Genomic DNA, 113,649 nt, shown 5'->3' with positions numbered 1-113,649 from the left:
GCAACGCGACCACCGACTTCTCGGCGATCGAGCGCGAGCGTGGCATCACCATCGGCGCGGCTGCCGTGCAGGCGCAGTGGGCGCCGCGCGATCTGCCGCTGCATCGGTTGACCCTGATCGATACCCCCGGCCACATCGACTTCGCCATTGAAGTCGAGCGTTCGCTGCGCGTGCTCGATGGTGCCGTGGCCGTGTTCTCGGCAGTGGACGGTGTGCAGCCGCAGTCCGAGACGGTGTGGCGCCAGGCGCGTCGCCATCGCGTGCCGCTGATCGCCTTCGTCAACAAGATGGACCGCGTTGGTGCCTCCTTCGAACGCGTGCTGGAGCAGCTGCAGGACAAGCTGCAGGCGCGGCCGTGGGCGCTGGGCGTGCCGCTGGGTAGCGAAAGCAGCTTCAACGGCTGGGTCGATCTGGTCGATGAGCGCGTGCTGCGCTGGCAGGACGGCGCGGCGACGTCCGTCACCCCGTGGGACGAGGCGATGCGTGCGCAGTGGCAGTCGCGCCGCGATGCGCTGGTCGAGGCGGTGGCCGACCACGATGACGTGCTGGCCGATGCCTGGCTGGAAGGTCGCGTGATCGACGCCGAACAACTGCGCGCAGCGATCCGCCGGGCGACCCTGGCCGGCGCCGGTGTGCCGGTGCTGGCAGGGGCGGCCTTCAAGGACAAGGGCATCGAAACGCTGCTGGACGCGGTGGTCGATTACCTGCCGTCGCCGCTGGATCGGCCTGCGGTCACCGCCGAATCAGACCACGGTGACGTGTCGCTGCCGCCGGACCCGGACGGTCCGTTGGCGGGCCTGCTGTTCAAGATCACCCACCAGCAGCACGGCGCCCTCAGCTTCGTGCGGCTGTACTCGGGCACCTTGAAGGCCGGTGATGCGCTGGCCAGTTCGCAGCATCCGCAAGGGCGGCGTGTCAGCCGCCTGGTGCGGGTGCAGGCCGACCAGACCCACGACATCGAGCAGGCCGTGGCCGGTGACATCGTCGCGGTGCTGGGCTGGAAGGATGCGGTCAGTGGCGAGACGCTGAGCAGCCGAAGCCAGCCGCTTCGCCTGGAGAACATCCAGGCACAGGTGCCGGTACTGGCGTGGCGGCTGGAGCCGGCGCGTGCGGCCGACCTGATCCGCATGGCGCAGGGGCTGGCCAGCCTGGCCCAGGAAGACCCATCGTTCCGCGTCGAAACCGATCGCGATACGGGTGAGACCCTGGCCTGGGGCATGGGTGAGCTGCACCTGGAAGTGATGGTCGAGCGCCTGCGCAGCGAATGGAAGGTCGAGGTCGGCGTGGGTTCGCCGCGCGTCGCCTACCAGGAGACGCCGTTGCGCGCGATGACCGGTGTCGTCGGGCGGCTGGTCAAGCAGACCGGCGGCCAGGGCCAGTTCGCGCAGGTGGTGCTGGATGTGGCGCCGCGCGAGGACGACCAGGTGGTGTTCAACGACCGCATCGTCGGTGGCGTGGTGCCGCGCGGCTTCATCGCTGCGGTGGAGAAGGGTGTGCGTGCTGCGCTGTCCGAGGGCCCGCAAGGGCATCCGGTGGTCGGTATCGAGGTCAGTCTTGTCGATGGCCAGACCCATGCCAAGGACTCTTCGGAGATGGCGTTCCATCGCGCCGGTGCCGAGGCGATCAAGGCGGCGCTGGCCGAGGGTGGCACGCAGCTGCTGGAGCCGGTGATGGCGGTGACGGTGCATTCGCCGTCGGCGTCGGTGGGGGATGTGGTGGGCGACCTCAATCGCCGCCACGGCCGCGTTGCCCGCATCGATGACCAGGAAGGTCGCGCCGAAGTCAGTGGTTTCGCACCGCTGGCGCAGATGGTGGGCTACACCACATCGCTGCGCTCGCTCAGTCAGGGCCGGGCCAGCAGCGAGGCACACCTGCACGGGTACGAGCCGGTGCGCGCCGCATGAAGAAGATGAGGGGAGCCCGTTCGCGGGCTCCCTTTTTTTGTGCTGGCATCGGTTCGGTATCCACGCATGGCGTGGGTGTATTCGACGCGGCGCGCGAAATTTTTGCACTGCACCGCAACAAAACCGCAGAAAAAGCTGGATTAAAGTGATGCCTCACGATAAATTGCGCACCCCCCGTTGCTCGCCGCCGCCCGCACCCCGCCCATGCGTGATGACAAAGACCCCGGAACCCTTGAGCTGACCCTGCCGCGCAAGCGCGGTCGTCCGCCCAAGTTCGGGTACGCGATGAGCGACGCGCAGCGGGCCGCGCGCTACCGTGCGCGCAGGGCCGGGCAGGCCAATCACGCCGACGTGCGCTCGTGCAGCGACATGGTGCTGCTGGACAAGATCCGTGCCGCCGTCAGTGCCCGCGATACCGAGCTGGCCGGTTTCCTGGTCCATGTGCTGTGGCAGCGCTATCCCCTGCAGCTGAAATAGTGCGCCGATGGGGTGGCTGTTGTCATCGTGCTTGTTGATAATGCGGGATTCAGGTTGTTCCCGCTGGCGTGCCCGGGATGGCAGGCGCGCATGATCGAACGGTTCCCAAGATGACCACCACCAGCGACACCACCACCGAAGCTGCGCCGAGCGGCGCACCCCTGTTCTATTCCCGTCCGGTGCCGCTGCAGGCCGATCTCCACGCCGACCTGCGCATCCTGCCGGGCCGCCTCGAGTTCGCCGCCGGCAACAACGCCATTCCGCTGGTGCTGGGCGAGTTCGCGCTGGCCCTGCATCACTTCCCGATCCTGTTTGCCGGCCCGGGCGCGGTGCCGATGGCCGCCGTGGGCGTGTCCGACCAGAACCTGTTCATCAAGGACGGCCTGTGGGAAGACGAGACCTACATCCCGGCCTACCTGCGCCGCCATCCCTTCATCTTCATCGACACCGGCGCGGACAATGACTTCCTGCTGGGCATCGACGAAGACAGCCCGCGCGTTGTCAAGGGCGGCGAGGAAGGGCAGCCGCTGTTCGCCGACGGCAAGGCCACCGAAATGGTGCAGCAGGCGCTGGAATTCTGCGGCCAGTTCACCCGTGAACACGAGCAGACCCTGGCCTTCTCCAAAGCCCTGGTCGACAACGGCCTGCTGGTCGAGCGCAACGCCACCGTGCGTACCCCCGATGGCCGTGAGTTCAACCTCAATGGCTTCCTGGTGGTGGACGTCGAGAAGTTCGTCGCGCTGCCAGAAGCGACCGTTGTCGAGTGGCACCGCAGCGGCTGGATGGCGCTGATTCACCAGCACCTGATGTCGCTGGGTCGCTTCAACGACCTGACCCGCCGCCAGGTCGAGCGCCTGGCCGCCTGATCAGGGCGATGGCAGGGCGTCCGCGGTGCGGGCGCCGTGCCAATCCCTCAGGCGTTCAAGCAGCTGCCGCGCCGCGCTCCAGTCCGGCGTGGCGCGCTGCCCCAGATCCCAGAGTGCGGCCGCCAGTGCGGCCTGCTCGTGGGCGCCGAGCATCTGCAAGGTCCCCTGCAGTCGATGTGCATGGTGGCGCAGTGCGGGCGCGTTGTGATCGCGCAGGCAGCCTTCAATGCTCCCTAGTTCGTTGCCCATGTCGCTCAGATAGGCAGCCAGCAGGCTGTCGGTTGCGGCGGTTGCTTCGGCGGGTGCGACTCCCTGCGGTGCGTGCAGTTCCAGCGCCTGCAGCAGCTGCGCCGGCCGCAGCGGTTTGGTCAGCACGGCATCGAAACCTGATGCCCTGCAGCGTTCAAGATGCCTGCGTCCGGTGCGCGCGGACAGGGCGATCAGTCGCAGCGGCGTGTCCGACTGTCGACGCAGCTCACCTGCCAGTGCATGGCCATCCATGCCGCTAAGCCCGATATCAAGCAGCATCACGCTGCGAGGGTGGCGCGCCTGTTCGGCCAGCGCTTCGGTGGCGTCAGCCACCGCGCACACCTCGGCGCCCAACTGTCGCAGCTGTTCGGCAACCACGCGCCGGGTCAGTGGGTGATCCTCGGCCAGCAACAGCGCCAGCCCCGCCAGCGGAGCTGTCGCAGCGCGAGCCGGTGCCGGATCCGTGATTGCCCTGATGGCGCGCACCGGGAGGCGCAGGATGAATCGGCTGCCTTTGCCGAGCACGCTGTGCACGGTCAGTTCGCCTCCCATCGCGCGGGCCAGCTCGCGGCAGATGGCCAGCCCCAGCCCGCTGCCGCCACGACGCTTGCCCCCGGTACCCTGCTGGAAGGGGTGGAACAGGGTTTTCAACGTGTCAGGCGCAATGCCGATCCCGCTGTCGATGACCTCCAGCAGCAGTTCGCGCGGCCGCGCGGGCGGTACCAGATCCAGGCGTAGCTCGATGCTGCCGGCGTCACTGAACTTCACGGCATTGATCAGCAGGTTGCTGGCGATCTGGCGCAGGGCATCCGGGTCGACCAGTACGCTGGGCGAGGGCGCCGCAGGCGCCGCAAACTGCAGCCGCAGCCCCTTGCGGCGAGCCTGAGGATCAATGGCATCCAGCACCTGCTGGCACAGGCCCAGCACATCGCAGGGCCGGGGCTGTGGGGTGAACGTGCCGGCGGCCAGACGCGAGAAGTCCAGCGCCCGATTCAGCAAAGCGCGAAGCGAGTGGCCGGCGGCCTTGGCAACGCCAACCAGCTCGCCTTGCCCGCGGCGTAGCGGCGACTGTGCGAGCAGTTCGATCGCGGCGAGCATGGCCTGGGCTGCGTTGCGCATTTCGTGGCTGATCATGCCCGCCGCGCGTGCGCTCAGCCGATCGCCGCCTGAGCGCAGGCGATGGCGCAGGCGCCACAACAAGGGCAGGGCGGCCAGCAGGGGGATCAGCGCCACCCAGGCAAGCGCAGGCGGTTGCCGCGCCCAGCGTAGCGCCTCGCCGAGGGAGGCTGGCAACGCCTGCTCGGCCCATAGATGCAGCAGGCCGGCGTGCTCGTCCAGCGTGATGTCACGCACGGCCTTGTCGATCCGTCGCAGCAGGGCTTCGTTCTGGCGACGCACCAGCAGATGCAGGTCGGAGGAGAAGTCACTTTCAAGTGGTTGCAGTTGCAGGCTGCCATTGAAGTGGCGACGGACCATCGGTCGCAGGGTGCTTTCCAGGCCGATGGCTACGTCGGCGAGGCCCGCTGCAACGGCGGCAAGCGTGGCGTGCCGATCCGGAAAATGCCGCAGCTGAATCTGCGGATGATGTGCGGCCAGCCAGCCCGCAAAGGGCCCGCCCCGGACCACCGCGATCGTCCACCCGTGCAGTTCGTGCACGTCGCGTGGCAGCCGCGTGCCCGAACGTGCGGCCAGCAGCGTGGCCCCGCCGGGATATGCGCCGGACGCGATCAGGTCAGGGCAGGGGGGGGCACGGTGCCTGGCGCCGTCGAACACCATCACCAGTTCAGCCTCATTCTGGCAGACGGCGTGGATTGAAGCCTCGATGCTGGGGTAGGGGATCTCTTCAAACACCAGGCGGGTATGCCGGGACACGATCTCCGCATAGCCATGGGCAAGGGTTGCCGGAGACGCGTTGTCAGTCAGTGCGGCCGGCATCGGACGCAGGGACGGCGGCATGGCCACCCGGACATGGCCGTTCGGAGGCCAGTGTTGCAGCGTGGCATCCTCGGCCGCCGCGCCGGGCAATAGAAGCAGCGTCAGCAGCAGTGCAATCAACGCAGGCTGGCGGAGTGCGCTGCCGCGTCTCACCGCAGCTCCAGCATTCGTTCACGCATGGCGTAGACTTCAATGTCGCTGCGCAGCCCAAGCTTGCGCAACGCGGCGATCTTCTGCGTACTGACGGTCTTGATGCTGCGATGGCGGCGCAGGGCGATCTCGGACAGGGTGAATCCCTCCAACAGCAGATCCAGGACCTCACGCTCGTTGCGGGTGAGCTCGTCACGTCCGATGGCCGGGGTGAAATCCGGCGGCACGCGGGTCAAACCTTGTGCAACACGCAGGATCGCGTCGGAGAGGGCGTGGAGTGGCTCGGCCTTGCTGACAAAGCCACTCAGTCCGGTGCCGATCAGGTGATTGAGATTGGTGGTGGGCAGGTGGGTGGCGAAGGCCAGCAGCGGCAGGCGAGGGAACTGCTCGCGAAGCAGCGCCACCAGCTCGGCGCCGTCGCGGTCGCCCGGGGCCAGGCTCAGGTCGATGATGGCCACATCCACCCGGGCGTACCGCAGGCTGCCGATGAGATCGTCGCTGTGGGTATGGCTGGCGACGATGGTGAAGCGGCGGTCGCCGGCAAGATGGAGGGCGGTGCCGCGACGGACGATTTCGTGGTCATCCAGAAGCGCCAGTTGCAGGGGGCGCGGTGCAGGAAATCCATTCATGCGCAGGAGGTGATCGGCGCCCGCAGGCGTGGTGACCATTCTGGGGCCGCTGTCGCGTCGAACATCGAAATCGTTGGATTTTTGCGATTATTCCTAGAGATCGATGGGCTGTATCCATCGATATCCTGTGAATCATTGACGTGATGGATTGGTGCGTGGTGCAAACTCCTCCGATTGGCCGGGGGGTATCTGGCACGCCTGCTTCTGTCAGATGCCGCCCGGTTACGGTTACTATGCGAAGCCATCACAGAGAGAAAGGACGTGTCATGGGGATGACAAGGGAAGTTCGGATGGCAGCCATGCTGTGTCTCGGTTTAGTGCTTGTGGGGTGCGGTCGATCACCCGCTGACCCAGTGCCACCAGCAGCAAGCGCGGCAACCGCTGAGGAGTTTTCGTTCGTGGAGGTTGTCGCACGCCCGGTTGACCAGTCGCCAGGCAACGCCATGCGGCCGGCGCATCCTGGCGATGCCATTGAGCTGTCGCTCAAGAGTCAGGGTTCGACGCGAGGTGCGGATCTATCCGTAAAGATGATTGCACTGGCCGACGGCAGCACTGCGGGCGTTCGGAAGCTGCGGCTGAATGCGGGTAATGCTGCCGCGCCGAAACTGGTGTTTGAGCCGGGCGAGCCCTGGCGGGTCGGGCGGTATCTGTTTGAGGTCAGCCTCAACGGGAAGTTGGCGGGAAGCCAGGAGCTTGAGATATTCCCGGCCGAACCGGACGCTCCCGCGCAGTGACTTCAGAAGGGCCTGTCACGGGTTGCTCAAGGCTTGCAGGAATGCAATGAGATCACGCCTTTCCTCAATGGTCAGGCTGATCGGTTGCCCGGTGGTCAGTCCTCGATAGTAGAGTTCATGTTCGACGGCAGCATCCAGGGTCTGGATGCTGCCGTCGTGCATATAGGGGGCAGTGCGGGCAACATTGCGAAGGCTTGGGGTGCGGAATGCTCCCATGTCCTTGGGATTGCCGCTCACGGCAAAGCGACCCAGTTCTGCAATATCGGCGTCCGTGAGAATCAAGGTTCCCAGCGGCTGGCCTCCTGCGCGTGCATCCTCCAGCTGGATCTGTAGATTTCGCAGATTGCCGGCAATGCGCTCGAAGCCCACGCTCGCGTGATGAAACTTCCCGTCGCTCAACTCGTGAGTTCCATCCAGGGAATGACAACTGGCGCACTGAGCCTTGCCTTTGAAAAGTGCCATGCCGCGCTCCGCTCGTGGGCCCAGGAGCTGGGAGTCTCCCGTCAGGCGAGCCCGATCGTACGGACTTGGCGCGGGTTGAAGGCTGAGCAGATAACTGGAGAGGGCCTCTGCGATGTCCTGCTCGCTTACAGGTCTCCCAAGGAATTCTGCATACTCTGGATGCTTGGAGATGTGTTGCATTGCCTCGTGCATCGTTGCATGCCCCATCTCAACAGGATTCGCCCAGGGTTGAAGCACCGCGACGGCCAGGCTGCTCTCCCGCCCATCCCAGAACTGGGGTCCCTTTGCGCCTAGTCCAATCAGGCTCGGCGCGTTTCGTGTGCCCGCCTTGCCGAAGGCGCCAATGGAAACGGCTCGCGCATCGGTGAAGGCGTGCTCGGCTGCATGGCAGGAGCTGCAGCTGGTCGTGCCATCCGCGCCGAGCCGCGTGTCGTTGAACAACAACTCCCCCATCCGGGTTTGCTGGTTCTGTTGCTGGGTCGCTATCGCTTCGCCCAGCGGAGAGCAGGCGCTCAGCAATGACGCAATTGCGAGTATCCCGCCGATCCTTGTGCGCCCCATCTCAGTCCTGACTTGGTCATCTCCGTCCGCATTGACAGAGCTTCGCTGGTGACTGTATATCCTTCCCACTGGACGCGCCACGAGGGCGCCTGCAATTCCACGAAGCGGCGGGAATGCTGCTAGCTCAGGGGTGAGCATTTATGGAAGGACGCATGCGTTGCAGTGCGGGTGCTGGCCGACTGGCTGGCGTCTTTGGCAGGGGAGGGCGATATCACATACATCACCTCTCAGTTTGGCTGATGAGCCTGATCGTATCTGCGCTTGCCGCCCAGGCATGGGCAACAAGCTATGTCTATGACGCCAATGGGCGTTTGACTGCCGTAACCAATGACGCGGGGGAATCTGCGCGTTACGTATACGATGTGATGGGCAACATCCAGAAGGTGGAGCGCTTTGCAGCCGGCGAGCTGGTGCTGTTCGGTTTCAGCCCTGGCCGCGGTGTCAGCGGTACGCCTGTGCGCATCCAGGGGCAGGGTTTCAGTGCTGAGCCGACTGCCAACGCAGTGCGTTTTGGGGGTGTCAGCGCGGACGTGCTCGGGGCCAGTGGTAGCGAACTGCAGGTGGTGGTGCCGCCAGGCGCGGTTACCGGCCCGATCTCTGTAACGGTTGGAGCGCAGTCGGTCACCAGCCGCACGGACTTTGTCGTTGATCAATCCAGTCGTACACCAAGAATTGATAGCTTCTCCCCCCAGATTGTTTCCGTTGGGGCGAAAGTCACCCTGCTGGGTGAATCGTTGTACCCGCTTCCACATCAGACCACCGTGCGCGTCGGCACCCGCTCGGCGCTGGTCACGCGTGCTGCGAACAATGAGGTGGAGTTCTCGGTGCCCTTGGGAGGGGCCAGTTCCAGGGTCAGCCTGTCCACGCCCTATGGTTTGGCCGTCAGTGATCGGGATCTGGTGGTGTTGCCTTCTGGTGTCACGGCGGCTGAGATCGCTGCCGTACGGCGCGTTCAGGCAGACGGTGTGGAGATCCCTCTGTCCACCCAGAACGCCGGCCAGCAGGTGGCCCTCCTGTTCGATGCTGAGCTGGGTGAGCATCTCGACGTCCAGATGTCGGCAATCACGGCCGGCAATCTGGCTTACACGCTCTACGATCCCTCAAATCGCAAGGTGGTTGACGGTACTGCAACGACCTCAGACCCCACCGTGCTACTGCCGCCTGCGGCGAAAGCGGGAACGTACCTGCTGCTGATCAAGCCCTCGCAGGGCCCCGCCAGCTGGAAGCTGGCCATCGAGCGTAGCCGCATGATCATGGCCGACGGGGAAACGCTGCCGCTTGCAACGACGATTGCCGGTCAGAAGAAGCGATTCATCTTCAGTGGAAGTGTGGACCAGCGGCTGGGACTCGGGCTGGAGGGGCTCACTGTCTCCTCCGGAACCTCGATGTACGCCACCGTCATGAATCGAAGCAATACGGTGGTCAGCGCGTCCTGCCCTCTCAGCTACGACGGATGTCAGCTCAATATTCGCGCACCGCAGACAGCGATCTACAGTGTGGTCTTTGCTCCGGGTTCAACGGCGCAGACCTTCCAGGGGAAAGTGACGCTTACCAACGATCTCCGCTTGGATCTTCAGCGCGAAACGCCCCTGCAGTTGGTTGTGCCGCGACGGGGGCAGAACGCAAGGCTGCTGTTCAACGCACAGGCCGGGGAGTCTCTGTCCTTCCAGGTCATGGGTCAGGCGACGCTACCTGCCGGTCGATACGTCAACTACGCGGTTTACAAGCCTGATGGGACCCTGTTCTCCAGCGCGAATGTCACCACCCACCAGTTCTTCAATCTTCCAAGCCTGCCGCAGACGGGTCAGTACTTCGTATTTGTCGATGCAGACTTTGGGGCTACCTCTACCGCTCGCGTGATTCTTAGCGAGGGCCGAGGAGGTGGTGGGGAAGTGGATGGCGAAGTGGGTGCCTTCCAGACGGAGTCCGGTGGGCAGTCTGTCTACTTCAATTTCACCGCTACCGAGGTGGATCAGCGTCTTGGCATAGGGATCAGCGACCTGACCCTGAGTAATGGAAACTATGTCTGGGTCTACGTTTTCCAGCCTGACGGCACCTCCCTGGGTACAACCACGTGTTATCAGTCCGACGGCGGGTGCGGCATCAATGTTCGCGCAACCAAGGTCGGTCGCTACAGCGTCAGGGTTGAGCCGCTCAACGCGACACAGACCATGCGGTTGCGGGCCTGGGTGACAACGGATCTGCATGCGGATATCGCCCGCGAGTCGCCCTATCAGCTCTCGACGAGCCGTCGTGGCATGAATGCGAGGCTCTACTTCAACGCGGAGGCAGGGGAGACTCTTGGCATTCAGATCGCCGGCCAATCAACCGAGCCCTCGGCGAAGTACGTTTCGTATCAGGTCTACGGTCCCGATGGCGCGCTGTTGACCAGTGTCAACTCCGCAGGCTCCGATACGCTTCGCCTCCCGACGCTCTCTGCCTCGGGACGGTACATGCTCTTTGTGGATCCGGCCCATGGCGCCACGCTGCAGAGCAGAATTACCCTTACCTCGGGGCGGCAGAGTGGTCTTGAGATAGACGGCGCAGCGGGTGGATTTGTCGCCCCCGTCGCGGGGCAACCAGCGCTCATCACCTTCACCACTACGATCGCAGACCAACGGCTTGGGCTTGGGATTCGAGATCTGGAGCTGAGCACTGGCTCGTACGCTAATGTGAGCGTGTATGGGCCAAGCGGAGATCTGCTCGTAAGTCGTGCGTGCCAACTCAGCGATGGTGGATGCGACCTCAACATCCGTGCGCCCAAAGTGGGTACTCACATGGTGGTTGTCGCGCCGCAGCTTGCATCGCAAGCGATGCGCTTCACAGCATTCCTTAGCAATGACCAGATCATCGATCTTTCCCGTGAGCAACCACTCAGCCTGAACATCTCCCGGCCGGGCCAGAATGCACGCCTGAAGTTCAGCGCGAACGCTGGTGACAATCTGGCGCTCCAGATCAGTGGTCAAACCAGTACGGCAAATCGAACGGTCTATTACACCATCTACAAGCCTGATGGAAACTCGCTCACAAGCGTAGGGACCAGCGCTTTCGAAAGCCTGAAGATGATGAACTTGCCGGCTGCCGGAGAATACTTCGTCTTCGTGGATCCGAACTATGGCGCCACGGTTCAATCACGCGTGCTGCTGACGGCTGGCAACGGAAGTAGCCCGGTCATCGACGGCGAGCCGGGCCAGATCACCACCGCGGCCGGAGGGCAGGCAACATTTTCCACATTCAAGGTCGATGAGGTCGATCAGCGTCTGGGTATCGGTATCAGCGATCTGCAGCTGAGCAATGGGAGTTCGGCGGTCACGGTCACGCTCGCGAGGCCAAGTGGTGGGTCAGCAGGCAGCGTCACGTGCTATCAGTCCCAACAAGGCTGTGATCTCAATCTGCGTGCGCCGGAGGCCGGCGTCTACGGCATTGTGATGACGCCTCATGAAGCCAACCAGACGATGAGCTACTCGTTGACGGTCAGCAATGACCTGCGCCAAGTATTGCCGCGGGAGACGACGCAGACGTTGAATATTGCACGTCGTGGTCAGAACGGCCGGATGACGTTCAATGCACAGGCGGGAGAAACGCTGGCCCTGCAGATTGCAGGGCAGTCAACGCAACCAGCAGGCAGGCAGGTCGTCTACGGTGTCTACAAGCCTGACGGTACGTCCCTGATCAGTCGAAGCACGTCGAGCTTTGAGACGCTGAATCTTCCCTCTCTTCCTGTCAGTGGTGAGTACCTGGTTTTCGTCGATCCCAACTATGGATCGACGGTTACGTCGAAGGTCACCCTGACAACGGGGGCAGGGGGCGGAACAGAGATCGACGGCGGTCAGGGTGAGTTTGCCACCACGGTTCCAGGGCAGCCCATCTACATGACCTTCCAGGCAACTGCAGGCGAGCAGTTGGGCCTTGGCATCAGCGACCTGGCTGTCTCCAACGGAAGTTACGTCAGTGTGGCGGTCTATCGCCCCAACGGGAACACGGCTGCCAGTGCTACGTGCTACGTGTCGGATCAAGGGTGTGCGCTTGGAATCAACGCTGTAGAGAGTGGAACCTACAGTGTGGTGACCACGCCGCAGAGTGCCAGTCAGACAGTGCAGTACAAAGCCACCTTGTCGCGTGATCTGCGCATTCCAGTTACGCGGGATGTTCCGCTGGATCTTGTGATCGCGCGCCGGGGCCAGCGGGCACGACTGGGCTTCAATGGCGAGGCGGGCGATACCCTCTCATTGCAGGTTGCGGGCCAGAGCACGTTCCCGGCAGGTCGATCCGCCTACTACAGGGTTCTCAAGCCTGACGGGAACTCGCTGGACTCGTTCAGTACAACGGGGCACGGTTCCCTGGAAATGCGGTTGCCGGTATCGGGCGCTTACCAGGTTCTGGTGGAGCCTCGCTATGGTGAAACCTTGAATAGCCGCGTTACGTTGGCTGTGGGTAACGCCCAGGCGGTGGATGGAGATCCCACCTCCGTAGAGACCTCTCTTGGCGGGCAGTCTGTCCGTGCAACCTTCCAGGCAACGGCAGGCCAGAGGCTCGGGATCGGCGTGTACGACCTGTCTCTGTCATCCGGCTCATATGTGAATGTCGCTGCGTATCGTCCTGACGGAGGCCTGGCCGCAAGTACGAGCTGCTACTCCAGTCAGAAGGGGTGCAAGCTCAATGTCCAGGCCAGCCAGTCGGGCATCTACAGCATGGCAGTAGTGCCCGCCTCGGCAAATCAGACGCTTTCCTACAAGTGGATGGTGACGCAGGACCGGACGGGTACCTTGACCGCCAATCAGCCGCTGGATCTGGTACTGCCCCGTCGAGGACAGAACGCGCGTCTGAGCTTCAGTGGTGCGGCCGGAGACACCTTCTCTGTACAGGTATCAGGACAATCGACAACTCCGGCAGATAGGTCCGTCTACTATCGCGTCTACAAGCCCGATGGGACTTCGCTGAGTTCCTTCAGTACGACGAACTTTGGGGCGTTGGAGCTGCGTCTTCCTGTCGCCGGCGAGTACCAGCTGTTCGTCGACTCGGCATATGGGGAGACTGTGACCAGTCGATTGGCGCTTGATGCCGGTGACCCTCAGTCGATTGGTGGTGAGCCCGCCGCAGTGGAGACGACCCATGGTGGCCAATCAACGCGCGGTACTTTCGATGCGGTAGCGGGGCAGCAGCTTGGAGTCGGCATCTATGACCTCAGCGTGTCGTCCGGCAGCTACGTCTACGCAACCATCTACCGGCCCGATGGCAGCCAGTTGACCAGCGCCACCTGTTACATTTCCAACAAGGGCTGCAAACTCAACGTATCCGTCAACAGCACCGGCCGGCACAGTGTCGTAATCACCCCTCAATCTGCCAGCCAGACATTCGCATACACATGGCTGGTCTCGCTGGATCAGATTGGCGCGCTGCAGCCGAACGAACCCCTGAATCTTGTGCTTCCGCGTCGCGGCCAGAACGCGCGGCTCAGCTTCACTGGTGCGGCGGGGGGGGCGGTCGCTTTGCAGGTTGCCGCGCAGACGACATTCCCGGTGGATGGAACGATCTACTATCGCGTGGTCAAGCCCGATGGCGGCACGCTGGTGACGATGGGGGCAACCGGGCATGGCTCGCAGGAGTTGCGGCTGCCTGTTGCAGGGATCTACCAGGTGTTCGTTGACAGTACCTATGGGCAGACTGTGAGCAGCCGGGTCACCCTTGCTTCGGGCGCAGTCCAGCTGATCGGTGGCGAGCCTGCAGCTGTTCAGACCCAGCATGGTGGGCAATCAACACATGCCAGGTTCCAGGCAGATGCAGGCCAGCGGCTGAGCATCGGCATCCATGACCTCACCGTATCCTCCGGCAGCTATGTGAGCGTCGCGGTCTATCGCCCCGATGGTGCCGCGTTTACCAGCACGACCTGCTCGGCATCCAATCAAGGCTGCAAGCTCAGCCTGGCGCCAACGGTATCCGGAACCTACAGTATTGCGGTCACTCCACAATCCAGTAGTCAGACCTTCGCCTACAAGCTCACACTCTCGCAGGATATTGAAGGTGTCCTGCAACTGGATCGGCCGCATGATCTTTCGATCGGCCGGCGAGGGCAGAATGCTCGATTCACTTTTGACGGCCAGGCCGGGCAGTGGCTGTCGTTGCAGATCGCAGGGCAGGTGACGCTGCCCACGGAGCGCACCATCTACTACCGCGTATACCGGCCAGACGGGACCCAGTGGACGAGTACCTATACCTCATCCTTTGAGGCCTTGCGTCTTCCGGTCTTGCCGGCAACGGGGCAGTACTCGGTCTTGGTCGACTCAATGCATGGCGAATCCCTGCAGGCGAGGCTGACACTCGCCTCCGGTGCCAGCGGGCTACGTCTTGACGGCAGCGACGCCAGCATCGTCACCGACCTGGGCGGCCAGGAGGTATTTCTGACGTTCGGGGCAAAAGCCCTGCAGCGCGTCACGGTGGGCCTTTCGAATCTCCACGTCTCAAGCGGGACCTACTTCGCCGCCTCCCTCCATGGGCCGGACGGCGTGACCTCAAGTGCAAACTGTTACCCGCAGAATGGAGGCTGTCAGATGAAGCTGACAGCCAACGTTGATGGAACCTACCGGCTGTACGCCCGGCCAGTTTCCGGCAATCAGAAGATCGGCTTCACGGCCGCGGCATCTACGGACGTGACTGGTGTGCTGAGGAAAGGTGCACCGCTGTTGCTCTCGCTGCCGCGCGTGGGGCAGAACGGTTGGCTATCGTTCGATGGTACAGGTGGTGAAAAGCTTGCCCTGCACTTCACCGACCCGGTGACCCAGCCGTCAGGCGGCAACGTCTACTGTGTGGTCTACAAGCCAGACGGCAGTGTACTCACCGGCGCGAACGTCACTACGAACCAGGTGCTGCAACTGCCGGCACTGCCCAGCAGCGGAACCTACCGGATGATGGTCAGTCCGGACTACGGAAGACCTCTGTCAATGAGTATCGAGTTGAAGTAGGGACAATCGGCCTGCCCGCAGCAGGCCGCCTGCACAATGGATTGGAGCAAAGGCATGGTCAGCAATCGCAATCGCTGGAACGTTCTCTTGATCGGCCTTTTACTGGGTCTGGTCGGGGCTGTGGGGCCGTCCCAGCAGCTGTTCGCATCCGGTACGTCCGCGGAGAATGCATCCAGGGCGGCTGAGCGCACTGGCGCTCCTGGTATCCAGAAGTCACTCCGGCTTCCGGAAGGCCAGTTGTTGCTGGTCTCCTCCAGTGGCGCCGAACTTCAGCTGCAGCACTCGGTTGGAAGCCAGGTTTCACGGCGCTGGTCGCTGCCTCAGGTTCGCAGGAATCCAAGCCTCACCATGATGCCTGACGGGCGCGTGTTGATCTGGGGCGGGCGGGATGGCCAGGGAAGGCTGCAGCAGGATGGGCTATGGTTCGATCCGCAACTGCGTGTGCTTGAGCCTGCGCTTGGGTTGCCGATGAGTGCGCGGAGTGGCCATACAGCAACCGTGTTGACAGACGGCCGCGTGTTGTTCGCCGGTGGTGACGGGGAGGGTAGCGGCTACGAGGTCTGGAGCCCTGACTTGGGGCAGCTGATTCAGCCAGAGGGTACTGCGCCGCGCTCAGGCCACAGGGCGGTGCTGCGCGCAGACGGCCAGGTCGATCTTCTCAATGGCGGAGCAGGGTCCGTTGGCTCACGCGCGGATATGCTGTTCGATCCAGCCAGCAACAAGGTCGTAGTTCGTGGGCCAGAGCCGGTGTCACGGTCATCGTCCGAAGGGTTGGCCGGCGCGCTCCCCATGCAGGGCGGCAAGGACGTCAATGTGGACGCCCGTCTTGCTCTTCGTTTCACCGAGCCTGCGCGACTGGATGACCTCAACGACGCGAACATCACCTTGTTCGGGCCGGGTGGAACAACGAGGGCACACATCGTAGCGGCTGAAGGAGGGCGCCTTGTCTTTGTGAAGCCGGCGCGGCCGCTCTTCCCAAATGCTCCCTATACCCTGATGGTTGATGGCGTTCGTACACAGCAGGGTAGGGCCCTCCCCCTGATGATGGTCGACTTCACAACGGTGGCGCTCTCTCCGGACGCCGGTGCCCAGGGAGCATCGGCCGGCGCCACCAAGACTGTCCAGTCACAAAGCAATGTCCGTTACTGCGGTGGTCGAGCTCGGGTGCCTCAGCCCTGTGCGCGCGCGAGCAGCATGGACGAAGGCGTTTGGACGCCAGGGCAGGACAATCTGGGCGACCATTGGCGCATGCTTGGCCGGCAACCGGAACTTTCCTACCTGGGATTCATGCCAGCCTTCTACAAGGCACTTGGTAAGACTGCCTTGGCCGGAACGGTGCTGCGCACCGATGGCGTGCCAGTGGCCGGTGTAGCTGTCAGTGTGGGTTCCAACAGCGCCCGGACCAACCAGAGTGGACAGTTCCTTCTGTACGATGTTCCTGCGGGGCGCCAGCGCGTCTATGTTGACGGTACGACTGCCAATAGTGCGGGCTATGAGTACGGACAGTTCGTTGCGGGCGTGGATGTGAAGGAGGGTGAGCTCACCCAGGTCCCGTTCACCATGTGGTTGCCGCGCATCACTGAGCGGGACAAGATCAAGATTTCCTCTCCCAGTGCCAAGGACATGACGCTTACTCATCCGGATCTGCCGGGGATGGAGCTGCATCTTCCTGCTGGCACGGTCATTCGGGATCAGAAGGGCAAGATCGTGACGGAAGTGGCGATCGTCCCCACGCCGATCAACCGCTCGCCCTATCCGCTTCCGGCGAACTTCTCCATGTACTTCACCCTGCAACCCGGCGGCGCCGTTCTGCAGGGTCTTACGCCGAAAGCAGGCAGGGGAGCCACTGTCCACTATCCGAACTACGACCGTCATCCAGAAGGGACGCGTGCCGACTTCTGGCTCTACGACGCCATGGAAGGGTGGCGTGTGTACGGCCAGGGGCGGGTAAACAAGGAAGAGACTCAGTTCGTCCCGGAGCCGGGAGTTGCGCTTCACGAAGTGGTGAGCTTTGGTGCGGCGGTCAGTCCGAACGACCCGGCTCCGGAGGAGGGGATGCCTCCAGACCCGCAGGAATGTGGCGAATGCAATGCCGGTACCGGCAGCAACGCGACAGCGGGTGACCCGATTGATCTTCGAACAGGGCGATTCACATACCAGGAAACCGACATCTCGATTGCCGACGTGATGCCGCTTATCCTGGGGCGGAACTATCGACCCAGCGATTCGGTGAAGCGCGAGTTCGGCATCGGAACTGGCGCCGGCTTCAACTATCGCATTGCCAGGAAGAACAGCTATGCCCAGATGCAGCTCGTACTTCCCAACGGCACACCTTTGGTGTTTCAGCAGACCTCGGGAAGTGAGGCCTACGGCACCTGGCGCTACAACGGAAAGCATGGTTTCTCGGGCGCCGTCCTCTCCTCTGAAAGCGAGGGCGGGTGGAAGTACCGGCTGAAACTGCGCGACGGGAGCCAGATGACCTTCGAGCAGTACAGCCCCAACCGAATCAAGACGGTTCAGGACCGCTTTGGGAACACGATCGAGTACCAGTACGACGCGGGTCGTGTGAGCCGGATAGTGTCGCCCCATGGGCGGCATATTGACCTGAACTACGATGCCCAGAACCGGATCATCTCAGCGGTTGATCCACTCGGTACTACATGGCGGTACGAGTACAACGCCTTGGGTATGCTGGCGAAGGTGATCTATCCGGACAGTTCGTTCCGTCGGTATGGATACAAGACCTATGGAAAGGCGCCGGTCCAGCAGCATCTCCTGAATGAGATCTACGATCAGCGCGGGAATCGGTTGCTCTTCAATGAGTACAAAGAGAGTGATCTGATCGGGACCGGTGTGATCACCACTGGGCAGGTGGTTCGTCAGACGCTGGCCGATGGAGCGGTATACGCAATTCAGTACGATCATTTCGATGGCACGAACAATGGAACACTGGTCACTCATCCAGATGGTAGTCAGCGGCGCGTAACCTTCGAGAACGGTCTATATCCAGCGACGGACACATTGGCTTACGCGACGCCGTTGGCGCAAACATATCGCTTTGAACGCGATAGCGAGGGCCGCATGACGGCTCGAGTGGATCCATTGGGCCGACGAACCGAGTATGAGTATGATGCCTCGGGCAACGATTCACGCATTACTGCTCTGGCCGGCACGGCGCACGCGACATCAGCGGCTGCCACCTACGACGGCAATGGAAACCTAATTTCCATCACCGCACCACTCGGGCGGACCTGGAGTTTCGAGTATCGGAATGGCTGTCTGTCCAAAAGCGTGAACGGACTGGGCAACAGCTCAGTGTTCAGTTGCAACGCTGCTGGCCAGGTCGATTCCATTGCCGATGCCTTCTACAACACCTCGGCCATCCATTACGTCGGTCCCGATATGGCAGCGGTCACCGATCCCTCGGGTCGCGTTGCCTCTTTCCGTCATGACGCAGTTGGACGTCCGATTGCTGGCGAGCAGATGGACGGCGGCGTGTCGCGTGTGGAATACGATGCGTTGGGGAGACTCGTCAAGACCGTCGCAGCTGATGGATCGGTGACGGAGATGGCTTACGATGGCAACAGCAATCTGACGGATGTGTTGCTGCCTCACCTGGCTGGGATCAGCTATGAGTACGATGTTCGCAACCGCTTGACAAAAAGGACCGATGCGCTCGGTCAGGTGGAGGCTTGGACGTACGACGCTATGGGTCGCCTTGTTTCCTATACAGATCGTCGCGGCGTGGTGACACGATACGTCCATGATCTCCTCGGGCGTGTGACGCGCGCCATTTATGCGGATGGAAACGAGGTTTCCGCCGAGTATGATGCGGGAAATCGGCGGGTCCGCCTTTCGGATTCTGCTTCTGGGGTCACGACCTGGACGTATGACGGGCAGGACCGTGTGCTTTCAGTTGCCACACCGCAGGGCTTGATTTCGTACACCTATGATCTCGCAGGTCGCCGAGCCTCGATGAAGGTTGACGATCAGCCTATTGTGAGCTATCAGTTCGATGCCGGTGATCGTTTGGTAAGACTTTCGCAGGCGGGAGAGGCAGTGCAGTTCCATTACGATATCGCCAATCGTCTAATTAGCACCGTGCTGCCCAACGGAGTTCGCTCCAGTCGCGTGTATGGCGAAAGTGGTGAGGTAGTTGGCATCGCATGGGGGCGGGATGGCGAGCCCGCGCTGGGAGATCTTGGTTATGGATACGACAGCAATGGTCGACTGATATCGCAGACGGGCAGCTACGCGTCATCTGTTCTACCCAAGGGCGATTCACTGATTCGTCAGTACGATGACAATCAGAGGCAGCTGAGTGGCAGCGCGGTTCCAATTGAGCATGACGCCAACGGAAACATTACGGCGGAGGGTGCGCGGCGCTACATTTGGAATGCCAGAAATGAACTGGCTCGCATCACCGAAGGAGGGGCGGAGATCGCGACGTTCACTTATGACGTGATGGGGCGTCGTACCAGTAGGACCGAGAACGGAGCCACGACTGAGTATCTGTATGACGGTTTCAACGTAGTGCAAGAGAGGCGAGGTGCAGTCGCCAATCCCGTTCTTTCAGGCTTGGAGATTGACCAGCGATTTGCTCGCAACGATGGGGAGCGGCGCGCCTATTTCCTGGTCGATCACTTGGGGAGCACTCGAGCATTGACAGATGTCAATGGAAGAGTGATCAACCGTTACGACTATGATCCCTATGGGGACGTGGTCGCACAGTCCGACGGATTCGAGAATCCCTACCTCTTCGCTGGGAGAGAGCGGGATGCATCAGGCCTGTACTACTATCGCGCGCGCTACTACAAGGTGAGCACGGGTCGTTTTATCTCCGAAGATCCAATCGGTCTAGCTGGAGGGCTGAATCCCTACGCATACGTTGGCGGCGACCCTGTGTCTTATGTGGATCCAAGCGGATTGCTTCAGGTGCGGGCGTATGCCAGCCGGGCAGGGGGTATTGGGAACGAGTGGCGCTATGTGATCGAGTTCAATCCATTCTCTCTGAAGGACGTTCCAGGGCTTGGTGGTCAGTTGAGGCGTGCTGGTAACAGGCTGGAAGCTATTGTAAATGCAATGAAGCCCTCCGCAGTTGGGCCCCAGCGACCAATCAAGGATGCGCTGGAGTGCGGCGCGCTGGACTCCAAGTTGAAGAAGGCGTACGAAGATGCCGGTTATCGTCCAGGCCAACAGCTGACTCGCGAACAAGCGGAGAACTTCTTGAACCAGGCTAGGGCGTCTCATCCGGAGATGAGGGGGCTGTATGACCCGGCGACGTCAATGCTGGATGCTGCGCGCGAGAAAGGGCGTAACAATTGGTTTAATTCTTTGTACGAGCAGGCGCACCCTGGAGAGTTCTGATGGGCTTCAAGAATCGTTTTCTGTTGGCGTGGCTTGGGTCTGCGTTCCTTCTAACTCTATATACACTCGCTTCACAGTCTTGGTCGAATATCTCGTGGGGTCAACTCTCGATCATTGTCGCAGCATCGCTGGCGATCGGATTCGTCTCTGCATTGGTCGTGGCTTGCCTTATTCGAAAGCACGCGGTTGCGATGCTGCTCACAGCGCAGTTCATGACGATTCTGGTTGTCAGTTGGATATGGCAGCGGTGACCAGGCAAGAAATTTGCGTGGCAGCGTTGCTCGAGAGTCCATTCGAACGCTTGAATGTGCCGAGTCACTGAGGAAGTTATGAATTTTCTGCGCCGTTTCTTGTTGAGTTGGCTCGGGTCCACACTGCCGCTTGTGCTTTTCGTGTTCGCGTCTCAGGAGGCATCGATGATTTCATCCAAAGTCGTGGTTCTGGCATTGCAGGGAGTCTTTGGATGTGGCTTGCTCTCCGCACTGATCACTGCTGGGCTGATTCGAGAGCGATCGGTGGCGATGCTGCTGGCTGGTCAGGTTCTGACGACCTTGTTCGTTAGCTGGTACTGGATGGTGTAGCTCCTGGAATCTTCAGAAATGCCCTGGAAATCAGCGACGTCGCGATGCTGGCACAAGCTATGCATCGCGCCTGCGCCTCTTAGCCTTCGCAGGAGGGCGGGCGTCGCTGGGACGAAGGTAAAACGGGCATCATGGGAAGGTGGGCGCCTGGGGAGTAGCAAGCGTTGTGCTAGCCACCCGGAATTGCGCAGAACATAATATACATTATGCGAAATGATGTATCGGTCGGTGATGGGCTTTGCAGGTTCTGCGTGGCAATGACGGGACAACTATCTTTGTACTTCTGCGCTAAGTAAATTTGTACTCTTCGGCACGACTGCGTTTTCGCTGGTGGCGCAACTACGTTTGTACTTTTCGCCCTGATTCCGCAGCTCGGTCTCACGCCTGGACAGGACATCCACTCGGCGCACCAAGTCTGATTCCCAAGCACTGAGCAGATCTATGAGCCTTCGCCACGCACTATCGACCGGTCCAAATCATCCGGCCGTGGCGTTCGATGTTCATCCGCGCCCTCAGGTTCAGCGTCCGGCGGCGTCACCATCAGATGGCCAAACTGGGCGTAGAACGCATCGATGTACTGCTTTAGCGTGGCGCCCGAGCCACGCCCGCCGAGTTCTAGTCGAAGATTGCGTTGATTAGTCACCTGCCCCCTCTCAAGTAGGGAGGTAAGCGCCAAGAAAGCCTCCTCTTGCGTGATTGACGTGGGCATTGTGGTCCTCCGGGAGCTGACGTCCGAGCCGCATTGTGCGCCGATTGCTGCTCCCTTCAAGTGCCCTTGCCTATTCATTCGCAAGCTTCAAGATCCTGAGGCTCGGTGCACATGACCGCATCTAACTCGGCGAATTGAGACATTTTCCCCACACGCTTGCATCGTGTAGATAGTTGCACTCTTACACCAGTAGCTCATGCAGCAGACATACAGTACGCGATGCCTGTGCGACTGAAACCCGGGCGTCTCCCAAGCGACGTCGGAGGCTGTGGCAGATTCGCCGGCGAAACTTTGGCTTGCTAGACTCACATCCTGTGTAGTCATCATTGATCGAGGGGCCCGCATGCACTTCGACACCCTTACGCCGGAGCAACGGATCCTCCGCGATGCGGCTACGGCGCGCCAAACACTCGCTGCGCAATGGCCGAGTGCCGCGCAGGTCGGTCACATGCTTAACTCTAATGCTCCCAACGGTAGTGAGCTTGTCAGTCAGTTGCGCCGCGCAGGCAAGCTATTAGGGGTGTACGTCACCCAGCCGTCGCCCGGCTACCGCTATCCGAATTGGCAGTTCCACTCTGACGGCCAGCCGGTTGCTCACTTGGCTGAGATTCTGAAGGTTCTGCGCGAATTCGGCCCGTTCGAGCTCGAGTCGGACGGCCTGCGCCGCACCACAGGCTGGGGTGAGGTCGAGTGGTTCCTCACTCCGCACGCGAAGCTCGATGGTGCAACTCCGGCCGAAATGTTGGCCACTGATCCGTACTGCATTTTGCGGGCCGCGTGGGTCGAGTTTTACGACGAAACTGAATGAGCTTTATCGGTGGCGTCGGGCGATTGCCCGGTCGGTCTGGGTGAACATGATCCGCCACACCCCAAAGATCGGCGAGAAAAATCCAGCGGGCGTCTCTCTCGCCCCCTGGACGAACGCGCGGAGCATTTCATGTATCAGGTTCATGGTCTTAGCCTCTCCCGGATGTACTTGTAGTTCAACTATAGCGGCGGAGGTCGTCATGCCCAAAACTGCCCACCAGTCATTAGGCAATGAGCTGCCCCACCCCCAGCGCAAAGATCAGTCGGGGCAGCTTTTCCGTCTCGCTGCATCCCCCTCCAGCCAGGGCTCTGCCCACCGGACCACTTCTCCCCCGCCGGCATGCAATGGGCTCATGGAACCGAATGGAGGAGTGACGAGGTCGACGGCATCGGTCTGCGTGCGGTCGCCGTGCCATCGATCTGGCTGTTGGGGTACGGGGACTGGAATGGTATCGCGTCTGCAACGCTGATCGGGGGTCACGCGGCATGCCCGCAAGGCAGTTAGGTAGGTCACTGCCTATTGCACAGCGAAGCCCCCCCCTCCTGACGAGGCCCGTGTCGACAGCGTCCCCGCAGCTGCTTGCCCGCTTCAGCGGTAAGGTTCCAATACCATCCTCAGCACGACCCACCAAGTGATGACAATGGGGAAGGTCGAAAGCTGTTGATCGCTGAGTAGTCCGTGTGCATAAAGGTTGCGGAGATTGCAGCCCGCCCGATGCGTCATCAGGGCTTTTAGCTCGAAGTTCAGGCCTCGCGGAAGAATGCCTGCGTCGTCATCAAGCTCCAGCAACTCAGACAGCGAACGCTCCTGTTCGCCGTTGACTTTGTTGGACACCAACGTGTTGACGCCGTGCGCCTTCAACTGAGCGCGAACCATCGGCTCGATCATCGGAAGCAGATTGATCCCGGCCGTGTCCCACTCATGCTGCAGGCCTGCCACCAGCCCACGTGCGATTTGCTTGTGGTGCCCCTCGGGAGCGCCCGGACTTCTGCTCACGAAGGACAGGACGTCATTGAAGGAGCTGCTGAATCGCTCGGAGAGCTTCCGCACGCTGCTGAGAATGAACGGTGCCAGCAGGAAGGTGTAGCGGGTCTGGCAGACGCTTTCGATCGCGGCGGTCTCCAGGTGTTCGGGATTCTTGGGATCAAACGGTGGGCGCGAGCGCAGCGGCACACCGTCCGCATCCAGCTCCGTGCTCCCGAGCCACCCGTTGAGGTAGCCTGCTTTGAGTGCTTTCGCGTGTTCTACCTCGGTCGTAAAGTCAGAGTTATCGGTGAAGCTGAACGCAATTCGCATCAGCGAGGTCGGATAGTCCGTCGTTGCGAGGTGTTCGTCCACCCACGCGTGGATGGGGCGAGTGTCTACTGGAGTGCTGATCTCCCCCATCTCATCGTTGATGCGCAGACGCACGTCCTCCAGCTCGCGCTGAAGTTCGCGAATACGCTCGCGTGGCGCGTGATTCTGCCGCAGCTCGGCAATGCCCTGGGCCATCCAGTACGACGCGACCATGGCCGAGGTCGCGCGGCCGGCGCGTACCACCAGTGATTCCCCGGCCTTCCGACCGGCTTGCCGACTCCGCTCGACAAGGTTGAGTGAAAGCCAAAGGCGGCTTGCCAGTTGGAACAACAGATGAGTCAGCTCGCTATCTATATCCACATATGGGTCAATCGCTGCCGCGGCGGTCTCCAGCAACGCTGCGGCCGCTTGGGTGTGTTCTGCGTCTGCGCGGCGGAGTAGCTCCTCGGCGAAACGGCTGGCCAACCCCTTCATCGGGCCATCCAGTACCGACTGGAACATGGCCATGAAGGTTACCCATAGTTCGGCTTGGAAACCCTCATCTTTGCGCAGGCCGCGCCAGCCCAGGTCCAGGGCTCGTCGCAGGTGATCTATCGCCTGCGGAGTAACGTCCTCGGCGGCGGCACGCTGCGCCAAGCGCAAGTAGCTGCGCGCCCCAAGGGCAGCCAATTGCTGTATTTCCCGCCCCGTGATCCGGTTCGTCGCCAGCGCGAGATCGGCGCAGCGTGCGGTGAGCCAGTCAGTCGGCGCCTGACGTGCAAGCGCCATCATCGCCTGCAGGTCATTGGCGTTGATGTGGTCAAGTCCGGCGGAGGTGCCATCTGGAGTGATGATGCGCGGCATGAACAGGGTGGTGCCGCCGACCTGTAGGCTCATCGAACTGATTCTGGCGACGAACTGCAGAAGCGCTGAGGCGGTGGCACGTCCGCTCTGCTGGGCCTGGCGGGCGCGTTGGGCTATCTGCTGGGCAAGGTCCCAGTCGGTCTCGCTCCAGTCCAGATCGGCCAGGCCGTCCTCCCAGCCTACCGCGCTCAGCAATCCCGGCTCAAAAGGAACGCTGAGCAAAGACAACGCTGGTCGTGCGGGTGGCTGCCCCTCAGTGGAGCCGGGAGGGTTGGGAATGGGCATGGCATACGCTCGTCAGGATCTGGAGAGGACGCCGGGCAGGCGCCGGTGGCATCGATAGTGTCGTGGTAGCGAGCCGCTAAGCTGTATCGCCGCCGGGTGGCGGTCGCCCCGGCGCGGGAGCGCCGTACCGGTAGCTAGCGCCGCTGGAAGATGGCGTCCTGCAGTGCGTGGGCAGGTCGGATCTCCGGTGGCCGTCGTCAAAGACCCAGCGTTCGCTTGCGCGCCAACGCGGCCTTGGCCCGCCACCCCATCACCGTCCCCCCCGCCGCAAAGCCGATCGTGTAGTGCACGCCGAAGGTGGGTGCGCAGCCAACCAGTGCAATCACGCCACTAACCAACCCGAGCGCGGGGTACACCATCCCCAGCAGCAGCACCCGCAGCGAACGGGACCGTTCAATGCCCGCCACACCGGCGTGACGCCAGCGCACGAAGCCATCGTGGAGCAAAGCGTGGCTGAGCGCGGCGATCCCGCCGAGCAGCACGCCGGCCAGAACGTGATACAGCTCGTTGAAAACCCGGGCATGCAGCGCTGACAGAGCCGGAAACAGTGCTATGAAGAGCACGAGCATTGTCATGTCGGCTGCGTGCGCGCGTTTGGAAATGGTGGGTGTCATCGGGGTTTCTCTTTCTTTCGTGCGATGAAGTGGGCGATGGCGTCGAGATTTTCCCATAGGGGGCGTACGTGTGCTCGGTCAGCCTGCTGCTGTGCGACCAAGGCTTGGTTATCCTCCGGCGTCCACCCGTTGGCGGCGCGCCAGCTTTTGGAAGGGCAGTAGAAGTTGTCGTGCTGCAGTGCGATGAAGCCCTTACGCTTGAGGAACGCAGGTAGTCGCTGATTCTGCACGCGCTCGATATACAGCGGCGGCCAAGGGACCAAGGTATCGCACAGGTCCAGAAATCCGGTGAACCAGCCCTTCCCTTGCAGCCTGCGCTTGACTTGAACGTTGCTCAAGGTGAGCACCGGAACCTCCTCGCCGACGCCGGCCAGGTCGTGTCAGGCGCGCTTGATCCAGATTTGGGTGCCGGCGCGTTGCAGGTCCACACAGTCCGGGATCATTGCCGCATCGACCAGAGCAATCCACTTGAGCAGTTGCAGCTCAATACTGGGAATACGGTTCAATTGCGAGTTCTTCATCATTGACTACTCTCCTGGGGGTGAGAATGATTCTGCAGCGACGGCTCGAACCCGCGTGCCGTCCGCCCGCCCTCGCCTCGTGAATGTCGTAGTGCTGGCTACGGGCGCCGGTGCCGGCCTCTCTCGCCAGCTCGTTCGACGCGGTATGGTGGTAGCCAGCTCGGCGGCATGATCGCCTGCGCAAACGCTATATGCAGGACTCATCCGATCGGGCGCACCCGCACGCGAAGAGGGGGCGATGCGGATAAGCGACCGCTTCAGGGCACATACACGCCAGAGATGCGGGACATGACGCCGTCGAAGTCGAAGGATGCGTTGAACGCAGACTGGAATGTTGCGGTTTTCCCGTCAAAGATGTACGTGGCACAACTGCAATCGTCCCGCCCTTCCCCGCACGCATCGCATTGCGGATTGCAGTACTGAATCATCTCCTCAATAGGGTCATCGCCCTCTCCTGCCCAAGTCTCGACCGAATAGGGCGCAGCCATTTCACCGCGCGCAAAGGAGAGGATGTCTTCGATATCGTCAAAATCGACCATTCGGATGGCCTTTACGACCGGAAGGATTACGACGCGCGCGTAGTCAAATCGATAGCCATCCAGCATGAAGAGAACCTTACCTTGCTTCTCGATCAGGCAGTGGAACGCAATTGGTCCGTACCGTTCCTCAAGGGTCTTGTATTTGGCTGGGTCCAACGCGATGTGCTTCATCGAATTGTTGACAGCATCAATCAGTTCAAACTTTACATCGTTCAGGTGCAGCCCCTCGACTGCAGACAGCCGGTCGAACGAACTCACCAAGCTTCTCCTTCCCCCGTTAATGCCGTCGGCCTTACGAATCGCGTGGACATAGTCCACTGCATGGGCAAGAAAGAAATTTATGGAGAACACATGATGCAGGGAGATATTCCCTGACCTGACACGCGTTTCAAAGTCAGCAATCGCCGGCAGCACAATGCTCTTCATGTATCGGCTGAAATTCTGGCAGCTTTGATCGAGCGGTAGTGTCGTTGGAGAATTCGGGTTGGAGCTCATTGGATTCTATTGGGTTCAGAGTCTGGGCGACGGACAAAGTGGCCGGACTGTTGATGGAACGGCGGTCTGGTGTGGACCCCCAGTGGGCGTCGCCACTGCGACCAGTCCTTGCAATCGCGACGGGTTCAGATTTGCCCGCTTGCTTAACGCGTGGCCGTTCAACGCCGCGTCGCGAACATGCTGAGCGTCGAGGTTTAGAGGTGCTAAGTTTTGGTGTTGGTCTTGTGGCGTCCCACATGGGCCACCAGCACCATCTTGCTGGCTTTGTCCCAAGCCCAGTGAATCGAGAGGCACGTATCTGCCTGCTTAGCGCCCAAGGTGATGTGAGGGGAGATATCGATCTTTTGACCGTCATGGATGATTTGGTACTCGCTGCCCCACTTCCCTTTGGACGTCTGGGACACGTCGTCGGAATAGTCGAACCCACGCTGTTTAAACAGCTCGCGCACCGAACTGCCCGATTTTCCATCCAGCGTGCCCACCCATATCTCTGCAACCTCTTCCAGGGCAGCAAGCGCCTGCTGGACGCGCTCGGGCTGCTTGTAAGGAGAATCCTCAGCGGAGGCGTAAGCCGAAGCCAGGAAGTGCAGGCGGCGCGCACCTGCCGCAGCGCGTTGCACTGCCTCGGCCGCACTCCCGGGCGGACCGATCTCGGCTTGGGTTTCGGTGGCTTCAGGCAGCGGCGTGACGCTGACCTTCCAGTCCATGTGTGCTGAGAGCGCGGCGGCATTCTCACGCAACGTCCGGTTGTCCTGCAGCACCTCTGCATGAGTGGCCTCGAGGGCCTCCAACTTTTGCTCCATCGCGATCAAGTCTTCCAGCAGCTGGTCTTCAGACTTGGAATGGCCGCTGCGCGCTGCTTCTCGTGCCTCGCGTTGTGCGTTGAGGCGAGCGCTGTTGATGGCCGCTGGCTCCAAATGTCTAAATGCCGCCGCGTCGAAGACGATGTTGCATAGCTGTAGCAAGCTTCGCTCGCTGGATTCTGCATCCTTAAATTGCCAAGGCATCCACAGAGGGTGCAGGAATGGATCTGCGTCTACCGAGAATCCGGGCCAGTACAGCCGAATGGCGCCTCCGTAGCAGGAAGCGGGCCTGCCCACTTCTTCAGTCAAGCGGAACCCGGCCCACTTGTCCTGCAGTTCGTAGACCTTCGCTGCACCCGCAAGACGGTCTGCCAGCTCGGTGGCATCCACCAGCGGCACGTCGTCGGCCACACGGCGGGACACCAGCACGATTGGATACGGACGGGTCGGATCGCTGAGCTCGCTCGCCAGTGCCTCCACATCCTCTGCCCCGAGCAATTCTGGTGCCACCCCGTAGGGATGGCCGCCCAGCTTAACCGAGCGCAATCTCGCAATGTCGCGGATCACTCGCGGCGATCCCAGGCTGATGCGTGCCGGTGCAATAACAGGTTTCAAGCCGGTGACTGCCACCTCCAAGGAGATCAGCAAGCTTTCGTTCTTGCTGAGCAAGGCTAGGGTAGTAACCCACCCGAGACTCTTGTCATACTGATCCGGATGCGCCCAGCGCAGGTCGGTCAGCAAGGTGTCAGGCGTTCCCTGGCTGCTGTAGCGCCGTATCGACAGTTCGTGGCCTGGCGCGGGAGTGGAGACTGATTCGCCTTCCACCAAAATAGAGGTCACCTCGATGGCAAGGCGCCGGCGGCGATACCAGTCCTCGATCCAGCGCCCAATGTACTCCAGCGCTGCGGTCATGTCGCCGCGGCCGCGCAGCTCCAGTGCCGTTGCATATACCGTTCTCATACCGCCCCCACCCTCCTTGTGCGACGCGTTCTTCCGGCTCAGTGCCGGTGCAGGAAGAGTAGCTGATTGCACCTTCCGAACAAGCCCCCCCTGTAGCGCATCATCCCCACCGCGTATCGCGTGCTCCGCCATTTTGGGCGGCGGGCACGGGGGCATGGGACGCGCGCACCGGTGAGCCCACGTTGCGTTCAATCGCGCTACGGCATCGGCGATGGAGTGCTTAGCGGCCGGCATCGCGCGCTCTTGAGCGAAATCTCCGCGGCATTGCCATAGGAGAGTGCCGCCCGGCCCGATGCTAAGGAGTGCCAGGTGCGGCGCGGCGGCGGCGGGCGGCCGCCGGGCGCGCGGTGTCGATGGCTGCGCGCAGTTGCTCGGGTAAATCCCCCAGCGCGCCCAATTGGGCAGCGTAGCCAGCCGCCAGCGCGGTTTGCACCTGCAGCTCGCGCTGGGCTGCAGTGGCGGCGGTCTCGGCTTTGCGACGAGTGGCTTCGGCGGTGGCAAGCTGGCGAGCGTGCTGGGCGAGCGCAGCGTTCGCGCTGCGCTCGCACTGCCTAAGTGCTTGGCGAGCCCGATCAACCTCGCCCAGCGCATGTTCTTCGGTGGCGCGGATATGCGCACGCAGCTCAGCTCGCTCGCGCTCGTGCTGCCGCCCCTGCGCCTCCAGCTGCGCGCTCAAGGCAGCCAGTTGCTGATCCAGGCGCTCATTGCGGGCAAACGCGCCATCGCGCTGCCGCTGCAGGTCGTCGGCCTGCGCGCCGATCTGCTGGAGCTGCTCGCGAAGGGCCATTGCGGTGGCGTCTAGCGTGCTGGCGCGATGCTCGGCCCGGCTCAGCTGCTCCAGCCAATGTGCGCGGTCTTGCGCCTGCGCCTCGCGCTCGCCGATCAAAGTGGCCTGCGCGGCCGCCAGGTCGGCGCGCTCGCCGGCAACCGCGGCACGAGCGTGCTCGCCGGCCGCCTCCAATGCCGCTGTCCAGCAGCGCAGTGCCAGTGCATCTACTGCTGCCGGCACGTCGGGACGCGCCTGCTCGCGGCCGCGCTGGCGCAACCGCGCGCCGACGCTGGACCACCAGCTGTCCAGGTGACGGGTCACGGTATTGGGCGAGCCGCTGCCCAGATGATCGCGGATCCGTTCAACGGTAGGTCGTTCGCCGCCACTGACAATGTCATCGGCGGCCTGGTGGACGTCCAGTTCGGTCACGCCACGAGCCATACGGGGTCTCCGGTATGCAATTGAGCGGGCGGCAAGTGTGTACTTCCGATAATGTAGAATTATCGGAATACAACCGCCCTATCTGTAATGAGGGATACATACTACATATGAAAAGCATCCCTTCATTGACCGTTGATCGGCTCCCTTCCCTGCCCGATCCTGCACAGCTGTCTGCTGGGGCGGCCGCCGCCGCCGACCAGATCGTGGCGGCGGCGCGCAGTGCCAACACCATGCGCAGCTACCGCACCGCCCTACGCTACTGGGCCGGCTGGTATCAAGGACGCTACGGTCAGGCGCTGCGCCTGCCGCTGCCGGCGGCAGCCGTCGTGCAATTCATCGTCGACCACGTGGCCCGCGAAACCGCCGGCGGCGTGCGCTGGGAACTGCCGGCCGCGCTGGACCAGGCGCTGGTCGCGGCCAAGCTGAAGAGCCGCATCGGCCCGTGGCGGTTGGCCACCCTCACCCAGCGCGTTTCGGTGTTGAGCAAGGCCCATCAACTGCAGCAACTGGCCAATCCCATCGACAGCGTTGAGGTGAGTCAGCTGTTGGCGAGCGCACGCCGAACCGCGCACAAGCGTGGCGAGCGCCCACGCAAGAAGGCGGCGATCACCCGGGTGGAGTTGCACGCGATGTTGGCCACCTGCGGCCCCGACCTTGTAGGTGTGCGCGATCGCGCCCTGCTCTACTTCGGCTTTGCCACGGGCGGTCGCCGTCGCAGCGAGGTGGCGGCAGCGACCCTGACCCATCTGCGTGCGCTGCCCGAGGGCGGCTTTGTCTACCACCTGGACCAGGGCAAGACCCTGCAGGACGGGCCCAAGGCCGGCGGCAGTCCTGACAAGCCGCTACTAGGCGCGGCCGCCGCCGCGCTGCAGGCCTGGCTGGATGCCGCGAAGCTCATCGAAGGGGCGCTGTTCCGCCGGGTATGGGGTGACCGGGTCGGCCCGGGTTTGAGCGACCGCGCCATCGCTCTGATCATCCAGCGCCGCGCCGCGCTGGCCGGCCTGGACGGAGATTTCGGCGGGCATAGCCTGCGCTCGGGCTTCATCACCGAAGGGGCGCGGCAGGGCGTTGCGCTGCCGGCACTGATGGCGATGACCGATCACCGCTCGGTGGCCAGTGTGATCGGCTACTTCCAGCAAGGCGGCGCTGTGAACAACCCTGCGGCGCGACTATCGGAAGCTCCCTAATCGCTGGCTAGACCTTCCACGTCCAGTTGGAGCCATGAATGCGGCGATTATCTTGCTGGATCCAGTCGTAAGGTTTCCACATCAAGGCCGGCGGCGCGCCGCCATACTTTGACTCATCCGCCAACCGGGTGAACACCTCGTCGGTGATCCAGGTGGTCGGATCCAGGTCCAGTTCGGTCAGCTTGGCGGCGTGATTGGCAGCGCGCCCCACCCACACGATGTCATTACCGCCGCGCACACCCGTGCGTGCAGCGCGGATTGTACTGCTGTCGATTCCGACCACCTGCTTCACGGTGCCGGCCCAGTGCGGATACTGGCGCCGCAGTGCCGGCACGACGATATTCTTGACCGCGTAGTTGATTTTCAACCCTGCCTTGGCGGCTGGCGTGGCTTGCCGGTCACCGACCCAGATGCCCATGACGCGGTCACCGTCGTAGGAGGTAATCTTGCCGCCCTCCTTCTTGATGATGGTGGCGGCGCAATGCAGGAACGCTTTGTAGATCTCCGCGCTCAGCCACCAATGCTCGGCATCGACCATCTTGGTGGAGCCTTTAAGGTCTGCGTACAGGACCGTGGCGCGATCAAACTCGACTGCGTCGTTGCCCAGCCGCAGATCCTCAGGATCGGGCACGACCTGGCCCTGCCGGGTTGACCACTGGTTTTGCGTGATGGCTTCCACTGCTGCCGTCATCTCTTCCAGCACTGTCATGGTCAGTCCCTCGGTCCAGCGGCGAGAATCCGGGCGCGGATCTGCTCGCATGCCGGTGCCAGCAAGGCACGGGCATCGGCACCCGGTTTGTATCGGTAAGGAACCGTAGTCAGCCCCGCCAGGTCGCTTGGCAGCTTCAGTTTGTCTTCGCGCGGCTCCATCAGGAAGGCGCGCCGACGTCCCAGGAACCCAATGAACATGCCCAGCTCAAAGACGACGTTGTCGCGCATGACCGGCCACTCGTCACCGCGGCTGATCACCATGTCGTCGGCATGAGCCACGGCAATGGCAAAGTCCGCCTGTTCCAGCTGGGCCTCCAGCTCATCAAGGGTGTAGTTGGCCGCGCGGAAAACGCCATGGTCCCAGACCACCGTCAGGAAGGGATCGTGCTCGAAATGCTGCACCAGCAGGCGGGTGACCGGCAGCGCCTCCACCGAGGACATCACAAAGACCCGGACCCGTTCGCGGGGGGCCGTAATCATTCGATTGCGTTCCTTCAGCCGGCGCGACAGAGCAGCTGCCAAGCGCCGCCAGATCAATGGGTGTGCATCGGCAACGCGACTGAAATCGCTTTCAGGCACTTTCAGCACCACTGTGGGCTCGGTGGCGGTGATGGTCGCCGAACGCAACTGGGTCGGCTCGATGGCTGCCATCTCCCCCACGTGTTCCCCGACTCGGCGGGTATTGACCACTTTGCCATTGACGATCACGTCGACCGCACCGGCCACGATGAAAAAGACGTCGGTTTCGGCATCTTCTTGCGTGATGAAGGACGCGCCAGCCGCCACGTCCAGCAGTTCCCCGGCCTCAGCCAGCTGCGTGGCAGCAGCCTCCAGCCCCGCCAGGGTGCGGAACTCGGCCAAGGCCGCCACCAGTCGCCTGCCGCCGTCGGCAGAAAGTCGCTCGATAATGCTCGCCCCCATACCTTCCCTTCCTTGAAAGTGTGAACTGGCTCCCAATATACGACAAATGAACCAGCCGAAAACCGGTTGGTGCCCGGCCCGAGAGCGACGCGACCCGCTCCGGCCCGGTCTCCATTTGGCCGCAGGGAGCAGGACGATGGGACATAGCTGGAAGGAAGACCGCACCAAGAAGCGCCTGGCCACGCGTTACGAGGAAGTCCGTAAGGTCGATATTCGTGACTACGCGCGCGAGACCTCGTTGGACAATATCGCGGTCAACCGCGCCTATCGGGTTAACGGCGCGCATGTCTATATCGACATTGTCAATCTCCATGACATGCTCAACTGCACCAATGTCGAAGGCGAAACGTGCCACAAGCGCACTCTCCGCTTCCTGAATCAGCACTATCGCGCCGTCCACCGCATCTTGGTCGAGAGCGAGGCAGTCCGCGTTGACTTCCACAACCAACGGTTGCATGCGGTGGTCACCAAGCCCTATGGCGATGCTGACGAACGTGCACGGGTCGAGCGCGCGGTGGCCATTGCCCAGCTGACAATCGACGTGCTGGCCGAAACGGGCGATACCGATGAGCACATCCCCAATGCCCAAGTCCGGGTGGGCATCGACAGCGGCATGGCGCTGGCCGTCAACAACGGTCGCCGCGCCAGCCGCGAGCCGCTCTTTCTAGGCTCCCCGGCCAATCAGGCTGCCAAGTGCGCAGGCCATGGCGTGGCGGAGGGGATTTACCTCACCCATGGTGCACGGGCGCTGCTCGAACTGCCGGCGCTGAGCGGCGACAAAGACCGCACCACTCCACTGACCCAGGACCAGGTCGCGGCCTGCGTCGAGGCTGCAGATCTGGGCGTGTCCAAAACGCGGATCATCGAGCTCTGGAAGGAGGAGCAGGAGGACCTGCCCGTCGGTGACTTCGAGTTCAGCCGACCTGCCCCGCCGATCTCCGATCTGAACTTTAGTCTGCTTAGCGCTGCTAACTCCAAGCGCTTCGAAGGCGTGTCGCTGTATGCAGACATCGACGGCTTCACCAACTTCGTCGACAAGCACCTGGAAGAGGATCCGGAGCATCTGGTACGTGCTCTCCATGTGCTGCGCTCAGAGCTAGATGCGGTTGTGCACCTGGACTTCGCAGGGCGGCGTATTCGCTTCATCGGCGACTGCCTGCAGGGCGTGCTGCTGGAGGGGACCTCGTATGAGACCGATACCGAAGTGACGGTGAGTACAGCCGTGCAGTGCGCGGGTGCACTGCGCAGCAGTTTCGCTGCGGCCATTGATCACCTCAACTCCGAGGGTTCGACCACTGAGCAGTTGGGTCTGGCGATCGGCTTTGAGCTGGGTCCGCTGGCACTGTCCCGGCTGGGCATGAAGGGAAGTTTGCTGCGGTGCGCAACCGGGAGGGCCGTACTGGCTTCGGAGGCAGAACAGCGACAGTGCAATGGCGTGCAGACCGCGATCGGCGAAAAGGCCTTCAATGCCGGTACCGACGCAGTTCGCCGCGTCTTCACATCTGACCGAAAGGTGGACAACCTCGACTACGCAGCGGCGGTTGAAGAGCTTGCCGCGTCGGGTGACCGGGTAGCCAAGGCGGTGTTGGCGGCCCATTACGCAGAAGCAGCACCCGCAGTGGTTCCCGCCCTTGAACAGCCGATCCGTCCGCACGCAGATATCCGCTGATGGCGCTGGCCTTCGAGCTGCTGCAAAGCGTGGCATCGGACTACGGTGCCACGCTGCACCGCGCTGCAGGCGGTGGAAGGGCTGAGATCTCGATCACTCCTCCAGGCGGAGCTGTGCGCGTGTTCACCCTGGCGATCACCATCACCGGGGTGAACGTGGCTGCCCGGGAAGTCCCAGGATATGACCAACTTCCGCGATTCTGCCCTGATCGACACATCAACGCTGACGCAACCTTCTGCTTGGGGTGGGGTGAAGACAAGCCGGGGCACATCATCGACGATGCCGCAGCTAGACAGTGGTGGTCGACCGTGTATCGATTCTTGGCCCAGCAAATCGTCGCAAATGTACGCAGGGTCTTCCCCGGCGCTGAAAACGGCCGCGCCCATGGCGACGCAGCCAGTCACCAGGCTATCGCAGAGCGAGCGGCCGAATGCTTGGGCCCAGAATTCAAGGAGGCGGCGCAAGCCGGACTCTTTGAAGTCCGGAAAGATCAGCGGCCGGGCAAGCATCGTCTTGAACTCTGGCGTAGCGGTAGGCTGCTCGCTCGCATTTCGCTCCGCAGCAAAGCCCTGCTTTCGGAGAAGCTGCCCTGCCCTTGCGGCTGCCAGCCGGAGCGCACGATAGCGGAATGCGCGGACCACGCCCAAGCTTTGGCGACCTTCATCTTGGAGCGGCACCGCTGTGCGGTCGCCGACAGGGCCTTCCTTGATCAACTCGCCGCAGCGGGAGCGACGTGCTGCGGAACCCTGGAAACATGCGGCATTCGCAAGGCCATCCGGCGTAAGCAACTCGCATCCATGAAGAATAAGGGCGCTCAACATGCAAGAAGTTCCAAATACTGGCGACCACCGGCCAAGTCAAAGCGACCGCGTTAGTGCTGCATGGCAGCAGCTGCAGCTCGTGCTTGGCTTCTTCTCGCGAGTGGACACAAAGCTATCGGTCGGTCTGGGCATCAACCTGGGCATGCTGGCGATGCTTTCCACCCGAATCCCCAGGCCGGAAGATCTCACCCTACTCGTCTCAGTCATTGGCGTGCTGTTCCTGACGCCGCTGACGTTGAGCTTCTGGTACCTGTGGTGGGGATACTTCCCAGAGCTTCGCGGCGGATCCAATTCGCTGATCTTCTTTCTTCGAATCGAAAAAATGACCGAGTCTGAGTTCTTGCGCGCTTGCGAGGACAGAACACTGGATGCGTTTGAGCGAGACCTGCTGGGTCAATGCTGGAGGAACTCCAAGATCCTGGCGTCCAAGTTCAAGTGCTTGAAGCGGTCTTACCTCGCTACTGCCCTGACCATTGCACCTTGGATGGCGCTCGTTACGCTGCTTCCATCGCCTGCGAAATAGTCGCGCGTCTTCCAGCGGCTAAGGTTTATGCAATGGTTCCTCAATCTTAGCCATTCCCTGGCGATCTATGGTGGTGGCACAGAAAGGTCGGCCAACAGGCGCGCTTTGATAGCCTGCCGTTGTCTTCCAATTTCCCGCAAGCTGGATAGAACTCGCTCATGTTCGCGCCGTCGTACGCCACCGCGATCGCATCGACCAAGCGTGCCCAAGTCAGGATGCCTAAAGTGCATCGGACAACTGTAAGAGGCGCCCGGCTGAAGGAGGGCCCAATGTGGCGTGTCTGTCACGCCATCGAGAATTGCGCGTTGGTCTGAGTTAGCATATGCATTCTGAATCTCCGCTAGGGCGTAGACCCAGTGCTGGAAAGAGCTGGCAAGGCTTAGTTGCGCGGCGGGAAGGTTGGGAAGCCCCAACTGCTCCTCCCAGTCGTCTGCACTACGCCGATCAAACCACGCTTCCATTCGCTTGAACTCGCGGTCCCACTGCAGTCGCCAGAGCGCATAGCCCTGTCCCAAGCAGCACATCTCTGGATATATGCAGATCTCCCTAGGGATGCGCCCTCGCAACCCACCCATGGCCGTTAACGCATATCTGGCGCAAGCCCCATGACCTCGTAGATGGCTTCGTCGGAGGTGACGGGAAACTGCCCTAAACATGCGCTGGTAGGCCGGGAGCGTATGCTCTTCCGACCTCCCCGCTCGCTGGTCGCACAGAGATATCAGCTTGGGGAGTGATGGGTAGAAGCGGAAGGTGCTTGGTGCCGGCTCCAGTGCCGCAGCGACCAACGAGTTCGGATTCACCTCAATGGCGCGCCAATACCAGCCGGTCTCCTCACGCGTCGACAGGTCTCCCCATAACGGGTGCGCATACCCCGTGCTCGGCGTTTGATATCCAGAGCCGAGCTGGTCTACTGCCCCCTGCCATGCTTCGAGCTCGTTTAGCGCCGAAGCTGCTAGCTTGCCCTGGGATTCCCCACGCAGCATGGAGGTTCTTGCGTCGAGCAGGGACTGGCCGCACTCAATACAGGCGTATCCACTGCAGCTTACGCCTTTTGTGTCGAGCGAAGTGCCGCAGTTTGGGCACTGCAGCTGAAGGGGGATACCATGAATAATGCAGTTCCTGAACCTATCGTCCTGCTGATACGCGTAGTGCATCCCGTAACCAACGCATACTGGGCAGTATCGAAGCTCGTCCTCACCAAGCCACCTGCGCGGTTCGGTGAGCAGGCGCGCCACATCACTGAGCTCTTCTTGCTCGGCTAGGCGCGTACTCGCACCCGTATCGGGCAAGAGTACCGCTTGTGCATCCGGCAAGAGCACGGCTTGGCCGCGCAAATGGAATCGCCACGCTCGCTTGGTCTTTAGCCAAGTTACGCGTGAGCGATTTAGCCAGCCCAAAAGCTGAACGATGGACCACGATGAGCAGTGGTCATCGATCAACAGGCGACTCCAGGAAATCATGCGCTATCCTGACGATTAACTCGGCCACGTCGTGCGGCAGACACGAATGCGGGCGGACTACGCGCACCATAATCGGTGTCTTCGATTGCTCGTTCCCAGTCGCTGCGGGTCAGCACCAGATCATCGGCATCGCTGGTCTCCGCGTCGAGGCCCACCAGCATGAGCGCTTCCGCTATCCACTGCATGCTCACCCCCTCTCGATCAATCACGCCCCCGGATCGGGCACGGAACGCCTCAAACATTTCGTCTGCACACCTTGCGAGACGAAATCCCTGTGCGTAAGCACGCGGCCATAGATACTGGGTGTACGACCACCCAGATCCCGTCGGATACTGCGCCTCCTCGTCACAACAGCGCAGACATACTCGTATGTCAGCCGCGTCTTGCAGGCTTCTGAACTCATTGAGTCGCGACATGAACCTCTCACTGAAGTCCGGCATTTGGACCTTGAGTCGGTCATGCATGGCGCACAGCTGGCTTTGGCCAAACAGCACCACAGTCACTTTGATATCTCGAACAGTGAGCCAGTTGACCAGGCGCTTCAGCCACCCGAGCTCCTTTGCGTGGAGGTTCTGAGCTTCGTCAATTACCAGGAAGATGCGTCTTCCAGCGATAGCCAGCGAGTAAAGCGCTCGTTCAAGCTGATTACGCTTTCCGGTCAGGGTGCGATCAATGCGGCCCTCATAGCCGATCTCGGAAAGCAGGTCTTCAATCAGTGCGCCTTCCGCAGGGACCTCTTTGGAGGAAGGTTCATATACTATGAAGCCGCAGCGTGGGAACTGAACAGGTGCCAGCTTTCTCAGGGCGGCAATGCATGATGACTTCCCGGAGAGTGGGTGCGCCCAGAATGCAACCGATGACCGCGCACGGCGAGCCTTATCGAAGATGAGCGTCGCCGCCTCCCTCACGGCGGGCGTGGCAAGTATCGCGTTACCCCTCAGTAACGGATGGTCAGCGAGCAGGTCCGGATAGGTCGCACGGATCGCCTCCACATTGTCCTTGGCGTGCATAAGCTCCTCACGTTTTCCCAATTACGCTGAAGTCGATCACCGTTGGCTTACGAAGTCGGCGTACAAGCTGCTGTGTGGATACGCGTTTCGAGTGCGTCGGCTGCGGCTGCTCAGAGGTATATCCCTTGCGGGCCTCCTCCGCGACTATGGAGGCAGCTCGCGTCACCCGGGCTGACTTTTCGTTTGCTTCAAGTGCAGCTTGTTCCTGGTCCGCGAGGAACTCCTGGGCGGGATGTTGGTCAAGAAGGTCATGCGCATGCTTGATCTTGGCTTTGAGCAAGCGGCGCATCTCGCGCGAGTGCGGATACCGCCAACGACTGGAGATTGGCAGTAGCTCGTCAAGTACTTCGCCCTCTACGGTGTAGGCTTTGACGGTAGAAATGTCGTTAGGGTCGGCGTGCACTCGGATCTTCTTACCTACCAAGTCCCACCGTGCCGCGAGCTCCCTGGATGAATACTCCACGGAGGCATACGTTATATACGGCAACCTACCCTTCGCTTGACTTCCGCGTACGGTAGGCATGCAGATTTCAAGCCTCAGCGGCAGGGACGTAAGGTCAGGGGGTGGGCACAGTGGCGGCAGCACCCCGCTGGTATTGAAATAGTAATCTAGCATCTGCTGAGCGGGACTACTTCCATAATTGGCCTCAGTGGGCTTGTTGTTCCACAGCCCTACTGCATTTGTCATTGCATGCATGATGTCCTCCATGGAGATCTTCATGCTTACAGCCGCGCGCTCTGGGTGAACTCGTCGCGTGTCTACGGGATTGTTCCCGGTTGTGGCGCGTGAGCGATGGAAGAGTTCTCGTGCCATCCAGCTGAAAACACGCTCCACCAGGCAGCGCCGCTGGGGGCGCTTTATCGCGCCAAAACTAACAGCGGCACCAGCGGATTCACGGACCTTGGCGCATACGGAGTCAGACAGGTGCGCCAGTGCGTTGTCGACGAAAAGCGTGTCAAAGCCGATTCGAAGTCCACATTGATTGGTGCGCCGCACTCCCGATAGCAACGCTTGCTTGATTTCAACCGAAAGGCACTGTCCTGCAATCGCTCGATCGATGCATTCCAGGAAGTCTGCACTGCATGGCTGGCGACGCGCTACCAAATCCCACGCCAAGATGTAGTTGGTGTAACGGTCCACCGCTACGATCAGCGTCAATCTCCGGCAGGGGACATATTTCGTTCCTTTCGGCGTCTCAATGCCGACCGAGATGATCATGTGCACTTCGTGCTCATCTGCCTCTACCACTTCGAAGGGAGCCTTCGCCTCGATCTTTTCCAATGGCGATCTGCCCCGTTTGGAGCGATCTCGGCTAATCTCCCCGAACTGAAGCAGCGCTACCTGTTGATGGTTGTCGGCAAAGAATCGGTGTAAGTATTGGGTAAGACTGGTACGTCCTTGGCGCTCTACGCAGAACGGCCAGTCTGAAGGTCCAAGGCCTGCATCAGTGCAGAGCCTCAGGAAAACTTGATGTGCTGTGCGGGGCGTTACCCTCCCCCGATCGTTCCCCGCAGGGTCGACACCCGTCGCCAAGTACTTATCCAAGGCGACTCGGATGCTCGGACTAATCCTGAATGTCTGGTCAAGTGCGCCTACGTACCCACCGCGTGACAGATGGGGCATAGAGCGGACGGGGCGTCTTCGAACAGGTGGCTTGGTCCGAATACCCTTTACCAAGCCCATGAAGCCGGCGAGTCGGCCATCGTGCATTACGTGGAGACATCGGTTCAAGAAAAGCACAACCTGATGACATTGGTAGCCGTGTCGCTCTTCGATCAATGAAACTGGATCGCCTGCGAGGTAGCAAGCAAGCGCAGCCCTGCGACGGTTCCATACAGCTAGATCCTCCGGACTAAGCACGCTGAAATCAAAAGACGGCCACGCCGACATATCTCTGAGGTCAGCGGGCAACGTTCTTCTTGTGTACCTAGGCAAGGCGGGCATGATCGACCCTCATCAACCTCGTGTGCAAAGACCATGGCGCGGTATCAAGGTTTGATAGAAATGAGCGCGCTCGCAACGCCAGTACGGCTGCCCCAACTACATGGGATGCATGATGGGCATCCAGGTCATTGACTAGATTTCCCAAGGTGGTGAAGCGGCGAAGCCGGACATGGGATTCCACTTCGTCTGCAAGCGGCGCTAGGTCCACGCCTCCGCACCGGTGAAAGGCTGCGATGGCTGCCTTCCAGTTACGGATGCGTAGGGACGCTTCAATCAGATCGCCAACGGTAATTAGTGTGATTGATCGGCCACCGGCCTCTTGCAGTGCGGAAATTTTCGTTAAGGCGTTGGTGGAGCCGTCGTCTACCACTCTGCCTTGGGACGCTCCATCCTCAAGGACGACCACCGCATCAGCAATCGCCTCCATGCCGCCTATCGAGAGGTCAACTTCTGGCCCTGCATACTCAGCTCGGTGGACCGCTGGATCACCTTCGCAGTAGTAGAACAGCAGCATACTGAGATCGCCACTGAGGGTTACCGCATGGCTAGCGAGCGGCGACTTGAGGTGCCAGAGATTCGAAGAATTGCTGGTGCGCGCCTGCCGTACGCCCAGGATGCGTTTTCGCGCTCGCGTCACCAAACTCATCTCAAGAGATCCAGTCCACGCGTCACTATTCTATCGTCTACAACTGACGATCAGGGCGACACCAATGTCACTATCTGGGCCTGCCGTGACAAAGGTCGCCTGCCTGATCGGCAGGCCCTAGGTGTTCAGCGCAACCGTACTCCTAGACTCTCTCGATGACAATTCCGTCCGCGAACCCAAACGGGCTAAGTACAGATTTAGTTGCAGTTTTCCGGACAAAGTACATTTCTAGTGGGCAAGGTCACCCATTCATACTCGTTTCAACCGAGGGCAGCCGCTTGTAAGCAACTGTTTCGCGGTACGACGCCGAGTACAGAAACAGTTGCCCCGTCAATGATCGAGATCGATCCGCATGACCGAACTGACCTAACCGGCCCGTGTGCCGGATTCGGCTTCCAAGGCGGCCATATGTTCACACCTGAAGGTCACCAGCTGGATCCATGCGATATGACCTGGTGGTCGTTGACCTGCAACATTGCCCGGGAATGGCGGCTGATGATGGCCGAGGCCGCTCCCCGGGCTTCGGCAAACCGGAAAGCTTCGGGCTCGGCGAAATCTAGCGTCATCTACCTTGCCGAAGCCATCAGAATTCGGCGGGAGCGACGGTTTGGCGCGCGTGATCCCGGCTCCGACGCCGAGGCTTCCAATGTGGTCTACATGAGCCGTGGGCCGAGGCCTCGCCAGCGCGTGTGAGGCGCTTCCGTAGGGGCGTCGCCCCTACACCCCTTTGGAGCTACTCCAAGTGGAATCCATCCGGTGTTGGCAACAGATCCACGCTTCGGTCAAAAGGCTTAAATACGGACTTATCACAAGTTGCTGCCGTAGTGGTTCGAAAGACGATGCCTGGGCTTGATGTGTGCTCGTACTCGACAATGATGACAATGCGGAGTACGTGAGTTCCGGCGAAGATCTTTCCGAAATCCGATTCCGACAGGCACTTGTTCTTCCCGTTCACCAAGCACTGACTTTGCCCAGGCGCCAACACGCCTAAGCTGCCCTCACCGATGCGCCGTTGAATGCAGACCCGCTCAATACCGAAATGCTGTTTGGCATTCTCGGCTGCAACCAGCTCCCAGTACGAATCGACTCGTAGCCGAACTGCCGGAGCATTGCCGTTAAGAGTGATCCACTGCGCAAAGGAAACCGGACGCCCGATGCACAGAGGGGCGGTCAGACTGCAAGGTCCCTTTGTAACTACCCATGGCCGAACCTGTGCAAGCGCCATTCGTTGCTGTAGCTGGTTCGCGTCTCTCGATAGCTTCAGTGCGCTCCGTGCAATCCATAGTGACCCGAGAGTTCCGATCAATGCTATTCCATCAATCCAGTCAGCCATTGTGATTGCACTCTCAAAAATGGGCCTTTAGGGCTGATTTACGCTTCGCGATCACGAAGGTGGGCCTACTTGCAAGATTCATAGACTAAGTCATCCATTTGGCGGCTCAGCGCGAAGGTGCGTCGGTGGCCCGCAGCCTCGAAGGCGGCGGCACGTTGGGCCTTCGCCCAAGCGCAGCGATCCGGATTCTTGTACTGGGAGAACTGGATTGCGGTGCCGCGAGAAGCCGGTGCAGTGCGTGTGCGTTGTGTCCTGGCGGCAGATTCTTGGCGGATCAGATCGAGGCGACGCTCATTGGCGACTACTTCGGGTGATCTCGGGGCGACCTCCGCAGACCACGTTTTGGTCGCAACGCCGTCATCGCAAGGTCCGGATCGATATTCGGTACCGGTCTTGGTAACGCATTTGTTGACCTGCTGGGCGTGCGCACTGCACGCGAATAGCAGAAGACCAGCTGAAATCCATTTCTTCATTGCTTCCCCCTATGCAGGCGGAAGCTTACCGCGCCGAGTGCGTCAGGCCAATCGGGCGTGACGCGTCACGATAATCAGAAGCTCGGCGGGTAGGGTTTCGATTCCGGGAACGTGCCCATGGGGCGCTCACCTACGCGCACGATGGCGCCCCCGCTACTTGCCGCCATGACCGTGCCCGCGCCGCCGCCGCTTCCACTCGCTACGCTCGCAGAATCAGCGGCGGCACGGTCACTGTCCAGGCGGTACAACCGCGGCTCCTCCTCGCGCTGGGGTGCTTTCCTCGGCCACGCCGTTGCGACCGTTTCGAAGGAGCCTGCCGTCAGGCGCACCCCATACACGGCAACCCTCAGCCGGTAACCCATCGCAATCAGCGCGTCAAAGGTCAGCTGATCGACTGTGTTGCCGGAGCCATCGACCCATTCGACCATGCCCACCGAGCGCTCCCCGAACTGGGCAGTAAAGGCCAGCCGAATCCGATTCGCCTGCGTCATGGCGGCCACGTAGCGCTGCTCCACGGTCATCCCGGCCATTGGATCGGCCGCCGGAACGGGAACGGCCGCGGCCGGCACAGCGCCGGTGCTGATGGGCTTGTTGGCCCCCTGCCCCTGCGTTGCCTTGGCGCCTGCCGGAGCCTCTACGGCAGCTTCAGGCTCATCGTCGTCCATCATCCTGACGAAGTAGCCGCCGAACGCCCAGATGCCCACCACAAGGCCCACGGCGGCAACGGCGATCTTGGGCCCAAGCTGCTTCCAGATGTTGGTTCCGCCCTCCTCGTAAACTTCCGCGTTCTCGGCGCCGACCGCGTAGCCGTGATACAGCGGATAGATGGCCGGATCGTACTTGAGCGTCTTGCCACCCACGACCTCGAACTTGCCCGGGCTGGTGGTGTGGTAATACGTGACGCGATAGCGCGACTTCAGACCAACAGCGGTGAGCTTCTGGAAGACGTTCTTGCGCTCGATACGCGCCCTCACCGCCTGATGCACGCGGTTGATCCACTGCGTCATGATCAGCACATCGCCGCCGTTCTGGCCGATCAGGGCGAAGAAGTTCTCCACTTCCTCGGGCAGCTGGTTGCGCTGTGCGACGTAGAACTCGTGCACCTCATCGATCACGACGAGCGCATCCTTGAACTCATCGGGAATGCACCACTGGCCGGTTTCCGGATGCCTGGAGCAGACGAAGGTCGTTGCAACGTCCTTGGTCTCAACCAGCGTCAGCAGCTGGTGGACCTCATCCACGGGCATGTTCAAGTATTCGGCGATGCGCTCATGGTGCAGGCCATTGAGGCGCGCAAACACCCGGCGCCCCTTCTTGAGCGTCGGCAGAATGTGGTTCTTGACCGCATCGTAGCTCTTGCCTGCGCGCGGTACGCCCTCGTTGAAAACTAGCATTTCACCACTTCCCCAAGGTCAGAATTTTCCGGGTGATGAAGAACACGATTCCGAGCGAAATCACTGTCATGCACTCGGGAATCTTGAAGATGTTGACGAACCACGCGATGGTCGGCCCGGCGTTGGCGAACAGGGTTCCGAGCTTGTACTCGGTCATGAACTCAGGCACCGGCAGCTTTTCCAGTGCGTGTGCGGCCAAGTCCAGGACCTGTTCAATCGCGTACAGCACGAGGTCACGAAAGAACTCAACGATGGCCGTCCAGAGGCGCTCAACCTGCTTGCGTATGAACTCGGTCAGGTCGTTGAGCCACCCGGCTTGCAGCGTCACGAATGCGATTAGGTTGATCATGTGAGCGCGATCTTGATTGTGTGGAAGGCGGCGAACGCGAGCAGCAGCCAGCCCAGCAGCTGAAGGATGGCGACGATCTCAGGCTTGCACAGGAAGTCGAACGTCATGGCGTCCCAATACGGCGTTGCCGGGAAGGTGAAAACAGGACAGGAGGCGCTGACGCTGATCTCAAAGAAGCTCTTGGTGGCGTCAATGATCGGGGCCTTGCTCACCCGTTCGGCGAAGTCGTCGTAGAGCTTCTCGACGGTCTTGCCTTTCGCCTCATACAGCGCGTCACCGTCGCCCCCGGGTTGTCCCGGGCCATCGCCATCACCATCGCCGGGGCCTGGGCCCGGCCCCGGGCCTGTACCGCCACCACCGTCCCCTCCCCCATTGTCGCCACCACCATCACCGTCACCGCCGCCCGGCCCAGTGCCGCCGCCATCACCGCCACCGGGATTGGTGCCACCGCCGTCGCCGTCGCCGCCTCCGTTGTCGCCACCACCATCGCCGCCGCCCGGGTCTGTGCCGCCGCCATCACCGCCACCGCCTTCACCCGGATCACCACCATCACCGGCATGGGTCGGTTGTCCGCATCAAGCGCATAAGCAAAAGCGCCATATCGAACACTGGCACCTTCAGTAATGGGCGCAACACTGCAATCTTCACAGTACTGTCCACCGATCTCCTCAGGCGGGGCCGTGACAGCAGCCCATACAGTGGTGGCCGCACCCTGTGGGATCGTCTTGTAGACCAGGTCGGGAGCGCCCACCTGCTTCATGTCATCCAGCAAGGCCTGGAACACGCCCTCTTCGGCATACCGCCCAGGTTCCGTGGCGATGGCGCCTGGCATCAACGCACAGGCACGGACACCGCGATGCTTATGGCGCCGGTCAAATTCCACCGCGAACAGCACGTTGGCAGTCTTGGCCCGGCCGTAGGCAACCCAGGGGGTCATAGGCAGTCCGTTCGAAGTTCGGATCATCGATATCAACGTCACTCAAGCGGTGACCTGCGGACGACAGACTCACCAGTCGTCCGCCGTCAACGATCAAGGAGGCGATGCGATTGACCAGAACGAAGTGACCCAGATGATTGGTGCATGAGTCGTTAGGCCAGCTAAACAAACGCCGAGACCCCGCATGAGCGCAGCCGGTAAACACCGGTGCCGTCGATGCTCCGCGCAGACGTTGAATCCCTGCTACCCGGTGGGCAGTGCCTTGGGGCGGCTGCCGTGTCGTTTCTTTGCGCGGCGATCTTCGGCCACCACGCGTCTGCGCTGCGGTGAGGCCAGCTGCTCACGTCGTTCGACCAGGAAGTCCATCAATGCCCGGACCTTCGCCGGCATCTGGGCGCGCGATGGGACGTACAGGAAGAAGCCGGGAAATGGACGGCACCACGGCGCCAGCACGCGCACCAGTGCACCGCTGGCCAGGTGCTCGCTGACGCACAGATCGATGTGGCGAATCAGTCCCACACCCTGCAGCGCGGCCCGGAGCATGCTGTCGTCGTCGTTGAACACCGCGTTGCCCTGCGGTTCGAAGACCAGCTTTCGGCCTTGGCCATCTGGTGCAGTGAACGTCCAGTGGTCGATCGTCCCACTGGACGTGAACCGGTAGGCCAGGCAGTTGTGCCGGATCAGATCAGCGGGAGTCTCGGGTAGACCGTGCTGCTCGAAGTAGGCCGGGGATGCGACGATCGCCATCTCCAAGGGGGGCGTGATCGGCACGGCCACCATGTGCTCGTCCAGGCTCTCGCCCAGGCGGATGCCGGCGTCCAGACCGTTGGCGACCAGATTGGAAAAGCCGTCATCCATGATCAGTTCAAGCCGCAGCTTGGGATAACGTGCCAGGAACTCGCCCATGTGCGGCTCCAGCAGAAGTCGTGACGCGATGCGCGAAGAGTTCATGCGTATCACACCCGAAGGCTCTGCATGGACCTCCCCCAGCTCCTCCACGGCTTTCTCGATCGCCGTCAGTGCCGGCTGCAGCACGTCCAGCAGCTGCTGTCCTTCTTCGGTCAGCGACATGTTCCGGGTGGTGCGGTGCAGCAGCCTGACATCCAGCCGCTCCTCCAGTGCTTTGAGGTGCTGGGAGAGCGCTGCCCGTGTGATCTCCATCTCGGTGGCCGCCTTGGTGAAGCTGCGATGCCGGGCGATATGGGCGAACCAGGTCAGGGACGTTACGAGCGAAGGTTCGATGGGCATTGTTTAGTTCTTCTTACGGCTCATGTATCCGGAAGACTATTTATTGGACCCAATCCGGTCAATAGGATGGGCTCTGTCGGCAGCAGAGCCGGCCACCTCACACCCACACCGGAGCACGCACATGCGCAACGTCACGTTCAAGAATCTCAATGGCCAGGGCGTCACCACGGCGGCCACCCTGTACTTCCCGGAAGGCTTTGACGAAGCCCGAAAGTGCCCGGCAGTCGTCGTGTCCCATCCCGGTGGTGGCGTGAAGGAGCAGACCGCCGGACTGTACGCCAGGAAGCTGGCCGAAGCAGGCCTGGTCACGATTGCCTTCGACCGTTCGTACCAGGGCGCGAGCACCGGCGAACCGCGGCAGCTGGAGAACCCCTATGTCAGCACCGAGGACGTGAGTGCGGTCATCGACTACCTGACCACCCTCCCCTACGTGGACCAGGACAAGATCGGTGCGATGGGTATCTGCGCCGGCGCTGGTTACAGCGCCAACGCCGCCATCAACGATCGTCGCATCAAGGCACTGGGCATGGTCAGTGCGGTCAACATCGGCCAGATGTTCCGCAATGGCTGGGAGAACACGGTCAAGGACGCCGATGCCGTGGGCTACCTGGACTTCGGCTCCAATGCGCGCACCACCGACATCGCTTCGGGCGAGTTCGCGACCATTCCTCTGGCACCGCTGCGCGAAGAAGACGCGCCCAATGCCGAGCTGCGCGAAGCATGGGAGTACTACCACACCCCGCGCGCCGAACACCCCAACGCGCCGGGCTTCGCGCTGACCCGCAACCTCAACCAGATCATCACCTACGACGCCTACAACAAGGCCGAGGCATTCCTGACCCAGCCGATCCTGGCGGTGGCCGGCAGCGTTGCGGGCAGCAAGTGGATGAGCGATGACCTGCTGGCGCGGGCTGCGAGCAAGGACAAGGCGTTGCACGTGGTGGAGGGCGCCAACCACATGTCGCTGTATGACGTGCCGAGGTTCGTCGATGAGGCGGTCTCGGTGCTGGCCCCGTTCTTCCAGACCCGTCTGAAGTAATCCAGATGCCCGGTGAGGCGGCTACGGCATTGCCGGGCCGCCTGGGCATCCCATCGAATGCGTGAGCAGAACATGACTACATCCACATCATCGAAGGACAAGGCGCCTTCGGCAGCCCAGGCGGCCTGGGGTGATCTCGCCCCCGCACTGGCCGACTACACCGACCGAGTTCTCTTCGGTGACCTGTGGGAACGGCCTGGCCTTTCCCCCCGCGATCGCAGCCTGATCACCGTGTCTTCGCTGGTTACGCTCTATCGCATCAACGAACTGCCCTTCCACCTCGGAAAGGCGCTGGACAACGGTGTGACGCGGGAAGAACTGGTCGAGCTGATCACCCATCTCGCCTTCTACTCCGGCTGGCCGACTGCCTCCACCGCTCTCGGCATCGCCCGTCGCGTCTTTGAAGAACGCGGCATCTGACCAGGAGAACGCCATGAGTTCCATTTCCATCAGGACTGTCAGCTATCAGAACCTAGGTTGGCAGACCGCGGCCGATCTCTATCTGCCGGCTGATTTCGATGAAAGCAGAAAGTACCCCGCCATCGTCAGCACCCATCCCATCGGCAGCTGCAAGGAACAGACGGCGGGCAACATCTACGCGAAGGGCCTGGCCGAACAGGGCTTCGTGGTGCTGGTGCACGATGCCAGCTTCCAGGGCGCCAGCGGCGGCGAGCCTCGCTTCATCGAAGATCCGTCGATCCGCGTTTCGGATATCCGTTTCGCCGTCGACTACCTGCAGTCGCTGCCGTACGTCGATGCAGGCCGCATCGGTGCCATCGGTGTCTGCGGCGGCGGTGCGTACACCATCCACGCCGGCATCACCGACCACCGCATCCAGGCGCTGGTATCCATCACCGGCGTGAACTACGGCCGCCTGATCCGCGAGGGTTTCGCACAGTTCAAGCCGCGCGAGCTGGCAGCCAACATCGCCGCCATGCGCACGGCCCAGGCGCAGGGTGCCGAGCGTGATGTAGCCAACCTGTTGCCGGATTCGGTTGAAGCGGGTAAGGCTGCAGGCATCACGGATATCGACGTACTGGAAGCCACCGAGTACTACAAGACGGCTCGCGGCCAGCAGCCCAATGGCGCCACCAGCCAGCTGATGTCCTTCAGCGGTGCGGCGATGGGTTGGGATGCGTTCCTCAACGCCGAGGTGCTGCTGACCCAGCCACTGATGGTGGTCATCGGTGACAAGCCCGGCGGCTTCGGCGCCTATCGTGATGGCTGGGAGATCTACAGCCGCGCGGCCTCCGAGAACAAGCAGATCGTCGTCGCTGAAGGCTGGTCGCACTACGACCTGTACGACAAGCCGGAGCCGGTCGCGATTGCGATGGCCCAGGTGGTTCCGTTCTTCAAGGCCAACCTCTGACCGACCGGCAGGTCGTCAATCAGCAAGCAAAGGAAGTGAACATGAAACCCCTACTGTCCGGAAAGACCGCCATCATCACCGGTGCCAGCAAGGGCATCGGCCTGGCCACGGCAAAGCTGTTCGTCGAGCAAGGCGCGAATGTCGTCCTCACTGCGCTCAAGCAGGCCGACCTTGATGCCGTGGTGAAGGACATCCAAGACGCCGGTGGCAATGCACTGGGCATCGTCGCGGACTCGGCCGATCCGGCAGCGCCCCGGCTGGTGTTCGCCAAGGCAATCGAAGCGTTCGGCCAGGTCGACATCCTGGTGAACAACGCCGGGTATGGCGACATGATGTCCATTGAAGAGTACACGGACGAGCACTTTGACGAAGTGGTGCAGGTGAACTACGCCGGCGTATTCCGCTTCTGTCGCGAGGCCGTCGGTCACTTCATTCCGCGAGGCACCGGCGCCATCGTCAACGTTACTTCGGTGAACGGATCACTGCCGCTGGGCGGCCTGGCGTACGTCTCCACCAAGGCCGCCGTGAACGCGATGACCACCAACATCGCGGTTCGCTTCTCGGGCACCGGCATCCGCTGCAATGCGGTGGCCCCGGGCAATACCGATACGCGGATGGCCCGTGACTGGGCGGCGGGCAAGCTCACCGGGGGATCGACCATGGTTCCCTACATCACCAAGCACACCGACCAGTCCCTGCCGTTCACGCAGCCCGAGGACCAGGCGAACGCCATCCTCTATCTGGCAAGCGACATGGCACGCGCCGTCACCGGGCGGGTTCTGGTGGTAGACAACGGCGCCTACATCGGTGCCTGACAACAAGGAGTCGTGATCATGAAGAACGTTCTCATTCTGGGCGCAAGCGGCCAGATCGCCCAATGGGTCATCAGATCGCTCGCCACAGAGAAAAACATCCAGCAGACCCTGCTTCTGCGTGACCCGAAGAAACTGACGGGTAAAGAACCTGCCAACGCGAAGGTGGTCATCGGCAACGTCCTGGACAAGAAGCTGCTGAAGGATGCGGTCGCAGGACAGGACGTCGTCTACGCCAACCTGACCGGCGAAGACCTGGACAAGCAAGCACAGGCGGTGATCGCCGCGATGAACGCCGCAGGCGTCAAGCGCTTGATCTTCGTCCTCTCGCTGGGCATCTACGACGAGGTTCCGGGCAAGTTCGGCGAGTGGAACAACGACATCATCGGCGAAGACCTCAAGCCGTTCAGGCGTGCAGCGGACGCCATCGAGGCCTCTGGCCTGGACTACACGATCCTGCGCCCGGCCTGGCTGACTGACGAGGACGAGGTGGACTACGAGACCACGGAAAAGGGCCAGCCGTTCAAAGGCACCGTGGTTTCCCGCAGGAGCGTGGGTGACCTGATCAGCCAGATCATCGTCGATCCAACTCGCCACACTGGTGGGAATCTGGGGTTGAACAAGCCAGGAAGCGATGGCGACAAGCCGTACTTCATGTAACCGCGACGGATCCCGGGCACCCAGTGAGAATCCCGCACCTTGATGCCAGTGGTCGCCCGGGCCTGCGAGCCATGTGTCCTCCCGGCCATCATGGCTCCTACTCGCGTCGGCTCAGCAGACATCTCGTCGACTGCTGGTTGGATGCGTGGCCAGAAAGCGAAGTGGAGTACAGGGATCTGGGAGCGGCACCACCAAAACAGGTGGGTCCGCGCTGGATTCAGGCGGTGTGTGATGGTGGTCCGCTGTCACGCGCACAGCTCGACGCCGTGGCTGAGAGTGATCTGATGGTGGATGAGCTGTTCTGGGCAGACATGGTCGTCATTGGAACGCCGTTGTACGACCTGACGATGCCATCGTGCCTCAAAGCATGGCTTGCCAACGTTGTACACCAAAGCCGGTCCGTGCCGGATGACGCAGAAAACGCCGACCCTCGACGAGCCTTCTGCGAGCGGTTCTTTCCCGTGGTCGTGCTGAGTGCGCGCGGTGGCCACGGCATGGATGAAGGCGGCGAGTTCGCGCACCTCAACAATCTGGAGTCCAGCCTGCGCGCTGCGCTGGGCCGCATTGGAATCACCGAGATACATGCCATCGCGGTCGAGCACACCGCCGAAGGAGGCCACGCACTGCGGCGATCCCTGGCCAACGCGATCTCGAGGATGGAGTGCCTGGCAGCCGCACTGCTTGACCGCTATCAGCACGATCGGCAGCAGACGACAACAACCCTATTCTGAAGAACGAAAGAGGCCAACCCATGGAACGTCCCCACATCATCTGCCACATGGAAACATCCATCACTGGCAAGGCCTACGGCCCGTTCATGGATGTTCCGCTTCGCGCTGCATTGGCACGTGCCTATGACGAGACGCATCTGAGCTTTGGCAGCCAGGCCTGGCTCTGCGGCCGGGTAACGATGGCGTACTTCGCCGGTACTGGGGCCCCCCGCTTTGATCCCAAAGCCCCCCGCGTGGCTCGACAGGACTACATCGGTGATGCAGGTGCGCGTGATTTCGTCGTCTCCATCGATGCTTCCGGAAAGCTCCCCTGGAACAGGAACACCGTCCAGTATGGGTTGCGGCCAGAGGCGCATCTGATTGAAGTGCTGACGGACCGCGCCTCTGATGATTACGTCTCCTATCTCCACCAGCGGAAGATCTCGTACATCTTCGCCGGTGGCGATGAGCTCGATCTGGGCTTGGCGGTGCAGAAGCTGAAGGTCTTGTTTGGCATCCAGACACTGGTCGTTTCCGGGGGGCCCATCGTCAATGGAAGCTTCCTCCATGCGGGACTGATCGACGAGATCAGCCTGGTGACCGTTCCTGCCCTGGATGATGCCAACGACACCCCGACCTCGTTCCAACGCCCGGCGAGCCTGAGCTCGCAGCCACCACGCACGTACACGCTGAAGTCAGCGCAGGTTCTTTCGGATGACGTGCTGTGGGTGCGCTACGTCACCCCTTGAAACGGTCGAATCAATCCGGTTCGGCCCCTGAAGAGATACTCTTGTGAAGCTAAATAGCATTGAAGGAAAGATCGCCGTGATCACTGGTGCCTCGAGTGGCATTGGCGAAGCCGCGGCGAGAGCACTCGTTGCAGAGGGCACGTCGGTGGTGCTGTCCGCGCGCCGGAAGGACCGCATTGAGGCCTTGGCGGCCGAACTCGGACCGCAGGCACTTGCCATTGCAACCGACGTAGCAGATCCAGACCAGGTGGCGGCCCTCTTCAGCGAAGTCCGCCAGCGATTTGATGGCTTGGACTTGTTGTTCAACAACGCCGGCATGGGTATTGCGGGCCCATTCGAAGGCAGTACTCCTGACGACTGGCGCCGCCAGATCGATGCAAATCTCTATGGCGTGCTCCACTGCACGCACGCCGCTCTGCCGCTGATGAAGGGCCGGCCCGGGGCAATGATTTCCACGGTCTCAAGTGTCGGTGGCAAGACGAGCGCCCCCAACTGGGCCGTGTACTGCGCGACAAAGTTCGCTGTCAGCGGGTTCTCCGATGGGCTGCGCTAGGAGCTTGCAGGGCAAGGCATCCGGGTCTCACTGATTCATCCGGGTGCGGTGCACACCGAGTGGGGCCACAACGTGCCTTCGGACGTGATGCGGGAGCGTCGTGAAGCGATTGACGCACTTCCTCCGGAAGACGTCGCCAACGCACTGGTCTACACCTTCGCTCAGCCGCCAGGCGTGCTGCTGGACGACATCGTTATCCGCCCTACCCTGCAGCTGACCCTCTGAGGTTTGCGCTTCAGGAGAACTGACATGAACAGAATCTGGTTTATCACGGGTGCATCGCGAGGCATGGGCCTCGAGATCGCCAAGGCCGCGCTCGCAGACGGCGATAGTGTCGTGGCCACGGGGCGCAGCATGGAGCAGCTTCGTGCTGCCTATGCAGACGCGCCTCAGGATCGTATCGAGCTTCAGGTCCTTGACGTGAGCAGACAGGCGCACGCACAACCCGCAGTCGATGCAGCCATTGCTCGCTTCGGGCGGATTGACGTGCTGGTCAACAACGCTGGCTTCTGCCTGCTCGGGCGCTTCGAGGAGGCAACCGCCGCGCAGATCGAGCAGCAGTTCGCCACGAATGTCTTCGGCATGGCGAATGTCCTCAGGGCGGTGCTTCCGGTGATGCGTCGCCAAGGCCGTGGGCGCGTGATCAATACCTCGTCCATTGCAGGCGTGAAGGCTGTTGCCAACGCAACGTTCTATTCTGCGTCGAAGTTCGCCGTTGAGGGAATAACGCTGGCGCTGGCAGATGAAGTAGCGCCGCTTGGGATCCACGTCACCGCGATCGAGCCGGGCTTCTTCCGTACCGAATTCCTGAATGACCGGTCCGCCCGGTACGGTGACGTGTCGATTGCCGACTATGCGCCGTTTGGAAACGCCCGAATCCTGCTGGCATCGGCAGATGGCCAGCAGCAGGGAGACCCGGCCAAGCTTGCACAGGTCGTCCTTCAGGTCGCCGGCATGGAACATCCGCCGCGGCAGCTGCTCATCGGCAGCGATGCAGTGGACTTCGTCATGCCGACGCTGGAAGGCCGAATTGCCGAGACGGGCAGGTTCGAGGAACTGACCCGCTCCACTGACTTCTGAGGAACAGGAGGTGAGGCGCATGTTCTGGATCCAGATTATCGGCGCCTCGATCGCAGTGGCGTCCCTCGCGGGATTTGCCGTCCTGCTTGCGGTGAGCGTCATCGAGCGACGGCAGGCCGGCGAGACTGTGGGAATCGAACCCTACATGCCGGGCGCAGACGCGCGCGTATCCGGTGTTGCGGTGGTGTATTACTCGCGCTCCGGGAACACAGGTCTTGCAGCCCGGCATGTCGCCCGGCAGCTGAAGGCGCGCCTCTACGCCCTGAAGGTGCCCGGCCATGAGCTTGGTGTTGGCGGTCTCGTGGGTGCGTTGAGGGCCGCGGATGGATTGAAGCGGGACGCAGGGGCGTTGCCGAGGACATGGCCGAGGACCATTGACCTGGCACCCTTCGACACGGTCTGGCTGGGCTCCCCGGTCTGGCTCTACAGCCCCGCTCCGCCCATCTGGTCATTCGTCGAGAACAATCGCTTTGATGGCAAGCACGTGGTGCTGTTCAACACTTACAACAGCCACATTGGCGATGAATATATCTCGGCGTTCCGGGACAAGGTGATGAGCCGCGGAGCGCGCTCGTTCGAGCATCGGCAGCTACTCCGTGGCCGTATGACACGACAGCTGTTACCTGAAGAGATGCTTGAGGCGATTGACCGGGAATGGTTCGGAATCAACCCGGACTCGCCTCTTTAATACGAGTGGAAATTGAAACCATTGTGCGCCCCATCAGTGGGGTGCACCAACCATGTGAACGCAATGATGAATGATCTACTGCTTGAACCCTACGTGTTCAGCAACGGCACGGTGCTGCGCAACCGAATCGTGATGGCACCGATGACGACCTGGTCCTCGAACCCAGACCAGACAGTTTCCGACGAGGAGCTGTCCTATTACCGCGAACGCGTGCAGGGCGTCGGCCTTGTGCTGACGGGCTGTACCCAGGTGCAAGCCAACGGCGTCGGCTTCACCGACGAGTTCGCGTCCCATGATGATCGATTCATCCCAAGCTTGCGGAAGCTTGCACAGGCCGCAAGGAGCGGCGGCGCTCCTGCAGTCCTCCAGATCTTCCACGCGGGTAACAAAGCGGTGCCGTCGCTGATCCTGGAGGGTGAGCTGGTAAGCGCAAGTGCCATGGCCGCACCGAAGGGGCCCTTCAACAATGGAGAAGTGGCCAGCCGCGCACTTGACCCTGATGAGATCCTGGCTGTCATCCATGACTTTGGTGAGGCCACCCGTCGCGCGATCGAGGCGGGATTCGATGGCGTGGAGCTTCACGGGGCACACGGCTTCCTGATCCAGAACTTCCTGTCGCCGCTGTTCAATCAGCGCTCCGACGAGTGGGGAGGTTCGCTGGAGGCGAGGATGCGCTTCCCTCTGGAGGTCGTACGCGAAGTGCGTCGCGTGATCTCGCTTCGCGCCCAGCGCCCCTTTCTGCTTGGGTATCGGATTTCGCCCGAGGAACCGGGTGACGGTGCGTTGCGTGTCGGGGATGCCTTGGCATTGGTCGACAAGCTGATTGAGGAGGGCAACCTCGACTACCTGCATGCATCCCTTTACAACGTCCTGGTAGGAAAGCCTCTGGATGCGGATGATGAGCGAACCACCGCCGAGCTGTTCATTGAGCGCGTTGCTGGGCGCCTGCCGTTGATGGCCGCAGGCGAGCTACGACTGCCCCGGGATGCTCGCAACGCTCTGGACCGAGGGTTGTCTCTTGCTGCAGTTGGACGTGGCCTGGTGCTGGATCCGCAGTGGGTGGAGAAAGCAGTAGCGGCACGCGACGGTGACATCGTGACGGCGCTGGATCCAGACGCCGAGGCTGTTGGCCTGAAGATTCCTGCCAAGCTGCTTGGGGTGATCCGTTCGAGTCCCGGGTGGTTCCCTGCGAGATCGGTTGCAACGCCGGAGGCGGCGTGCAGCTAAACGCGGCTCCGCACCCTCGTCGCGTAGACAGCTTGGCATCGCAGCGACCGATATTGCCCACTCATGTCATATGAGCCGTACCAGTCCATCCTGCTCTGATGGGTTGGATCCTACAGAGGTAGATGCCTCACGGGGCGACGCAGGCATGTGAATGGGGGTCTTAAGCGGCTATCCGATTGGTGCATCGCGACCATGGGTGCTCCGGCACCCCATCCGCGCCGCCGACCCGCGTCAACGCAGGTCAATCGCCTCCCCCCGCGATGTCCGCTTTCGACCAGAAGTGGACAGTCGCCCTATCCCCGATAAACATCCCAAATCCCTTCCCCGCCGATGTCCGCTTCCGGCCAGAAGTGGACATTCGACCCGCCCATTGGATCTCGCCAATCCCCGTTGCCCGATAATCAACACCGGCAGGCAACTGCCGCACCTCCTTCCAGGCGACCACAGCACTTGTGCCGCGACTGATGCGATCACGCTGCCCCATCGCTGCTCACAGTTTCATGTTCAGCCCTATGTACAGCTGCCGGCCGGCCGAGGGAGAGAACATCGGCTGCGTCTGGCTCTGGAAGAAACTGTCATACCACACGTAGGCGTACTTGCGCGCGGTCGCATTCTTCAGCTGCAGGTCCACGCTCCAGGTGGGGTCGATCTGGTAACTTGCACTAAGATCGAGCAAGGCGAAGTTGCCATACTTGCCAGCCACATTGCGCTCTTCCAGGTAGTAGTCACCCTGCGCTCGGCCCTGCACACCGATCTTCAGCGCGTCGGTGGCACGAAAATCGACACCAATGTTGCTGATGTAGCGTGGCACCGCAGCCACTTCATTGCCTTCCAGCGATTCCACACCGACGCGGCCATCGCGCTCGATCTTCGCCTCCTGGTACGCATGTGAGGCCCACACCGTCCAGCGTTCACCGAGCTGTGCGGTGATCTGCGCATCCACGCCCCGGCGCCGGGTCTTGCCCAGCTGCACGGTAGTGCCGGTCGCGGGCATGTTGGAAATCTCATTCTCGGCGTCCTGCTGCCAGACGGCCAGGCGCGCCTGTGTACTGTGGAAGGGACTGAACTTCACTCCCAGTTCCATACCGGTGTTGGTGGACGGGCTCATCGCAACCTGCCCTGGCGTCAGGTAAGCCGGCGCTGTGCCGCCGGTCAGCACCTGGGCCGTGCGCCCCCAGTTGGCGTAGACATTGGCACCAGGGGTCAGCGCATAGACCACGCTCAGCTTGGGTTGGTTGATGTTTCCGTAGCGCTGCAACCTGCCGGTCGTACCATCCACCAGGCGCGTGCTGCCGCTGTAGCGGTCAACACGGTAAGCGGGAACGATCTTCAATGCCTCGATAGGCTGGTAGATGGCCTGCACATACGCGCCCCAGTTGTCGAAGCTGTATCGCTCATCATTCTGGATGCGCGCGGGGACCGCCCAGAAGTCGGTCGGCTCAGCGTAGCTGAAGCGCATGCGCTGGTAGCGGTTGTCCTGCAGCTCATAGTTGAACCCACCTTCCAGGGTCAGCATGCTGCTGGCATTCCACGTCAGGGTGTTGAGCATGCCGAACTGGCTTTCGTCCCAGATGCGTCGCTGCCGCGGCGCATTACCGATGGGCAGGTCGCTGAAGGTGATGCGGCGATCATCTTCATAGCTGTTGTAGTACAGCTTGCTGCCCAGGTACAGATTCTCGGCCAACTTCAGATCGACATGGGCGGCTACCTGGCGCATGTCACGATCGTCGCCGTCGTTGCGATTGCGCAGATCGGATCCACGGCGGTGCGAATTCAGTTCCTCTGCCGTCATGAAGCCGGGCTCTCCGGCTTCGTTGTGGTAGGCGCGGGCGGTCAGACCCACGCGCAGCCCGTCCTCTTCCAGGCTGCCGTAGAACCACTTGCCACCGACGCTGTACTTCTTCGATGTATCGTGGTCGCGGTAGCCATCGGAGTCCTGGTAGCCCACGAAGTAGTTATGGGCAAATCCATTGCCTTCCCGGCCCAGCGCCAGCTGGGCGCTGCGTGTGTTGTAGCTGCCGTAGCCTAGCCGCGCATCAGTGTAGTTGCCACCCTGGCGGGTGCCGAAGTTCACGTTGCCACCGATGTTGTGCAAGCCGTAGCGCGGATCATTGGTGCCACGCACCACTTCGATGTAACTGATTTCCAGCGGGAACAGCATATCGATGAAGCGCTGGTTGCCACTGTTGACGTTGCTGGGCACCCCATCGATCAGGGTCTTGATGGCGTTGAGGTAGCCCTCGCCGTTGAACGCTCGGAAGCTGACCTTTCCGGACTCGGCGCCCTGGCGGGTTTCGGTGAGCTGGATGCCCGGCATCTGCCCCAGCAGTTCCCAACTCTGCGAAACATTCTTGTCTTCAATCTGGTCCGCAGCCAGCACATCAACCGAGGTCAGCACCTGGTGTGCCGTGAGCTGGCCTTCCGAATGCGCGTGGACATCGACCTTGCCCAGGGTGAGTGCGGAATCGATCGATTGCGCGCTGGCCTGCATGGACAGGCAGGCGGCCGCAATGGCTACAACCAAGGTATGGATCTTCATGAGCGTCTGATGAGGAGGGGAATGGAGGCGGGCTGACCTTCTTAATATGCAATGATATAACATAGCTAGCCTTCTACAGGACACTTTGCTTTGGACACGCCCTCCTCCGTTGTCGACATCCAGGACCTTCGGGTCGCTTATGCGGGTAGAACCGTTCTGTCCGATCTCTCGCTGCGGGTTGCCGCCGGAACCATCTACGCACTGCTTGGCGGCAACGGGGCAGGCAAGTCCACCACCCTATCGGTGCTGCTGGGCTTCCTGAAGCCGGCCACTGGCCAGGTCAAGGTGGGCGGCTTCGTGCCTTGGGAGGAGCCGGCCAAGGCACGCAGCCAGTTGGCGTATCTGCCGGAAAACGTGTCGCTGTATGAGCACCTGAGCGCGGTGGAGAATGCGGACTACCTGCTGTCGTTGAGTGGAACCACACCCGACCGTCAGGCGATCGCCGATGCGCTGCGCGCGGTTGGCCTGCAGGAAGCGGCATGGCATCAGCGGCTGGGACGCTTTTCCAAGGGCATGCGGCAGAAAGTGGCAATCGCCATCGCGCTGGCCCGTCGCGTTCCCCTGCTTCTGCTGGACGAGCCGACCTCCGGTCTGGACCCGGGTGCAAGCGCTGATTTCCATCAGTTGCTGGAGTCGGTACGCGCGCGAGGCACGTCGGTACTGATGGTCACCCATGACCTGATGGGGGCTGTTGACGTGGCTGACCGCATCGGCGTATTGGAACGGGGGCGTATCGGCTACGAGGCCGACCGCGCTCACTTCGACCTGCCCTCGCTGCATGCGCACTTCGCTGGCCGGGCGGCCATGGCATGAGCGCCTGGCGATCGGTGATGCGCAATGAGCTACGCGCCATGCTGCGTGACCGCACGGCGCTCTCGGGCGTCATGCTGCTTACGCTGCTGGCGCTGGCCGCCACGCTCGTGTCCTGGAACCACATGCAATCGGCAGCTGATTACCGGGCCCGGCAGCAGGCCGCCGCCCAGCAGGCATTCGATGCGCAGCCAGACCGCCACCCACACCGGGTGGTGCATTACGGTCACTTCGTCTACCGGCTGCCCTCTGCGCTGGCGGCCTTCGATCCCGGCGTGGACCCGTTCACCGGCAGCAGCCTGTTTCTGGAAGGTCATCGCCAGAACAGCGCCAACTTCGGCGATGTGATGCAGAGCTCCATCCTGACCCGGTTCGGGCAGTTGACCCCGGCCTTCGTGCTGCAGGTGCTTGCGCCCCTGGTCCTGATCTTCTTGGGGCACGGCGTGCTTGCGCAGGAGCGCGAACGCGGAACCCTGCGGCTGTTGATGCTGCAGGGCGCGCCAGCACGGTCGATCCTCCTCGGCAAGCTGGCCGCGCTGTGGGTGATGGCGGCGGTGTTCATGCTGCCGGCCTGCACGGGCTTGGTGATACTGGCCGTTTCGGGCGAGGGCTCGCTGGGTGTTTCGCTGCTGTTGATGGCGGGCTATGCGCTTTACCTGGGAACCTGGTGCATGCTGATCGTGGCCGGCTCGGCCGTGCTGGCGCGCCGTCGCGATGCGTTGCTGGGCCTGGTTGCGATCTGGGCCGTATCGACGCTGCTGGTACCACGCGTGGCCCCGGACCTGGCCCATGGCACCTTCCCGCTGCCGGACCGGCTGCAGACCGAAGTGGCAATCGGGCGTGATACCCGTGCGCTGGGTGACAGCCATGATCCACAGGATCCCTACTTCGCGACGTTCCGCCAGCAGGTGCTGGACACGTACGGCGTGACGCGCATCGAGGACCTGCCGGTGAACTACAAGGGACTGCTGGCACTGGAGGGTGAACGGATGACCTCGTCACTGTTCAACGCCTACGCGGCACGCAATGCCGAAGCACAGCACCAACAGAACCGTTTCGTGGGTCGTTTCGGCCTGCTCAGCCCGTCCGTCGTGCTGTCACAGCTGTCGATGGCAGCTGCACAGACCAATTTGGCTGCGCATCTGCAGTTCGTTTCCCAGGCAGAGGCCTACCGATACCAGATGGTGCAGAATCTGAACCAGCTGCAGGCCGATGCGGTCAGCTACGCCGACGATACCGCCAAGGATGCCGGTGCTGACGCTCGCAAGCGTGTTGACCGTAGTCACTGGCATGACATTCCCCGGTTCACGTTCCAGCCGCAGACTGTGGCCTCGATCGTGGCGTCCCTGCAGTCCGGCCTGCTGGCACTGCTGGGATGGTTCGGTGCGGGTGTGCTGCTGCTGTGTGTGGCTGCGCGACGCATGGAGATTGCACGATGAAGGTCTGGCGCTATGAGTGGGTGCTGCTGCTGCGCTCGAAGATCGCCGTGGCCGGGCTTGCCCTGTTGACGGCGCTGACCGTGGCCAGTCTTGTCTCGGGTATCGAACGGATCGACAGCCAACGCCGAGCAATCGCACAGATTCCTCAGTTGCAAGGTGAAGACCTGGCGGCAGTCATCAAAGCCAACGCCGCTGCCGGCGACGCCGGGCAGACAGCCTATTACACCTTCCATCCCACCTGGAACCCTCCGTCGGCGCTGGCCTTTGCCGCGGTGGGCATGCGTGATGTCGCGCCCTTCATGCTTCGGGTACGAGCGTTGGGCCTTGAGGCGCAGATCCACGATGGCGATGTCTTCAATCCCGAACTGGCATTGGCCGGGCGTTTCGACTTCGCGTTCCTCCTCACCTTCCTGGCGCCGCTGTTTGTGATCGTGCTGTTCCACGACCTCCGCTCCGCCGAGACCGAATCTGGCCGGGAAAAGTTGCTTGCAAGCCTGCCGGGCCAGCTGAAGTGGATCTACGTGCGCCGCTCCCTGGTCAGGCTGATCGCGCTGGGCCTTTGCCTTGGCCTTCCCTTCGCCGTTGCCGCCCTGCAGGAGGCTGTCGCGCCGGCGCAGATTGCCGGGGTACTTGGGTTGATGCTTGCATACCTGCTGTTCTGGTCGTCCGTGGCCGCTCTAATCGCTTGGCGCGGCTGGACTTCAGGCACCAACGCAGCGGCACTTGCCACGGCCTGGGCCGTTGTCGCGCTGATCCTGCCAGCCGTGTCCAATGTAGTAATTGAGCGCGCCATTCCTGTGCGACAAGGGGCCGAGATTGCGCGGGCGCAGCGCGAAGCCGTCAACCATGCATGGGACATTCCTCGCGAGCAGACCATGCAGCAGTTCTATGCAAAATATCCGCAGTGGAGCCATTCCGCCCCGCTCGGCACGGCCTTCCACTACAAGTGGTACCTCGCCTTTCATCAGAATGGAGACGACGCTGTCCAGCCACAGGCGATCGCGTATCGCGATGGAATCGAGCGTCGTGCGTCGGCCGCTTCCGCACTGGGATGGGTGTTGCCGCCGGTTGGGGTGCAAGCCTGGTTGACCCGCATGGCCGGTACTGACATGCAGGCACATCTGACTTACCAGGACCGCATCCGCACCTACCACGCCGCCCTGCGTCAGTTCTACTACGGGTATCTGTTCGACGACCGTCGTTTCGGCGAGAAGGACTATCGGCTCGCGCCGGCCTTCATGGTCGCACCTGCCGAAGCGAGCGCAGACCACGACTGATCCTGCAGATGATGGTGTCAGGCGGCTCACCTGGGGGGTCCACCAGCTGCCGGGCGACAACCGCGCGCAGGCGCATTTCCAGGCAGCACCTGGCCGCGCACCCGCCCTCGGCGTAACGCTTGCCCTACTCCGTAATTGAACCCGGCTGGTAGACTTCGCACAGCTTTGGACGGAAAGCCCCATGGAGCGGTGGTATCTGGCAACACTTCTAGCCTTGATCCTGCACCAGATCGACGCCGCGTTCTGGCATGAGTGGGACATGTTCAGGGTCCCCGGGGGCATTCAAGGATTCCTGGTCTTCAATTTGGCCGCTGTGGGTGTCCTGCTGCACGGGTATCACCAGGTCGCGCTGGCCAAGCCGTCCGCGCGAGCGTATGCCCGCTTGTGCGGAGCGACAGGTGCCGGCACAGCGGCAATCCACGTCGCATTTGCAATTGCCGGCCGTGAGGAATTCCATCTCCCACTGTCCATCGCAGCCCTGGCTGCATGTCTCATTGCCGGTGCCGGCCTGCTGCTGAGCAGCCGGAAACCGTCAACCCATCAGTAGACGCGTCGCGCACAAGCGAAGGCTGAGCCGCGCGCGTACCATCTCACTCACGCTCGATACTGAGCCCACCTCAACCTGCTCCCAAGTGTCACCGCGAGCTTGAAAGTATTCAGATTGCGCGCCATGCCCAAGACCACCTCGCAGCAGGATCATCGCTCCAACGCCGCGGCTTGAACTGCCTTTCGATCAAGCTCGAATTCGAGTGCCTGGATAGCTCGGGACAGCGCTGTACGGGCGTGCTCTCCTGCCGCGTTCACAACGGCGGGGTCTGCTGACCGTGCCAGCGCCCTGAATGCCTTCTGCAGCCGGATGTTGATCTCCAGCGAGCCGGCTGCATCCCTGGAGATTGGTGTGAATGCATCCTCGAACATGTCGCGGACATCGAGGCACTGCACGTGCACACACGGATAAAGCACATCACACGTCGCAGCGTCCCCGGTGTGACTGGCCCATTCACAGAGCAGCCTGACACAGGTACCGATGACGTCGATGCAGGTGCCAGGGTCGTTCACCGCAGGTGACATGGCTCGCTGGGCAATTTCCGCAAGCACGACCAGCCCGAACCGTGGGTCATTCTCGATGGAGCGCGCGTCACTGAAGGAGATGGCTGAAATCATTTCACTCTGCACGTCCGGAAGTGGATTTCCCTCGACGGCTATCAAGGGACGGTCCGGAGTTGCGAACGTACCCGGCTGGCAGAGCAGATGAACGCGCAGATCATGTTCCTGTGCAATGCCGTCGATCCGGGCGACGTCCACATGTTCAACGTAGGCCACCTGATCGCCAACCAGCAGTACCACCCCCTCCCCTACCGGGACAGCACTGGCTCCGCCGAGCCGAGGCTCCGCGGCGCGGCGCTTCATTGCCGCTTTGGTCGCCCGCTCCACCAGATCGATGGTTTCGCCAACGCGGCCAAAGCGTGAGAACTGCTCGACAGCCCTGAGCAACGTCACTGTGATGACGATGATGACCACGACGGTTGCCCCGAACAACACAATCCGGCCGCTGTCTCCGTAGATGCCGGTGCTGAGCGCGATGAGGCCCACGATCGAGAACAGGAAGGCACCAATGAAGGTGGCCAGCGCACCTTGGGCCCGGGTGTCTTCGATCAGCAGGCGGGCCGCGCGCGGGGTGGCGCTGCTGGACGCGGACCCGTAGGCCGAGACCATGGTGGACAGCGAGAAGGTGGTGACCGTCAGCATCGACGCGGCAAGAATGCCAAGAATGTTGCCGACGGAATCTGCGCCGATCCGTGCGGCAAGGCCGGTGGGTATCAGGAACTTCAGGAACGCGCCAGCCAAGGCCGTGATGATGCCCAGGGCGCCATACAGGGTCGAGCGGAACCACATCCGCTTTGTAACTTTGCTGGCTGCAAGCCTCAATCTGGTGAGCACGGGCTACTTCCTGGGCAGTTGCGCCATCAATAGCACGGTCGGGCGCCGAGGCCACGTCAACGCAGGGTCGCGCCCGGCCCAAGGCAGATGCCGCTCCTCCGGGCAGCATCTGTGTACGGATTCTACGAGCGCACCTTGTCAAGGAACTGACGGTGGCGCTCGTACTGATCGAGCACATCGTGGATGAGTTGAACCTTGGTCCACCCCATGACGTCGTAGTCCTGCCCGCCCTCCCGCAGATAGACCTCCGCACGGTAATGACGGGTACCGTCGCTGACCGGCCGACGGGGATCCTGCAGGGCGAAGGTCGGCGCCTCATAGGGCTGGGGCCGTACCGAGTAGAAGAAGTCCATCTCCTCGCCATGGCCAACCTGCAGCCACGCACGACCATCCTCCCCTTGGAGACCTGGACCGGCAGATCCTGCTTACGCAGCTCAGCCGCAACCTCCTCCAATGCAGGGATGACACGCTGCTCGATGAAGCCCGTCACCTCGATCTTCAACGGGTTGTGCGCCAGCAGGCGCAGGCGCGCCCGCCAATCCTCGCTGGTACCGGGCAAGATACGTGCCTCGCGCAGGATCGAGCGCTTGGCGGCATCCAGATGCATGGCCTTCAGCAGTCCCCAGCACATCAAGATCATGACGATCGAAAATGGCAACGCGCTGGCAATGGTGGCAGCCTGCAACGACTCCAGCCCGCCAGCCACCAGCAATGCAATCGCCAGGCCGCCGACGAGCAGCGCCCAGAAGATCCGCTGCCAGACCGGCGATTCCTCCTCACCCTTCGAGGTGAGCATGTCGATTACCAAGGCACCGGAGTCCGCTGAGGTTACGAAGAACAGCGCAACCAGGATGACCGCCAGCGAAGAGGTCAGCATGGTCAGCGGCAGGTGCTCCAGGAACTCGAAGAGCGCCATCGAGCTGTCGGTTGAGACCGCCTGCACCAACTGCTGGATGCCCTCCGCCCGCACCATGTGCAACGCGGTGTTGCCGTAGATGGTCATCCACAGGAATGTGAAGCCAAGCGGCACAAGCAACACCCCCACCACGAACTCACGGACGGTGCGTCCACGTGTCCCAACGGGCCGTGAATACGGTCGCCGATGAGCGGATACAGCGCGGAACGGACACGCAGCGGGAGATTGTGCCGGTAGGCAAAGTACGCCAGCGACAGCGCTACCACCGCATAGATCGCCCATGCGTGGATGCCCCAGTGGAAGAAGGTGATGCGCATGGCCTGGCGGGCAGCGGCGGCCGACTCGGGCGAGCCGACCGGCGGTGTAGCGTAGTGCATGATGGGCTCGGCAACGCCGAAGAACATCAGACCGATGCCCATGCCGGCAGCGAACAACATGGCGAACCAGGAGCCGTAGCTGTAGTCCGGCGTACTGTGGTCAGGGCCGAGCTTGATGCGGCCGTAACTGCTGATGGCGACGCCGACGACGAAGACCAGGAAGCCGGCCACTGCAAGGATGGTGAACCAGCCTGCATCATTGGCAGCCCATGACTTTGCAGCGGTGAACCAGCGCGTGGCTCTATCGGGCGCGATGGCAGCAAGCGCCAGCAGCGCGATGACGATGGCTGCCGTGGGAATGAACACCCGCGGAAGAATCCGCTGGCGAACGGAGGGATGTTGCGGAGCCGTGCTCTGCATGGATACCTCCGTGTTGTTGGGTGAAAGAGCCTCCGGCTTGCGCGAGGCCGATCAGAAGTAGAAGCCGATGTTGATATTCAGCCGTGAATGCCAGCGGGAAGGGCCTCCCTCGTCGAGGCCGATACCATCACCACCGGCAAACCACATGTTGCGCCCAGCGATCCAGTCGACATAGGTGAGCATGACGCCCTTCTGCAGGCTGCAGCCGGTCACGTTCTGCCACGAATCACGAAGGCCCGCGTGGTGCCCGACTGGGCGAGTCATGCTGAGGTTGTTATAGCAGGTGATGTCATCCATCCAGCCTTTCTGGCCGAACGAATAGGCGATGTTGGCGCTTGGCACATCCGCCTGCGCTGCAATTTCGAAGGGGGACTGGAACGCCGACATCGGGATGCGATCTCCGGGTACGTCATACCGGTACCGCGCCCACTGCAGCTGCGCGGTCCAACCATCGCGCTGCCACTGTGCGTGAAGTGCGGCGCCCTGATGACCGTAGTGATGCCGTGTCTGAGTATTCTGCACCTTGCCAGCGAACGCTGATGCGCCCAACAACAGTTCGCCGCCGCCCCAGTCGCGCGCGTTCTCCACGCGTGCATGCAGTCGCTGCCGCTCGCGATACGGCAACGCCTCGGTCTGCGCGACATCAAAGGAGTAGCGATCGTAGCGAGCCCCGGATCCGTACTCGTCTCCGGAGAACCAGCCAAGATGCCAGGTCGTGCCACCGCTGCGGTGAATCACCACAAGGCCCGGATCGTAATCATCCTCGATGCCCAGGTAGTAGCCGGAGCCGAACCAGAAACTCTGCGAAACGGTGGGGAGCAGCCCGAACGGGACTTGCTGGATACCTGCCTTCAGCTGGGTAGCATCGGAGAACTGCCAGCCCGCGTAGGCGTGATGCACGGCGTCGAAGCCATCGTACCAGCGGTACTGGGCAGAGAAGGAAAAAGGTCCGGTTCCAGCGTCTAGGTCTGCACGCATCAGTTCAAGCTGAAGGCGGCTGGTCGGCCCGTAGTCGAGCCACCCGTAATTGAACCTTACCGCACCACCAGGCTCGAAGTAGGAGTCGCCGCTCCGACCAGGTTCGGATGCCTCTGTGGGTAAGGAAACGTTGGCGAGCAAGGCAATGGCAATAGAGGAAATTGCTCTCACGATCGGGCTGTATGCCTCTGTGTTCTACATGCGAAAGCGCTCCAGTGTAACGTTTCATGTTGTGAAGAACGCGTCTGCCGATGACCGACTCAGTGCAGTTCCGCGTCATCAGGAGTGGACAGTGCCCCATCGATCGAGGCGACCTTATCGTCAGACGTCGGCAACGATCATGACGTCAGCGATTGACGTGGACCACGACGCGTTGGGTTGGCTCAGCAATCGGTGCCGCAGCTCGCCGTGTTTTTGCCGTGTCGCTTGGCGTCATACAGGGCCTGGTCCGCTTTTGCGAGCCACTCTTCGGCACTGGTCGTCGTGGGCGCGGCGGCAATGCCGATGCTCACGCTCAGGTCCAGCATTGTGGCATCACTGCCCGTATCTACGTGGAGCAGGCTCCTGATCTTCTCTGCCAGCAGCATGGCCTCAGCCGGCGTCTGCCCTGCGAGCAGAAGCGCGAACTCATCTCCGCCCAGGCGCCCCGGTGTGTCGCCCGGGCGTGACACACTGCGCAGGACCGTAGCGATACGACGCAGTGCTTCATCGCCGGTGCGATGGCCCAAGGTATCGTTGATGCGCTTGAAATCGTCCACGTCCAGCATCAACAGGCAATCCCTCCGGCCCAGGGCGCGCCCCGCTTCGATCATCTGCTGGGCGCGGTGCATGAGGTAGCCGCGATTGGCCAGTTCCACCAGTGGATCCATTCGGCTGAGTCGCTGCAACTGCCGATTCTGTGACCTGACCCGGCGCGCAAGACGCCAACTCAGTGCACTCAATCCGATCCCGTAGACAAACAGGAACGGAAGGCTGAGCAGGAATGTTCGGGAAGAAGTGGCCGGCTGCCAGGGCGTGCCCATGGCAAGCCATGCAGCAAGGAAACCGAGCAGAAGCGCAGCCGTGGCCTTCAGCGCCAGCCGTGTACCGCCGGCCGCAATCTTGTCTGCCACCAGCAGCGCAGCGAAGAGCGCGCTGGGCACAGCGCTGACAGCCATGAAGGCGATCCATGCCCCGCCCAGCAGCGAGTCGACAACCATGCAACGGAATTGCACGACAGCGGGCCGGGCGGCGCGCCTTGTCAGCAGCTGTGCAATGGCAGGCCAGGCCAGCGCGTTGGCCAGTAGAAACACGAATGCCAGCCTGCCCATGCCGCGCTCCAGACCCACCGATGCAATGGGCAGTGCAGCCAGCGAGGCGCCCACGAAGCGCATCCACCCAATCCGGCGGGCAGCCCCCAGGCCCTCAACCGCAACCTCGTCCGAATCAGTGAAGAATGGCATCGCTTCCCCCACCCGTGTCCATGATGTCCCCAGGCGCCCTTTGCTCCTGCGCAGTCTGTCCCTTTGCTGTCAACGGCAGGTCAACGCAGGCTGCGGCGGCTTGTATCGCTCCCGCCTGAGGTGGCAGCGCCCGACCTCAGCGACCCCTCAGTCTCGCCGGCGCAGTGCGATACGGACAAACCGCGGCGTTCCTCCAGCCAGGCGGACAGCATGGGCAGCGACATCGGTGGCGCGAAGAAGTAGCCCTGGAAGGATTCGCAGCCCAGCGAGATCAACAGGTCGCGTTGCTCCGCCGTCTCGACCCCTTCCGCCAGCGCACTCATGTCCATCACCTGGGAGATCTCAACAATCTTGCCCAGAAGGCGTTGCGCACTCTCCTGGGTGGTGGCCTCCTGCACGAACTGCCTGTCGATCTTCAGCTTGCGAATGGGTAAGGTCCGCAGTGTGGACAGGGACGAATAGCCCGTGCCGAAATCATCCAGTGCCCAGGTCACGCCCAGTGCCTCAAGATCAAGCATTCGGTCGATCATCTCTGCCGTATCGGTGGGTAGTGCGGATTTGGTGAGTTCCAGTTCCAATAAGGCTGGGTTGATTCCGCCTTGGTTGACCAGCCTGGCTACCGAGTGGACGAACGCCTCATCCAAGAGTTGAACCGGACTGATGTTTATGGTAGCTCAGCGGTTGGATAGCATCACGTGCTCGAGCGAGGTGGCATGCCTGAGAATATCAAAGCAACGCAGGACACCTAAATGTCGGTTTTTTGGCGCATGCCGCAGCACGTGTGGCGGCAGCGCAATGTACCTGAGGGCCCTGCCAGGCGCGGTCACCTGGCAATCAGCCGTCAGTGGCGGCTCGATACGCCGAGCCTGCTGGCCAGCTCACCTTCACCTCAAGCCCACCCAGTTTCTGTGAGGTGCCCAGCGTCACGCCCGCGGCGTGGGCATCGGCCACTTCCCTGACAATGGACAGCCCCAATCCGCTGCCCTGCACCCGGCTCCCCAGCGTTCGGTAGAAGCGGTCAAAGACGCGATCGCGCTCTTCCTCGGCGATGCCGGGACCGCTATCGGCGACGATGAGAAACACCCTGCCCTCCTCCTGCATCACGCAGACATTCAGGCGACCGCCGACGGGGGTGTAGCGCACGGCGTTCTCCAGCAGGTTGCGAACCAGCGCGCTCAGCGCGGCCTCATCACCCCTGATCTCCGCGCTGTCCAGCTTCAGTTCGATGTACTGTCGATTTACGGAAAGGATAGGACGCAGCGCATCCACCTCCATGCCGACCAGGCCATCCAGGCTCAGGCGCACCGAAGTCAATCGGGATACGGCTTCTGCACGGTTGAGTGTGAGCAGCTGCGAAGCAAGGCGCTCCAGCCGCGCCACTGAGTCGCTGACCATCTCCTGTGCGCGAACCCTTCCTGCATCATCCGGTGCCATGCGTGCGTTTTCTGCATGCACTTTCAGCGCACTGATCGGTGTGCGCAACTCGTGTGCGGCATCGGCTACAAACCGCCGCTCACGCGCCAGTGCCTCGTTCAGTCGCCCAAGCAGACCGTTCACTGCCTGCACCAGTCCTCGCGCCTCGCGCGGCACGTCAGCCGCGTCCAGTGGCGACATGCGCTCGGGATCACGCCTGCCGATCTGGTCCGAGACACTCTGCAGCGAGCGGGTCACGTAATTGACGCTCCACCAGATCACCAGCGCCATCAGTGGCAGCGCCAGCAGCAACGGCAGCAGGGTCCCTCCTGCAATATCTTCGGCCAGCTCTTCGCGGATGTCCGACCGCTCGCCAGACTGGAACCATCGGCCCCCACGGGTCTGAAGCGTGAAGGTACGCCATTGCTCGCCGTCGATCACGGGACTGGCGTAGCCGGCCACCAGTGCAGCCAGTGGCCGGGTGGGAGCGCTGTCCGAGCGAAGCAGCAGTCGCTGCTTCGCGTCCCAGACCTGGAAGGCAAGCTTGCTCTCATAGGCATGTCCATCGCTGAACGCCAGCGCCTCGCCCACGCCTTCCGCGTGCCCGTGCCAGCCACGCAGCACGACGGGGTCGCCCGGAAATGCGGTGAGGTCACTCAATGGCTCATCTACCAGGCCCATCAGTACCCGCGTGGACTGCACCAGCCGGGCATCGAACATTTCCCCCGCTTCCTGTAGGCCGGCGCGATAGCTGAAGAATCCAGCCACGGCCATCAGAACCGCCAAAGTCCCCAGCAGGGTCAGCAGCAGAGTGCGTCGCATCGACCTCATGCATCCGTCTCCGGTGACTGCCCCAGCGCATACCCGATGCCCCGCACGGTACGCACGATCGCAGGGTCGACCTTGCGGCGCAGCTGATGCACATGAACATCCACGGCGTTGCTGGCGACGTCCTCATCCCAGCCGTAGAGGTGCTTCTGTATTGTTTCTCGCGCCATTGGCCGCCCGTTCTGTTCCATCAACAATCTCAGCAGCGAGAACTCGCGGCGGGTCAGATCCAGCGCCCGTCCTTTCCATCGCGCCTCCAGCGTCGCCGGATCAAGATGGAGGTCACCGGCGTCCAGCGTAGGATGCGAACGCCCGCTGCTGCGCCTGACGAGCGCGCGGACGCGCGCCAGCAGCTCGGCGGTATCGAAGGGCTTCCCGAGGTAGTCATCTGCTCCAACGTCCAGCCCGAGCGTGCGGTCGGCCGGGCGTTCACGGGCACTGAGCACCAGAATCGGCACCGGGTTTGCCGCCGCCCGAAGTCGGCGGATCACTTCGATGCCGTCTACCCGTGGCAGACCCAGATCGAGCACCACCAGATCAAAATCCCCATCCTGCGCAGCCAGGAGCGCGGCCGTGCCGTCTTCCACCCAGTCCACGGCGAAGGCGCCCCGTCGAAGTGCGGTCCGGATGCCTTCACCCAGGGAGCGGTCGTCTTCGACGAGGAGGATGCGCATGAGGGCAGTGTCCAGTCGCGGACTTCACTTTGCAAGATGGCCCATCACATCGTGCAGCTTGGCCTCGATCTCATGCCGGCGGCCGGCATCGGCCACGTCCCGACCTGGCCGGGCCGGTGCTGCCAGTGCCTTCTGCAGCGCCGCCTGCGCTGGGCCCCACTCCTTCTGATCGCGCAGGAAATCGCCGTAGAAATAGTTGGCATCGATACCATTGGGGTCGATATCCAGCCCCTTCTTCAGCATCTGCCGCGCCTGATCGTCATCGCCGAAGCCCAGCGGCCAGCCCGGTACCTGGTAGTAGAGCGCGCCCAGACTGGTATACGCCGCGCCATCCAGGGCCCGGGGATCCAGTTTCAGCGCGGCCTCGAAATCGGCGCGGGCCTGCTTGACCAGGCTGAGTGCGCCCATGCCACCTTTTTCGCCCGCAAGGCTGGACAGCACGATGCCCTCCCAGATCAGCGCACCGGCATCCCTGGGGGCCGCTTGCCGGGCTTGCGCGGCTTGCTTGGACAGGGCCATGAACGCCGCCTCGCGCTGCGGCTTGGGCGTCTGGTAGTTGATCTGCGCCCAGCGGTCACGGATCTGCGTCACCGGCATTGATGGTTCGGCGGCCACGGCGACCCCGACCAATACGACTGCGGCAATAAGGATGAGATAGAACATGGTCTTACCCTGCGTGCGCTTCATGGGAGGTGTCCTTGCTGGGAGGGGATGCGGAAGAACTCGTTGCAGTGGTGCCACTGCTGGCATGGCGCCTGACGATGGGCAACTGTTTGCGGAGGCTACGGTCCACCAGCTCAGGCAGCAGGCCGTTCAGGCGAGCGAAAAGCCGTTCTGGCCAACCAAGCTGCAAGCGCGGATTGCCAGCGCGCAGCGCTTGCAACAAGGCCGATGCGACCTCTTCGGCCGAATCGTGGGACACGCCCAGTTCGGCGTTCATGGCATCCACGGCGGCGCTGTTGAAATCGGTGCGGGTGGCGCGTGGTGACAGGTACTGGAACCTGACTGTGCTGCCGGCATACTCGCGGCCCAGTCCTTCGACCAGGCCGCGCAATCCGAACTTGCTGGCGCTGTATGCGGCAAAACCCGGAAAGGCCAGGCTGCCGAACGTCGAGCCGAGAACGGCCACGCTGGCTTGCGGCTGCCGCTCCAACAGGGGCAACAAGGCGCGGATCAGCAGCATGGAACCAACCAGGTTGGTCTGCATCAGCTGTTCCAATGCCTGTTCGGTCTGCGTACCGAACAATCCGAAGGCAGCGCTGGCATGGCCTACGACCAGCACCGAAGGCGGTCTGGGTAGCGTACCCACTTTCGCCAGCAGCGTGCTACGGCCTGCCGCCGTCCCGATATCGGCGACCACCGGTATGACGGCCGCTTCCGGCAACGTGTCGGTAAGCGCCTTCAACCGGGAGTGGTTCCGACCCACCGCTACGATCTGTGCGCCCTCGCCCACCAGGTTGCCGCAGAGCAGCCGGCCGATGCCGCCGCTGGCCCCGGTCAGAATGACCGTACGTCCACGCAGGTCCATCACGCCGCCTCCGCCATACGCGCACCGCCACTGCGCAGGGTGCGGAAAATATCGCCGTACAGCACGTAGAAGCGGCGTGCCGCGTGGACAACGGCCTGCTGGTCGCCGGGATCATCCAGCCTGTCCATCAGCGATTTGAAGAAGCCGACATGCTCGATATCCAGATCGCCATGCGAAAGCAGATAGCTGAAGGCATTGCGCGGAAGATCCAACGAGGTCTGCAGGGTGTTTGCAGCCTGCGTCGCCAGCGCCACACTGGTGCCCTCCAGCACCAGCACCATGCCAAAGAAGCCCACCGGGTTGCCTCGCTGGATGGTGTCGTAGGCGTAGCTGACCATGAGTTCGGTGGCCAGTGCGGGTTCGGATGCCGCAGCAGTGGACCGATCACCACCGGCACCTGCTATATCGTCCAGCACCCATTCCTGGTGGCCCATCTCTTCTTCGATGTACTCACCGATAGCGGTCCGCAGCCATTCCAGGCGCGCAGGCAGGCGCGAGCCGCAGGCCATCAGCAGCGGTACCGTATGGCGTACGTGGTGGTACGCCTGCTGCAGGAACGCCAGATAGTCGCCGCGGTCGATGCGGCCCGCCAGTGCATCGCCGATGATGGGAATCTGCAGCAACGACTGGCGCTCGCTGGCGGTCTGGGAAAGAAGGTGATCGTGGAAGCTCATGCGTGGTCTCCGGTGGTGCTGAACGCAGAGTGCCGGTAGGCGGCGTCGATCTCTGCCTGGTAATGGGCGAGGATGGCCTCGCGACGAATGCGGCCATTGGCGGTCAATAGACCAGCGTTCGCACTGAACGGCGCGACGGTGACGTAGCGCGCGATGCGCGCATAGTCGGGCAGGCCGGCGTTGATGGCGGACAACGCCACGTCGAGCGCGGCGGAATCCTGCTGTGCAAACCGCGGAACCAGCAATGCCACGTTGTCGGCCTGCCCTTCCCCCCAGACCAGGGCCTGCGCGATGGCCGGGTGCGAAAGCAATTCGCTCTCCACCCATTCGGGCGACACGTTGCGGCCAAACGCGGTGATGAAAACGTTCTTGCGCCGCCCGGTCACATGCACGAAGCCGTCGGCATCGATGTGTCCCAGATCACCGGTGTGGATCGGCCCCTCCGGCAGCGATTCGCCGCCCAGATATCCCAGTGCACGCGCACCGGACACCACGATTTCTCCGTCCACGATCTGTACCCGCACGTGTGGAAGGGGTTGGCCCACCGTGCCATCGCGCTGGGCGCCAGGACGATTCAGGCACACCACCGACCCACACTCGGTCAGGCCGTAGCCTTCGAACACCGGCAGCCCAAGTCGCCTTGCCCGTGCCAGAAGTCCGGGGGAAACCCGGCCTCCACCCACGGCCAGGTACCGTAACGATGCAGGCAGCTCAGCGCCCTGCTCTGCCGCCATGACCAGGGCCAGGAGCAGTTGCGGTACCAGAATGATGCTCTCGGGACGATAGCGATTGAGGCAACTCAGCAGCGTGGGGACATCCAGCCCTGCTGCGCCGGTGTAACCGATCTCCTGTAGGGACGGCAACGCGATCTCGGCGCCCGACAACAACGCCGCATACAATCCTGCCACGTTCTCCAGGAGCGTCGACAGCGGCATCAGGCACAGATGCCTGCGTGGCGCGATGTCACCTGCGGCGTCTGCCAGCGACGCGGCAGTGGCCATCAACACCCCGGCAGAAAGGCATACGCCGCGTGGGCGCCCTGTGCTACCCGAGGTGTAGGTTACGCAGGCCGTGCCAGCCGGCAGCACATTGCCGGTCGCAGCGTTCAGGCGTACGCCCTGTGCACTCAGTGCCGGCAACGGCATGGGCGCGTCCATGATCCCGCATGGCGGCGGCGTGCCCTCCGCAAGCACCAGCAGTTGGGCGCCGCTGGTCTGCAGTGCGTGCTGCACTTGTTCATCGGAGAAGAAGGTGGGCAACGGTACGTGCACCACGTCGGCAATACGAAGGGCCAAGTCCAGGACCATCCAATCGAGGCCGTTGTCCAGGCGGCTGGCAACGCAGGCAATACCTTTCCGCCGCAGCCATTCTGTCAGTTCGAGTACGCGAGACCGCAGCTCGGGCGCAGTCAGCGTTGCCTGAGCGGTCAGTACTGGCTGCCGATGCTGCTGCAGCAGACCAAGGAAGTCCTGTGGATCAGCACTCATCCGGCCACCCCCACGGAACTGTCCGAATCCATTGGATCTATCGAGCAGGCATTTCCGCCAAGAAAGGCGATGCCTTCGCGGACATCGCCGCACATTACACGCGGTTGCGACTCGTAGTAGCGGCCCCAGTCGGCTGCGCTGTCGCCCATGCGCTCGGCGCGCGCGGGCACCAGTTCGATCGGCGCCAGATGAAGACGGACGAACGCGTTGCGCAGCTGTTGGGTGGCCACGAACATCACCCAATCCACATCTGCGGCGCGCAGCACCCAGGCCAGCTGCACGATCAGCTCGCGAGCGATGCCCGCCGTCGACGCGGCAAAGTGGCCCACCTCGGCAATCTGCGCCCGCCGAGGCGCACTGGGAAGGTGCTGTGCCAGCACGGCCTGCACGGGCGCATCCAGATAGTGCTCCACAAACAACGGGCCACTGTCCGCGTGCCGAAGCCCGACCGCCGCCACCAGCGCCCCTTGCGTATCGCGGTAGGCCAGCAGCTGCGGCATGAAATCGCGGACCTCCGCGCCGAAGCGCTGACGATAGGTCTCGGCGATAAAAGACTGTACCTGCTCACGAAGCGGGTGATCAGGCCCGATGAGAGTGGCGTCCGCGAATCTGCCCGGATGCGGGGCCATTGGAATCGGCTGTGGGATCGTGTCCATGGGGCACGATCCTGAGGCGCGCCGATTAAGGCGAAATTAGGCCATTGTTAGCCGATTGTTAGGCATTTGATCGAATTTCGTTTCCAGGCTCGGTTCCAACAGAGGTCTCTTGATCTACAGAACCAAGGCGGGCGTCAGTGCTGCGACCAGTGCCGGCGTCAGCGGAAAAGCGCACAAAGCCAAATGCCCGGAAGTACCCCGTGCCGTTCAGCGCCACGAAGGTGCGCGTGCGCGGGTGTTCGGCATCAGCACGGGGCTGAAGGATTCACCGAGAGTGGCGGTTGGCTGGACGCGGACCGGCTCCCGACGCCGAGCCCTCCAATGTGATTTGTCTGAGTCGCGGGCCCAGGCCCCGCCAGCGCCGGTGAGGCGCTTCCGCAGGGGCGTCGCCCCTACAGCCCGAATTCACTGCTCGCGACAACGCTGCCACCCCCCGGCAGGCGCGGAGACCTGTTCCCAACCGTTTCGGAGTTTCCGGAACGCTTGGCCGCCGATGCAGGCGAATCCTGAGCGCTTGGCTGCATCGCTCCCGAGTGACGGCAGCGACACGACGCTATCGGATGGGCCGGGGCGGCCTGCGCGGCGCGCTTCGTTCTGGAGAGCGCTCGCCTCAAGACCCTCGCAGTAGAGCTTCATGCCCGGGTGAGGATGATTTGGCCAACGGTACTGCTCACAGTTGAATGGCGTCGTGGTCTTTGCCATTGAATTGTGCGCGGCCTTGGGGGGCGCTGGAATTGCCTTTGGTGCTGGGCCTCTTGCCGAATGAATCTGCTGTGCAAATGTATGTGCAGGCATCATGAGAGCCATGCATACGCATAGAACCGGGAATCGAACGCCCATACCCCCTCCTTGGTGACGGCGGGATAGTACATTGAGAAGAGGCGCAAAGGCGCTATTCGAGTACAAGAACAAACTGCGTCATCTGGCGGACCGGGTGCACCGAATGCGCTATTTCAGGTTCGGCCTGTTCAAGTAATCGATCAGCCACTCAAGCTCTCGCCCGTACGCAATGGGCTCCGACTCAGCGTCGAAGCCCTTCTCGCACAATTCGGTCGCAATCACTTCGATGATCGCTTTGCGGTCATCCGACGTAACGTGGCCACCTGCCAATCGCTCTGCAAGCAGAGGCGCAGCCTGTCGAGCGGCAAGAACCTTTTCGGCCAGGGATAACAACTCTTGTTCGGTTTTCGCAGAACGTGCAGTCATCGAATCTCCGCTGCGCTTGTTGCCCAGGGGGGGATCACGTTCCCTTGGTGGTTGACGATCGCCACCGCATCTCTCCCCTTCATCCTGAAGCGCCCACGACATAGTGACACGCAGCCCTCCACCTCGCAGAATCCAACCCAATTAACGTGACGCGTCACGCCCGAACACCCCCACCCCATTGGGGCCCCACCCCACCCCTGATGGCGCAGCCACAGCCCGACGACCGCGAGCAGGCCCGCAGCCTGTTTGCCAGCATCATCGACGACGCCCAGCACTGGTCGCGCCATGCGCGCAGCCACAATGCGGCCTGGTTGGAGCGGACCAAAGCTGCATTGAAGGCGCGCTGACTGTCGCATTCGCCTCGCTCCCATGCCCGCCGAGTGGATGACGACAGGCAGCGCACCCGCACCACCGGCATCGCCTATCGCATTGCAGCGCAAGGCTCCAGACGCATTGCGCGATCTACAACGATTCTGAAAACGTTGAATGTGGTGACGGCATCGGCCTTACTGCATTGGCATCGCGCACAACCGGGCGTATTCCTTTGCGTGCCACCGGAAATGGGTGGTCGGGGCTTCGAATCCCCGGTTCTACGTTGAAGTAAGCGCTTGCCAGTCGGCATCACTCCCTGGGTGATGCCGGCTGGCAACCGTCGGCCGACTATGGCGGGCGGTGCGTGGGGGCCTTGTGCCCGCCGGCTTAACGTAGACCGGGTTTCGAACCACGCATCGTCCGCCACCTTTTCGGTGGCGGCTTCTGCCTGCACGCAAGGAGCCCAGCCATGACCCAGCATCACTCCCCTGCCCCACAGCCCGTCCACGACACGCCGGTAGAAAGCCAGGCGCTGGACCCCAACACCCTCATCGCCCTGCTGCACAGCATCGGCGCAGGCGCCGCCTCCGATGGCCAGCCCTGGCCAGAACGCCATCAACTGCCCGGCCGACGCATCGCCCTGGCCGATACCGACTGCTCACTGGCGGGCCTGCGCGTGGTGATGGAAATCCTGCTGGCTGCACAACGCGCCCGCGAGAACGGCGAGCTGGCGCAGTACGTGGGCCCCCGGGTGATGGAGGGCCTGATCATGGCCGGGCTGGGGCTTACCGCGCACGCCAGTACGCGGGTGCGACCGGAGACCTGAGGGTGGGCTGGCGTTGGGCGGCCACCGCGCTGTGTCTCGCAGCGGCGGTGGCGGCGCCCGTCCTTTGGTTATCGCCGTCCGTGCCCGAGCGGCAGGCATTCCAGAGCATCGCGGATGATGGCTTTTCGCAGCTGCGCCAGCAGGCGATGGCGTTCGTGGAGGCCCGGCAAAAGCAGGGCTTCCAGTTCGTCGAGACGCAGGGGGGTGCGTCGTTGCAGATTCACTGCAAGGGCGTTCCGGTGCTGTGGGCGGAGCGGCGGCCTCAGCATCTGACGATCCGGGTATCGCTGGATGCGGTGCAGCGGGCGCCCGATGTTCTGCCGTTGCGGGCGCTTCTGGAGCGGCGGTTGGAGCCGTTGGACTCTCTGGAACAGCTGCTGGTTGGGGTGCCGGAGCCGGTCTTGATGGATCGGGTGTTGTTGGCGATGGCGGGTGATGTGGCTGGGGATGCGCGGTGTGAGGGGTGGTCGTAGTCGAGCAAGCTCGACGCTACAAGGGGCACTGCGGCAGGCCACCTTCTTCGCTGAAAGCGTGGGTCCGTGAGGGTGGTCGCCGTTACTGGCGGGGAAATTCACGACCGTCAAGTACGCCGTAACCTAATCTATGAGACCTCGGGAATCATCTGTAGCCTGGAGACGGGAGATGTCCATGATGCTTGGCAGGTCCTCAGCGAGGCTCGCGATTCTCCTTTTTTCGATAATTGCCTCCTATACCTCCGCCGCCCTGTCGGCAAGTGCCAGGGAGGCCCGATCACTGGCACTTGTGAGGCTCTCGCCCGCGCAGAGCGCGGTCCTTGCGACCGGGCTGCTCAGGGGCGAGTTGAGGCCAATCAATGGCTGTGTCTACTTCGTGGATCCCGCCGGCACGCAATATCTTGCCGCGTGGCCCCAAGGTTATTCGCTGGCCATGAAGGGAGGCGTCCCCATAGGGGTGCAGGACGTACGATCGGGCGCCGTGATGGAGTTCGGAACTGCCGCATCATTCGAAGGCGGGCATGGAGGCGACCTGCTCCGTTCGAGTCTTGCCGCGACCATCCCGGCGGGCTGTGCGGGCCCAATCATGACGATTCACTTGGTACGTCCGGCAGAGGGCCGCGCACGACAAGGTGCCCTCCCCACTCAACTGCGAATGGATCTGTGAGGTCGTCGTAGCGGGGAGTGATAGTCGAGCAAGCTCGACGCTACGGGGCGGCGGGCGGCGTGGGCTCGGGCTCGTGGGTGGAGCCTTCCAGCAGGGCGACGTAGGTGTCCAGGCGCGTGCGCAGTCCGGTCAACAGCCATCCTGTGAGGTAGAGCAGGACGAGCGCGTAGATGAGGAATGCGCCCAGCTGGCCGACGTCAAAGGCGCTGCTCCAGTCTCCCCATTTCCACTCCCGGAACTGCAGGTAGAGGGCGACCAGCAGCGGAAATGGACCGAGCCGTTGCAGGCCGCCATAAATCAGCCCCATGCGCTCGATCATGCTGGTACGCAGGTGGGTGACGTACTTGAGGCGGCGCTCCCGTTCGACCCTGGGAAACCCTCGAAGCTCGGTGATCACCGCTTGCCATTGGGCAAACTCGCCATCCATTTCCTGCGCATGCGACAGCCGTGGCTGTACGAACTGGCGGATTCCACGGCGGGCCGCGAGAAACCCGCCGATGACAAAGCCTCCGATCTCCGCCGCCAGGCACACCCTGACCAGAAGCAGCGCGGCCGTAAGCGGCAGCCATCGATCAGGCAGCTGGCTGCCGAGAATGCCGATGGCGGCGGCCAGCGCGCCTACGCGCCACGACCACCTCTCCAGCCGGCCGGCCTTGGGGTAGATGCTGTGCTCAGCCAGCGCCTGCACCCGCTGGTAAAGCCAGTGGAACGTCAGTTCCTGCTGCTTCGTCTGGTCCGGCGAATCGACGCCGCCCCCTGCCTGCATGTCCATTGCGTCCCCTGCCCCGCCGGCCCGGATGCCGGCGGCAGTATCGTAGCCGAGCTGTGCGGTGGATGCCCAACACACGCACCCGCTGAGCGGGCCAGCCTGGATAGCAAAGCCAGCGCTCCAGCGTGCTCAGTGCCGAACCGGGCGATGGGCTTCGCATCAGACTGACAGCGTGCACTCACAGCGTTGATGCAGCACAGCACAGAATGCATGTCCCAACGTGTTACAGGCATGCACGCGTGCAATCCGGAATGATCCAGGGCAAGCGAAATCTACTGCTGGTGGAAGACCAGCTCGACCTGGCGGCTCTCATGGAACAGGCGCTGGAAGACGGAGGCAGCCAGGTAACCCACGCCTATAGTGTGTTTGATGCAATGGGGCTGCTGGAGACGCAGACCTACGATGTTGCTGTCCTGGATGTTGAGCTTCGTGACGGCGTGGTGTTTCCGGTTGCCGATCGCTTGGCTGAACTTGGCATCCCGTATCTGTTCGTCTCTGCGGTGTACGACCAGCTGGTGCCACTCCGCCATCGCCGCGCCACCTTCGTGGCCAAGCCATTTCACATTGACCAGTTGCAGGAAGCACTGCGGCGCGTGACAGGGACGCTGTGTATCCCATCCGGCGCACACTGATTCAGCTGCATTTCCTGCTGAGTGACGACCTCAGGCGGCTTTCGCGTGGGGCTCAACCAGCAAAAAGCAGCTTTTCCATGGCGGTTGCACCGGTCTGATCGGTTGCCGCCCGCAGGATGAAACGGGTCCAGTCAGCACGGGCAATCATTCGCAGCTCATCTTCTGCAACTGAAAGGCGGCGCATGGGCCAGAACGGCAACCGCCGCTGCCCGACACGGCCTCGAGCGGGTTCTATGAGATTGTCGTGGCTGCTGGCACCCCTGACGCGGGAGAAGGTCACATCCAGGCCATCGGCAGGCCCTTCCATGTGTTGCAGGAATCGACTCAATGGCTGTGTCTACTTCGTGGATCCAGCCGGCACGCCATATCTTGCCGCGTGGCCCCAGGGTTATTCGCTGGCCATGAAGGGAGACGTCCCCATAGGGGTGCAGGACGTACGATCGGGCGCCGTGATGGAGTTCGGAACTGCCGCATCATTCGAAGGCGGGCATGGAGGCGACCTGCTCCGTTCGAGTCTTGCCGCGACCATCCCGGCGGGCTGTACGGCCCCAATCATGACGATTCACTCGGTACGGCCGGCAGAGGGCCCGGCGCGAGAAGGCGCCCTCCCCGCTCAACTACGCATGGATCTGTGAGGTCGTCGTAGCGGGGAACGATAGCCGAGCGTGGCCCGGCGCTACAGAGGAGGCAGCTCGCGCGCCAGGAACGGCGCTGTTCGGCTGCCTTTGGCCCGGGCTACCTGATGCGGCGTTCCCTTCGCCACGATGGTGCCACCGGCACCGCCTGCACCCGGCCCCACGTCAATCACCCAGTCGGCCTGGGCGACCGCGCGCATGTCGTGCTCGATCATCACCACCGTGTTTCCCGCGTCCACCAGCCGTTGCAGCTGCACCAGCAGCCTGTCCGCGTCCGAGGCGTGCAGGCCGGTGGTGGGTTCGTCCAGTACGTAAAGCGTGCGCCCGCGCTGGCTGCGCTGCAGTTCGGTGGCCAGCTTGATGCGCTGCGCTTCACCGCCGGAGAGTTCGGTGGCCGGCTGGCCCAGCCGCAGATAGCCCAGGCCGATCTCCTGCAGCAGCTGCAGCGGGCGGGCGATGGGCGCTTCCTCGCTGAAGAATGCCTGCGCCTGGTCCACCGTCATCTGCAGGACCTCGGCGATGTTGCGGTCGTTCCACAGCACCTTCAGCGTAGCTTCGTTATAGCGGGCGCCGTGGCAGGTGGGGCACGGCGCATAGACGCTGGGCATGAACAGCAGCTCGACGCTGACGAAGCCTTCGCCTTCGCAGGTCTCGCATCGGCCCTTGGCCACGTTGAACGAGAAGCGGCCGGCATCGAAGCGGCGCCGGCGCGCGGCCGGGGTGGCGGCGAACAGCTTGCGCACGTGGTCGAACAGGCCGGTATAGGTGGCCAGGTTCGAGCGCGGCGTGCGGCCGATCGGCTTCTGGTCCACCTGCACCACCCGCTGGATGGCGTCCACGTCGCCTGCCAGTTGGCCGCGTGTCGCTTCGATGACGGTGGGTGCTTCCGCAGGCGCATTCTCCGCACTGTCGTCCACCGGCTCATGGCCCAGGTGCAGCAGCATCAGCTCCGGCAGCGCCTGGGCCATCAGGCTGGATTTGCCTGAGCCTGAAATGCCGGTGACTGCGGTCAGCAGCCCCAGCGGCACCTGCGCATCCACGCCCCGCAGGTTGTGCCGGTGGATGCCTTTCAGTTCAAGCCAGCTCGCAGCGCTGCGCTGGCGGCTGGCCGCTGCCGGCACCTGGTCGAACAGGTACAGGGCGGTGCGCGAATCCTGCGCCTGGCGCAGGCCGTCGGGCGTGCCGCTGTACAGCACGCGCCCTCCCCGCTCTCCGGCTTCGGGTCCCACATCCACCAGCCACTGCGCGCGGCGCATCAGTTCCAGATCATGCTCGACCACGAATACCGAGTTTCCACCGTCACGCAACCGGTCCAGTGCGTCGTACAGAGCCTGGCTGTCGGCCGGATGCAGGCCCGCAGAAGGTTCATCGAGCACATACAGCACGCCAAACAGCAGCGAGCTGAGCTGGGTGGCCAGCCGCAGCCGCTGCAGTTCACCGGCCGAGAGCGTTGGCGTGGCGCGATCCAGCGAGAGATAGCCCAGGCCCAGCCCACGCAGGTGCCGCACGCGCGCCATCACCCCTTCGGCCAGCCGCTGTGCCGCCAGCCGCTTCTCTTCAGACAGGGCCGACGTCAGCCGCACGTCGGGAGCCGCCGCATGGACGGCGCGGCCACTGGCGGCCCGCGCGGCGCGGTCGCGGCGTGTGGCGTTGCCGCTGGTGCGCGCGCCTTGGCGCTGCGCGCTGAAGTCACCCTGCGCGATGGGGTCCAGCAGATCGGCCAGTTGATCCAGCGGCAGCCGCATGAACTCGCCGATATCCACGCCGGCAAAGGTGACCGAGAGTGCTTCCGGCTTCAGGCGCTTGCCGTGGCAGGCCGGGCACAGCTTGCCTTCCATGTAGCGCGAGACCCGCTTGCGCATCAGCGCGCTCTGGGTGTTGGCAAAGGTGTGCAGCACGTAGCGACGCGCGCCGGTATAGGTGCCCATGTAGCTGGGTTCGAGCTTCCGCTTGAGCGCGGCGCGGGTTTCGGCAGGCGTGAAGCCGGCATAGACCGGCACGCTCGGCGTCTCCTCGGTGAACAGGATCCACTCGCGGTCCTTCTTCGGCAGCTTCTTCCACGGCACGTCGATGTCGTAGCCCAGCGTGACCAGGATGTCGCGCAGGTTCTGGCCGTGCCATGCCGGCGGCCATGACGCGATGGCGCGCTCGCGGATGCTCAGCGACGGGTCCGGCACCATCAACGCTTCGGTCACGTCGTACACGTGCCCCAGCCCATGGCAAGTACTGCAGGCACCCTGCGGCGTGTTGGGCGAGAAATCCTCGGCGTAAAGCATCGGCTGGTTGGCCGGGTATGCCCCTGCGCGCGAATACATCATGCGCACCAGGCTGGACAGCGTGGTGACGCTGCCCACCGATGAGCGTGCATTGCTGGCACCGCGCTGCTGCTGCAATGCCACCGCGGGCGGCAGCCCGTCGATGGCATCCACATCGGGCACGCCGGCCTGGTCGATCAGGCGCCGGGCATAGGGCGCGACCGATTCGAAGTAGCGCCGCTGCGCCTCGGCGAAGATGGTGCCGAACGCCAACGAGGACTTGCCGGAACCGGAGACCCCGGAGAACACCACCAGCGCGTTGCGCGGTATGGAGACATCAACGTTCTTGAGGTTGTGCTCGCGTGCGCCGCGTACCTCCACGCAGCCGCTCGCGGCGGCGGCACATGACGATCCAGCAACGGGGGTGTGGGACATCTTCGCGATCCTGCAGGCAGTGAGCGACGCGCACCGGTGCGCGTCCAGAACTGCATTCTCGCTGCTGCAGGGTGAATGCGGGTGATGGGAATGATCGCGTGATGCGTCACGCCCGGCCCTGATCCGCGTGCCGGCTAGGCGGCCTGTACGTATGGCGCCACGGCGGCCGCCAGTACATCGATACCCCACACCGAGCCTACGATGTTTTCTGGTTCGCTGATCTTGAAGCGCGACCAGTCGGCCCGGGCCAGCCTGCCCACCAGAAGCTGGTCGGCGGGAAGCTGCTGCATCGACCAATAGGGAAACTGCCGGGTTGAAACACGGCCCCGCGCCAGCTCGACAAGGCCGGTGTGGCTGCTCGATTGCAGGACACGCTCATACACGCTGGCCACCCCGTCTTCGGGGCCTTCGAAGTACTGCACGAATCGAACGCCATCATGCAGCAGCACGCCGGTCACGCCGGCAACCCGGTTGAACCTCGCCGCATCGGCGAGGAGAGATTCCAGGTGTTCAATCGAAAGACCTTCGGCTACTTCACTTGCATATACAACGGCCCGGATGGGCATGGTCTTCGCCTTGGAAAAGCAGTGCCACGTCGGCACGCACTCACACTCTAGCATCCCATTCAAGATGCACCCCGGCGCTGCATTCTTAACTCTTCAGAATTCAACCGGCCCTGGGTCGTGTACCAGCAGGCATGATGGGCGCCCCACGTTCAGGGCTTTGTTCATCTTCATGCGTGACATCGGACAGTTCTATGTAACAAGCGTCGAAGGAGTGACACGTGCAGATGGCACCCTGCTGCAGGTCACCCGCATTGATTGCGCCTGCCTGAAGTGCTCCAGGCAGTTCCGCGCCATTCCCGGCCACGGGCTGGTCGACCTCGATGGGGCGGCTGCGCTCAGCTGCCCGGGTTGCGGCAATCACCAGTCGGTCAGCCGTGCCAGGCTTGAGGAATTCAATTCGCGTGGTGGTGACTGAATCCGGTTCCACCTCGCCTCAACACCGCATCAACGCGCCTGCCATCTGCCCGGCCCTATCTTCCTGCTGTAGACCTAATCTGGCGTTCCGATGAGTCATACCGGCATTTTCAAGATCACCAACCTCACCTATCGGCTGGGCGCAGAGGGCGGGTTGGCCCGTGCGCTGCAGATTGAAGCCACCTGCACGGCCTGCGGGGCGGCCAGCGTCTGGAGCGAGCAGGACATGGAGCATGTAGCCGGGGGGACCGTGCTGGCCTGCCCTGCCTGTGGCACGCGGCAGGCGATCAGCAATGCCGGCCTTGTGAGCTGCCCGCCAGACATGCGCCATCCCCAGCGTTGACCGGTACGACAGGCTTCACGCGCCACGTGAGCAACACGCCGTACCCCCCTGCCCCACACCCGATCCACGACGCGCCTGCGACTGGCCCCACGCTGGACCCGAACACGCTCACCGCCCGGCTGCACAGCATTGGCGCAGACGCGGCCTCCGATGGACAGCCCTGGCCAGAGCGCCATCAACTGCCTGGGCGGCGTGTCGCCCTCGCCGACACCGACTGCTCGCTGGCGGGCTTGCGCGTGGTGATGGAAGTCCTGCTGGCCGCCCAGCGCGCCCGCGAGAATGGCGAGCTGGCGCAATACGCTGCCCCCCGGGTGATGGAGGGCCTGATCATGGCCGGGCTGGGGCTGACCGCGCACGCCAGTACGCGGGTGCGCCCGGAGGGATCGGGCGTTGCAGTGGTTGGCAGGTGGCGTGCCTGAGGATGACCGATGTGGTGGAGAGCTTTAGCCGAGCATGGCTCGGCTCTACAGGTCGTCTTCCCGGCTCATCACGTTCTCGATCCAGTCGACGTAGCGTGAGACGCGGACGTTGTAGACCATCTGGCCGTAGAAGCCCGCTTCCAGCGCATGCTCGGGCACGGCGGTGATCCACGAGCCCAGCCCGACCAGTCGCGGGCGGTCGTCCACGGTGATCAGCAGCGGCCCGCCACTGTCGCCGCTGCCCAACACGCCTTCCAGCGGCAGCCCCTGCGGCGGTGCGTCGAAGCGATACCAGAGATAGCGATCATTGCCACCGGTAATGGCGTTGCAGGCCCGGCGCAGCGATGTGCGATGCGACCCATCCGGCACCAGCCCAACGGCGCCGGTGCCGGTAGCGCCCTTTCCGATCAGCGCGGCAACCTGCCCGGCCTCGCCAGTACCGCGATAGAGAGCGACCGGCTGCACATCGTTGACCGGCGTCGCCAGCCTGACCAGCGCGATGTCATCGGAGGTGGCCAGGAACGCATGGATCTTCGACGCACTGCCGGTAGCCATGGCCTCTTTCCCCAGGGCTTCCGGCATGCGCTTGAAGCCGGGATGCAGGACGACCCGTTCGACGCCGTAGTTCGCCCCGTTGATGGCGACGGTTGCGCCCATGCCTTCCATCGGCGCCGCATGCGCTGCGGTAAGCACCCAGCGCGGCGCAATGAGAACGCCATGCCCTTCGCCCGGCATGTCGGCCAGTGCCGGGAACGCGGCGGCCTCGATGCGGTAGCGGGCATCGTCAACGTCGTGACGGATCACCACGGCACCGGCGGCGCAGGGCAATGCGGCAAGGGCCAGCAACAACCATCGGTTCATGGGTCCCTTCAATCTGGCAGTCAGTGCGCGCAGCCTAGCCGAACACGCCGCTGCGGAAGGAGATCTGCGACGAAACGCCTCTGTGGCTCGACGAAGCCCGCGAAAGCGGGCCTCGATTGGGCGCGGGCCAGGTCGTTCAGCGGCTGCCTGGGGTGCCACGCTGCCGATACATGTCGATCCAGTCCAGCGAGGGGGCGACACCGCCGAACGGGAAGATGTGTGGGCTGACCGGGCCATCGTCGTCGCGCAAGCCCTGCATAAGGCGATCCACCAACACCTCCGGGCCTGCGGTTCCCAGCAACCGGCCAATTGAAATGCCGTAGCGGGCCAGCATCGAGGTGCTGGCACCCACGCCGCACATCGTGGCGTAGCGCACCAGCCGCGCAATGCTGGCGGGGCCCGGCACGCCCAGCAGCACCGGATGGCTGATGCCATGGCCACGCAGCGCGTGCAGCCAGGCCAGCACCAGGTCGGCATCGAACGCGAACTGGGTGACGATCATCGGCGCCATGCCGCGTGCTTCGATGGCCTGGCATTTGTGCGCCAGCACCTGCCAGCGCTGCGCATCGCCCATCGCCGGGTGGCCTTCAGGGTGCCCGCCGATGCCGACCGACTTGATGCCGGCGCGCTCGAGGATGCCGGTAGCGATGATCGAGGCACTGTCTGCGAAGGGTCCAGCGGGCGTGGACAGATCGCCGGCAATCAGCAGGCAGCGCTCGGCACCGGCCTCGCTGACGGCGCGGACGATGAAGCGCTCAAGTGCCGCGCGCGACGGCACGCGGCGTGCGGAAACATGCGGCATCGGCGCAAAGCCCAGTTCGCGCACCGTGCGCGCCGCGGCCAGCCGTGCCTCGTCGTCTTCGCTGGCCAGATAAGGGATGGAGACCAGCGTGCCGGGTGCGATGCGGACAGCCTGTTCACGCAGCGCCGGCAGCGCCTTGGCGCTGACTTCCAATGAAAAGGCGTTGATGAAGGCCTGCGCCCGCGCGGAAAGCAATGCGGACATCAAGCGGCCCCGTGTGCGGCGCGGGCGATGGGCGTGCTATGGCGGGCCAGCTCGATGAAGGCCTCCAGGTAGTCGATGCCGGTGTCGCTCTGGCGCGCCCCCAGGTAGATCTGCTTGGGGATGCCTTTGGCGCCCAGCCGTACCGGCACCACGTCCATGCGCTCGGCGTACTCCTCCACCAGCCAGCGCGGCATGGCCGCCACGCCGCGGCCACTGGCTACCATCTGCATCATGATGTCGGTGGTCTCGATGGCCTTGTGGCGCCGTGGGGTGATGCCGGCCGGCAGCAGGAACTGGTTGTAGATGTCCAGCCGCTCGAACGGCACCGGGTAGCTGATCAGCACTTCCTGGGCCAGCTGGCGCGGCTTTACATGGTCCACCCTGGCAAGGGCGTGGTCCTTGGCCACCACCAGCACCTGTTCGTAATCGAACACCGGGACGAACTTCAGGCCGGGCTTCATCAATGGATCCGGCGTGACCAGCAGGTCGATCTCATAGCCGAACAGAGCGCCGATGCCGCCGAACTGGAACTTCTGCTTCACGTCCACATCCACATCCGGCCACGCGGCCAGGTACGGCGAGACGATCTTCAGCAACCACTGGTAGCAGGGGTGGCATTCCATGCCGATGCGCAGCGTGCCGCGTTCGCCCTGGGCGAACTGGCCCAGCCGCTCTTCGGCCAGGTCCAGCTGCGGCAGTACCCGGTTGGCCACGGCCAGCAGGTATTGCCCGGCCTGGGTCAGCCGCAGGCTGCGGCCCTCGCGCAGCCAGATATCAGTGCCCAGCTGCTGCTCCAGCTTCTTCATGCTGTGGCTCAGCGCCGATTGGGTCAGGTTGAGCACGCCGGCGGCGGCGGTGAGCGAGCCCTGCTGCTCGACCTGCTGCACGATGCTCAGGTGGATCCGTTCCAGCATGACGATGAATCCTGCTCATGGATTGGTGAAGTAATACCATTTTACGTCATGGAAGGGCGTGGCTAGCATCGGCTCATGCTTTCGCCTACCCGCCCCCTTCGTATCGTCGCCGTTTCCGGCGGGCTGCAGCGCCCCTCCCGGGCCGCCACCCTGTGCGAGCACCTGCTCGATGTGATCGGCGAGCACACGCCCAGCGACCCGCAGCTGATCGAGCTGGGCCAGCTGGCCCCGCAGCTGGCCGGTGCACTGTGGCGCTCGCAGCTGCCGGACGCCGTGCAGCACGCGCTGGCCAGCGTCGAACAGGCCGATGTGCTGGTGGTGGCCACGCCTGTCTATCGCGGCTCATACACCGGCCTGTTCAAGCACTTCTTCGACTTCATCGACCAGGACGCGCTGGTCGATACCCCGATCCTGCTGGCCGCCACCGGCGGCAGCGAGCGCCACGCGCTGATGATCGACCACCAGCTGCGGCCGCTCTTCAGCTTCTTCCAGGCCCGCACTCTGCCGCTGGGCGTGTACGCCACCGACCGCGATTTCGCCGACGGCCGGCTGCACAGCCACGCCCTGATCGAGCGGGCGCGGCTGGCCGTGCAGCGGGCGCTGCCGCTGCTGGCGCTGCCACGCCGTCGCGCGCCAGCCGTGGCCGAGACCGTTGCCACGCTCTGAATGCCGAATGCCCTCCCCCTTTGCCTTCGGATGCCACCCCGCACCACGGAACGCCGCCCATGACCACCGACACCTTTACCTTCCGCATCTCGCGCATTCCCTTCAACGAGGATTACCAACCCGCTGACGGCACGCGCATCACCACCAATTTCGCCAACCTGGCCCGAGGCGACGCGCGCCAGCAGAACCTGCGCAACACGCTGGGCATGATCAACAACCGCTTCAACGATCTGGCGCACTGGGACAACCCGGGCGCTGATCGCTACAGCGTTGAGCTGGACATCATATCGGTGGAGATGCACATCGATGACGCCAGCGATGCAGACCCTTTCCCGCTGATTGAGGTGCTGCGGCCGACCATCGTCGATACCTGCACCGGCGCGCGCATCGAAGGCATCGTCGGCAACAACTTCTCGTCCTATGTGCGCGACTACGACTTCAGCGTGGTGCTGCCAGCCAGCAATGAAGGCAAGGCGACGTTTGGCATTCCGGAAGGCTTCGGCGACCTGCACGGCAAGCTGTTCAAGCACTTCCTGCAGTCTGAGGCCTACCGCGCCAACTTCAGCAAGGCGCCGGTGATCTGCATCAGCGTGTCCAGCAGCCAGACCTACCACCGCACCGGCAACCACCACCCTATCCTGGGCGTGGAATACCGCCAGGGCGAGTTCTCCGCCACGGACCAGTACTTCGACAAGATGGGGCTGCAGGTGCGCTACTTCATGCCGCCGGGCAGCGTCGCGCCGCTGGCCTTCTACTTCCAGGGCGACCTGCTGGGCGATTACTCCAACCTGGAACTGATCGGCACCATCAGCACCATGGAAGCCTTCCAGAAGATCTACCGCCCGGAGATCTACAACGCCAATTCGGTGGCCGGCAAGGTCTACCAGCCCAGCCTGAAGCACCAGGACTATTCCTCCACCCGCATCGTCTACGACCGCGAGGAGCGCAGCCAGTTGGCGGTCAAGCAGGGCCGCTTCACCGAAGAACATTTCATCAAGCCGTACCGCGCGGTGCTTGAGCAGTGGGCCGCCCGCTGATCCATCGCTTCTCATTCGCACCCCGAGGACACACCCCGCAATGCCGACGAAGATACTGCTCCCCACCTCCACCGCGGGCAGCCTGCCCAAGCCCTCCTGGCTGGCCGAGCCGGAAACGCTGTGGTCACCCTGGAAGCTGCAGGATGACGGCCTGGTTGAAGGCAAGCAGGACGCCTTGCGCCTTTCGCTGCAGGAACAGCAGCACGCCGGCATCGATATCGTCAGCGATGGCGAGCAGACCCGGCAGCATTTCGTGACCACCTTCATCGAGCACCTCAGTGGTGTCGACTTCCAGAAGCGCGAAACCGTGCGCATCCGCAACCGCTACGACGCCAGCGTGCCGACCGTGGTCGGCGCGGTCAGCCGCCCCAGGCCGGTGTTTGTGGAGGACGCGACGTTCCTGCGCCGGCAGACCGGGCAGCCGATCAAGTGGGCGCTGCCCGGCCCGATGACCATGATCGACACGCTGTACGACGCCCACTACAAGAGCCGCGAGAAGCTGGCCTGGGAGTTCGCGAAGATCCTCAACGAGGAAGCGAAGGAACTGGAGGCGGCCGGCGTGGACATCATCCAGTTCGATGAGCCCGCCTTCAACGTGTTCTTCGATGAAGTGAACGACTGGGGCGTGGCGGCGCTGGAACGGGCGGTTGAAGGGCTGAAGTGCGAGACCGCCGTGCACATCTGCTACGGCTACGGCATCAAGGCCAACACCGACTGGAAGCAGACGCTGGGTTCGGAATGGCGCCAGTACGAAGAGTCGTTCCCGAAGCTGCAGCGCTCCAGCATCGACATCATCTCGCTGGAATGCCAGAACTCGCATGTGCCGATCGACCTGATCGAGCTGGTGCGCGGCAAGAAGGTGATGGTCGGCGCCATCGATGTGGCCTCGCACGCGGTTGAAACACCAGAGGACGTAGCCAACACCCTGCGCAAGGCGCTGCAGTTCGTTGATGCCGACAAGCTCTACCCGAGCACCAACTGTGGCATGGCCCCGCTGCCGCGCGCGGTGGCACGCGGCAAGCTGCGTTCACTCAGCGCGGGGGCGAAGATCGTGCGTGAGGAGCTGTCAGCCTGAGTGCATTGCGCGTCTGCGCGCCTGGTTGCAGTGGTGCGGCCGGGCGCCTTGGGAGCCGGCGCCTGCCGGATCGCACAGGGGGTACGGCGCCCGGTGGGATGCGTTGGCGTGCCGCGGGTGCCGATCCTCAGCGCAGGGCCTGCGCCAGCTGGAGGACGTCCGCGAAGAAGCCGCCGTAGTCGTCGCGTGGCGCAACGTGGGTATCACGCCGGTGGATCAGCCGCACCGCCACTACGCGCTGCTCGGGGATGACCAGCAGGTACTGGCCCATATAGCCGTTGGCGGCATAGCCAACGACAGGGCCACGCGCGATGTCGTAGAGATCGGAGAGCTTGAGCCCGCGCCCGGTGATTTCGGTGCCATAGCGTTGCGGCCACTCAGGACCCAGTGGTTCGGCCAAGGCAGCGACCAGCGCGTTCTTGCTGTCGAAGGTACGCCCGGCGGTGGACTGCAGGGCCGCCTGCACGCCGGCCTCCACCCCGCGCTCGGACAACAGATCGGCCAGCTGCGGCTTCAACTGATAGCGCTCCCAAGCCGGAATCCGCCACCACAGCAGGCCCACGTCGGGCGAGCGTGCACTCTCAGCGGTCAACAGTGCTACTGATCGCGCGCTCAGCAAACGTGTTCCATCCGGTGCCACACCGTCATCCAGCAGCAGTTGCCCGATCGCCGCCAGATCGGTCGCTCGTAGCGACAGGCCGGCCATGCCCAACGGGGTGCCGGCCTCGTCCTTCATCCACGCGTAGTGGGTGATGCCCAGCGGCTTGAACAGACGTGCGTGCAGATACGCATCCAGCGGCTTACCGGCCAGATGCTGCACGATGCCCGGCAGCAGATTGGTGGCCTTGTTGTTGTACGAGAAGGTGGTGCCGGGGGCATGGCTCAACTCCGCAGCCAGGGCCAGCTTGACCAGGTCTGGCGCGCCTTCCAGCTCCTGGCCGGCATTGGCCACGTTCTGCAGGCCTGAGGTGTGGTCCAGCAGCATGCGCACGGTGATGTGCTGCTTCTGGCCCTGTTTCCATTCGGGGTAGATGCGGCTGACCGGTTCATCGATCGAGGCCAGCTTGCCGTCGTCCAGCAGCAGCCCGATGGCCAGCGCCATCACCGACTTGGTGGCTGACATCAGATGAACGCTGTCCTGTCCAGACGCAGGCTTCAGTTCCAGCAGAGTTTTCCCGTCGTGCCTGACGAGCACGGCATCGGAGTGCGCTGCACGGGCGTTGCGGTCGATCGTGGCAAGCGCATCATCGGCCGTGGCCGCCCGCGCCGACAGCGGCATCAGCAGCGCCAAGGCGAGTATGTGGCAGAACCTGTGTGCGGATTTCATGATGGCCTCATTCGGTGAGTGCCGGAGCAGAATGACTACATCTGTAGTTAATCTGCAGTGCCTGAAGTCACGCCGCGGGATGCGCGACACGATCATCACAGCCTGACCCGCATAACTTCGCAGCCCCGCCCCCGCTCCGGCGACCCGTTGCAGCCGTGAATCGCCCCGTGACCGAACTGCCAGTTGCCCCTGCCATCGCCGCGCGCGCGGAGCGCGGTCTGGATGGCCTGAACTTCTTCCTCGCCGACGTCCGAGACGGACTGGGGCCCTATCTGGCGGTCTATCTGCTGGCCGTGCACCATTGGCAGCCGGCCAGCATCGGTGCGGTGATGACGGTCTCGGCGGTGGTCGCCCTGCTGACCCAGACCCCGGCCGGTGCGTTGATGGACCGCATCGCGGCAAAGCGGGCGGCGCTTGCGCTGGCCGCGATACTGGTCACCGGCACCTGCCTGCTGTTGCCGTGGATGCATTCGTTCACGCTGATCGCGTTGACCCAAGCGCTCAGTGCAGTGGCCGCTACGGTCATCGCCCCGGCGATCGCGGCCATCTCGCTGGGTGTAGGCGGTCCCCGCGCTTTCGCCCGCCGGATGGGGCGCAATGAAACCTTCAACCACGCCGGCAATGCAGTGGCCGCCGTGCTGGCCGGCGCCCTGGCCTATCTGTGGGGCCCGGTGGTGGTCTTCCCGCTGATGGCAGTGCTGACCGTGGCCAGCCTCGCGGCGCTGCGTTCGATTCCCGCGCAGGCGATCGACAACCAGCGCGCACGCGGCATGGACGCTGCCACCGACACCGATCACGCGCCCGCGTCGGCACGACTGCTGCTGCATGACCGCAACCTGCTGGTGCTGGCCGCATGCTGCGCACTGTTCCATCTGGCCAATGCCGCGATGCTGCCGCTGGTGGGCCAGAAACTGGCGCTGAGCGCTCCCGCCCTGGCCACCACGATGACGGCCGGGTGCATCGTGGCCGCGCAACTGGTGATGATCCCGATGGCATGGCTGGTCGGGGCGCGTGCAGACACGTGGGGACGGCGCCCGCTGCTGCTGGCAGGCTTCCTGATCCTGCCGATCCGCGCGGCGCTGTACCCCCTGTCCGATGCACCCGCATGGCTGCTGGGCGTGCAGTTGCTCGATGGTATCGGCGCGGGCCTGTTCGGCGCGCTGCTGCCGGTGATCGTCAGCGACCTGACCGAAGGTACCGGCCGCTTCAATGTCACCCTCGGCGCCGTGTCCACCGTGTTCGGCGTGGGCGCGGCATTCAGTCCGGGCCTGGCAGGCCTGGTGGTGCAGTTCGCAGGGTATGATGCCGCCTTCCTTGCACTTGCCGTGATTGCAGCGGGAGCGTTCCTGCTGGCGATGCGTGTACCGGAGACGGGCCGCGCATCCGCACGGCAGCGCAGCTGAGACCTCCCACTGCATGCTCACCTCCTCTTCTTCCCTCATCATCTGGGCCGCCGTAGCCATTGCCACGGCCGGACTGCTGTTCCGGCCGTTGCGCATTCCGGAGTATGTGTGGGCGCTGGCGGCTGTCGCACTACTGACGCTCAGTGGAGCGGTGTCGGCCGCCACGGCTTGGGGCGCAGCAGCCGAAGGTCGCGACGTCTACCTGTTCCTGGTCGGCATGATGACGCTGGCCGAACTGGCCCGGCGCGAAGGGCTGTTCGACTGGCTGGCACTGTATGCGGTCCGGCATGCCGGCGGGTCGGGGCGGCGCTTGTTCGACCTGGTGTTCCTGGTCGGCACGGTGGTGACCGTGTTCCTTTCCAATGATGCGACGGCGGTGGTGCTGACGCCGGCCGTCTACGCCGCCTGCAAGGCGGCGCGCGCCAATCCCCTGCCCTACCTGTTCGTCTGCGCGTTCATCGCCAATGCGGCCAGCTTCGTGCTGCCGATCTCCAACCCGGCCAACCTGGTGGTGTACGGCGCGCATATGCCGCCCCTGCTGCAGTGGCTGGGGCAGTTCGCGTTGCCTTCGCTGGCCGCGATCGGTGCCACCTACCTGGTGCTGCGCAGGGTGCATCGGCGCGAGATTGCCCAGCCGCTGGTGGCGGCGCCCGAGCACCGGCCGCTGTCCGAGGGTGGCCGGTTGAGTGCGTGGGGCGTGCTGTTCACCGGCAGCGTACTGTTGCTGACCTCCGCTCTGAACGGCCCGCTCGGCCTGGCCACATTCTGCGCGGGCGCGCTGAGCGTGGCGGTGGTGGCCATCCGTCAGCGCAGCAGCCCTGTACCGCTGCTGCGGCATGTGTCCTGGGGCGTGTTGCCGCTGGTGGCTGGCCTGTTCGTGCTGGTGGAAGCGGTGGCGCAGACCGGCGTCATCCAGGCTGCGGCCGATGCGCTGCAGGCGGTGGCACAGACGTCGCCGCGCCAGGCCGGCTGGTTGGCCGGTGGCGCAGCTGCCTTGCTCAGCAACGTGGCAAATAACCTGCCGGTCGGACTGGCGGCCGGCTCGCTGGGCCAGATGGCTGACCTGCCCGCACAGACGCGCGCAGCGCTGTTGGTCGGGGTGGACCTGGGCCCGAACCTGTCAGTGACCGGCTCGCTGGCCACGATGCTGTGGCTGGTGGCGCTACGCCGCGAAGGCGAGCATGTCAGCGCGTTCGACTTCCTGCGCGTAGGCGTGTTGGTGATGCCGCCGGCATTGATCGGCGCGCTGCTGTTGCTGTAGCCGCGCGCCGCTTCTATCGCCGGTTGCGCGCGCCGATCCGCTCGACCAGGGTGTCAATCGCCGCTTCCATGGCGTGCGCGGTCTGCTCGCCACTCTGGTTGGTGATGACGAAGATGCCCAGGTCGTGCTTCGGCATGATGTAGATGTAGCACTGCGAGCGGGGCACGCCGCCATGATGGGCATAGTAGGTGCCCTTCAGCGGATCGCCGGCAACGATGTTCCAGAAGTAGCCGATGCTGGATTCGTCGTCGAACCGGGCCAGGGCGCGGTGCGACTCCTTCACCACCGGCCCGTTGGCCAGTTGGAACTGCAGGTACTTCACCATGTCGGGCACGGTGGCCTTCACGTTGCCGGATGCGCCCCATGGCAACTCCGGCATGGGTGTGGTCGGCACCGGGTTGTCGCTGTGGTAGCCGACCGCAAGTCGCGATGCGTCGGCGTCACCGAGGGTGATCGTAACGCCGGTCATTCCAGCGGCAGTGTTGAAGAACGCACGTTGCAGGGCCTCATAGTCACGCCCATAGACCCGTTCCAGGATGTGCGCGGTCAACTGGGATCCGGCGCTGGAGTACGCGTACTCCTTGCCCGGCGCCCGGGGAATCCGCACGGCGTGCAGATCGTTGAGGAAATCGGCCTTGCCGTAACCGGCGTAGAGGGCATTGAGCTCAGCCGGTGTGCGGTGATCGGTGAAGTCGGCCAGTATCGTGTTCGCGCGCTCCGGCAGCATGTTCGGCAGGCCACTGGTGTGCGTCAGCAGGTGGCGGATGCGGATCGGCGCGCCCTGGTACTGCAGGTTCGGATAGTCGCCCTGCAGGTAGGTGCGAACGTCGTCATCCAGCCCCAGTTTGCCTTCCAGCACCGCATTGGCCACCAGCGTGCCGGCCAGGGTCTTGCTCAACGAGCCGATCTCATAGAGGGTGGCATCGGTCGGCGCACCCGGTTTTCCGGACTGCATGGCGCCGCGATGACGGATGAACGTCTGGCCACGGTGGACAACGCCGATCGAGGCCGAGTGCAGCAATGGCTGCTCGATCAGGGTCTGGGCCACCGCTTCGATATCCGCACCCGGATCCTGGGCCGGCACCGCTGTATCGGCGCAGCCGGCGGCCAGCAGCGCGGCCGACAGGACAAAGGCGTGAAGCCAGCGCCGGGTTCGGGCCGTGTCCGGTGTGGCGTCCATGCGCTGGCACGTAGGAGAAGTTGGGGCGCTCACGATAGCGGATCGGCGGCGGTGGCCGCAGGTGCCATCCGACACCTGCGGCCGACCCGCCTCAACCCGGCGCTCTACCCTGCCCGCTCAGCGCTGGTAGTCCTTCAGGAACAGCCAGGTGATCAGCGTGGCATCCGGGCCCTTCGGGTCGGTGAACGGCAGGCCCGACTGGCTGCCACTCCAGGCATGGCCCATGCCCTGCACCACATAATGCTGGGCCAGCGTGCGGCCGCCGTAGCGGTAGGTATCCACGGTGTAGGCGCGCCCACCCGGTACCTGGCCGTGATAGGTGCTGGTCGGCTGGTACTTCACCGAATCGTTGTCCAGGCCATCATCGGCCAGGTCGTTGGTCTGCAGGAACTGGCGCACGGCCTGCTGCCCGTTCACCGGGTTGACGGTGAGATCGGCGCTGCCATGGAACACCAGAACCGGCAGCGGCCGTGGCGAGGGCGAGCCCGAGCACTGCCAGGCCAGGCGCCCGTTGCTGTCCGGCGAATAGATGCTGCCGGCCAGCAACGCATACGCGCTGCCGGAAATGGTGGTGGCGCCCTTGAACATGCCGCCGGAATGGATGGCGCCGGCGGCGAACACATCCGAGTAGCAGGCCAGCATGATCGAGGTCATCGCACCGCCGGCCGAAATGCCGCTCACATAGACCCGATGCGGATCCACGCTGTAGTCGGCCTTCACCTTGTCGACGATGCCGGCCAGGATCGACGGCTCGCCGCTGTCGCGGGCCTGGTTGATCGGCAGCTGCCAGTTCCAGCAGCGCGCCGGGTTGGAGGTGACGTTCTGCCGTGGATAGACCACGAGGAAGCCCTCGGTGTCGGCCACATCGTTGAACCCGGAGGCCTCGCCCATCAGGTTCGGGCCGTTGACGCAGCCGTGCAGGACCAGCAGCAGCGGTAATGGCTGGGCGCCGTCGTAGCCGGCCGGTACCCAGACCTGATATTCGCGGGCGCCGAACAGATTGCCGTACAGGGCGATGTCCCAGTGCCCGGCCGGCGCGGCAGCGAAGGCACTGCCGACCGTAGCCAACCCGGTGCACAGCACCAGCAACATCGCCTTGATTGAATCGAATGCGGATTTCATGGCCAGATCCTCCTGCATGAGTCGTGGGTGACGGGGTACCGGGCAGCACGTGCGGCGGGGGCGCGTGGCCAGTATCCGCATCCGGGCGCGGCTGCCGACTGGACCTAGGTCCACTCGTGAGCGCCGGATGACACCGCTAGCCTTGGCAGCAGGGGTGGCATCGGGCCATCTGCAATGGACCTGCCTGGGGAGGATGGAATGAGACGGAATGGCTTGAGCCTGATGATCGGCATGCTGCTGGCCTCCGCGCCGGCGCTGGCGCAGGAGGCGCCGGCGACCGGACCGGCCACGGCCCGCTCTGCCACCCCGACCAATCTGGACAGCATCAAGGTGACCGCGCGCAAGCGCGAGGAAACCCTGCAGGAAGTGCCGGTGGCGGTCACCGCGTTCACCTCCGAGGCGTTGGACAGGATGAACGTGCAGGACATCAGCGACCTCGATGCGCAGGTGCCCAATCTGACCATCTATGCGGCGCGCGGCGCCAGCAGCACGGTCACTGCCTATATCCGCGGCATCGGCCAGTCCGACCCCACCTGGGGCGCCGACCCCGGCGTGGGCATCTACCTGGATGATGTGTATATCGCCCGGCCGCAGGGCGCGCTGCTGGATGTGTTCGATGTGTCGCGCATCGAAGTGCTGCGCGGGCCACAGGGCACGCTGTACGGCAAGAACACCATTGGCGGCGCGATCAAGTACATCTCGCGCGGCCTGCCCACCCAGACCGAGGGTTTCGCCCAGATCACGGTGGGCAACTACAGCCAGCTCGACGCCAAGGCCGCCCTTGGTGGCCCCATCGGGGGTGCCGACAGCGGCCTGCGTGCCCGCGTGGCGGTGGCCAGCATGAACCACGACGGTTTCGGCGAGAACACCTTCACTGGCCAGCCGGTCAGCGACAAGCAGATCAACGCGGCGCGCCTGGACCTGGGCGCCTACGCTGGCGATGACCTCGACGTGCAGTTCGCACTGGACTGGATCGATGACCAGTCCGGCATGCGCGGCTCGAAGATGCTGGCACCCAACCCGTTCCTGCGCGCCTACGCGCCGATGGACAGCCGTTACGACATCCGTTCGGGCATGCGCAACCTCAACAACGTGGAGACCAAGGGCGCATCGGCCACGCTGAACTGGCGGCCCAATGAAGATGTTGCGGTGAAGTACGTGGTGGCCAAGCGTGAATCGGACAGCGCGGCCAATATCGATTTCGACACCACGCCGGTGAAGCTGGCCGACGTCAGCGGCACCTACAACGACAACCAGGTCAGCAACGAAGTGCAGCTGAACTACGATGCCGGCGGCCGCGTGCGTGGCGTGGTGGGGGTCTACCAGTTCAGCGGCGAGGCCGGTGGACAGATCCAGAACAACTACTTCAGCGCGCAGTTCGCCGACAACCAGGGCAAGGTGCTGACCGACAGCATCGCGCTGTACGCGGACTGGACCTTCGACCTGACCCGCGCGCTGAAGCTTGACGTGGGCGCGCGCTACACCGACGAGGACAAGCGCGCGATCGTGCTCAACCGCCTCTACGCCGACCCGGGCTTCAGCCGGCCGGTGGCGGTGACCGCAGACTTCGACAAGAAGACCAACTTCAAGAATGTCTCGCCCAAGGTCTCGCTGGATTACCAGATCACTCCGGACATCATGGTCTACGGGCTGGCCACGCGTGGTTTCAAGTCCGGCGGCTACAACATCCGCGCCAATGCCGTGGCAGTGCCGCGCTCGGCCGAGCCGTTCGATGACGAGACCGTGGACAGCTATGAGGTGGGCAGCAAGATGGCCTTCCTCGACCAGCGCCTGTTCCTGAACCTGTCGGCTTTCTACAACAAGTACAAGGATATCCAGCTGTCGGTGTTCACCGGCCTGGACACCAATGGCGATGGCATCGACGATTCGTTCTTCGGCGACTTCACCAATGCCGGCGCCGGCACCGTCAAGGGCCTGGAACTGGAGTACCAGTACCTGCCGAGCCGGCACTGGCTGATCTCGGGCAACCTGGCCTGGCTGGACACCCGGTACGACGAGTACATGGACCGCGGCGTCAATGTGGCCGACCAGATGAAGTTCACCAATGCTCCGGATTTTTCCGGCGCGTTGAACGTGGAATACCGCACCGACCTGGCCAACGGCGGCAATCTCTCGGCGCGGGTGGGCTACAGCTACCAGAGCGAGGTATGGCCGACCACCGACCTGAGCCCGGTGATCCGCCAGGACGGCTATGGACTGGTCAATGCCGGTGTGATCTGGCGCCGTGACGATGCCTGGACCTTCTCGTTGCAGGGCACCAACCTGGCCGACAAGGCGTACCGCACCACCGGCTACAACATCCCGGCGGTCGGCACCCTGATTGGCTTCTACGGACCGCCGCGCCAATATAGCCTGAGCGTCCGCTACGATTTCTAGGAACCCTCTGCATGACGCAGTCCTGTGTAGATCTGTACTGGAACAGCAACGATGGCCTGCGCCTGCATGCGCGCGACCATGCCCCGGCCGCCGGGCAGGCGCCACGCGGCACGGTGGTCTGCATCCCGGGCCTGACCCGCAACGGTGCCGACTTCGATGCGCTGGCCGATTCACTCACTGCGGCAGGATGGCGGGTGATCGCCGTTGACCTGCGCGGGCGCGCCGGCTCGGAACGTGCGAAGGACCCGGCCAGCTACAACCCGCGCACGTATGCCGATGACATGGTGGCGCTGCTGCACTCGCAGAACATCGGCAAGGCGGTGTTCGTCGGCACCTCGCTGGGCGTGCTGGTCACCATCACCCTCGCCTCGCGCGCACCGGGGCTGATCGCTGCGGCGGTGCTCAACGATGCCGGCCCCAAGGTGCCGCGCGAGGCACTGGTGCGGATCGGCAAATATGCCGGCAAGCCTGTGCCACCGATGGATCTGCCGCAGGCCACCGCCTACGTCGAATCGATCGGCAAAGCGTCCTTCCCGCGTTTCGGGCCGGACGACTGGCGTGCGATGGCGGTGCGCACGTTCCGGCCGCGCGGCGATGGTTTGCTGGAGCTGGACTACGACCCGGCGGTGATCCGCACCACCCGGCCCTGGCTGCTGTGGCTGCTGCGGCCGGTGCTGTGGCGGGCGGTGCGCGGCCTGACCGCGCGGGTGCCGGTACTGGTGGTACGCGGCGCATTGTCGGACATTCTGCCGGCCGATGTTGCCCGGCAGATGGCCAGCAGTTCGGACACTGCACGGCTGGTGGAAGTGCCCGACGTAGGCCACGCGCCGATGTTGAACGAGCCCGAAGCGCGCGAGGCGATCCTGGTCCTGCTGGATCGGGTGCGATGAGCGACGGCGCGCTGCCCGCCGCGCTTGCGCCCCTGCAGCAATGGGCCGCACGCGAGCGGCTGGGACGCGCCACGCAGCTGGCGCAGTCGCGCATTGATGCCTTCGCCGATGCAACCGGCGACCATAACTGGATCCATGTCGACCCGGCGCGGGCGCGCAGCCACCTGCCCGGCGGGCAGACCATCGCGCACGGCTTCCTGCTGCTGTCGCTGACGGTGGAGGACGACGTGGCGGCACTGGCCGGCTTCCCTGGCATTGCGCATGTGCTGAATTACGGGTTGAACAAGGTGCGCTTCCTGGCACCGGTAGCCAGTGGGGCTGAAGTGCAGGTGCGCTCGCGGCTGCTGTCGCTGCAACCGCGCCAGCCCGGACAATGGCTGCTGACCCAGCACAAGGCGGTCGAGCGGGTTGCCGATGGCGCGCTGGCAGTGGTGGCTGAGCAGCTGTCACTGATCGTGCTGGCCGGCTAGCGCCGCCCGGTCCGGGTTCTCTCTACACTGGAGTGATGTTGACGCCCTCTGTCGTCCTGTTCGCCTGCATTGCGTGGACCGTACTGCTGTTCGGCGTGGCGCTGTGGGGCGAGCGCCGCGGGCATCGGCTGGCCCGGGTCTGGCCGGTGATCTATGCGCTGTCGCTGGCCGTGCACTGCACGGCGTGGACCTATTACGGGGCAGCCTCGCAGGGCGTGCAATGGGGCGTCCCGATTCCGCCGACGCTGGTCGGCATGGCGCTGATCTTTGCCTTCGGCCTGCCCTTCCTTGTGCGCCTGGGGCGGCTGGCCAGGCAGCACAACAGCGCCACCATCGCCGACCTGGTGGTGGCACGCCTGCGCGCCGACCAGGGGCTGGGCATGACCATCACCCTGGTGGCGCTGTTGGGCATCATTCCCTACATCGCGCTGCAGCTGAAAGCGGTCAGCCAGGGCCTGGGCGCGCTGCTGGGCGATCGCTTCGCGCCTGCGGGCTGGCAGCTGGACATGTCGTTCTGGTTCGCGCTGACGATGGCTGCGTTCACCCTGCTGTTCGGCGCGCGCAAGGCCTCGGCCACCGAGCACAATCATGGCATCGTGGTGGCGCTGGGGCTGGAATCGATCCTGAAGCTGGTGGCGTTGCTGGCCATCGGCCTGTACGCCGCGCATTCGGTGCAGCAGGCTGGAACGCCGCTGCTGCAGAAGATGACGCAGCTGCCAGCGCCGGTGGTGTTGCCGGACTACCTCACCATGGTCGCGCTCGGTGCGATCTCTGCCTTCACCCTGCCCCACCAGTTCCATGTGGGCGTGGTGGAGCTGCGCCAGTCGTCGGACCTGAAGACGGCGCGCTGGATGTTCCCGGTCTACCTGCTGCTGATCGGACTGCCGTCGGTACCGATGGCGCTGGCCGGCAGCGCGGCGTTGCCGGCGTCGGTATCGCCGGATCTGTATGTGCTGGCCCTGCCGCAGGCCGACGGGCACCACCTGCTGGCCCTGCTGGCCTATCTGGGCAGCCTGAGCGCGGCCACCGGCATGATGATCCTGTCCGGCCTGACGCTGTCGATCATGCTCGGCAACCATGGCTTCGGTTCGCGCCTGCTGGGCGGGATCGAACACGGTGTGGCCAGCGCCGACCTGCGGCCGCGCGTGCTGGCGTTCCGCCGCGCCGGCATCGTTGTTGTGTTCCTGATGGCGTGGCTGTACAGCCGCGCGATGAGCGGCACCGAGGCGCTCAGCGACTTCGGCCTGATGTCGTTCACCGCGCTCTCGCAGCTGGCACCGGCGGTACTGCTGGCAGTCTATCGCCCGCGCACGCCCTCCCCGGCGATCATCGCCGGTATCGTGCTGGGCTCGCTGGCCTGGCTGTGGCTGGTGCTGCTGCCGATGGTGATCCCCGCCGCATCGCCGTCGGCCGACACCGACGCGCTGCACTGGCTGAGCGTGGTCTCGCTGCGCCTGCAGCCGGGGCATATCGCGCTCAGCATGGGCGCCAGCCTGGCGGTCAATCTGCTGACCGTGGCCCTGGTGGCACGCGCGGTGCGGCCGACATTGCCGCCCCGCCAGGACGCGGTGGCGGCAGCCTCGTTGCGCAGGACCGCAGGTCGTTTCCTGGGGCAGGAACGTGCGCGCCAGTTGATGGGAGGGTACGCCGGACAGCTGCTGGATGACGATCGGGTCACGGCCATCGAACGCGAGCTGACGGCGGTGGTCGGCGCTGGCATGGCCCGGTTGCTGGTCGAAGCGGCACGTGACGGCGGTGCCGCCCCGCTGGAAGCGGTCACCCGCGCGGTGGGTGAAGCCACCCAGGTACTGCGCTTCAACCAGCGCCTGCTTGAGGCTGCGTTGGAGAACATGAGCCAGGGCATCAGCGTGGTCGATGCACAGTTGCAGCTGGTGGCCTGGAACAGCCGCTATGCCGCGCTGTTCAAGTTCCCGCCGGAGCTGTTGCAGGTGGGGCAGCCGGTGGCGAACCTCACTGCGTGGGCGCTGGGGCAACTGGACATCGGCAACGCGGACGGTGATTCGCCAGCCAGGGCATTGCAGCGTCGCGTGGCGCACATGCGCCGCGGCACGCCGCACCTGTCCGAGCGCGTGTTCCCGGATGACACGATCGTGGAGATCCGCGGCAATCCGATGCCGGGCGGCGGCTACGTCGCCACGTTCACCGATGTCACCGCCTTCCGCCGTGCCGAAGATGCGCTCAAGCGCAGCAATGAAACCCTCGAGCGCCGCGTGCAGGAGCGCACCGCGCAGTTGCAGCATGCCGTGCAGGAGGCCGAGCGCGCCAATGTGGCCAAGACCCGCTTCCTCACCGCCGTCGGTCACGACCTGATCCAGCCGCTGCACGCGGCGCAGTTGCTGACCGATGCCATGTCGCAGCACATCGAATCGGAGTTCCTCGACAGCTTCCTGCGCCAGATCCGCAGCGCGCTGGATTCCACCGATGACCTGCTGTCGGGGCTGCTGGACATCTCGCGCCTGCAGGCCGGCGGACTGGTCGCCGATCCGCGACCGTTCGCCTTGTCGAGCGTACTGGACCCGCTGGCCCAGGAGTTTGCCGTGCTTGCCGCAGCCCGCGGACTGCATTTCGGCTATGTGCGCACCGGCGCCTGGGTCCACAGCGATCCTTTGCTGCTGCGCCGGGTGCTGCAGAATTTCCTGGCCAATGCGATCCGCTATACCCGCCACGGCGGCGTGCTGCTGGGCGTCCGCCGGCAGGGGGAGCGGTTGTCGATCGGCGTGCACGACAGTGGCGCCGGAATCGCAGCGGAGCAGCAGGCGGTTGTTTTCGAGGAGTTCCATCGGGTCGACCGCAGCAACGGCCAGGGACTGGGCCTGGGCCTGACCATCGCCCGCGGCATCGCCGACCTGCTGGACGCACCGCTACAGCTGCGCAGTGCGCCGGGGCGCGGCTCAGCCTTCTCGATCAGCGTGGCACGCGCCACGCCACCGGCCATGCCAAGCGCCGTGCCGGCGGCCATCGGCAACAGCACCCTCAAGGGCGTTCACGTGCTGATTGTGGACAACGACGAAGAGGCGCTGCAGGCGCTGCGGCAGCTGCTGCTGTCGTGGGGATGCGAGGTCACTGCAGTGACGGACGTAGCAGCCATCGGGTCCTCGGCGCAGCAGGCTGCGCTGTGGCTGTTCGACTACCACCTGGATGATGGCGATACCGGCGTGGCGCTGTGGAAGCGCCAGGCGGCCCTGCACGGGCCCCGCCCCACCGTGATCCTGAGCGCCGATACCGGCAGCGCCACCCGCGACGCGGTGCGGGCGGCGGGCCTGTCGCTGTTGAGCAAACCGTTCAAGCCCCTGGCCTTGCGCTGGGCGATCAACCATCTGCTGGCAACGGCCAGCACCACCTGACCGTCAACGGTCCGGCGCTGCTTCGATCTGCCGCGACGGATCGGCGAGGCCCATTTCATGCAGCACGCGAATGGCCTGTGCGCGGTTGCGCACGCCCAACCGCTCCATGATGCGGGTCATGTGCGCCTTGACCGTGCGCAGCTGCACGCCCAGCCGATCGGCGATCTGCTTGTTGAGCAGGCCTTCGGCGACCAGGCCCAGTACCCGGTACTGATGCGCGGACAGGCTGGCCAGGCGCGCGGCCAGGTCGGCGTCCTTGCTGAAGGGCGCCACGCGTGCCACCGGCTCGCGCAGCAACGCCGGAACCCAGCGTTCGCCTTCCAGCACCGAGCACAGTGCGGAGTGGAGTTCGGTCAGGCCCGAGCTCTTGGGCAGATACGCGGCCGCGCCGAGATCGAGGGCGCGTCGGATGACCTGCGGCTCTTCATTGGCCGAGACGATGATGACGGCCAGGCCGGGTTGCAGGGCGCGCAGCGTGGCCAATCCGGCCAAGCCGTGATTGCCGGGCATGTGCAGGTCGAGCAGGAGCAGATCGATCGACTGGCGTTCGACGATCTCCAGCACGCCATCGAGTGATGCGGCTTCGCTGATCTGCAGGTCGGCAACGGCTTCCTCCGCCGCGCGGTGCAGGGCCGCGCGGAACAGCGGGTGGTCATCGGCGATGAGCAGGGTGGGCATGTCCTGGCGAGCGTAGCAAAAAGGTTGGTAGGCAGGCACGGGGACCTAGGTACGCTGGCGCGCACCGCTGGCAGGGCTAGTGTGGGCAGACACACGCCGGCCGCAGGCCGGGTTCCCACAAGGAAGCGCCATGCCATCCACCACTGATCACACCGCACATGCCTATCCCCTGCTGATCAAGCAGCTGCTGCTGACGCCACTGGCGGTGAGTCCCCAGCAGGAGATCGTATGCGGCGACCATGTCCGCTTCGATTACCGCACGTTGCAGGAGCGCATCGGCCGGCTGGCCGGGATGCTGACCGCGCTGGGCGTGCGACAGGGCGATACCGTGGCCGTGATGGACTGGGACAGCAACCGCTATCTGGAAAGCTACTTCGCCGTGCCCATGCTCGGCGCGGTGCTGATGATGGTGAACATCCGCCTGGCCCCGGAACAGATGGCCTATACGCTCAACCACAGCGGCGCGCGGGTGCTGCTGGTCCATCGCGAGTTCCTGCCCTTGCTGGACAGCCTCCACGGGCAGCTGCCGGACATCCGCACGCGCGTGCTGCTGCAGGATGACGACGGCCCGTTGCCGACCGGTTTCGCCGCCGAGTACGAGGCGGGCCTGCGCCAGGCTACGCCCGTCACGGATTTTCCGGAGTTCGACGAGAACACCCGTGCGACCACGTTCTATACGACCGGAACCACCGGCCTGCCCAAAGGGGTCTATTTCAGCCATCGGCAGCTGGTGCTGCATTCGCTGGCGGCGATGGCCGCACTGGGCAGTGCCGCCAGCCAGGGCCGGCTGCACCGGGATGATGTCTACATGCCGATCACACCGATGTTCCATGTACACGCGTGGGGCGTGCCCTATGTGGCCACGCTGCTGGGCATCAAGCAGGTCTACCCGGGGCGCTACCTGCCGGGCATGCTGCTGGCACTGATCGCGCGCGAAAAGGTGACCTTCTCGCACTGCGTTCCGACCATCCTGCATATGCTGCTGGAGCATCCCGCCGCAGCGGATACCGACCTGAGCCGCTGGAAAGTGATCATCGGCGGCGCCGCCCTGCCGCGTTCGCTGGCTCAACGGGCGTTGGCGCGCGGCATCGACATCTTCGGCGGCTATGGCATGTCCGAGACCTGCCCGCTGCTGACCCTGGCCCAGATCGACATCGACGCCACTGGCGGGCCGGAGGAGGCGCTGTCGCTGCGCACCAAGGCGGGCATTCCGGTGCCGCTGGTCGACCTGCGCATCGTCGATGCCGACCTGCGCGATGTCGCCCACGACGGCATCGCCACCGGCGAAGTGGTGGTTCGTGCACCCTGGCTGACCCAGGGCTATCTGCACAACCCGGACGCTTCGGCCGCGCTGTGGGAAGGCGGCTATCTGCATACTGGAGACATCGGCAACATCGATGGCGGTGGCTACCTGCGGGTCACCGACCGCATCAAGGATGTGATCAAGACCGGCGGCGAATGGATCTCCTCGCTCGCGCTGGAGGACATCATCGCGCTGCATCCGGCGGTGAGCGAAGTGGCGGTGATCGGCATTGCCGACACGAAATGGGGCGAGCGCCCGCTGCCGCTGGTGGTCACCCACGCCGGAAGCGAGGTGAGCGAGGCCGAGATCATCGAGCAGGTGGCGGCGCGCAGCCGCGCCGGCGACATCTCGCGCTACGCGATTCCCGAACGCGTGCAGTTCGTGGCCTCACTGGAGCGCACCAGCGTCGGCAAGATCAACAAGAAAAGGCTGCGTTGCCTGCATGATCCTGCGGTGGGTAGCCTCGGCTGAGGCCGGCTGCGCGGTGGCGGGTGGATTGGCCGGTGCGTCAGGCCACCTGGCGGAAACCGATGTGGGTGCCGGTTTCGTGCTCGTCCTCGATGACGAATGCGACCGCCTCATGCGGAAAGTGGATCCGCTGCTTGATGACATTGGCGCCATGCATGAACGAGCGCACCGCGAACAGGTAGGTGGGGTGCGAGGCATCAAGCTCGGAGCACACCACGCACGGCTGGCCAAACCAGGTGCCATCGGGCCCTTTGCTGGCGTAACACTTGCTGGTGGTGGATTGCGGGTCGAGTACGACCAGATAGCGCATGGCGGAATCCTGTAAGGGGGTGATCCACCGCAACGCTAACGGGCCAAAGGCCCGATGAACATCGAACTATTCCGAAACTGCATCGCCAGTCCGGCAGGAGGCGCCCGGCGTTCAGCCGGGCGGCGTCTCCTGCGCGAACCGGCGGCCATTCATGGGGTCTTGCCGTTGGACAGCACGCGCTGCTTGGCGGCTTCGAACTCGGCCTCGGTGAGCGCGCCGTTGGCCTTCAGCTCGGCCAACTGCTTCAGTTCATCGGCAAGCGAGCCCGCGCTGCCGCTGCCCGCGCCACCTGCGCGCGCCACGGTTTCCGCCGGTGCCGGCGGCAGGGAAGCCACGGCCTTGGCGCACGCCGTGCCCACCAGGTCCAGTTCGCGGCTGTTGCCCATCTCCAGATACTTCACCTGGCCCTCTTCACCCAGAACCACGACAAACGCATTGGTTCCGACGTAGCCGCCCATGCGGTTCTTGGCGTTCACCGTGCCGCAGGTCCAGTAACCATCCACGGCCTTCTGCAGCAGCGGCCTCCAGCTGCCGCGCAGAAAACCGTAGGGCATGTCGATGCGGGCCGATTCCGGGTCGAACAGGCGGCCACGCACCGCTTCCTGGGCGATGCGGCGGAACTGGCTCTGGTCGATCTCGGTGCGCTTGTAGAGCGTTTCCGCCCCCGGCCAGCGCTCGGTTGCTGCCACCAGTTCCGCGTAACGGTCCTGGCCCAGGTACTTCTCGATCTGCACCCGCTGCTTGCGCATGACGTCGATCATGTTGCTGCGCGCGTCCGGCTCCCACTGGGCCTCGGCGATTCGCTGCTTCAGCGCTTCGTGGATCAGTCCGGCCTGCCGCGACGGGTCGATGCCCTTGGCGGCTTCGCCACACTGCGCCGCCAGCACGGCCATGCTGCCACCCAGATCCCTGCGCGCACTGAGCGTATCGGCGCACACCTGGTAATTGCCGCTCGCGGCGGCATCCAGGCCGCTCAGCACCGCCTCCATGCGCGAACGGGCATTGCCGCACGGCAGCGACAGCTCCGTGCGGGTGCCGGCGCGTTCCACCACCACCGGTACGGTCAGGTCGGGCCCGATGCCCCTGAGCACGACACCCACTGCATCCTTGGATCTGCCGGCTACATCCTGGCCGTTGAGGGCAAGCAGGCGGTCGCCCGGCTGCAGTACGTTGCCGCCGGAAACACTGGTGACTACCGCCGTGTCATTGGTGGTGGCCGCCAGATTGCAGCGATCCATCGGCTCTCCCACCCTGCGCAGCTCCTTGGCTGCCGCCTTGGCCTGGCTCTTGAGCGAGCCGCTCTGCGCGGAGCTGGTAAAAGGTGTGGCCAGCGCTGCGACCAGCAGCAGCGATCCACCGAGAATTCCGTTCTTCATGCTTCCCCCTGGGAATCCGTTCGCATTGATGAATCAGGCGATTATAGCGTTTGCCGATGGCCTGCAGCCGCCTCGCACAGCGATGGCCTGGCGGACGCTACGGGTGCGCGTTGTGGTCCTTTGCACTGTCGACCGGATCGACCAGTGCGCCCAGGACTGGGGCATGCCAGGGGTCGGTTACGATCCGCACGTGCGAGTAGCCCAGATCGATGAGCGCATACAACCGGTGCCGTCCATCGACGATGCGGACCCGTCCGTGCTCGCTGCCCAACCATGGGGTGTAGATCGGCGCGCCCTCAAGGATCGTCGCCATGGCGCCGTCGTACTTCCACGCCTTGAAGGTTTCGTCATCGCGCTGGAAGGCCGTGTCCGCCCAAAGCGAGTTACCGCGCAGTGCGTTGCGCAACAGGGTCAGGTTGACGCGCAGGTAGACCCGCTCTTCGGACTGCGTTGTTGTATTCAGGTAATGGGGATAGTCCTTCGCGGCCCCCTGCGCCTTCCCATGCACGTCTCCGTGAGCATGTGCCGATTCCATTGATACTCCATCGCCTGTGGTCGTTCCCGCTAGCGGCCGCAGGCCGACATTCTTGAGCCCTCACCCAAAGCGCTGCATCCATCTGCGGCCCGGCAACGTAGCTTAGGTGCCCGCATCTGGCGGGCGCCCAATCGAGGGACGTACCGTGAACGTTCTCCAGCGTATTGCCACTGCTGCAGGTTTCGCCGTATTTGCTTCCGCCGCGACGGTCAGCTTTGCGGCCGGCCCGGTCATGGTCGGTGGTGCGGAGATGTATCCGACCCGCACCATCGTCGCCAATGCGATCAATTCCAAGGACCACACCACCCTGGTGGCCGCCGTGAAGGCCGCCGGCCTGGTCGACACCCTGAATGGTGCAGGCCCCTTCACCGTTTTCGCACCCACCAATGCGGCCTTCGACAAGCTGCCGCCCGGTACGGTGGATGCGCTGGTGAAGCCTGAAAACAAGGCCCAGCTCACCCGGATCCTCACTTACCACGTGGTGCCCGGCAATTACAGCGCCATGCAGTTGATGGCCGATGTCCGGAAGCATGGCGGCAAGGCCACCCTGAAAACCGTCGAAGGCGAGCCTCTGACCGTTGCGCTGCACGACGGAAAGCTGTGGCTTGTCGATGCCAAGGGCGGAAAGGCCGCGGTCAGCATTGCCGACGTCGCCCAGTCCAACGGCGTGATCCACGTGATTGATTCGGTGCTGATGCCGAAGTAGCGGCGCCACCGCGGCGGATACGCTCGCCGTGTCCGCCGTGGCCGTCTGTCTACGTGACGGGTCACGCCGACGTTCACGCCCCGCCGCCACGGGCTCGGCAATAGTGGCGTTCTCCCGCCCTGGAAGGTGAAACCCTGATCCTGATGCGCTACCGGCACTGGCCCCGACCGATACGCGTGGCGCTGCGCGCACTGCTGGTGGTCTATGCCGTCTATCTGCTGGCCGGCAACCTGTTTCTCAATACACCGCTGTTCGATCAGGTCACCAACCGCAAGCCCCACAAGTTCGTGATGACCACGGGCCCGGCCATGACTGTGCTGCCCGGGCATGTCATTGCCTGGAACGTGCATATGCGCGGGCATGTGAACCATACGGTGTACGTGCTGCACGCCGAGCGCGCCAGCGCCCGGCTGGCCGTGCTGCCGCTGTTCCAACGCCAGGTACGGGTGCCACGGCTGCAGGCCACCGGCGTTTCAGCCGAGATCAGCCGGGTCGAGGACGCCATCCCTCCCCCTCCCCGCAGCGACCAGGGCTGGACGCTGCGCTTCGACGCGATCCACAGCGACAGCATCCGCAGCGCCCGCTTTGGCAAACTGCTGATCATCGGCCGGGGCCAGGGCACGGTCGGTTTCGTCAAGCAGCTGCGCGGTGGCCCGTCGGAACTGCTCGACTCCACCGTCACCTTCAAGGAAGCCGACACCAGCTTCGATGGCGTGCAACTGCTGGGCGACATGAACCTGACCGCGCGCTTCAGCTATCCGCGCCACTATCGGGACCAGGCGCCGGGCCTGGCCAAACTGAAGCTGCTGCGCGCCGCGCTGAGCGTCGATGCCCGCAGCCAGGGCCTGCGCATGGATACCGAGGCGCTGCGGCCGAAGATTGCCAGCTCGCCCGTGGCCGGCCGGCTGCGCGCCGAGTTGCATCTTGCGAACGGGCAACTCCAGCCCGGTGACCATGCGCTCTGGCATGTGCCCTTGCAGATGGGCGACGGTGCGCCCGATCGCGGCGTGCTCGCGCTCCAGCTGAATGTGGCCGACGATCTGCGCCTGCAGGCGCGCTTGCCGCCACGACCGGGCTCGGGCGCCGAAGTCGACGCGGACCTGCATATCCGCAGCCGCGAGATCCCGTTCCAGCAGCCCTCCCAGCTGCTGGAGCGCAGCTCAGGCACGGTGCGTGGCGAATGGGCCTTCACTTCGCTCAACTGGATCCCTGCCCTGTTCGTGCGCAAGCCCTGGCTGCAACTGGACGGCGGCGGCACGCTGAAAGCCGATCTGCGCCTGCGCAATGGCGAGCTGATCGAAGGCAGTACGGTGGACATTCCTGCCGCTGAGGCGGTGGCCGAGGTCGCCGGCGTTCGTCTTGCCGGCACGGCCAGTGCACATGGCGAATTGAAGGCCGGCACACCCAGCCAGGCGCTGCTCGCGGTGCGCCTGCCACGCTTCAGCGCACGCCCGAGCGACGCCAAGGACGTGCGACTGTTCGATGGCCGCGACCTGGCGCTGGACCTGAGTGGCGATGGACGCCTGCAGGAACTGCGCAAGGGTGTACGCGCACGTCTGCGCTTCAGCGAGGCCGACATTCCCGATCTGGCCGCCTATAACCGCTATCTTCGCTCGCCCCAGGTGCGCCTGCTGAGCGGCATCGGCGTGCTCAGCGGCGATGCCACCCTCGATACCGACGGCCGCGTTGGCCATGGCAGCGCACGTCTTCTGGGGCAAAAGGCACAGGCCAAGGTTGCCGGGCTGGATATGGGCGGCGACGTTGAGGTCAATGCAACACTTCGCCGCGGCGACTTCAACCAGCGTCATTTCGACCTGTCCGGCACCACCGTTGCGCTGCGCAATGTGCAGGTGAGCGGCACGCCGCGTGACACGGCCTGGCAGGGGCGCGTTGCCTTCAAGCGCGGTCGCATCGATGCACAGTCGCCATTCCAGGTGGATGCCACCACCGATCTGACCCTGAGTGATGCGCGCCCCCTGCTGGCACTGTTTGCCCAGCGCACCGATTATCCGCGCTGGACCTTGTCGCTGCTGGATTCCGGCCAGATCGACGCACAGGCCAGGCTGCGCTGGCGTGCAGGCCACCTGGTGGTCGACAACCTGCAGGCGGAGAACGATCGGCTGTCGGTGCGCGCGCGACTGGACCTGCTGGAACAACGCAAGCGCGGCGACCTCTACCTGCGCTGGGGGCTGCTGGGCGCAGGTATTGAACTGGACGGCGGCCAGCGCCATTGGCATCTGGCCAAGGCTCGGGAGTGGTTCGAGCAACAGCCCGGCCTGCTGCCTGCCAGTGAGGAGTCCGGTGCCGCAGGCACCTCAGACTGATCAAACGGGCACTGCATCCATTTGCCCCCGTAGTACGTATACGGGGGCATGTGCAACGGGGAGCTGGGCCGGAATGAAGTGGAGCACGCAGGCGCTGGGCGCCCTCGGATGGTTCACGATCACCTTTACCGCCGCTGCGCTCGGGGCGTGGGCGTCCACTTCGGCGGCCAGCTTCTACGCCACCCTCGCACTGCCGGCCTGGGCACCACCTGCAAGCCTGTTTGGCCCGGTCTGGACCCTGCTCTACGCCATGATGGCGGTTGCCGCCTGGCTGGTCTGGCGCGAACGTGGCACAGCAGCAACCCGGCCTGCACTGACGCTCTATCTTCTGCAGCTCGGCGTCAATGCGCTCTGGAGCTGGCTGTTCTTCGGCTGGAGGCTGGGGGCGCTCGCCTTCCTCGACATTCTGCTGCTTGTGATGCTGGTGGTCGCAACCCTCATCGCCTTCGCGCGCATACGCGCCCTTGCTGCGGTAATGCTGCTGCCCTATCTGGGCTGGATCACATTTGCCTCGGCACTCAATCTCGCGGTGTGGCGCGCCAACCCCGGAGTGCTGTGAGCGCCTCGCAGGCGGGTCATGCCAGTACCGGGACCTGCGGGCACCAGGCACGCAGCAGCGCCGGCTTGAATGCCTGCTGGCCGCAACCACCCGGGCATCGCACCACGCGTGCGCTGGAATGGCTGACCAGGCCCTGCCCTTCTTCTGCCTTGAACACGGTCTCGCAGCTCAGGCAGCGCGCAACCACGGAGTACAGATGCAGGAGTCGGCCACCGGCAGGGTCCTGCAGCGCATCCACGTCCAGCAGTTCAAACTGGCAGCTGTCGGGCAGCAGGCGGTACGGCCTGGATGGCAGGGTGTGCAGGTTCACGGGCGTAAGGGCGGGTGGGTGTGCGTTCAGCGTAGGAAAGCGGGTGTCGAGCCGGCGTGCAGCGCACATGCACTGGCCGCGAAATCTGCACGTGCCTCTACGGCCGACTCTGCTACCGTGCCCCGCAATGCCTACTCCCCCCCCGCCCCCGCAACCGCCCTTGGCGGCCCTTCTCAGTGTTGTGCTCAAGACGCATACCCGCGACGTGCATGATCGCCTGGACCAGCACCTGCTGAAGCAGCGTATCTTTGCCTCCCGCGAACGCTATCTTTGCTTTCTGCGTGTCCAATGGCACTTCCACGAGGCGGTTGCTTCCCTCGACCGAAGCGCAGACGCCGCAGCGGGACGCCTGCAGTTGATAGTGCACGACCTCGCTGATCTGGGCGCGCGACCGCCCACCGCGCATGGCTGGCGACCCTCGCTGCACGTTGCCAGCCCCGCCGCCGCGCTCGGCTGGCACTACGTGGCTGAAGGCTCGACGCTGGGTGCCGCCGTTCTGCTGAAGGCGGCAGCGGCGCTGGACCTGCACGGCCGCTACGGTGCGCGCCACCTGGCGCCGTCACCACTGGGCGTCGCCGAATACTGGAGGCGCGCACGCGAGCGGCTCGATGCGGTCGCACTGGACAGTACCGGGCAATCGCAGGCCTGTGCCGGCGCCTCGGATGCCTTCCAGTTCGTACGCCGCTGCGTGGATGAAGAATTCAGTTTCGAATGAAATGCCCTTCCACCTGCAGGAAGTTGTAGGCCAATGGGGACTTTTGCTTCACCATCAAACAACGCTGCGCTTGAGATCCACCGCGCGCGACCTTTCAATCGAGAGCCCCGCCTTTGATGTCATCTGTCGAACCCGCGCACGATTCCCCGCTCACCAGCTGTGCGCGCGAACCAATCCATACGCCCGGCGCCATCCAGCCTTACGGCGTACTGCTGGTCGTGGATCCGGAATCATTGCGCGTGCACGAGCGCGCGATCAGCCAGTCCTCACTGCTGCAGCAGCATGGTGAGCCGCTGACACAACGCATCGATGAAGTGCTGGGTGGCGTGCTCGCCCCCTTCACGGCGTTGTTCCAGCAAGCGGCCATCGGCAGCAGCGCGCATGTCGGTGCCGTGCATCTGGATGGACATGGCCGGCATCAACTGCTGGTCCACCGCTCGGCCACCGACCTGCTGGTGGAGCTGGAGGCGCCTGTTGCCGGCCAGCCCGGTTCGCTGGAGGAGCTCTACCCCGCCATCCGCCAGCTGATGACCGACATTGAATCCGCCGCTACGGTGGAGGATCTCTGCCAGCTGGCCGCAGCGCACATGCGTCGGCTCACCGGCTTCGACCGCACCCTGGTCTATCAG

At 63.5% G+C, this 113,649-nt stretch carries 102 protein-coding genes and 1 pseudogene (2 of these 103 only partly in view); 52 read left to right on the top strand and 51 right to left on the bottom strand.

What is annotated here, in order from left to right; genetic code table 11:
* The 4 genes from fusA to AC5YGJ_RS04630 form a co-directional block, all read left to right on the top strand.
* Positions 1-1,904: the 3' portion of an elongation factor G gene (gene fusA, locus AC5YGJ_RS04645; RefSeq protein ID WP_496185897.1), read on the top strand. Its footprint begins 133 nt before the window's first position; only the last 1,904 of its 2,037 coding nucleotides appear in the window; the start codon falls outside the window, past its left edge; its stop codon occupies positions 1,902-1,904.
* Positions 1,901-2,053 (top strand): hypothetical protein, encoded by a 153-nt coding sequence (locus tag AC5YGJ_RS04640; RefSeq protein WP_496185896.1) that lies wholly within the window; start codon positions 1,901-1,903, stop codon positions 2,051-2,053. The genes fusA and AC5YGJ_RS04640 overlap by 4 nt, the downstream gene beginning before the upstream one ends.
* 55 nt (positions 2,054-2,108) lie before the next feature.
* Positions 2,109-2,381: a hypothetical protein gene (locus AC5YGJ_RS04635; RefSeq protein ID WP_005409616.1), complete on the top strand. Its 273-nt coding sequence runs from the start codon at positions 2,109-2,111 to the stop codon at positions 2,379-2,381.
* Between the two features lie 110 nt (positions 2,382-2,491).
* Positions 2,492-3,247, top strand: a complete 756-nt coding sequence (locus tag AC5YGJ_RS04630) for a SapC family protein (RefSeq protein WP_107230511.1) — start codon at positions 2,492-2,494, stop codon at positions 3,245-3,247.
* Here the strand turns inward: AC5YGJ_RS04630 and AC5YGJ_RS04625 are convergent, their stop codons facing one another.
* Both AC5YGJ_RS04625 and AC5YGJ_RS04620 read right to left on the bottom strand, forming a co-directional pair.
* Positions 3,248-5,584, bottom strand: coding sequence for an ATP-binding protein (locus tag AC5YGJ_RS04625; protein WP_496185895.1), 2,337 nt, complete (start codon positions 5,582-5,584; stop codon positions 3,248-3,250).
* Positions 5,581-6,210 (bottom strand): response regulator, encoded by a 630-nt coding sequence (locus AC5YGJ_RS04620; protein ID WP_496185948.1) that lies wholly within the window; start codon positions 6,208-6,210, stop codon positions 5,581-5,583. Before AC5YGJ_RS04620 ends, AC5YGJ_RS04625 begins: the two co-directional genes overlap by 4 nt.
* A gap of 398 nt (positions 6,211-6,608) precedes the next feature.
* Here AC5YGJ_RS04620 and AC5YGJ_RS04615 point away from each other — a divergent pair, with 398 nt between their 5' ends.
* Entirely contained in the window at positions 6,609-6,944 is a 336-nt protein-coding gene (locus tag AC5YGJ_RS04615; RefSeq protein ID WP_496185894.1) for a hypothetical protein, read from the top strand.
* 15 nt (positions 6,945-6,959) lie between these two features.
* Here AC5YGJ_RS04615 and AC5YGJ_RS04610 read toward each other — a convergent pair whose 3' ends face one another.
* Positions 6,960-7,859, bottom strand: coding sequence for a cytochrome-c peroxidase (locus tag AC5YGJ_RS04610; RefSeq protein WP_496185893.1), 900 nt, complete (start codon positions 7,857-7,859; stop codon positions 6,960-6,962).
* 347 nt (positions 7,860-8,206) lie between these two features.
* Between AC5YGJ_RS04610 and AC5YGJ_RS04605 the strand changes: the two genes are divergently transcribed.
* The 4 genes from AC5YGJ_RS04605 (at position 8,207) to AC5YGJ_RS04590 (ending at position 22,391) form a co-directional block, all read left to right on the top strand.
* Positions 8,207-14,926 (top strand): IPT/TIG domain-containing protein, encoded by a 6,720-nt coding sequence (locus AC5YGJ_RS04605; protein ID WP_496185892.1) that lies wholly within the window; start codon positions 8,207-8,209, stop codon positions 14,924-14,926.
* A 54-nt stretch (positions 14,927-14,980) separates the two neighbouring features.
* Positions 14,981-20,293 (top strand): RHS repeat-associated core domain-containing protein, encoded by a 5,313-nt coding sequence (locus AC5YGJ_RS04600; RefSeq protein WP_496185891.1) that lies wholly within the window; start codon positions 14,981-14,983, stop codon positions 20,291-20,293.
* Positions 20,294-20,622: 329 nt separating this feature from the next.
* Positions 20,623-20,874 carry a hypothetical protein gene (locus AC5YGJ_RS04595; protein WP_496185890.1) on the top strand — a complete coding sequence of 84 codons (252 nt, stop codon included), beginning with the start codon at positions 20,623-20,625 and terminating at the stop codon, positions 20,872-20,874.
* Between the two features lie 1,052 nt (positions 20,875-21,926).
* Complete coding sequence (locus tag AC5YGJ_RS04590) at positions 21,927-22,391, top strand: hypothetical protein (protein WP_496185889.1); 465 nt, start codon at positions 21,927-21,929, stop codon at positions 22,389-22,391.
* Between the two features lie 588 nt (positions 22,392-22,979).
* Here the strand turns inward: AC5YGJ_RS04590 and AC5YGJ_RS04585 are convergent.
* The 7 genes from AC5YGJ_RS04585 to AC5YGJ_RS04555 all read right to left on the bottom strand — a co-directional run bounded on the left by AC5YGJ_RS04585 (position 22,980) and on the right by AC5YGJ_RS04555 (position 29,945).
* Entirely contained in the window at positions 22,980-24,815 is a 1,836-nt protein-coding gene (locus AC5YGJ_RS04585; RefSeq protein WP_496185888.1) for a DUF7380 domain-containing protein, read from the bottom strand.
* Positions 24,816-25,012: 197 nt separating this feature from the next.
* Positions 25,013-25,429 (bottom strand): hypothetical protein, encoded by a 417-nt coding sequence (locus AC5YGJ_RS04580; RefSeq protein WP_496185887.1) that lies wholly within the window; start codon positions 25,427-25,429, stop codon positions 25,013-25,015.
* A complete protein-coding gene (locus AC5YGJ_RS04575) occupies positions 25,426-25,776 on the bottom strand; it encodes a hypothetical protein (protein ID WP_496185886.1) in 351 nt (116 codons plus the stop codon). Before AC5YGJ_RS04575 ends, AC5YGJ_RS04580 begins: the two co-directional genes overlap by 4 nt.
* A gap of 33 nt (positions 25,777-25,809) precedes the next feature.
* Entirely contained in the window at positions 25,810-25,953 is a 144-nt protein-coding gene (locus AC5YGJ_RS04570) for a hypothetical protein (protein WP_496185885.1), read from the bottom strand.
* Positions 25,954-26,207: 254 nt separating this feature from the next.
* A complete protein-coding gene (locus tag AC5YGJ_RS04565; RefSeq protein WP_496185884.1) occupies positions 26,208-26,984 on the bottom strand; it encodes a hypothetical protein in 777 nt (258 codons plus the stop codon).
* Positions 26,985-27,187: 203 nt separating this feature from the next.
* A complete protein-coding gene (locus AC5YGJ_RS04560; RefSeq protein WP_496185883.1) occupies positions 27,188-28,747 on the bottom strand; it encodes a hypothetical protein in 1,560 nt (519 codons plus the stop codon).
* 295 nt (positions 28,748-29,042) lie between these two features.
* The gene (locus AC5YGJ_RS04555; protein ID WP_496185882.1) at positions 29,043-29,945 is read right to left on the bottom strand and encodes a DNA-binding protein; all 903 of its coding nucleotides are present in this window, start codon (positions 29,943-29,945) and stop codon (positions 29,043-29,045) included.
* A 119-nt stretch (positions 29,946-30,064) separates the two neighbouring features.
* Here AC5YGJ_RS04555 and AC5YGJ_RS04550 point away from each other — a divergent pair, with 119 nt between their 5' ends.
* Positions 30,065-31,144, top strand: coding sequence for a tyrosine-type recombinase/integrase (locus AC5YGJ_RS04550; protein ID WP_496185881.1), 1,080 nt, complete (start codon positions 30,065-30,067; stop codon positions 31,142-31,144).
* Positions 31,145-31,151: 7 nt separating this feature from the next.
* Here the strand turns inward: AC5YGJ_RS04550 and AC5YGJ_RS04545 are convergent, their stop codons facing one another.
* Complete coding sequence (locus tag AC5YGJ_RS04545; RefSeq protein ID WP_496185880.1) at positions 31,152-31,853, bottom strand: adenylate/guanylate cyclase domain-containing protein; 702 nt, start codon at positions 31,851-31,853, stop codon at positions 31,152-31,154.
* 2 nt (positions 31,854-31,855) lie between these two features.
* A complete protein-coding gene (locus AC5YGJ_RS04540; protein ID WP_483003809.1) occupies positions 31,856-32,776 on the bottom strand; it encodes a TIR domain-containing protein in 921 nt (306 codons plus the stop codon).
* A 136-nt stretch (positions 32,777-32,912) separates the two neighbouring features.
* Here AC5YGJ_RS04540 and AC5YGJ_RS04535 point away from each other — a divergent pair, with 136 nt between their 5' ends.
* Genes AC5YGJ_RS04535 through AC5YGJ_RS04525 form a run of 3 tightly spaced genes read left to right on the top strand, consistent with a single transcriptional unit; the run spans position 32,913 to position 35,789 of the window.
* Positions 32,913-34,445, top strand: coding sequence for an adenylate/guanylate cyclase domain-containing protein (locus tag AC5YGJ_RS04535; RefSeq protein ID WP_496185879.1), 1,533 nt, complete (start codon positions 32,913-32,915; stop codon positions 34,443-34,445).
* Complete coding sequence (locus tag AC5YGJ_RS04530) at positions 34,445-35,320, top strand: E2 domain-associated cysteine-rich protein (RefSeq protein ID WP_496185878.1); 876 nt, start codon at positions 34,445-34,447, stop codon at positions 35,318-35,320. Before AC5YGJ_RS04535 ends, AC5YGJ_RS04530 begins: the two co-directional genes overlap by 1 nt.
* A complete protein-coding gene (locus AC5YGJ_RS04525) occupies positions 35,265-35,789 on the top strand; it encodes a Pycsar system effector family protein (protein ID WP_496185877.1) in 525 nt (174 codons plus the stop codon). Before AC5YGJ_RS04530 ends, AC5YGJ_RS04525 begins: the two co-directional genes overlap by 56 nt.
* Positions 35,790-37,245: 1,456 nt before the next feature.
* Here AC5YGJ_RS04525 and AC5YGJ_RS04520 read toward each other — a convergent pair.
* The 3 genes from AC5YGJ_RS04520 to AC5YGJ_RS04510 all read right to left on the bottom strand — a co-directional run bounded on the left by AC5YGJ_RS04520 (position 37,246) and on the right by AC5YGJ_RS04510 (position 40,850).
* The gene (locus AC5YGJ_RS04520; RefSeq protein ID WP_099552197.1) at positions 37,246-38,259 is read right to left on the bottom strand and encodes an AAA family ATPase; all 1,014 of its coding nucleotides are present in this window, start codon (positions 38,257-38,259) and stop codon (positions 37,246-37,248) included.
* Between the two features lie 7 nt (positions 38,260-38,266).
* Positions 38,267-39,541, bottom strand: coding sequence for a TnsB C-terminal domain-containing protein (locus AC5YGJ_RS04515; RefSeq protein WP_496185876.1), 1,275 nt, complete (start codon positions 39,539-39,541; stop codon positions 38,267-38,269).
* Between the two features lie 646 nt (positions 39,542-40,187).
* Positions 40,188-40,850 carry a hypothetical protein gene (locus AC5YGJ_RS04510; RefSeq protein WP_496185875.1) on the bottom strand — a complete coding sequence of 221 codons (663 nt, stop codon included), beginning with the start codon at positions 40,848-40,850 and terminating at the stop codon, positions 40,188-40,190.
* Between the two features lie 333 nt (positions 40,851-41,183).
* On the opposite strand from AC5YGJ_RS04510, the gene AC5YGJ_RS04505 reads away from it, so the two are divergent.
* Positions 41,184-41,543, top strand: a complete 360-nt coding sequence (locus AC5YGJ_RS04505) for a DUF3653 domain-containing protein (RefSeq protein ID WP_496185874.1) — start codon at positions 41,184-41,186, stop codon at positions 41,541-41,543.
* A gap of 1,187 nt (positions 41,544-42,730) precedes the next feature.
* Here the strand turns inward: AC5YGJ_RS04505 and AC5YGJ_RS04500 are convergent.
* The 5 genes from AC5YGJ_RS04500 to AC5YGJ_RS04480 form a co-directional block, all read right to left on the bottom strand.
* Positions 42,731-44,050: a zonular occludens toxin family protein gene (locus AC5YGJ_RS04500; RefSeq protein WP_496185873.1), complete on the bottom strand. Its 1,320-nt coding sequence runs from the start codon at positions 44,048-44,050 to the stop codon at positions 42,731-42,733.
* A 1-nt stretch (position 44,051) separates the two neighbouring features.
* Positions 44,052-44,399, bottom strand: coding sequence for a phage coat protein (locus AC5YGJ_RS04495; RefSeq protein WP_496185872.1), 348 nt, complete (start codon positions 44,397-44,399; stop codon positions 44,052-44,054).
* The gene (locus AC5YGJ_RS04490) at positions 44,396-44,611 is read right to left on the bottom strand and encodes a hypothetical protein (protein ID WP_496185871.1); all 216 of its coding nucleotides are present in this window, start codon (positions 44,609-44,611) and stop codon (positions 44,396-44,398) included. Before AC5YGJ_RS04490 ends, AC5YGJ_RS04495 begins: the two co-directional genes overlap by 4 nt.
* The gene (locus AC5YGJ_RS04485) at positions 44,608-45,336 is read right to left on the bottom strand and encodes an SDR family NAD(P)-dependent oxidoreductase (RefSeq protein WP_496185870.1); all 729 of its coding nucleotides are present in this window, start codon (positions 45,334-45,336) and stop codon (positions 44,608-44,610) included. The genes AC5YGJ_RS04490 and AC5YGJ_RS04485 overlap by 4 nt, the downstream gene beginning before the upstream one ends.
* Before the next feature lie 243 nt (positions 45,337-45,579).
* A complete protein-coding gene (locus AC5YGJ_RS04480) occupies positions 45,580-46,584 on the bottom strand; it encodes a LysR family transcriptional regulator (RefSeq protein ID WP_496185869.1) in 1,005 nt (334 codons plus the stop codon).
* A gap of 121 nt (positions 46,585-46,705) precedes the next feature.
* On the opposite strand from AC5YGJ_RS04480, the gene AC5YGJ_RS04475 reads away from it, so the two are divergent.
* From AC5YGJ_RS04475 to AC5YGJ_RS04420, 12 genes are all read left to right on the top strand, one after another.
* The gene (locus tag AC5YGJ_RS04475) at positions 46,706-47,623 is read left to right on the top strand and encodes an alpha/beta hydrolase (protein WP_496185868.1); all 918 of its coding nucleotides are present in this window, start codon (positions 46,706-46,708) and stop codon (positions 47,621-47,623) included.
* Positions 47,624-47,680: 57 nt separating this feature from the next.
* On the top strand, positions 47,681-48,043 hold the full coding sequence (locus AC5YGJ_RS04470; RefSeq protein ID WP_496185867.1) for a carboxymuconolactone decarboxylase family protein: 363 nt from the start codon (positions 47,681-47,683) through the stop codon (positions 48,041-48,043).
* Between the two features lie 13 nt (positions 48,044-48,056).
* Positions 48,057-48,992: an alpha/beta hydrolase gene (locus tag AC5YGJ_RS04465; protein WP_496185866.1), complete on the top strand. Its 936-nt coding sequence runs from the start codon at positions 48,057-48,059 to the stop codon at positions 48,990-48,992.
* A 41-nt stretch (positions 48,993-49,033) separates the two neighbouring features.
* Positions 49,034-49,807: an SDR family NAD(P)-dependent oxidoreductase gene (locus AC5YGJ_RS04460; RefSeq protein ID WP_496185865.1), complete on the top strand. Its 774-nt coding sequence runs from the start codon at positions 49,034-49,036 to the stop codon at positions 49,805-49,807.
* Positions 49,808-49,825: 18 nt separating this feature from the next.
* Positions 49,826-50,464 (top strand): SDR family oxidoreductase, encoded by a 639-nt coding sequence (locus AC5YGJ_RS04455; protein ID WP_496185864.1) that lies wholly within the window; start codon positions 49,826-49,828, stop codon positions 50,462-50,464.
* 71 nt (positions 50,465-50,535) lie between these two features.
* Entirely contained in the window at positions 50,536-51,195 is a 660-nt protein-coding gene (locus AC5YGJ_RS04450; RefSeq protein WP_496185947.1) for an FMN-dependent NADH-azoreductase, read from the top strand.
* Positions 51,196-51,215: 20 nt separating this feature from the next.
* Positions 51,216-51,923, top strand: coding sequence for a dihydrofolate reductase family protein (locus tag AC5YGJ_RS04445; protein ID WP_496185863.1), 708 nt, complete (start codon positions 51,216-51,218; stop codon positions 51,921-51,923).
* Positions 51,924-51,999: 76 nt separating this feature from the next.
* A complete protein-coding gene (locus AC5YGJ_RS04440) occupies positions 52,000-52,476 on the top strand; it encodes an SDR family oxidoreductase (protein WP_496185862.1) in 477 nt (158 codons plus the stop codon).
* Positions 52,477-52,524: 48 nt separating this feature from the next.
* Positions 52,525-52,701 (top strand): hypothetical protein, encoded by a 177-nt coding sequence (locus AC5YGJ_RS04435; RefSeq protein ID WP_496185861.1) that lies wholly within the window; start codon positions 52,525-52,527, stop codon positions 52,699-52,701.
* A gap of 24 nt (positions 52,702-52,725) precedes the next feature.
* Positions 52,726-53,556, top strand: coding sequence for an SDR family NAD(P)-dependent oxidoreductase (locus AC5YGJ_RS04430; protein WP_496185860.1), 831 nt, complete (start codon positions 52,726-52,728; stop codon positions 53,554-53,556).
* Positions 53,557-53,575: 19 nt separating this feature from the next.
* Positions 53,576-54,244 carry a flavodoxin family protein gene (locus AC5YGJ_RS04425; protein WP_496185859.1) on the top strand — a complete coding sequence of 223 codons (669 nt, stop codon included), beginning with the start codon at positions 53,576-53,578 and terminating at the stop codon, positions 54,242-54,244.
* Positions 54,245-54,310: 66 nt separating this feature from the next.
* On the top strand, positions 54,311-55,471 hold the full coding sequence (locus tag AC5YGJ_RS04420) for an NADH-dependent flavin oxidoreductase (RefSeq protein WP_496185858.1): 1,161 nt from the start codon (positions 54,311-54,313) through the stop codon (positions 55,469-55,471).
* A gap of 490 nt (positions 55,472-55,961) precedes the next feature.
* On the opposite strand, the gene AC5YGJ_RS04415 is transcribed toward AC5YGJ_RS04420, so the two are convergent.
* Positions 55,962-58,010 carry a TonB-dependent receptor gene (locus AC5YGJ_RS04415; protein ID WP_496185857.1) on the bottom strand — a complete coding sequence of 683 codons (2,049 nt, stop codon included), beginning with the start codon at positions 58,008-58,010 and terminating at the stop codon, positions 55,962-55,964.
* A 90-nt stretch (positions 58,011-58,100) separates the two neighbouring features.
* Between AC5YGJ_RS04415 and AC5YGJ_RS04410 the strand changes: the two genes are divergently transcribed.
* From AC5YGJ_RS04410 to AC5YGJ_RS04395, 4 genes are all read left to right on the top strand, one after another.
* Positions 58,101-58,823, top strand: a complete 723-nt coding sequence (locus tag AC5YGJ_RS04410; RefSeq protein ID WP_496185856.1) for an ABC transporter ATP-binding protein — start codon at positions 58,101-58,103, stop codon at positions 58,821-58,823.
* The gene (locus tag AC5YGJ_RS04405; RefSeq protein ID WP_496185855.1) at positions 58,820-60,259 is read left to right on the top strand and encodes an ABC transporter permease; all 1,440 of its coding nucleotides are present in this window, start codon (positions 58,820-58,822) and stop codon (positions 60,257-60,259) included. The genes AC5YGJ_RS04410 and AC5YGJ_RS04405 overlap by 4 nt, the downstream gene beginning before the upstream one ends.
* Positions 60,256-61,536 (top strand): DUF3526 domain-containing protein, encoded by a 1,281-nt coding sequence (locus tag AC5YGJ_RS04400; protein WP_496185854.1) that lies wholly within the window; start codon positions 60,256-60,258, stop codon positions 61,534-61,536. Before AC5YGJ_RS04405 ends, AC5YGJ_RS04400 begins: the two co-directional genes overlap by 4 nt.
* Before the next feature lie 181 nt (positions 61,537-61,717).
* Positions 61,718-62,083, top strand: a complete 366-nt coding sequence (locus AC5YGJ_RS04395; RefSeq protein ID WP_496185853.1) for a DUF6713 family protein — start codon at positions 61,718-61,720, stop codon at positions 62,081-62,083.
* 149 nt (positions 62,084-62,232) lie between these two features.
* Here the strand turns inward: AC5YGJ_RS04395 and AC5YGJ_RS04390 are convergent, their stop codons facing one another.
* The 15 genes and pseudogenes from AC5YGJ_RS04390 to AC5YGJ_RS04320 all read right to left on the bottom strand — a co-directional run bounded on the left by AC5YGJ_RS04390 (position 62,233) and on the right by AC5YGJ_RS04320 (position 76,016).
* A complete protein-coding gene (locus tag AC5YGJ_RS04390; RefSeq protein ID WP_496185852.1) occupies positions 62,233-63,477 on the bottom strand; it encodes a DUF2254 domain-containing protein in 1,245 nt (414 codons plus the stop codon).
* 122 nt (positions 63,478-63,599) lie between these two features.
* A complete protein-coding gene (locus tag AC5YGJ_RS04385; RefSeq protein WP_496185851.1) occupies positions 63,600-63,830 on the bottom strand; it encodes a hypothetical protein in 231 nt (76 codons plus the stop codon).
* A gap of 302 nt (positions 63,831-64,132) precedes the next feature.
* Positions 64,133-64,507, bottom strand: a pseudogene (locus tag AC5YGJ_RS04380) (BCCT family transporter); the annotation flags it as partial.
* Positions 64,477-65,130: a BCCT family transporter gene (locus tag AC5YGJ_RS04375; RefSeq protein ID WP_496185850.1), complete on the bottom strand. Its 654-nt coding sequence runs from the start codon at positions 65,128-65,130 to the stop codon at positions 64,477-64,479. The pseudogene AC5YGJ_RS04380 and the gene AC5YGJ_RS04375, both read right to left, overlap by 31 nt.
* Before the next feature lie 51 nt (positions 65,131-65,181).
* Positions 65,182-66,279, bottom strand: coding sequence for a hypothetical protein (locus AC5YGJ_RS04370; RefSeq protein WP_496185849.1), 1,098 nt, complete (start codon positions 66,277-66,279; stop codon positions 65,182-65,184).
* A 212-nt stretch (positions 66,280-66,491) separates the two neighbouring features.
* Positions 66,492-67,481: a GGDEF domain-containing protein gene (locus AC5YGJ_RS04365; protein ID WP_496185848.1), complete on the bottom strand. Its 990-nt coding sequence runs from the start codon at positions 67,479-67,481 to the stop codon at positions 66,492-66,494.
* 149 nt (positions 67,482-67,630) lie between these two features.
* Positions 67,631-68,212: an EAL domain-containing protein gene (locus AC5YGJ_RS04360; RefSeq protein WP_496185946.1), complete on the bottom strand. Its 582-nt coding sequence runs from the start codon at positions 68,210-68,212 to the stop codon at positions 67,631-67,633.
* 172 nt (positions 68,213-68,384) lie between these two features.
* The gene (locus tag AC5YGJ_RS04355; protein WP_496185945.1) at positions 68,385-69,773 is read right to left on the bottom strand and encodes an ATP-binding protein; all 1,389 of its coding nucleotides are present in this window, start codon (positions 69,771-69,773) and stop codon (positions 68,385-68,387) included.
* 17 nt (positions 69,774-69,790) lie between these two features.
* A complete protein-coding gene (locus AC5YGJ_RS04350; protein WP_496185847.1) occupies positions 69,791-70,465 on the bottom strand; it encodes a response regulator transcription factor in 675 nt (224 codons plus the stop codon).
* Positions 70,466-70,489: 24 nt separating this feature from the next.
* Positions 70,490-71,128 (bottom strand): tetratricopeptide repeat protein, encoded by a 639-nt coding sequence (locus tag AC5YGJ_RS04345; protein ID WP_496185944.1) that lies wholly within the window; start codon positions 71,126-71,128, stop codon positions 70,490-70,492.
* Positions 71,129-71,132: 4 nt separating this feature from the next.
* The gene (locus AC5YGJ_RS04340; RefSeq protein WP_496185846.1) at positions 71,133-71,993 is read right to left on the bottom strand and encodes an SDR family oxidoreductase; all 861 of its coding nucleotides are present in this window, start codon (positions 71,991-71,993) and stop codon (positions 71,133-71,135) included.
* Positions 71,993-72,667 carry an iron-containing redox enzyme family protein gene (locus tag AC5YGJ_RS04335; RefSeq protein WP_496185845.1) on the bottom strand — a complete coding sequence of 225 codons (675 nt, stop codon included), beginning with the start codon at positions 72,665-72,667 and terminating at the stop codon, positions 71,993-71,995. Before AC5YGJ_RS04335 ends, AC5YGJ_RS04340 begins: the two co-directional genes overlap by 1 nt.
* Complete coding sequence (locus AC5YGJ_RS04330; RefSeq protein WP_496185844.1) at positions 72,664-74,154, bottom strand: AMP-binding protein; 1,491 nt, start codon at positions 74,152-74,154, stop codon at positions 72,664-72,666. Before AC5YGJ_RS04330 ends, AC5YGJ_RS04335 begins: the two co-directional genes overlap by 4 nt.
* Positions 74,151-74,810: a thermostable hemolysin gene (locus tag AC5YGJ_RS04325; protein ID WP_496185843.1), complete on the bottom strand. Its 660-nt coding sequence runs from the start codon at positions 74,808-74,810 to the stop codon at positions 74,151-74,153. The genes AC5YGJ_RS04330 and AC5YGJ_RS04325 overlap by 4 nt, the downstream gene beginning before the upstream one ends.
* A 948-nt stretch (positions 74,811-75,758) precedes the next feature.
* Positions 75,759-76,016, bottom strand: a complete 258-nt coding sequence (locus tag AC5YGJ_RS04320) for a hypothetical protein (RefSeq protein ID WP_496185842.1) — start codon at positions 76,014-76,016, stop codon at positions 75,759-75,761.
* Positions 76,017-76,216: 200 nt separating this feature from the next.
* On the opposite strand from AC5YGJ_RS04320, the gene AC5YGJ_RS04315 reads away from it, so the two are divergent.
* The 3 genes from AC5YGJ_RS04315 to AC5YGJ_RS04305 all read left to right on the top strand — a co-directional run bounded on the left by AC5YGJ_RS04315 (position 76,217) and on the right by AC5YGJ_RS04305 (position 77,627).
* Positions 76,217-76,363: a hypothetical protein gene (locus tag AC5YGJ_RS04315; RefSeq protein WP_496185952.1), complete on the top strand. Its 147-nt coding sequence runs from the start codon at positions 76,217-76,219 to the stop codon at positions 76,361-76,363.
* 434 nt (positions 76,364-76,797) lie between these two features.
* Complete coding sequence (locus AC5YGJ_RS04310) at positions 76,798-77,154, top strand: hypothetical protein (RefSeq protein WP_496185841.1); 357 nt, start codon at positions 76,798-76,800, stop codon at positions 77,152-77,154.
* 2 nt (positions 77,155-77,156) lie between these two features.
* Positions 77,157-77,627: a hypothetical protein gene (locus AC5YGJ_RS04305; RefSeq protein ID WP_496185840.1), complete on the top strand. Its 471-nt coding sequence runs from the start codon at positions 77,157-77,159 to the stop codon at positions 77,625-77,627.
* Between the two features lie 707 nt (positions 77,628-78,334).
* Here the strand turns inward: AC5YGJ_RS04305 and AC5YGJ_RS04300 are convergent.
* A complete protein-coding gene (locus AC5YGJ_RS04300; RefSeq protein ID WP_496185839.1) occupies positions 78,335-79,066 on the bottom strand; it encodes a hypothetical protein in 732 nt (243 codons plus the stop codon).
* A 248-nt stretch (positions 79,067-79,314) separates the two neighbouring features.
* Here AC5YGJ_RS04300 and AC5YGJ_RS04295 point away from each other — a divergent pair, with 248 nt between their 5' ends.
* The gene (locus AC5YGJ_RS04295) at positions 79,315-79,695 is read left to right on the top strand and encodes a response regulator (RefSeq protein ID WP_496185838.1); all 381 of its coding nucleotides are present in this window, start codon (positions 79,315-79,317) and stop codon (positions 79,693-79,695) included.
* Positions 79,696-79,747: 52 nt separating this feature from the next.
* Here the strand turns inward: AC5YGJ_RS04295 and AC5YGJ_RS04290 are convergent, their stop codons facing one another.
* The 3 genes from AC5YGJ_RS04290 to AC5YGJ_RS04280 form a co-directional block, all read right to left on the bottom strand.
* Positions 79,748-80,023 (bottom strand): BLUF domain-containing protein, encoded by a 276-nt coding sequence (locus tag AC5YGJ_RS04290; RefSeq protein WP_496185837.1) that lies wholly within the window; start codon positions 80,021-80,023, stop codon positions 79,748-79,750.
* Positions 80,024-80,371: 348 nt separating this feature from the next.
* Positions 80,372-83,020, bottom strand: coding sequence for an excinuclease ABC subunit UvrA (locus AC5YGJ_RS04285; protein WP_496185836.1), 2,649 nt, complete (start codon positions 83,018-83,020; stop codon positions 80,372-80,374).
* Between the two features lie 134 nt (positions 83,021-83,154).
* A complete protein-coding gene (locus tag AC5YGJ_RS04280) occupies positions 83,155-83,586 on the bottom strand; it encodes a BLUF domain-containing protein (protein ID WP_496185835.1) in 432 nt (143 codons plus the stop codon).
* Between the two features lie 169 nt (positions 83,587-83,755).
* Between AC5YGJ_RS04280 and AC5YGJ_RS04275 the strand changes: the two genes are divergently transcribed.
* The 3 genes from AC5YGJ_RS04275 (at position 83,756) to AC5YGJ_RS04265 (ending at position 84,762) form a co-directional block, all read left to right on the top strand.
* The gene (locus tag AC5YGJ_RS04275) at positions 83,756-84,001 is read left to right on the top strand and encodes a hypothetical protein (protein ID WP_496185834.1); all 246 of its coding nucleotides are present in this window, start codon (positions 83,756-83,758) and stop codon (positions 83,999-84,001) included.
* Between the two features lie 90 nt (positions 84,002-84,091).
* On the top strand, positions 84,092-84,343 hold the full coding sequence (locus AC5YGJ_RS04270) for a hypothetical protein (RefSeq protein ID WP_107230574.1): 252 nt from the start codon (positions 84,092-84,094) through the stop codon (positions 84,341-84,343).
* Positions 84,344-84,369: 26 nt separating this feature from the next.
* A complete protein-coding gene (locus AC5YGJ_RS04265; protein ID WP_496185833.1) occupies positions 84,370-84,762 on the top strand; it encodes a hypothetical protein in 393 nt (130 codons plus the stop codon).
* Between the two features lie 45 nt (positions 84,763-84,807).
* Here AC5YGJ_RS04265 and AC5YGJ_RS04260 read toward each other — a convergent pair whose 3' ends face one another.
* From AC5YGJ_RS04260 to AC5YGJ_RS04250, 3 genes are all read right to left on the bottom strand, one after another.
* Complete coding sequence (locus AC5YGJ_RS04260) at positions 84,808-85,623, bottom strand: S1 family peptidase (RefSeq protein WP_496185832.1); 816 nt, start codon at positions 85,621-85,623, stop codon at positions 84,808-84,810.
* A gap of 136 nt (positions 85,624-85,759) precedes the next feature.
* Positions 85,760-86,629, bottom strand: a complete 870-nt coding sequence (locus AC5YGJ_RS04255; RefSeq protein WP_496185831.1) for a methylenetetrahydrofolate reductase — start codon at positions 86,627-86,629, stop codon at positions 85,760-85,762.
* A complete protein-coding gene (locus AC5YGJ_RS04250; RefSeq protein ID WP_496185830.1) occupies positions 86,629-87,543 on the bottom strand; it encodes a LysR family transcriptional regulator in 915 nt (304 codons plus the stop codon). Before AC5YGJ_RS04250 ends, AC5YGJ_RS04255 begins: the two co-directional genes overlap by 1 nt.
* A 75-nt stretch (positions 87,544-87,618) precedes the next feature.
* On the opposite strand from AC5YGJ_RS04250, the gene msuE reads away from it, so the two are divergent.
* From msuE to AC5YGJ_RS04235, 3 genes are read left to right on the top strand one after another with little or no spacing between them, the layout of a single operon-like run.
* Complete coding sequence (gene msuE / locus AC5YGJ_RS04245) at positions 87,619-88,209, top strand: FMN reductase (RefSeq protein WP_249843994.1); 591 nt, start codon at positions 87,619-87,621, stop codon at positions 88,207-88,209.
* A 59-nt stretch (positions 88,210-88,268) separates the two neighbouring features.
* Positions 88,269-89,246, top strand: coding sequence for a DUF1852 domain-containing protein (locus AC5YGJ_RS04240; RefSeq protein ID WP_309340782.1), 978 nt, complete (start codon positions 88,269-88,271; stop codon positions 89,244-89,246).
* A 40-nt stretch (positions 89,247-89,286) separates the two neighbouring features.
* Complete coding sequence (locus AC5YGJ_RS04235; RefSeq protein WP_496185829.1) at positions 89,287-90,321, top strand: methionine synthase; 1,035 nt, start codon at positions 89,287-89,289, stop codon at positions 90,319-90,321.
* A 127-nt stretch (positions 90,322-90,448) separates the two neighbouring features.
* Here the strand turns inward: AC5YGJ_RS04235 and AC5YGJ_RS04230 are convergent, their stop codons facing one another.
* A complete protein-coding gene (locus tag AC5YGJ_RS04230) occupies positions 90,449-91,648 on the bottom strand; it encodes a serine hydrolase domain-containing protein (protein ID WP_496185828.1) in 1,200 nt (399 codons plus the stop codon).
* A 167-nt stretch (positions 91,649-91,815) separates the two neighbouring features.
* Between AC5YGJ_RS04230 and AC5YGJ_RS04225 the strand changes: the two genes are divergently transcribed.
* Positions 91,816-93,051, top strand: a complete 1,236-nt coding sequence (locus tag AC5YGJ_RS04225) for an MFS transporter (protein WP_496185827.1) — start codon at positions 91,816-91,818, stop codon at positions 93,049-93,051.
* A 13-nt stretch (positions 93,052-93,064) separates the two neighbouring features.
* Positions 93,065-94,312: an arsenic transporter gene (locus AC5YGJ_RS04220; protein ID WP_496185826.1), complete on the top strand. Its 1,248-nt coding sequence runs from the start codon at positions 93,065-93,067 to the stop codon at positions 94,310-94,312.
* 13 nt (positions 94,313-94,325) lie between these two features.
* On the opposite strand, the gene AC5YGJ_RS04215 is transcribed toward AC5YGJ_RS04220, so the two are convergent.
* Together AC5YGJ_RS04215 and AC5YGJ_RS04210 are read right to left on the bottom strand one after the other, a co-directional pair.
* Positions 94,326-95,492 carry a serine hydrolase domain-containing protein gene (locus tag AC5YGJ_RS04215; RefSeq protein WP_496185825.1) on the bottom strand — a complete coding sequence of 389 codons (1,167 nt, stop codon included), beginning with the start codon at positions 95,490-95,492 and terminating at the stop codon, positions 94,326-94,328.
* Between the two features lie 117 nt (positions 95,493-95,609).
* The gene (locus AC5YGJ_RS04210) at positions 95,610-96,614 is read right to left on the bottom strand and encodes an extracellular catalytic domain type 1 short-chain-length polyhydroxyalkanoate depolymerase (RefSeq protein WP_496185824.1); all 1,005 of its coding nucleotides are present in this window, start codon (positions 96,612-96,614) and stop codon (positions 95,610-95,612) included.
* Positions 96,615-96,836: 222 nt separating this feature from the next.
* Here AC5YGJ_RS04210 and AC5YGJ_RS04205 point away from each other — a divergent pair, with 222 nt between their 5' ends.
* Genes AC5YGJ_RS04205 through AC5YGJ_RS04190 form a run of 4 tightly spaced genes read left to right on the top strand, consistent with a single transcriptional unit; the run spans position 96,837 to position 103,736 of the window.
* Positions 96,837-99,011 (top strand): TonB-dependent receptor, encoded by a 2,175-nt coding sequence (locus AC5YGJ_RS04205; protein WP_496185943.1) that lies wholly within the window; start codon positions 96,837-96,839, stop codon positions 99,009-99,011.
* An 11-nt stretch (positions 99,012-99,022) separates the two neighbouring features.
* The gene (locus tag AC5YGJ_RS04200; protein WP_496185823.1) at positions 99,023-99,901 is read left to right on the top strand and encodes an alpha/beta fold hydrolase; all 879 of its coding nucleotides are present in this window, start codon (positions 99,023-99,025) and stop codon (positions 99,899-99,901) included.
* Positions 99,898-100,371 (top strand): MaoC/PaaZ C-terminal domain-containing protein, encoded by a 474-nt coding sequence (locus AC5YGJ_RS04195; protein WP_409461414.1) that lies wholly within the window; start codon positions 99,898-99,900, stop codon positions 100,369-100,371. Before AC5YGJ_RS04200 ends, AC5YGJ_RS04195 begins: the two co-directional genes overlap by 4 nt.
* 35 nt (positions 100,372-100,406) lie before the next feature.
* On the top strand, positions 100,407-103,736 hold the full coding sequence (locus tag AC5YGJ_RS04190; protein ID WP_496185822.1) for a hybrid sensor histidine kinase/response regulator: 3,330 nt from the start codon (positions 100,407-100,409) through the stop codon (positions 103,734-103,736).
* A gap of 3 nt (positions 103,737-103,739) precedes the next feature.
* On the opposite strand, the gene AC5YGJ_RS04185 is transcribed toward AC5YGJ_RS04190, so the two are convergent.
* Positions 103,740-104,414 (bottom strand): response regulator transcription factor, encoded by a 675-nt coding sequence (locus AC5YGJ_RS04185; protein ID WP_496185821.1) that lies wholly within the window; start codon positions 104,412-104,414, stop codon positions 103,740-103,742.
* A gap of 130 nt (positions 104,415-104,544) precedes the next feature.
* On the opposite strand from AC5YGJ_RS04185, the gene AC5YGJ_RS04180 reads away from it, so the two are divergent.
* Positions 104,545-106,188 (top strand): fatty acid--CoA ligase, encoded by a 1,644-nt coding sequence (locus AC5YGJ_RS04180; RefSeq protein ID WP_496185820.1) that lies wholly within the window; start codon positions 104,545-104,547, stop codon positions 106,186-106,188.
* A 37-nt stretch (positions 106,189-106,225) separates the two neighbouring features.
* On the opposite strand, the gene AC5YGJ_RS04175 is transcribed toward AC5YGJ_RS04180, so the two are convergent.
* The 3 genes from AC5YGJ_RS04175 to AC5YGJ_RS04165 form a co-directional block, all read right to left on the bottom strand.
* The gene (locus AC5YGJ_RS04175) at positions 106,226-106,495 is read right to left on the bottom strand and encodes a hypothetical protein (RefSeq protein ID WP_496185819.1); all 270 of its coding nucleotides are present in this window, start codon (positions 106,493-106,495) and stop codon (positions 106,226-106,228) included.
* 149 nt (positions 106,496-106,644) lie between these two features.
* Positions 106,645-107,871, bottom strand: a complete 1,227-nt coding sequence (locus AC5YGJ_RS04170; protein ID WP_496185818.1) for an SHOCT domain-containing protein — start codon at positions 107,869-107,871, stop codon at positions 106,645-106,647.
* Between the two features lie 97 nt (positions 107,872-107,968).
* Complete coding sequence (locus AC5YGJ_RS04165) at positions 107,969-108,406, bottom strand: hypothetical protein (protein ID WP_309340798.1); 438 nt, start codon at positions 108,404-108,406, stop codon at positions 107,969-107,971.
* 145 nt (positions 108,407-108,551) lie between these two features.
* Here AC5YGJ_RS04165 and AC5YGJ_RS04160 point away from each other — a divergent pair, with 145 nt between their 5' ends.
* From AC5YGJ_RS04160 to AC5YGJ_RS04150, 3 genes are all read left to right on the top strand, one after another.
* Positions 108,552-109,112 (top strand): fasciclin domain-containing protein, encoded by a 561-nt coding sequence (locus AC5YGJ_RS04160; RefSeq protein WP_496185817.1) that lies wholly within the window; start codon positions 108,552-108,554, stop codon positions 109,110-109,112.
* A 143-nt stretch (positions 109,113-109,255) separates the two neighbouring features.
* Positions 109,256-111,436 (top strand): AsmA family protein, encoded by a 2,181-nt coding sequence (locus AC5YGJ_RS04155; RefSeq protein WP_249843977.1) that lies wholly within the window; start codon positions 109,256-109,258, stop codon positions 111,434-111,436.
* A gap of 73 nt (positions 111,437-111,509) precedes the next feature.
* Complete coding sequence (locus AC5YGJ_RS04150) at positions 111,510-111,995, top strand: TspO/MBR family protein (RefSeq protein WP_496185816.1); 486 nt, start codon at positions 111,510-111,512, stop codon at positions 111,993-111,995.
* A gap of 16 nt (positions 111,996-112,011) precedes the next feature.
* On the opposite strand, the gene AC5YGJ_RS04145 is transcribed toward AC5YGJ_RS04150, so the two are convergent.
* The gene (locus AC5YGJ_RS04145) at positions 112,012-112,305 is read right to left on the bottom strand and encodes a hypothetical protein (protein WP_249843975.1); all 294 of its coding nucleotides are present in this window, start codon (positions 112,303-112,305) and stop codon (positions 112,012-112,014) included.
* Between the two features lie 67 nt (positions 112,306-112,372).
* Between AC5YGJ_RS04145 and AC5YGJ_RS04140 the strand changes: the two genes are divergently transcribed.
* Both AC5YGJ_RS04140 and AC5YGJ_RS04135 read left to right on the top strand, forming a co-directional pair.
* Positions 112,373-113,020, top strand: a complete 648-nt coding sequence (locus AC5YGJ_RS04140) for a biliverdin-producing heme oxygenase (protein ID WP_496185942.1) — start codon at positions 112,373-112,375, stop codon at positions 113,018-113,020.
* A gap of 116 nt (positions 113,021-113,136) precedes the next feature.
* On the top strand, positions 113,137-113,649 hold the 5' portion of the coding sequence (locus AC5YGJ_RS04135; protein ID WP_496185815.1) for an ATP-binding protein. It continues 1,725 nt past the right edge of the window; the window shows 513 of its 2,238 coding nt (coding positions 1-513); its start codon is at positions 113,137-113,139; the stop codon falls past the right edge of the window.

The organism is Stenotrophomonas sp. CS3K5 (assembly GCF_059515225.1).
The sequence above is the reverse complement of the archived record's forward strand: the minus strand, read 5'-3'. Positions and strand labels throughout refer to the sequence as shown.

Excerpts from the sequence above, each read along its gene's own strand:
- AC5YGJ_RS04455 (WP_496185864.1), top strand. The coding sequence starts at position 49,826 with ATGAAGAACGTTCTCATTCTGGGCGCAAGCGGCCAGATCGCCCAATGG.
- AC5YGJ_RS04450 (WP_496185947.1), top strand. The coding sequence starts at position 50,536 with ATGTGTCCTCCCGGCCATCATGGCTCCTACTCGCGTCGGCTCAGCAGA.
- AC5YGJ_RS04595 (WP_496185890.1), top strand. The coding sequence starts at position 20,623 with ATGAATTTTCTGCGCCGTTTCTTGTTGAGTTGGCTCGGGTCCACACTG.
- AC5YGJ_RS04300 (WP_496185839.1), bottom strand. The coding sequence starts at position 79,066 with ATGGACATGCAGGCAGGGGGCGGCGTCGATTCGCCGGACCAGACGAAG.
- AC5YGJ_RS04180 (WP_496185820.1), top strand. The coding sequence starts at position 104,545 with ATGCCATCCACCACTGATCACACCGCACATGCCTATCCCCTGCTGATC.
- AC5YGJ_RS04155 (WP_249843977.1), top strand. The coding sequence starts at position 109,256 with ATGCGCTACCGGCACTGGCCCCGACCGATACGCGTGGCGCTGCGCGCA.
- msuE (WP_249843994.1), top strand. The coding sequence starts at position 87,619 with ATGCTTTCGCCTACCCGCCCCCTTCGTATCGTCGCCGTTTCCGGCGGG.
- AC5YGJ_RS04220 (WP_496185826.1), top strand. The coding sequence starts at position 93,065 with ATGCTCACCTCCTCTTCTTCCCTCATCATCTGGGCCGCCGTAGCCATT.
- AC5YGJ_RS04375 (WP_496185850.1), bottom strand. The coding sequence starts at position 65,130 with ATGCAGAGCACGGCTCCGCAACATCCCTCCGTTCGCCAGCGGATTCTT.
- AC5YGJ_RS04330 (WP_496185844.1), bottom strand. The coding sequence starts at position 74,154 with ATGAGTGCTGATCCACAGGACTTCCTTGGTCTGCTGCAGCAGCATCGG.
- AC5YGJ_RS04275 (WP_496185834.1), top strand. The coding sequence starts at position 83,756 with ATGCGTGACATCGGACAGTTCTATGTAACAAGCGTCGAAGGAGTGACA.
- AC5YGJ_RS04640 (WP_496185896.1), top strand. The coding sequence starts at position 1,901 with ATGAAGAAGATGAGGGGAGCCCGTTCGCGGGCTCCCTTTTTTTGTGCT.
- AC5YGJ_RS04535 (WP_496185879.1), top strand. The coding sequence starts at position 32,913 with ATGGGACATAGCTGGAAGGAAGACCGCACCAAGAAGCGCCTGGCCACG.
- AC5YGJ_RS04415 (WP_496185857.1), bottom strand. The coding sequence starts at position 58,010 with ATGAAGATCCATACCTTGGTTGTAGCCATTGCGGCCGCCTGCCTGTCC.
- AC5YGJ_RS04345 (WP_496185944.1), bottom strand. The coding sequence starts at position 71,128 with ATGTTCTATCTCATCCTTATTGCCGCAGTCGTATTGGTCGGGGTCGCC.
- AC5YGJ_RS04365 (WP_496185848.1), bottom strand. The coding sequence starts at position 67,481 with ATGCGCTTCGTGGGCGCCTCGCTGGCTGCACTGCCCATTGCATCGGTG.
- AC5YGJ_RS04280 (WP_496185835.1), bottom strand. The coding sequence starts at position 83,586 with ATGCCCATCCGGGCCGTTGTATATGCAAGTGAAGTAGCCGAAGGTCTT.
- AC5YGJ_RS04445 (WP_496185863.1), top strand. The coding sequence starts at position 51,216 with ATGGAACGTCCCCACATCATCTGCCACATGGAAACATCCATCACTGGC.
- AC5YGJ_RS04485 (WP_496185870.1), bottom strand. The coding sequence starts at position 45,336 with ATGACCCCCTGGGTTGCCTACGGCCGGGCCAAGACTGCCAACGTGCTG.
- AC5YGJ_RS04510 (WP_496185875.1), bottom strand. The coding sequence starts at position 40,850 with ATGAGTTTGGTGACGCGAGCGCGAAAACGCATCCTGGGCGTACGGCAG.
- AC5YGJ_RS04385 (WP_496185851.1), bottom strand. The coding sequence starts at position 63,830 with ATGGACTTCTTCTACTCGGTACGGCCCCAGCCCTATGAGGCGCCGACC.
- AC5YGJ_RS04205 (WP_496185943.1), top strand. The coding sequence starts at position 96,837 with ATGATCGGCATGCTGCTGGCCTCCGCGCCGGCGCTGGCGCAGGAGGCG.
- AC5YGJ_RS04310 (WP_496185841.1), top strand. The coding sequence starts at position 76,798 with ATGACCCAGCATCACTCCCCTGCCCCACAGCCCGTCCACGACACGCCG.
- AC5YGJ_RS04200 (WP_496185823.1), top strand. The coding sequence starts at position 99,023 with ATGACGCAGTCCTGTGTAGATCTGTACTGGAACAGCAACGATGGCCTG.
- AC5YGJ_RS04495 (WP_496185872.1), bottom strand. The coding sequence starts at position 44,399 with ATGATCAACCTAATCGCATTCGTGACGCTGCAAGCCGGGTGGCTCAAC.
- AC5YGJ_RS04520 (WP_099552197.1), bottom strand. The coding sequence starts at position 38,259 with ATGCACGCCAAGGACAATGTGGAGGCGATCCGTGCGACCTATCCGGAC.
- AC5YGJ_RS04620 (WP_496185948.1), bottom strand. The coding sequence starts at position 6,210 with ATGAATGGATTTCCTGCACCGCGCCCCCTGCAACTGGCGCTTCTGGAT.
- AC5YGJ_RS04500 (WP_496185873.1), bottom strand. The coding sequence starts at position 44,050 with ATGCTAGTTTTCAACGAGGGCGTACCGCGCGCAGGCAAGAGCTACGAT.
- AC5YGJ_RS04635 (WP_005409616.1), top strand. The coding sequence starts at position 2,109 with ATGCGTGATGACAAAGACCCCGGAACCCTTGAGCTGACCCTGCCGCGC.
- AC5YGJ_RS04600 (WP_496185891.1), top strand. The coding sequence starts at position 14,981 with ATGGTCAGCAATCGCAATCGCTGGAACGTTCTCTTGATCGGCCTTTTA.
- AC5YGJ_RS04140 (WP_496185942.1), top strand. The coding sequence starts at position 112,373 with ATGCACTGGCCGCGAAATCTGCACGTGCCTCTACGGCCGACTCTGCTA.
- AC5YGJ_RS04325 (WP_496185843.1), bottom strand. The coding sequence starts at position 74,810 with ATGGACACGATCCCACAGCCGATTCCAATGGCCCCGCATCCGGGCAGA.
- AC5YGJ_RS04395 (WP_496185853.1), top strand. The coding sequence starts at position 61,718 with ATGGAGCGGTGGTATCTGGCAACACTTCTAGCCTTGATCCTGCACCAG.
- AC5YGJ_RS04525 (WP_496185877.1), top strand. The coding sequence starts at position 35,265 with ATGCAAGAAGTTCCAAATACTGGCGACCACCGGCCAAGTCAAAGCGAC.
- AC5YGJ_RS04505 (WP_496185874.1), top strand. The coding sequence starts at position 41,184 with ATGATCGAGATCGATCCGCATGACCGAACTGACCTAACCGGCCCGTGT.
- AC5YGJ_RS04430 (WP_496185860.1), top strand. The coding sequence starts at position 52,726 with ATGAACAGAATCTGGTTTATCACGGGTGCATCGCGAGGCATGGGCCTC.
- AC5YGJ_RS04150 (WP_496185816.1), top strand. The coding sequence starts at position 111,510 with ATGAAGTGGAGCACGCAGGCGCTGGGCGCCCTCGGATGGTTCACGATC.
- AC5YGJ_RS04320 (WP_496185842.1), bottom strand. The coding sequence starts at position 76,016 with ATGACTGCACGTTCTGCGAAAACCGAACAAGAGTTGTTATCCCTGGCC.
- AC5YGJ_RS04295 (WP_496185838.1), top strand. The coding sequence starts at position 79,315 with ATGATCCAGGGCAAGCGAAATCTACTGCTGGTGGAAGACCAGCTCGAC.
- AC5YGJ_RS04460 (WP_496185865.1), top strand. The coding sequence starts at position 49,034 with ATGAAACCCCTACTGTCCGGAAAGACCGCCATCATCACCGGTGCCAGC.
- AC5YGJ_RS04480 (WP_496185869.1), bottom strand. The coding sequence starts at position 46,584 with ATGCCCATCGAACCTTCGCTCGTAACGTCCCTGACCTGGTTCGCCCAT.
- AC5YGJ_RS04190 (WP_496185822.1), top strand. The coding sequence starts at position 100,407 with ATGTTGACGCCCTCTGTCGTCCTGTTCGCCTGCATTGCGTGGACCGTA.
- AC5YGJ_RS04240 (WP_309340782.1), top strand. The coding sequence starts at position 88,269 with ATGACCACCGACACCTTTACCTTCCGCATCTCGCGCATTCCCTTCAAC.
- AC5YGJ_RS04420 (WP_496185858.1), top strand. The coding sequence starts at position 54,311 with ATGAATGATCTACTGCTTGAACCCTACGTGTTCAGCAACGGCACGGTG.
- AC5YGJ_RS04590 (WP_496185889.1), top strand. The coding sequence starts at position 21,927 with ATGCACTTCGACACCCTTACGCCGGAGCAACGGATCCTCCGCGATGCG.
- AC5YGJ_RS04475 (WP_496185868.1), top strand. The coding sequence starts at position 46,706 with ATGCGCAACGTCACGTTCAAGAATCTCAATGGCCAGGGCGTCACCACG.
- AC5YGJ_RS04340 (WP_496185846.1), bottom strand. The coding sequence starts at position 71,993 with ATGGACCTGCGTGGACGTACGGTCATTCTGACCGGGGCCAGCGGCGGC.
- AC5YGJ_RS04605 (WP_496185892.1), top strand. The coding sequence starts at position 8,207 with ATGAGCCTGATCGTATCTGCGCTTGCCGCCCAGGCATGGGCAACAAGC.
- AC5YGJ_RS04170 (WP_496185818.1), bottom strand. The coding sequence starts at position 107,871 with ATGAAGAACGGAATTCTCGGTGGATCGCTGCTGCTGGTCGCAGCGCTG.
- AC5YGJ_RS04165 (WP_309340798.1), bottom strand. The coding sequence starts at position 108,406 with ATGGAATCGGCACATGCTCACGGAGACGTGCATGGGAAGGCGCAGGGG.
- AC5YGJ_RS04550 (WP_496185881.1), top strand. The coding sequence starts at position 30,065 with ATGAAAAGCATCCCTTCATTGACCGTTGATCGGCTCCCTTCCCTGCCC.
- AC5YGJ_RS04425 (WP_496185859.1), top strand. The coding sequence starts at position 53,576 with ATGTTCTGGATCCAGATTATCGGCGCCTCGATCGCAGTGGCGTCCCTC.
- AC5YGJ_RS04630 (WP_107230511.1), top strand. The coding sequence starts at position 2,492 with ATGACCACCACCAGCGACACCACCACCGAAGCTGCGCCGAGCGGCGCA.
- AC5YGJ_RS04185 (WP_496185821.1), bottom strand. The coding sequence starts at position 104,414 with ATGCCCACCCTGCTCATCGCCGATGACCACCCGCTGTTCCGCGCGGCC.
- AC5YGJ_RS04560 (WP_496185883.1), bottom strand. The coding sequence starts at position 28,747 with ATGAGAACGGTATATGCAACGGCACTGGAGCTGCGCGGCCGCGGCGAC.
- AC5YGJ_RS04285 (WP_496185836.1), bottom strand. The coding sequence starts at position 83,020 with ATGTCCCACACCCCCGTTGCTGGATCGTCATGTGCCGCCGCCGCGAGC.
- AC5YGJ_RS04530 (WP_496185878.1), top strand. The coding sequence starts at position 34,445 with ATGGCGCTGGCCTTCGAGCTGCTGCAAAGCGTGGCATCGGACTACGGT.
- AC5YGJ_RS04585 (WP_496185888.1), bottom strand. The coding sequence starts at position 24,815 with ATGCCCATTCCCAACCCTCCCGGCTCCACTGAGGGGCAGCCACCCGCA.
- AC5YGJ_RS04315 (WP_496185952.1), top strand. The coding sequence starts at position 76,217 with ATGGCGCAGCCACAGCCCGACGACCGCGAGCAGGCCCGCAGCCTGTTT.
- AC5YGJ_RS04470 (WP_496185867.1), top strand. The coding sequence starts at position 47,681 with ATGCGTGAGCAGAACATGACTACATCCACATCATCGAAGGACAAGGCG.
- AC5YGJ_RS04400 (WP_496185854.1), top strand. The coding sequence starts at position 60,256 with ATGAAGGTCTGGCGCTATGAGTGGGTGCTGCTGCTGCGCTCGAAGATC.
- AC5YGJ_RS04545 (WP_496185880.1), bottom strand. The coding sequence starts at position 31,853 with ATGACAGTGCTGGAAGAGATGACGGCAGCAGTGGAAGCCATCACGCAA.
- AC5YGJ_RS04175 (WP_496185819.1), bottom strand. The coding sequence starts at position 106,495 with ATGCGCTATCTGGTCGTACTCGACCCGCAATCCACCACCAGCAAGTGT.
- AC5YGJ_RS04270 (WP_107230574.1), top strand. The coding sequence starts at position 84,092 with ATGAGTCATACCGGCATTTTCAAGATCACCAACCTCACCTATCGGCTG.
- AC5YGJ_RS04350 (WP_496185847.1), bottom strand. The coding sequence starts at position 70,465 with ATGCGCATCCTCCTCGTCGAAGACGACCGCTCCCTGGGTGAAGGCATC.
- AC5YGJ_RS04405 (WP_496185855.1), top strand. The coding sequence starts at position 58,820 with ATGAGCGCCTGGCGATCGGTGATGCGCAATGAGCTACGCGCCATGCTG.
- AC5YGJ_RS04565 (WP_496185884.1), bottom strand. The coding sequence starts at position 26,984 with ATGAGCTCCAACCCGAATTCTCCAACGACACTACCGCTCGATCAAAGC.
- AC5YGJ_RS04210 (WP_496185824.1), bottom strand. The coding sequence starts at position 96,614 with ATGAAATCCGCATTCGATTCAATCAAGGCGATGTTGCTGGTGCTGTGC.
- AC5YGJ_RS04610 (WP_496185893.1), bottom strand. The coding sequence starts at position 7,859 with ATGGGGGAGTTGTTGTTCAACGACACGCGGCTCGGCGCGGATGGCACG.
- AC5YGJ_RS04215 (WP_496185825.1), bottom strand. The coding sequence starts at position 95,492 with ATGGACGCCACACCGGACACGGCCCGAACCCGGCGCTGGCTTCACGCC.
- AC5YGJ_RS04230 (WP_496185828.1), bottom strand. The coding sequence starts at position 91,648 with ATGAAATCCGCACACAGGTTCTGCCACATACTCGCCTTGGCGCTGCTG.
- AC5YGJ_RS04255 (WP_496185831.1), bottom strand. The coding sequence starts at position 86,629 with ATGTCCGCATTGCTTTCCGCGCGGGCGCAGGCCTTCATCAACGCCTTT.
- AC5YGJ_RS04335 (WP_496185845.1), bottom strand. The coding sequence starts at position 72,667 with ATGAGCTTCCACGATCACCTTCTTTCCCAGACCGCCAGCGAGCGCCAG.
- AC5YGJ_RS04195 (WP_409461414.1), top strand. The coding sequence starts at position 99,898 with ATGAGCGACGGCGCGCTGCCCGCCGCGCTTGCGCCCCTGCAGCAATGG.
- AC5YGJ_RS04260 (WP_496185832.1), bottom strand. The coding sequence starts at position 85,623 with ATGAACCGATGGTTGTTGCTGGCCCTTGCCGCATTGCCCTGCGCCGCC.
- AC5YGJ_RS04250 (WP_496185830.1), bottom strand. The coding sequence starts at position 87,543 with ATGCTGGAACGGATCCACCTGAGCATCGTGCAGCAGGTCGAGCAGCAG.
- AC5YGJ_RS04540 (WP_483003809.1), bottom strand. The coding sequence starts at position 32,776 with ATGGGGGCGAGCATTATCGAGCGACTTTCTGCCGACGGCGGCAGGCGA.
- AC5YGJ_RS04465 (WP_496185866.1), top strand. The coding sequence starts at position 48,057 with ATGAGTTCCATTTCCATCAGGACTGTCAGCTATCAGAACCTAGGTTGG.
- AC5YGJ_RS04570 (WP_496185885.1), bottom strand. The coding sequence starts at position 25,953 with ATGATGAAGAACTCGCAATTGAACCGTATTCCCAGTATTGAGCTGCAA.
- AC5YGJ_RS04580 (WP_496185887.1), bottom strand. The coding sequence starts at position 25,429 with ATGACACCCACCATTTCCAAACGCGCGCACGCAGCCGACATGACAATG.
- AC5YGJ_RS04235 (WP_496185829.1), top strand. The coding sequence starts at position 89,287 with ATGCCGACGAAGATACTGCTCCCCACCTCCACCGCGGGCAGCCTGCCC.